Source organism: Pseudomonas simiae, assembly GCF_900111895.1.
Classification (GTDB): Bacteria; Pseudomonadota; Gammaproteobacteria; order Pseudomonadales; family Pseudomonadaceae; genus Aquipseudomonas; species Aquipseudomonas simiae.
On the sequence record NZ_FOKB01000006.1, the window covers coordinates 57672 to 170213 of the forward strand.

Genomic DNA, 112542 nt, shown 5'->3' on the forward strand with positions numbered 1-112542 from the left:
CCGAAGTGGTGTATTCCACCCAGGGCGCCGGTGAATACGCGCTGTCCAACCGTGAAGTGATCGGTTTCGGCGGCACCGCCAGCTACGACTCCACCCTCAATGGCAAGGTCCTCGACCTGGCCATGCGTGAAGCCATCAACCGCCTCGTCGACGGCATCAACGCTGGCGCCTGGAACCCACGCAACTGATCAGCAGCACCTCAAGCAGCACTTCAAGGAGCAGTACAAGGATGAGCAAGGCAGTCAAATTGGCGCTGATGCTGACAGCAGTGGCGACGGTCGCCGGGTGCCAGACGGCGCCCCAGCCGCTGTATCAATGGGAAAGTTATCAGCCGCAGGTTTACGAATACTTCAAGGGCGAGCCCAAGGAAGCGCAGGTCGAGGCGCTGGAGCGGGACCTGCAGAAGATCAACGCCAGTGGCCGCAAGGCCCCGCCGGGTTACCACGCCCACCTGGGCATGCTGTACCTGAGCCTGGGCAAGGATGACCAGATGGTGCAGGAATTCCGCACCGAGAAGGCGCTGTTCCCTGAGTCTGCCTCGTACATGGACTTTTTGCTGAAGAACGCCAAGACCGGAGTCGCCACTAAATGAGCCTGTTGAAACTCACGGGCGCCTTGCTGGCCCTGGCCCTGCTCGGCGGTTGCGCAGCCCCCAAGACCATTGATTACACGGCATACAAACAGGCACGACCAAAGTCGATCCTGGTCCTGCCGCCGATCAATGAGTCGCCGGAAGTGCAGGCGTCCTACAGCATGGTCTCGCAAGTGACCTACCCGCTGGCCGAAGCTGGCTACTACGTGTTGCCGATCGCCCTGGTGGACGAAACCTTCCGCCAGAACGGCCTGACCACCGCCAATGATATCCAGGCGGTGCCACCGGCCAAGCTGCATGACATCTTCGGCGCGGATTCGGCGTTGTACATCACCGTTACCAATTACGGCACCAAGTACATGCTGATCTCCAGCGACACTTCCGTGACGGCCTCGGCCAAACTGGTCGACCTGCGCACCGGCACCACCCTGTGGACCGGCTCGGCGCATGCGTCCAGCGAGGAAGGCAACAACAACGGCGGCGGCCTCATCGGCATGCTGATCACTGCGGCGGTCAAGCAAGTGATCAACAGCTCCACCGACGCGGCGCATCCGATTGCCGGTATCACCAGTGCGCGCCTGCTGTCGCCGGGTCAGCGTGCGGGGATCCTGTACGGTCCACGTAACCCGAAATACGGTACTGACTGATTGAGCGGTTCGGCGGGGCAGGTTTTCCTGTTCCGCCGAACGGTTTAACCCGAACAGCCAGCCCCTCGCGTCTGACCTTGTGAACGGATCATTCATTCACGAGGTTCAGCCCATGTCCCGTCCTCTGCTCTTCCTGCGTCCTGCTGCCCAGGGCTTTGCCGTTACCTTGCTGGTGACGCTGGCCGGTTGTGGGCTGTCCTCTACCCATGATGCAGCCGAGCCTGCCGAAGCTGCGCCGGTCTCCGAGCTGCAAAGTATCCCCGTACAAGGCGCATTGGTTAAACGCATGCCCATGCCTGCGCCCATGAGCGCACAAAGGATGATGCAGGATTCCATCGCGATGGAATACCGCAGCGAACCCCGCGAACAATACGAAAACCTGCCGGAAAACCCGGTGCATCGCGTGGCTGAAACGCCGGTTTCAACCTTCAGCGTGGACGTCGACACCGGCAGCTACGCCAACGTAAGACGTTTCCTCAACCAAGGCAGCCTGCCGCCCGAAGGCGCTGTGCGTCTGGAGGAAATGGTCAACTATTTCCCCTACAGCTACGCACTGCCCACCGACGGCTCGCCCTTCGGCGTGACCACCGAAGTGGCCGCCACACCATGGAACCCTCGCACCCAGTTGCTGCGCATCGGCATCAAGGCCTCCGACCGCGCCGTGGCACAGTTGGCGCCGGCCAACCTGGTGTTCCTGGTGGACGTGTCCGGCTCCATGGACCGCCGCGAAGGCTTGCCGCTGGTCAAAAGCACGCTGAAATTGCTGGTGGACCAGTTGCGTGAACAGGACCGTGTTTCGTTGGTGGTGTATGCCGGTGAATCCCGGGTGGTGCTCAAGCCTACCTCGGGTCGTGACAAGCAGAAGATCCGCAACGCCATCGACCAACTCACTGCCGGCGGCTCCACGGCGGGCGCGTCCGGCATCGAACTCGCCTACCAGATGGCCCGCGAAGGCTTTATCGACAAGGGCATCAATCGCATCCTGCTGGCCACCGACGGTGACTTCAACGTGGGCATCAGCGACTTTGACAGCCTCAAGCAGATGGCCGCAGAGCAGCGTAAAAGTGGCGTGTCTCTCACCACCCTGGGCTTCGGTGTGGATAACTACAACGAACACCTGATGGAACAACTGGCCGACGCGGGCGACGGTAACTACGCCTACATCGACACCCTGCGTGAAGCGCGCAAAGTGTTGGTGGACCAACTCAGTTCGACCCTGGCGGTCGTGGCTCGGGATGTGAAACTGCAGGTGGAATTCAACCCCGCACGCGTCAGCGAATATCGCCTGCTCGGCTATGAAAACCGCGCCTTGAAGCGTGAGGATTTCAACAACGACAAGGTCGACGCGGGTGAGATCGGTGCAGGGCATACGGTAACGGCGTTGTACGAAATTGTGCCGAAGGGCGAGAAGGGGTGGTTGGAGCCTTTGCGTTACGCGGCGGTGCCGGCGGCTGAGGATAAATCCGCTGAGCTCGCGATGCTGCGTGTGCGCTACAAGCCTGCTGCGGAAGGTGACAGCCAGTTGATCGAGCGGCCCATCAGCACTGTTTCGGGCAAGGCCAGTGAAGACCTGCGTTTCGCCGCCGCCGTCGCTGCCTTCGCCCAACAGCTCAAGGGCGATGGCCGCTACACTGGTAGCATGAGCCTGCAGGACACCGCTGCACTGGCCCGCTCGGCCCGAGGCAATGACCCGTTCGGCCTGCGCAATGAGTTCGTACAACTGGTGGAACTGGCCCAAAGCCTCAAACACTGATTGCCCATGCAACGACGATCCAATGTGGGAGCTGGCTTGCCTGCGATAGCATCATTGCGGTGTGACTGAAACACCGAAGCCTCTGCATCGCGGGCAAGCCCGGCTCCCACAGGTCATCTGCATTGATCCATCGAAAGGAGTTCGCCACCTACATGGCCGTACCCGATGATTCACCCAGCGACGAAGCGCTACTGGCCCGCTACCGAACCGGCGACAGTGCCGCGTTCGAAGCCCTGTATGCGCGGCACCGCCAGGGCCTGTACCGATTCCTCGTATCCCTGAGCAACAAGGCCGAACTGGCCGAGGAAATCTACCAGGAAACCTGGCTCAGCCTGATCCGCAGCGCCACCCAGCCACAAGGCCGGGCGAGTTTTCGCACATGGCTGTTCCAGATCGCCCGCAACCGCCTGATCGACCATTGGCGCAAGCACGGCATCCACAACCCGCTGCACGACAGCTACGACGAGCAATTGCACGCCCAGGCCGACGACAGCGCCGGCCCCGAGCAGCAACTGAGCCTGAGCCGCGACCAGGCCCGCCTCGATGCAGCGCTGCAAGGCCTGCCCGAAGACCAGCGCGAAGTCTTCCTGCTGCGCCTGCACGGCGACCTCGAAGTGCCGCAAATCGCCGCCCTCACCGGCACCCCGCTGGAAACCGTCAAAAGCCGCCTGCGTTACGCCCAGCAGAAACTGCGCCGCCTGCTGGCCGAGGAGATACCCGCATGACCGACTCCCGACACACCCCGGACCCCGACGACGTGCTGCTCCAGCATTTCCGTCAACACAGCACCGGCGAACCGCCCGCGTCCCTCGACGCCTTCATCCTCAACGCCGCCCGCCGCGAAGCCCCAGCCCCGCAGCCGAACCTGTGGCAACGCTGGCTGCAAGCCTGCCAACGGCCACGCTGGCAAATGGCATTCGCCACCGTCGCAGGCGTGGCATTGATGATCGGCGTAGTGATGCGCTCGCCTGTGCCGCAACCCGAAATCTCCACCGCGACCTTCTCAGCCCCTCAAGAGCAAGCCGCACGTCCAGCCCCGCCACCAATGTCCGCCCCTGCCCCCGTGGCCCGACTGGCCATCGCGCCCAAGGCCGAGAGTGCGCAAGTCATGGGCTCAATGGCGGACGAGTCGAGCGCCAAACTCAGCAAGCGCGCGCCGGTGGCGCTGCCTTCGTTGGAGGAGGGGTTGCAGGAGATTGTGAACCTGCGTGCGGCAGGGCAAAGCAAGGCAGCGGATGAGAAGCTGCTGGCGTTGCATCAGCGTTTTCCTGAGGAAGACTTGCCGGCGTTGTTGGAGGCGTTGCGGAAACATTGAATCGCTGCGCGTAAAAAAGCCCCAGGTGTTTTGAGCTGGGGCTTTCTTGTTATGTCTGGTGACCCGGCGTCGTTTGAACTGGGCAGTGAGAGCACCGTATTCATTGGGTATGTTTTGTGGTGCTTCGGTTAGGCATACACGTGGGCATACACGGCGCTTCCCTCTGGCCACTTTTTTCGTGGTATCCCCGTAGGGTAAAGCAACACCAAATGGTTGCTGATGTGGTGCTTTCCAGTTGAGTAGTTACTTATTCGTTCGACCTTCTGCCGCCAGTGAGGCGAGCGCAAGAGTGATGAATCCTGCATTTTCATCCAGGGTAACCAGTGCCCCTCGAATGTTCTGTGCCACTTCCGTAGATCCTCTTTGCTCAACCCAGTTTGACAGCTCCTCGATAGCTGCCCCGAGCGCCAGTTGGTTTTCATTCATGCGCTTGAGCATTGATGCGAGCAGCGAGACGTCTTGCATGAGCATTCTCCACAGTCTATAGGACGATCATGTCTGCGATCTGATACCCAAGATTTGTGACCTGATAGATCTCACCTTTGTAACCTTGGCCGACGATGAGACCTTCGTGGGTCAGCTCGGCAATAGCCTGCTCCCATTTTGCGACTTCTCTTCGATCACTCTTTTCAGCGATGAGATTTTTGCCGTTTGTTTGCACGTCCGTTCCTTCCATGTATTCGACGTGAATAATTGTTCCGTGGGAATCCAAGCTCGCCTCCTTCAGCAGGATCCTAGCCTCACCTGATAGTTTTGGGATCGATGTATTGGACTCTAATATTTCACCCACGCCGCTGTTTTCCGCATTGTTGAACAGGGGGTGCTCGTTGACCTTCAACTGAAGGTGCCGATAGAGATTCGTACGGAAGTCGCTGAGGCTGTCATAGCTCTCATACAGTCCACGACTTTGGCAGTCGGTCTTGAATTTCTTAACCGCGGCAGCCTGATCAAGATCGACAGTGTCCATGGCAACGGGTTGAGATGAGAAATAGAGCATTGCCGGTTTGCCCGACTGAATATGCTTTTCTAGCTCTTCAACGGTGCCGCTTGCGTATTCATCGGTAGGGGTACCAATCCGTGTCCAAAATACCCCTATAAGAAGATCGCATTTTCCTAGGATTTGCTTGTTGATGATGGCCTGGGGGGAAGCCCCCATTTCTGGAGATGAGTGGGACTCCCACCCAATGGGTAGCAAGACGATCTTCCGAGCGTTTGAATTGACCGCGTTCCACTCATAGATGACGTCACGAACGATGGTGCGCTCAGAGGCAACATCACCTGGTGAGGCGATCATCACGTTGAAGGTTTCAGCTGTATAGCTCATTGCACATCCTCTGTGTTGGAAGATCGATCTGTAGGTAAATGGCCTATAGCATTGGAGGCAATTAACTTCGCTTTCGGATCACGTTAAGGCTTCCATCAGCAACGGTATCGATCACGAATGAACTGGTTGTAATAGGAGCCTTTTGATCCCGCTAACATCAGGCCTTGGTGTATCGCTGGCGGGACGTTACAGAAGTCATAGGAGTGACCCTGTTGAAAGCGGATACACATTTTCCTCGTGTCCGGATCGTAACCCACAGAGGTCATTGCACCAGAGCGAACGGCAATCATGTCCATAGCATTTTCCCAAACGTGCGGCCTTTCAGTAGGCCAACCCGTTTGATACTAGCTGAGCCGCGCTCGTCTGGAGCCTTCTCTCCCAAACGTGCGGGGGCCCCTGGAGCTATCTTGAGGGTACGGGGCATGAAACCCGCGGGACTGAGTTAGTGGGAAGTTCTGAAAGTTACTGAAATTTCAATCGTTGAAATTGAAAGGATCTTGAAGAAAAAAGGGGATCCTTACCGGAACGGTATCGGTCCTCGGTTTTGTTCGGGATTGTAAACGGATGGCTCGGTCAACTCAGTCAACCAGTCAACTAACTTTGGAGCCCAGCCACTAACGAGATCCGGCGGGTTCTATGCCCCGTGTCTATCCGAAATGCCCAGGGTCCCCAGCGGCTTTCCGATTCATAGGGCAAATGCACTGGTGAACAGCAGTTCACCCGGTTCACCTGTTCACTAAGCTGGGCACCTTTCCGCTGCCACGATCACGCGGGTTCCCTACCCCGTATCTTCAAGAATGCGCCAGGGTCCTCACTATCGAACCAAAGCCAAGAGCTTGATCGACCTCGCTTCGCTGGAGGGGCAATACTAATGGGGCTAGGGGGGATACCCTAATAAACCGTGTTACGAGTGTTACGGGTGTTACGCTTTTATTTAAGTATATGATTTTAAAGGACTTATATTGTGTTATACAGCTTCGACTCGTTTGCCGATATACGTGTTACATCGCAAATAGGTGTTACACCATGATGCACTGGAGCAGCGGCTTGTGATGATTGAGGCAGGAGGTCATCGACCTAGGGGCTTTTGCCTATAAGGGCAGCTACCGACCATTAACAGACAAATATCAAGCGAGTATAGCGAGCTCGACAGTGATACTGTTTTTATATACAGTTAGGCTGTCAGTTTCTCTCAGTTGGTTCGGTCGACCGCTATAGGATGCAGGCGGCAGACCAATGATCATTTGCAGGTCAACCCTGACTCTCGTAATCTCACATTGACATTACTGAAATGGAAGTCGACTTGTGATCACGCTGAAAACCGCCATCATCCACAGTTTCAAAAAGATTGCTCATACAGGTCTCGTTTCTGACGTGGTGAAAAAGGACGTTGTCCTCGACACACAAAACCCAGCTTTAGAGTCCCTGGTCGAAGGCATCAACGGTCTGATTGGTAAAGAAGGAAACAGTGTGGTCTACGGACAATTCGCTGACGACGGTCGCCAAGGTCCGTTTCCCGATCGGTTTAGTGCTTACGCGAATGTCTGTGGTGATGAGGCTGCATTTATCGCGTTAACCCACTTAGCAATGGATCAGCTTGTCCAGCAGGCGAGGGACCAAACCTTGGCCACTGGGGGCCACATTCTCTGCGCGCAATACACCTCCGGTGCGTCTGACTTCTTTCTGGTCGCTAGCATCAAACAGCGTGGCGGCATCCAGCTCGATGAAAACTACGTGCCCAAAGCCATTCAGGAAGTGGACCTGAAAACTGTTCAGCAGGCAGCCAGGATCAACTTTGTGAAATTCGCGTCGGTTACTGCCGCAGCCGTAGGTGTTACTGCAGACAATACGGTTGTAGATGCTGAGGACGTAGAAGAGGTTGATTCTACCTATCTGTGCTTTATCAGCCGCGGTCGGGACAGCCAGGCTTCTGACTATTTCATCTCCGCTTTGGGATGCGCCAAAGGCGTGGCATCCGGCCGGGCAACCAAAAATGCCATTGATTACGTTGGCCGTTTCTTCCGTAATAATAAAGAGCTCAAGCCCTTTGCTTACAAGGCGAAAGAGGCGGTTGTACGATATTTGCAAGATCGACTGGTGGATGGAAAGCCCGCTCGGTTAGATGCGATCTGCCATGCGGCAATTCAGCACGTTCCGCCTGATCTGGTCGATGAAATTGCAGGACTGAAGGACTATCTCAACGATGAAAAACATCGCGTCCCTGAGGACTTTACTGTCAATGCCAAGTCGCTGAAGGAGAAGACCAGGATCAAAGGCGAAGCTGCAAGCTGGTCGCTTCAATTCGAACGTGGTGCCTTGGGGAAGGAGGCAACGTCCGATGTTTATTACGATGAGAGTCGCAAGAAGCTGACCCTTTCAAACATGAACCAGGAACTGGTCGATTTGATTGAAAAAGAGCTGCAGGCCAGGGTTGGGTAAGCCATGTTTTTCAATGTCGTGGCCCTGTATAGGGCAATGGGAGCGCCAGCCATCGAAGGCGGTGTGGTCTCCTATGAAGGATTGCTCACTACTGACATCGCTGCCGCGCTGCAGGCGTGCAAGGATCTGCAGCCCGAATTCGGGAAAATCCAGCATCATGAAATAGTTGAAGGTGGTGCCGTAGAGATCGAGTTACGCCTACCTACGAATGAATCGGGCCGATTTTACGCAAACGTTAGCGACTTGGCCCGGAACGGGTCACTGGGCAAAGGGCAGTTTCCGCAGAACGTGTACGTCGTTGACTTGGGTTGGGCAGATTTCGACGCTAGCGAACCAACACAAATTAAAAAGCTCAGACGAGTTTGTAGGTTAATCGAGCTTCTGGCGTTGTTGGCAATCGGTGTGGACAAGGACAGTAGCCCAGATACATATAATTTGTTCTTCGCTTTGCCTCCCGACGGCGAAAAACCACCCAGGACGTTTCTTCTGCCGACGCAGGTTGATGAACATGTTCTTGGCCATGAACTCAGGCATGTCAGTTTGCTTGAGGAGATTCTCAACCGAAAAAATGAGAACAAGGCTCATCTCTCAGAACGCAAACTGATGATCCGTATGGCGATTGCAAATGTAATTGAGAAGTTTGAAAACGAGCCAAATCACTTCCTCGTAGTGGTTCGCGAATGGAATGAGGTCCTCACTACCTACCGCGCTAATTTACAAACTTACGTCTACAGCTTTTCTTTCGAGAAGGCTCGGCGCGAATTGGCACAGGCGGAAATCGACTATGGGACCAAGCTCAGCGGCGTATTGGGTGACATTGCTGGCAAAATGCTTGCACTCCCGGTGTCTTTTGCTGGATGGGTTGTCCTGAACAACAGTACTTCCGCTTTTGAAGGGTTCGTTCTAGTACTAGGCTTGATTGTTGTTTCGCTGGTCTTACTCGCCATCTTGCACAATCAAATACTTCAGACAGACCGCTTGTTACATAGCTTCAATGTTGTTTTCGACGATTTTAGAGGCAAAATAAAAACCTATCCCCCGAAGCTTCAGGTCCTGCTCAGAATTACAATTGAGCAAGTCGAAAAACAGGGGCTTTCATTGCGGCGTACATTTCAGCTATTGCAGGTACTGGCGTTATTACCTGCAGCCGGGGCCATGCTGGTGGCTCTCGTAAAATATTGGAACTCATTCCTATGGGTTGTTGTTACTGCCATATCGGTAATTGCCGCTGGTCCTACTATTGACCCGATTTTTCTAAGCCCTTAGACAGAGGATATCGCATATAAATGCTAAAGAAATGCGATGTTTGCTTCTGACCGATTTTAGCCCTTCGTTAGATTCAGCAGTCGGACAAAAAGTCAATAAAATGCGTCTGCGAAATGAAGATTTATTCGGATCGCAAACGAGGCATGTCTAACTCGCGAAAATTGTTATTATGCTTTAGTTAAAAACTAATTCCAAATCTCCACTGCAAGCTTCCTTTGCAGGATAGATTCATAATCAGAGTATTGCAGAGGTAAACCTGTGTCTGAAACTACAGATATCGTTAGTGCAGCTGGTAGTGCAATCTCGGCATTTGCGGCCTGCGTAGCTGCGGTCGGGGTTTGGTACGCTCGACACCAGCTAAAGACCAGTCGTGAGATCGCGCAACTTCAATTTGAGGACGCATTGGGGAAGGAATATCGCGAATTGGCTGGAGAGCTGTCGAAAAAGGCTTTAATGGGCGATCGCTTAAACGACGATGAATACGAAGAAGCCTTCGACGAACTGTACCGATATGTAGACCTGACCAACGAGCAAATCTCGCTTCGATCACGTGGACGCATTACTTCGAGTGTTTGGGGAAGTTGGTCAGAGGGAATTGAGGCGAATTTAAATCTACCGGCATTTTCGCAGGCGTGGACTGAGATTAAGGCTAGGTCCAAAGGATTCGAAGAGCTTCGTCGCCTGGAGCGAGAAAATTTCAAGAGTGACCCAAAATATTGGCGCTGAGCTTAAGTCTAATCTTGCAGGTCAAGCCGAGTGTGTTCATCTTAGTTATTTATTGGCCACTGCATCCGTATGTGATGGGGCGGGTTAGCGTCGTCGTCTTACTGAAGAAGGTAAAAGTATCATTGCGCGCTCGCCCTATTATTCTGGGGTTTCAGAGTTTCTGACTTTGTGGATCATGTTTAGCAGGCCATTTCTACTATTTTTCCCTGCTGTGGCATTCTCATACTCGTCTTGAGTCATTCCATATATGCCGACCTCATAAGACTTTCCTGTAGGCATCCAAACAAAGTTATCGTCATCGTCTAGACGCTCAGCTGATTTGACTACTTCAAACTCCATCATGCCAAATCTTCTAAGCTTTCCTATCTTTACTATCAAGCATGAAACATTGTGAAAGCACTGATCCGACTCAATGGCCTTCACCGCTAAATTGAATCCTCCCCGATCCTTCACGCTTGGAAACACTATCGCCCCTACGTTGACTTTTGAATAAATTGCTTGGCTGAGAGCACGACTGAAGCGATAACCAGAGCTAGAAGCATTAGGATCTGCAAGCACGTGAGCGAAAAATTTGTCGATGTAGATTTTCATCAACGCCTGTTCGGGAGGCATCGAATTAATAAACTTTGAAATCGTCATCTCAGGGTCTTGACCAGAAAAGTGCATGTAGCCATTTTTCTGAACGTTTGAGTACTCCCCAATTACCGCCAAACGAATAGGTGATTCATTTAAAATCCTGAAACCGGCCAGCTGAATGAGTTGGCCTTCTTTCGCTTCTATTTCAGCTAACGCTGTTTCTTTTCTTGCTGCAATGTAAAGGCAAGGTACTCCTCGATCGTTAAACCTACCAAGTTTTGCGAATTCAGCCGGCGGGTAGCCCATCTCAGAAAGATTCGAAAATGGTTCGCTTTCAATCGCTCGGGCACGCCAAAAAATACTTCCCCTGCCATACATAAGTGAGAGAATTTTATAATGCTCGAAGAGAGGAGCGATTATATGGATAAAGTCTGCCTCGGAACTGCTTTTAAGCGCTTTGTCAAAAATGTACTCGCAATCGTCGAGGTTCATAATTTTTAAGCCTAACATTTGAGGTCAGGTTGTAGCTCGTTAGAGCCTAGATGCCTGATTTTAATGGGCGCACTTCAATACACTAAAAGAGGCCCCGAAAATATCGTTTGCAGGATAGCACCTCCCCACCCAATCTGCTGCCAATGGCGGCTGTTGGCCGATTGCTGCCCGTCACGAACGGCAGAAATCGGCCAGAAGCGGACATTCGCAAGCGACCGCTAACGCGTAGGACGGTCGGCTTGGAGATCTCTACTTTACAAGGTGCGGCTCCTGTTTCTGCCTAAAATGGCTTCGAAGAGCTACGCGAGCCGCCGAATGCTGCGTAAAGTTAGCTTGCGTCTCCCACAGCAAGGCCAAGGCTCAACCCGTTTTGAGTGATTTTACCAATACGTCGACGAGCTGAATCCAAAGCATCACGTACTCTCCTTCTAATTATATGCTCATCTAAGCCAGCAGAGCTCGCTCTGACAGAATCGGCTATTTGCACTAGCTCGGGTGATATATAACTGACAAGCGCCGGATCTAAGGCTATTGGAAGGCCTGCATTCGAGTCTTTAGATACGCGATTTCTGGTAGGACCGAAAGACAGATAATTTGATAAGAAATCTGCACTCATCACCGGAGAAGGCTGAGGCCTTCCTCCGTAATTTGAGTTGACCTTACTACTGATGCTGAATGCCATTTGATCCAAGGTTAGCCACCAACTGGTGTAGCCAAACGCAATATCGCTTTTCTGGCGTCTCCTGGAGATCACGCCAACAAAGTTTTCGGTGTCATGCTCCGCAAGTCGCAGAGCTAACATGTTGTCAGAGTTTGAATTAGTACGCCGTCCCTCATGAATTCTTATCCATTCTTCCTTGACGGCGATTCGATACGCTGCGTCCACGCTTTCAACTTCTTCAGATATATCATCCATTGCAATCTGGAAGAATTCATTTATATAGTCAGCCACGTCATCTTCAGGGCGCGCCGTCCCTCTAAATTTTGAAACCCAAGAGTTGAATGCTGACGGCGCCGCGCCACTAGCAATATAGAATGAAAAAAGATATGGGTAGGAGCCGTTCCAATTGTTTGTGCCAATGTTAAGAGAGCAAGCGATGCTACGATTCATGTGGCGCTCTACTTCTTCAATGACCCCAGAAGTAACTTTTAATTTTAAGCCGGCAGAATGAGCCGCCTTTATCAATTTTTTGAATTGCCAATCTTCCTCATCCAACAACTCTTCGGCGAATAATGGAAGTATTGCAGAGGTGTCTAGCCAAATCTCACCCTCGCTAAATATTTTTTTCACAGCAGCTTGCACATCTGGAGTTTCACGGAGAAACGCCAGCATGGTATAGGAGTCCGCGAGCCCTTTAATGTGATGGTTAATGGAGTCTGATGGGCTTGACAAGACCCTCTCAACGGCAGCAGCGAGCAAATTTAGCAGCGCTTCAGTTCTCAGGGTTTTATCGTAATCGTTGAGCACAATTTTAGTGAATTCGACGAGTCCTTCGAAACCAATTTTATCCATCTGTCCGTTATTAATGGCGTGGACAAAAGATTCCCCCCGATTTAATAGAAACTTTTCTATACTTAACATGCATATATCGCAAAGTGCTAACTCGACGTCTTCAGATGAGATCACGGATGCCGGGATAATTGCGCGCAATATTTTTTTAATTTCTTCTTTAAGCTTTCGATCCTGAATAGCGTTTTCTGCTAGCTTTTCACGTAGTCGCTCATATTCCTCGTATTTCAAACAAAAAGAATCTGCCCCATTTATAGTGTGATGATTTATTACTTTTTTAGTCAGTCTATTTAGAGACTTATTGGTTTCATCAATGACTGTTTTTTGCTCCTGGTTGGCAAGTGTTTCAATGATGGATTTGTGAATCTCTTCTCTTGGCATGAGCTCGTTTGATGATGTATTACGCAAAGCCATTTTAACCAAACCATCAAATGCCAGCTTAGTCAGCCCCTTTTCTCTACTGTCATCCTCCCATTGCATTTCAAGAAAAACCAGTGCCGCACGACTTTCGTTGGGGTTTAGCTTTTGTGGCTTTCTCTCAAGAACCTGGTCCTTCTCAAGTATTGGATCAGCTATATCTCTTGCGAAAGACGCAGCCACCGTCTCTCTGTGATCGTCTCCTTCGTAACGATCTAGAAAATAGTTTTTATCGAAAATATCTAGTCTTAATTTATAATCTTTTCTAAGTATTTTTTTTACTTCGTCTCCCTTGGCGCCTATCTCCTGATTTGTTACATAAATAAGATCAGTAACGTGCGGAAAATTTTTTTTGATCTTTTTTGCTGTACCTTTAATCTTTTGGTCCCAAGCCATTGCAACTGAATACTGAAGCATTACTGTGGTTTCTCCCTCGGGAGAAAAAAGTTCCGCGTCCCTTCCTTCGTCGCCTGAGGGGTGAGCCATTGTCCTTATTGCTGGATACTCGGAGCTTAAAAATGCTGAGGCAAATTGCTCAAATCTCGCCCAGTCCGAAGATTTGGTTTCTTTTAAAGCGAAGTTGAGTCGATTACGGTGCATCATCAAGCTCCTTTTTGTGAGGCAGATTTATATTTATCGGGAATGATGCCTAAAGTTAGTCGAAAAAGCTAAGCAGGTTAGTCCCAAGACCCACCCGATCGAGAAGCGCAAGGGCGGTCTAAATCGACACGTACTTTCGTAGTCCGCAAGCCGGTAGCGGTCGCTTGCCAACGTTCGCCTCTGGCCGAAAGCGGTCATAAGCCCGCAGCCGCTACAGATCCGAAGTCAGAAAAATCGGAAGCCTTGTTTTTAGTGGGAGGATCTAGCGAAGCGGAAGCAGCTTAAGCTTCCGCCTCTTTATCAGTCGCCCTTCTTTTGAGTTGAAGGTCAATGAAGGCAAGCTCTGCCTTGATTGCACCAATCGTGAGCGTCTCAACTCTAGTGTCAGTGTTTGCCCTTGCGTTGAGCTTTTTCACGCCCGCCATGCCGGCAATTATTCCGTTCAAATGCAGCTTTCGGGTCTTTAGGTAATCCGGCATCTGAGCGCTGTTCTGTGGTGGTTCATTCATGTTTAGACCGATGGTTGGCCCGAAGCAGCCGACCCTCGCCGGTTGCTTCGGGGAAGGTTTGAGTTAGGCCGCCAACAGGTCAAGCAGGCTGTGTTGGTGTGAGCGAGCCGCGAGTTCTCGCCAGGTCCAGCTTCCAAAGTGCTCGCCCAGTTCAGGGATATCCAGCTTCATCAGTGCAACCGGGTCACGACTAATCAGGTTGCGTGCGGCCCACAGCTTGCCGCCGGTCTCCAGCAGTGTTTTGGCGGCCTCATTCCACTGTTCTTCCAGCACAGTGTTCGCCAGGTGAGCCGCTTTATTCTCGATCTCGGTGCGTTCCTTTTGTGCCTCTGTGATATGCAGATCAATCGTCACCAGCTCCTGCTCCAGTGCGGTGATGAGCAGTTGTTGGCGGCGGTGATGCTCAGCCGCAGCCGTGAGGTTTTTTGCTGCCTTTTGAGCTTCTGCGTTAGCCGCTTTTTCGCCCTCTACATCGCCCCAGGCGACAGCCTGTGCATAAGCGGTGCCCGCGTCCGTTTCAGCTTGTCGAGCTTTTGCCATGTCTTCCTGATCGCTCTGGCGGACCTGCTGCAACCGGGTCTCGATGCTGCTGCGCTTTTCGTTGAGTTCCATCTCGTCGGCTTTCCAGTTCGCCATATCGCTGAGATATCCCGCAGCCAAGCTCTCACGGTTTGCCAATCTCTCAAGGCGATGAATTTTTTGATTCAGGTTGCTGATCTCCAGATTTCGCGAGTCGATGCGTCTTTTGTGATCGTTGATTTCATCCTGCACGGCTCGTTGACGGCCCTGCTGGATAACCTCCGGGCTTTCCAGCGCCTCTTCGAAGGGAGCCAGGTCACCCTTAATGCTCTCCACTTCGAGGGTCATTTGGTCGCGGCGGTCTTTCAATTCTTGGATAGTGTTCATCTGTATTGTCTCTGGGTACTGCGGTTAATAGGGATGGTTGTCGAATGGCTGGCAAGGCCGGTAATGAGCCGGCGCTATCTCGATCAGCAGGCTCGCCGTCAGGCGGCCTTGGCCTCGCCTTCGTCCGTTCCTGGAACGGTCTTCACCACGTAGCAGCGCTGGGGCCCTAACCCGGGCAGACGGATCAAGCTGTAGGCCTTGCCGTCACTACCCGGCTCAAGCACGCCGCGTTGCAGCAACTCCTTGTTCACCGCACTGATGTTCATGCCCTTGAAGATTTCGGCCCTCCAGGCTTCCGGCAGCACGTAGTAGGTGTTGGTGGTGTGCAGTGCGTCGCCCATGCCGTGTTCCATCGTCTTGCGAAAGCCCAACCGATCAATCGTGCGTGGGCCGTGCTCATCGATCTTGGCGGCGGCAGATTCCCAGCGGGTAAAGCGGCTTTCTCCAAAGCGCTCGATGACCTGTCTCAGCCGCGCCAAAATCGCATCACCCTCGAAATTTCCGGCGCCACCACGCTCGGCTAGCCACGCATGCAGACACACCCTTGCGGCGGTCGTGGCTGTTCCATCGGGCCAACCGGTGACGCCGAAAGCGGTGGCCAACTCGCCGGCCGCTGCGGCGAGGCCGAAGCGAAGGGCGGCACGTTGCGCCTGACCACTGGCCGACGCGGGCAGGTTTTGGGTGATGAACTGTTCCACCGTTCGGCGAACGATCACCGACCACCTGAGCATTTCTCCAGGTGCGCACAGTGCGTCCAGGAAGGCGGTGAGGGGTGTACCGTAGTACTTGGCTACGCGAGCCTTGAGCGCATCGGAGAGGGCAGCAGCATCCTCAAAACCATTCAGCACATCGAACATGCCGAGGCCTTTGCTCGCATCCGCAGGCACCGCAAGCATGCGCACCTCCATACCGGCTTTCAGCTCCTTGTTTGCATCCGCCATGTGCTGCGCCAATGTCTTCTCGCCGGTCGAGAGAAACAGCAAGCGCCACTCCTGCACCTGTCGGCCTGCTTGTCCTCGATCATTCGCCCGGGCCTTGCCGGTGCCGTTGCCGAGCATGTACACCGTTTCCCCAATGATGCGTGCGTCACACATGCCGATTTCATCCAGCACCAGGAGGCCGTCTGAGTGTGCGGCGGCGATGGACTCCAGCGCGTTGTCTGTCGAGCGCCATGAACGCACCAGGCGAGGCCCGCCATAAACCGATGCAGCGACTTGCAGGTGAGTGGTCTTGCCGCCGGAGCTGTCGCCGTAGAGGTGGAAGCCGCCCGACTCATGTCCGAGCATGTTCAACAGTGGGCCTGCAAAGGCCACAGAGACGACAAACGCTAAGCGGTGGTTGCCAACGCACAGCGCGCCGATTTGTTGCTGCCATTGCTCCAGAGAGCCGGCCTCGCTGATCGGTGGCAGTTGGGCACCGGCTTCATAAAAATGCAGGTGCTCGGAGTGTGAGCCGATCTGTTGTTCGGGTAGAAGGAATGCGTTGTCGTGCCAACCCAGGCGCGTTACCAAACGTGCGCGCTGGGCGCTGTCGAAGCCACCGAGGTAACTCTGCAGATCATTGCGTGCGTTACGTCCAGACCGGCTTCCCGCGAGGCGCAGGCCCATGTCGACCAGCGGCCCGAGTACATCCTTGCCGAAGTCGCCGGTCATGGTTCGTGCCGGAATGTTCCAGCGTTTTTTTGCGCCGTCCGGGTCGTCGAACTCGACCAATAACCCCCAGTTATGGCCCTTGTCGTCGCGAGTACGGGCGATGATTTCGAGAGGCGAACACACAGGACGCGCCTCGCCATCATCGCCGGAATAAAACACCCCTTCAGACGTCAGGCGAAAGCCGCCCGGCAATAGGTCATTTTTCGATTTCGCAGGGCGTTTGGCGGGCGCCTTGGCCTTCTGTTCTTGAGGTTCAGTTGACTCAGCGGCACTGCCGAAAAACTCACCGCTGCGCACCAGCTCGGCGACGTGGGCAGCGGTCCAGCCTTTGGCTAACGCATCCGCTGCATCGTCGCCGTCTGCCCATTTTCCACCCTTGATGAGCGTGGGCTCTCCGCCTTTGCTGCTGGGCTTGAGCTTGAACACGTCGAGCGAAACTCGTTGTACCGAAGCGACGCCCAGCTCAATCAACTTGAGCTCGATGGCGTCCATGCAGGTCTTGCCGCTAGCATCGTTATCCGGCCATAGCACCACCGTGCGCCCTTTGAGTGGCGTCAGGTCGGCCTTGTGCCAAGAGTTGGAGCCGTTCGGCCAGCACGTGGCTAGATGGTCGGGCATCAGTTCAGCGGCGGCATCAGCAGCCTTCTCGCCTTCACATAGCACCACAGGCGCATCGGCCCGCTGTGCCAGCTCATCCAGGCGCAGCAGTGGCCGAGGCTCCAACAATCCTTGCCAGCGCCATTGCGTGGTTTGCCCATCGGAGCGCTTGCACCAGGTCAACGGTGCGAAAACCTTTCGCGGCTTGCCGTCTTCATCGGGACTCAGGTCGAAGCGATACAGCGTCATGACCGGCTGGCCCTGAGCATCGCGATAGATCCATACTTTGGACGGAACACCGTGTTGTCGGTGTTTGGTTGGACACTTGTTCATGGCCTCGGCCGGGATCGGTTGAATCGCGATCCACTCCGGCGTTGCGCTTTTGGCCGGTGCGCTTTTGGTGGACGCGGAACCAGCGGAGACGTTGAGCAGATCCGCTAGTTTTTTGCAGGCTTCAACGTCCGTGCCGCCGTCGATGTAGCGCACCAAATCGATCAGGTCTCCGCCCTTATCGCCGGTGGCAAAATCCGCCCAGGTGCCTTTGCTCAAATTGACCTTGAGTGACCCTGCGCGCTTGTCGGTACGCGTGGGATTCGGTGCTGTGTATTCCTTGCCGCCGTCGACACGTTTGCCGTTTGGCAGCCAGTGAGTAAGGACGCGATCGATGTTCTTCAGGGCGGCATTTTTTACGTCGGCAAAGCTCGGACGTTTTGAGATGTTGCCGGTGCGCTGAGTCATGGTGCGATCCTCGACTCAAGCAACGCCTCGTTCACGTCATCGATCAGCGCTTTGGCCATCTCGCCGAGGTAGAACGCAGGCCAACTAAAACGCTCGCCCGCATCGCTGATGGCGGCGTCGAGGATCAGTTGATTGGCGTGGTGCAGAATTTGGGAGACGGCTTCAAGTGCGTCTTCCAGCGGGATACCGGAATTTACCCGAAACAGGTTTTGGCCGTTACCGTTGGCAGGGGAGAACTCGGAGCGTCCACGCGTGCTGGAGTGGGTCACAGCGCACCGCCTTTCTGGCCCATCGGCACAGAGGACGCATCACCGTACATGGTGAGTGTTTTGATCAAGCCCAATGTGCCGCGCACGTCCCAAATAACAGACGACAGCACGCGGTTGGAAAGCAGGGGTTTATCGCCGTCTAAGTGATCTTCCAACAGCATGAGAACGGAGTCGGCACGGTCGAGCGCACAGGTGATGGCGTCGATAGGCAGACCGGCTTCGGCGTCTTGGCTGACACAGAGTAGATCCTCGGGCAGTGCAAAGCCTTGGAGCATGCTCATTTGGCACCTCCTTCGGCTTCCAGGGCTCTCGCCTTGGACATATGGACGTTGTAACGGGAAAGGCGTGTGGCGAGGCTGGAGTTGGCGTGTAAAGCGGCGAGAGCCATTGCTCGATGAGCGGCAGCGCGAATTTTGGACGGATTGAGGGCGTGCATTGGTGAAGCTCCTGTATGTGAGGAGCTGCCACTGATCGTCGCCAAACGAATTAGGGTGGCAGCTGTGCGCGGGTTGGCGAACCGGGCATACAGGACCCCGGCAGACCCGAAGGTCTCCCACGCACAGCCGCCATAAAGCAGGAATGCGGGCACAAAAAAAGCGCCTGCAATCGGTATGGGGGCGCCTGTGCGCCTGTATGTGCTCGGGTCGCCAAACCCGGTCGCTGAATTTGCAGCGACGGCCAGAGAGTAACGTCCGTTTTTTGAAAGTGCAACTGTGTGGATCGCTTGCGAATTTTTTCGATGCGGCATAAATTGATTAGGCATGTAGATTTACCTCAACGCCTCCGGTTGCCGCCGGGGGCGTTTTCGTTTCAGGCATGGACGTCCCAGCGCAGGGAGACAAATGGCAAGAGGTCGCCTTCGAGGCAGGCGCGTGCATCTTCGTAGGCTTCGATTTGTTGGCCCTCGTCGACGATGATTGCTTGCGGGGCTTGGCAGGGAACTGACAATGCGCACCAGATGCCATCTCTCCATCGCATCACCATCACGTCCCGGTTCAGGCGTTTTTGCTCTGTGCGGTAACGTTCAAAACGCTGCATACCGCGTGATGAGAATCCGACTGTTCTGAGTACAGAAAAGGGCTGCAAAATGGCGTTGTTAGCGGCTCGATTTTTCATGCCGCCACCCTGTCGCGGGCCGCGATACGCGCCCGTGTCCAATTCAAAATTTCGGCTAATACCCACGCGACCGGAGCCCCGCGCGCATTGCTGTCGGTGAGCTTCACCGCTTGAGGAAAGCCGCTCTCTGGCTGGCTCATAAGTTTGTAAACCGTTGCGCGGCCGATACCTGTAAGGGCTATGACTTGATTGATGCGTATCAGCGTGGCGGCCGGATCGAACTGTCCCATTTCTGTGTGAGGCGCGCTGATCGGCAAGCATGCGGATCCGCTAGGGGCCTTTTGGTGACTTTCTCGTGGAGTGGAGGGGGCGAGCCCCACAACTTTTGCAGATTGCTTTGGGGCGCTCATCAGGTCCTGTCTCCAGCGGTTTTTGCAGGTGAGCGCAGTTGGGTTTCAAGCCACGCGACCACGTCTTGGGAGCGATAACGAACCCGAGACCCGGTTTTGATATAGGGAAGTGAGTTGATGCGAGAACTTCGCCAGGCGGCAAGCGTTCGGCTGGACAGGCCTAGTGCATTAGCGACTTGGTCGGTAGTGAGCAAACAAGCAGGGGTGAGAGAGGTAGTGGAGTGGTCTGAAGTGTCGTGAGGCTGCATAGCGCGTTTCCTGTCGTAGTTCGTACAGGCCCCAGCTATGTAAACGATTTTCTATTTTTTAAAAGTTTTATTTTTATAGTTTTCGACGCGGGGTTTATGGATAAGGCAATTTAAGTGAGCAAGATCGCAGCAAAGTTTCAGTTTTTTTCGGGGCTGTCCTACCTTGCCCTACTGGTTTTCTATACAGTTAAAAATTGGAAAGTGAGAAATGAAACCCAGTGAAGTCCCGACGAACGGTAGTCCCCTGAGCCCCTTCTGGTAGTCCGATAACAGCGGCCCATCCTCAGCGTGGGGCGACCAATAAGAGATGGCCGCCAGAGGTTTTGGGCGCCTTAGGCGTAACACGCTTTTGACGCGTAACACATGATGTGCGGATCTCTTTTAATGCGTGTTACGCAAGAAATATTTAATAAAATCAATTGATTAATCGTATGCGTAACGTGCGTAACACCAGTAACACCGATTTTGATGGGTGTGCGGTTGGTGTATTCAACCCGCCTTGCCAAACTGTCCCTGAATAATATTGCCATCTACTAGCTCATCCAGATGATCTGCGTACCACTGCATCATCACTCTGCGCTGAGGCAGGTAAACCGCTTTGTTGTACACCCCTGCTATTCCTTCCTTTGCGTGAGAGAGCTGGGCCTCAATGTGATTCTCATCGAAACCCTGCTCATTGAGTATGGTGCTCGCGATGTGACGAAAGCCGTGGCCTGTTTGCCGACCGGCATATCCCAGTCTGCGGAGCGCCATTAGAAAGACGGTGTTGCTACGGGGGATTGTCCTGTCTTTCCTGCCTGGAAATAGGAGAGGGTACGCACCTGTAAGTGTTCGTAACTCAGTGAGCGCTTCGATTGCCTGCCGAGAGAGAGGCACCACATGTTCGCGACGACGTTTCATTCGTTCGGCTGGGATCGTCCATAGCTTTTTGGAGAGATCGATTTCTGACCAGCGTGCTTCTCGGATTTCGCTCGGGCGCGATGCTAATAAAGAAAGCAAGCGAAGCCCTATACGAACGTCCTTTGCGTGAGGGTAGGAGTTGATTGCTCGAAGTAGCGCAGGCAGTTCTTCAGTCGAAACGTGTGCATAGTTTTCAGCGCTACGTGATTGCAGGAATTTGCTGAGACCTTCAAGGGGGTTGTGGACGGCTCGTCCTGTTACGCGGGCCAGGTCATAGATCTCTTTGCAAAAGGCACGAACTCGGCCCATTTGTTCAATGATCCCCTTCTGCTCCATGCCGCGTAGAAACTCCATCCATTCCAGGGGCAATATTTCTGTGTACACGCGTTTTCCGAAGACGGGGAACACATGAAGCTCAAGTGCGCCAAGTACCCGACGAGACGTACCTGATTCCCAACTTGTGCGTCTGGCCTCAAACCACTCGCGCCCTAACGCTTCAAAGGTGTTGTTGGCAGCAACCTGGTCTGCAACCTTCCGAGCCTGCTTGCTCACCAATGGATTTTTGCCGGTCGATGCGTCTTCACGCAGTTGAGCTGCTTTCTGTCTCGCCAATGAGCCACTGATGTCCGGGTAGCCGCCGAGACCCAGCCAAGACCATTTTCCGTCTGGCTTTTTGTAGCGCAGCTCCCATGATTTCTGCCCGTTAGGTTTCACCCGGAAGTACAGGCCATTCCCGTCCTGCTCCCGATACGTTGTTTGCTCAGGCTCCAGGCCTGCAAGCGTGGTGTCTGCTAAGGGGCGGCGTTTGATTTCAGTGCGCTTCACTTCCTGTATGCCTCCAGTTATAGGAATCTCAAAGCATACACGTGGGCATACACGGCGGGAAGTTATAGGGGTAGACAGGGACGGATAGCCAGAAACAAGAAAACCCGCACAGGGCGGGCTTCTTGGGGTGTTTCGTAGACTGTCTGAGACAGCCAGAGACTGCTATATGGTGCACCCGGCGGGATTCGAACCCACGACCCCTGCCTTCGGAGGGCAGTACTCTATCCAGCTGAGCTACGGATGCTTGTGCGGGCGACATCATACCCATGTCGACCTTGGGCGTCCATGCTGGTCTTTGGGCGTTCATGTGTAGGCATTTGCCGTACAGAGGCCCTAAGCCGGGCGCTACCGATCAGGGCGGGGGAACCCGGCTCGGCGACGCTGATCAGATAAATCTGCTAAATGCGCCGTTTTCGTTCTTTTTTTCGAACAGACTATTGCCCTGTACCCCCATTGATCCTAGGATTCGTTTGAGATTTCAAACGCTCTGTCTCCCGTGCGCTCCTTCACTTTTCTTGCGCGCTGGGGCTGATTTCCCTGACGGCAGCCCACAAGGCGCCTTTCAACAACTCTAATTCGCTCCGCGTGCGCGCGGTGCTGTTAAGGAAAGCCGACATGCAGCTTAAAGATGCCCAGTTGTTCCGCCAGCAAGCCTTTATCGATGGCGCTTGGGTCGATGCGGACAACGGTCAGACCCTCAAGGTCAATAACCCTGCCACGGGCGAGATTCTCGGTACTGTGCCAAAGATGGGCGCCGCTGAAACCCGCCGCGCTATCGAAGCCGCTGACAAGGCGCTGCCGGCCTGGCGTGCACTGACCGCCAAGGAGCGCGCCAACAAGCTGCGCCGCTGGTTCGAACTGCTGATCGAGAACCAGGACGACCTCGGCCGCCTGATGACGCTCGAACAAGGCAAGCCGCTGGCCGAAGCCAAGGGCGAGATCGTTTACGCCGCTTCCTTTATCGAATGGTTTGCCGAAGAAGCCAAGCGCATCTACGGCGATGTGATCCCTGGCCACCAGCCTGACAAGCGCCTGATCGTGATCAAGCAGCCGATCGGCGTGACCGCGGCGATCACCCCGTGGAATTTCCCGGCGGCGATGATCACCCGTAAAGCCGGCCCGGCCCTGGCCGCCGGTTGCACCATGGTGATCAAGCCTGCTTCGCAAACGCCGTTTTCGGCACTGGCCCTGGTTGAACTGGCGCACCGTGCCGGTATCCCGAAAGGCGTGCTGAGTGTGGTCACCGGCAGTGCCGGCGACATCGGCGGCGAGCTGACCAGCAACCCGATCGTGCGCAAATTGTCCTTCACCGGTTCGACCGAAATCGGTCGCCAGCTGATGGCCGAATGCGCCAAGGACATCAAGAAAGTCTCCCTGGAACTGGGCGGCAACGCGCCGTTCATCGTGTTCGACGACGCGGACCTGGATAAGGCTGTCGAAGGCGCGATCATCTCCAAGTACCGCAACAACGGCCAGACGTGCGTCTGTGCCAACCGCCTGTACATCCAGGATTCGGTGTACGACGCCTTTGCCGAAAAACTCAAAGTGGCCGTGGCCAAGTTGAAGATCGGCAACGGTCTGGAAGAAGGCACCACCACCGGCCCGCTGATCGACGAAAAAGCCGTGGCCAAGGTGCAGGAACACATCGCTGACGCCCTGAAAAAAGGCGCCACGTTGCTGGCCGGTGGCAAGGTGATGGAAGGCAACTTCTTTGAGCCGACCATCCTCACCAACGTGCCGAAAGACGCTGCCGTCGCCAAGGAAGAAACCTTTGGTCCGCTGGCACCGCTGTTCCGCTTCAAGGACGAAGCCGAAGTGATCGCGATGTCCAACGACACCGAGTTCGGCCTGGCCTCTTATTTCTATGCCCGCGACCTGGGCCGTGTGTTCCGTGTGGCTGAAGCCCTGGAATACGGCATGGTCGGCGTCAACACCGGGTTGATCTCCAACGAAGTGGCGCCGTTCGGCGGTATCAAGGCTTCGGGCCTGGGCCGTGAAGGTTCCAAATACGGGATCGAGGATTACCTGGAAATCAAATACCTCTGCCTGGGCATCTGACCAGCACGAGTTTGCCGCAAACGCAGAGGGCACGAGAGCGCTGTCCCTTTGCGTGTTTCACCGCGTAATTCGTAGTGGCCGGGAAAGCTGTGGCAGTCGATCATCGCATGCTGCCGTAGTTGCCTCCCCGCCACGTATTCCTTGGACCACGCCACCCGATGAGTGGCGAATGAGGACTTTATGAGCAAGACCAACGCATCCCTGATGAAGCGCCGCGAAGCCGCTGTACCACGCGGTGTTGGCCAGATTCACCCGATCTTCGCCGAATCCGCGAAGAACGCCACCGTGACCGACGTTGAAGGTCGCGAGTTCATCGACTTCGCCGGCGGTATCGCCGTGCTGAACACCGGCCACGTGCACCCGAAAATCATCGCGGCCGTGACCGAGCAACTGAACAAGCTGACTCACACCTGCTTCCAGGTCCTGGCCTACGAGCCTTACGTGGAGCTGTGCGAGAAAATCAACGCCAAGGTCCCAGGTGATTTCGCCAAGAAAACCCTGCTGGTCACCACCGGTTCCGAAGCTGTCGAAAACGCCGTGAAAATCGCCCGTGCTGCCACCGGCCGTGCTGGCGTGATCGCCTTCACCGGGGCCTACCACGGCCGCACCATGATGACCCTGGGCCTCACCGGTAAAGTTGTGCCTTACTCGGCAGGCATGGGCCTGATGCCAGGTGGCGTGTTCCGCGCGCTGTTCCCGAACGAACTGCACGGTGTGAGCGACGACGACGCCATCGCCAGCATCGAACGCATCTTCAAGAACGATGCCGAGCCGCGTGACATCGCCGCCATCATTATCGAACCGGTGCAGGGTGAAGGCGGTTTCTACGTCGCGCCCAAATCCTTCATGAAGCGCCTGCGCGAACTGTGCGACAAGCACGGCATCCTGCTGATCGCCGACGAAGTGCAAACCGGTGCCGGCCGTACCGGCACCTTTTTCGCCATGGAGCAGATGGGCGTTGCTGCCGACCTGACCACCTTCGCCAAATCCATCGCTGGCGGTTTCCCGCTGGCCGGTGTGTGCGGCAAGGCCGAATACATGGACGCCATCGCGCCAGGCGGCCTGGGCGGCACCTACGCGGGTAGCCCGATCGCCTGCGCTGCGGCCCTGGCCGTGATGGAAGTGTTCGAAGAAGAGCACCTGCTGGACCGCTGCAAGGCTGTCGGCGAGCGTCTGGTGACCGGTCTGAAAGCGATCCAGGCCAAGTACCCGGTGATCGGCGAAGTGCGGGCTCTGGGCGCAATGATCGCGGTTGAGCTGTTTGACGACGGCGACACCCATAAGCCAAACGCCGCTGCCGTTGCCTCCGTGGTGGCCAAGGCGCGTGAAAAGGGCCTGATCCTGTTGAGCTGCGGCACCTACGGCAACGTGTTGCGCGTACTGGTCCCGCTGACCTCGCCGGACGAGCAGTTGGACAAAGGCTTGGCGATCATCGAAGAGTGCTTCTCCGAGCTGTAAGCGGAAATTGACCTGATCGACAGAAAAAACCCGCTTCGGCGGGTTTTTTTATGCCCATTGCCGCACATTCAGGCCGTGTTCATTGTACCTGGGCGTCTGCATTGTCTAAGGTTGCAGCATTGCCGATGGAGCGTGCTGGATGACTGCTGTTGATTTACCCGCTGTACCCCGCGTGTTGATTGCCGAGGCGGACCCCTGGTCGCGGGACCTGCTCAAGCAGGTGTTGTTGAATGTGCGCTGCGATGCGCGGCTGGATGTGTGTGCCGATGGGCAGCACGCGGTGACGTTGCTGCGAGAAAAAAACTACGATCTGATCCTGGCCGATTGGGAGCTTCCGGGCGTCGATGGTCTGAGCCTGCTGCGCAACGTGCGCCAGCAGCGCCGCTCGCCGGCGTTGCCGTTCATTCTGCTGAGCAGCCGCAATGACAGCGCCAGCGTGCGCGAAGCCTTGCCCCTGGCGCCCACGGCGTACCTGACCAAACCGCTGAACATGGAAGGCCTGACCCAGCGCCTGCAAGACCTGCTGCTCAACGAAGGCGAAACGGTGTACTGCGAGGTTCCGCCGCTGGCGCCCGGCATGACCTTGCCTGTGTTCCTGGAGCGCCGCCGCGAAGCGTCCGATGGCGCACCCTTGCGAGTCGATGTGAAGGCCGCCGTGCAACACAGCCTCGGCCCCGATGGCCTGGATCTCAAGCGCCTGGAAGACCAGGTGCGCATGGACCCGCAAATCACCGCCGTGCTGATCGCCGCCGCCAACAGCGCCGGCCATCACGGCACACCCGTGCAAACCTTGCCCGCTGCCCTGCATAAGCTGGTGCCGGGGCAAAGTATGAACCTGATCCTCGGCCTGGCGCTCAAACACAACGTGGTGCTGGGGGACCCGGCTTTGGTGGCCTATGCCGAGCGCCACTGGCAATTGTCCCTGGACACCGCCGACTACGCTCGGCGGCTGGCGCGCATGCTGGAGCTGGACCACGAACGCTGTTACAGCGCCGGCATCCTCCATCGGCTCGGCGACCTGGCGCTATTGCGCTGCCTGGAAAACTGGCGCCAGGGCGGTGGTGCGCTGGATGACGAAGCGATTGGCGAGTCTCTCTACACCTTTGGCGCGGCCTATGGTTCAGCGCTGCGCACACGTTGGCGTTTGCCACTGGAACTGCGCCAGTTGATCGCGGCGATTTATGCGTTGGAGGGCGGCGTGTATGCCCGGGAAGCGCTGGTAGTGAACCTGGCGGCGCAGATGGCGCGTTTGACTGAGCATGAAGGCTTGGAAGAGCTGGCCAGAAGCAAGACTGCGCGATTGCTCAGGGTCGGGTTGGCGGAATTGACGCGGATCCGCAAGGCTTAGCGTCAGCCGGCCACCACGCGGTTCTTGCCCAAGCGTTTGGCCTCGTACATGGCGGCATCGGCGCGGGCGAACAGGCTGTCCAGGGTCGAATCTGCCTCGGTGAGGCTGGCCAGGCCCTGACTGATGGTCACGCTGAACGCCTGGCCCTCATAGCTGAAGCTCAGTTCCTGAATCTCCCGGCCCAACCGCTCAGCCACTTGCAAGGCCATCTCCGGGGCGCAGCCGGGCAGGACGGCGGCGAACTCTTCGCCGCCAATGCGTCCGAACAGATCACCACGGCGCAATACCCCGCGACCGCTCTCGGCGATACGCCGCAACACTTGATCACCCTCCAGGTGGCCGTAGCTGTCGTTGACGTCTTTGAAGTCATCGATGTCCAGCAGCAGGAAGGCCAGCGGTTCTCCTTTGGCACAGGCCGTGTCGAAGGCCAGGTTGGCGCACTCGAAGAAGTGCCGGCGGTTACTGCTCTGGGTCAGCACATCGGTGGTGGCCAGGCGATGCAGCTCCAGCTCCATCTGTTTCTTTTCGGTGATGTCTTCGGCCATGCCCACCACGATCAACGGTTCTCCGGGCTCGACCCGCTGGTTGATGTAGCATTTGTCGCTCAACCAGCGGATCTGCCCGTCAGCGGTGATGATGCGGTACTCACGGTCCTCCACGGCGCCCCGTTCCAGCACGCGGGCCAGGCTGTGTTCGGCATAGTCGAGGTCTTCGGGGTGAATGCTGTTGCGCCATTCCCGATGATCGGCCAGCAGCAGGCCGGCAGAGCGTCCGAACACGCGCTCGTAGGCCGGGCTTACGTAGAGCACCCGGCGCGTTTCCCAATCCATGGCCCAGAGCACGGCGTTGACACTCACCAACATCGAACTCAGCAGTTGTTCCCGCTCGCTCAACCGCTCGACTTCACCCTGGGCATGCACCAGCGCCAACAGGGTCGCAGCCGCAGCCGGACGCGGATGTTCAGCGGTGGGAGGATCGGGCAAATAAGGATTTTCGTGAACCATCGGCACAACTCTCTCTGGGCGCGCCGCAGGCTGGAGCAGCGGTCGCTACAAGGGGCCACCATGATGGCGAAGTGTTCATTGAGAGAGGGTAATTGCGGTGAAGTTCCGTCAATAGTGCCGATTGCCGGTGCCCGGTAAATGACGCCAAAAAGCTGGTAGGTGGGAGAGCAAGCCCTCCCACCGCACCATCAGACTGCCGCAGGACGCAGCGAATAAGTCTTCAATTGGTGAGCGAAATCCCGCAGGGACTGGATGCCGCTGGCCTCGGCTTCATGCACCCATTCCTTGATGGCCGCCAGCATATCGTGGCCATTGGAACTGGTCTTGAGCCAGATCTGCTGCAGCGCCAGGCGCTTTTCGTAGATCACTTTCAGCGCGTGGCTGTGTTCCAGCATGTTCTGGATGCGCAGGTGATGGCGGTCATCGAGCAAGCTGGTTTCCCGCGACAGCAAGCGCTTGGCACGATGGAACTGGTGACGCACCGAGTGATCGACCTTTTCCAGCTCCTGCTTGACCAACGGGCCAATCACCAGCTTGCGGTACTGGGCCATGATCTGGAAGCGGTTGTTGAGGATCGCCATGGCGGTGTCCATGTCCAGGTGGCCCTTGCCTTCCACGCGGTGGGCGATGGGCGCGACACGCTGCACCTTGGCCAGGCGCAGGAAGCTGAACACCTTGATCCAGGCCCAGCCCAGGTCGAACTCCCACTTCTTCACCGACAGCTTGGCCGAGTTGGGGTAGGTGTGGTGGTTGTTATGCAGCTCTTCGCCGCCAACGATGATGCCCCACGGCACCAGGTTGGTCGCCGCGTCACGGCATTCGAAGTTGCGATAGCCCACGGCATGCCCCAGGCCATTGATCACGCCAGCGGCCCAGAACGGAATCCACATCATCTGGATGGCCCAGATGGTAATGCCGATGGTACCGAACAGCAGCAGGTCGATCACACCCATGATCGCCACGCCCAGCAGCGGATAGGGGGTGTAGATTTTGCGTTCGATCCAGTCATCCGGGCAGTTCTTGCCGTAGATGCGCAGGGTCTCGGGGTTTTCGGCCTCGGCGCGGTACAGCTCGGCGCCTTTGCGCATCACGGTGGACAAGCCTTTGATGACGGGGCTGTGCGGGTCGTCGACCGTTTCGCACTTGGCGTGGTGCTTGCGGTGGATGGCGGTCCACTCGCGGGTGTTCTGCGCCGTGGTCAGCCACAGCCAGAAGCGGAAGAAGTGTTTAAGACCGGCATTGAGCTCCAGGGAGCGATGGGCGGAATAGCGATGCAGATAGACTGTGACCGCAACGATGGTCACGTGGGTCATCAACAGAGTGACCGCCACCAGTTGCCAGGCTGACAGGTCAAGAAAACCGTTGTACCACATAGGCTGTATGGCCCTCAGATAAAGAAAAGAACAGCTCACGCATTATCACTCAGCCTACAGAGAAAACCAGCCGCGCTTTCAGATAGGAGTGACTGGATGTTTCTTATTCTATAATCCGCAGTCTTTGTAGGGCGACTCTGTCTTTTTGGTAAGGATTACTGACCATATGCCGTTTTCATACCGGGGTGCCCTACGTGCGGGGCTGGTATACCTGTTGATTTCCGTTCTGTGGATTGGCGTCACTCAGCGCGTATTGATCGAGTTTCTCGATAACCAGAGTGAGTTGAACCACTGGCTGCAGGTGCGCGGCTACGTGTGGGTGACGCTGAGCGCCTTGGCGATCTACCTGATCTGCGCCCGGTTTGCCCGGGCCAACCAGCTGCAACAGCCTTTGAAAGAAAACCGCGAACGCTTGCGCCAGGCTGCCGCTGTGTTCGATTGCACCCGTGAAGGGGTGTTGGTCACTGACACAAAGGGGCTGATCGTGCACGTCAACCGGGCCTTCATGGAAATCACCGGCTACAGCCGCGAAGACGTCATGGGCCGACAGCCCAGCCTGTTCAAGTCCGGTCGCCATTCGTCGAATTTCTATCAGCAGATGTTCCAGAGCCTGGAGCGCACCGGCGAATGGAGCGGTGAGATCTGGAACCGACGCAAAAGCGGTGAGATTTATCCCCAGTGGCAGACCATTCGCGTGATTCACGATGATCAGGGTCAGGTCAGCCATTACGTTGCAGTGTTTTCCGATATCAGCGCCATCAAGGACTCCGAGCACGAACTGGCTCACCTGGCCCATCATGACCCGCTGACCGACCTGCCCAACCGCCTGTTGTTCACCGACCGCGCCGAACAGGCGCTGGCCTCGGCGCAAACCCACAAGCGTGGCTGCGCCTTGTTGTTGCTGGACCTGGACCACTTCAAGATCATCAACGACAGCCTCGGCCATAACGTCGGCGATCAGTTGCTCAAGCTCGTCGGCGAACGGCTCAAGGCGCTGTTCGGCCCTGGCGTGACCTTGGCGCGCCTGGGGGGGGATGAGTTCGCGGTGCTGGCGGAAAGTTGTCCACAGGTGGCTCAGGCCGCGGGCCTGGCGCAGCGCATGCTGGACGCGATGAAGCAGCCCTTCATCTTTGACGGCCACCAGCTGTTTATCAGCGCCAGTATTGGTATCAGCCTGTTCCCCAGCGACGCCCTGAGCGCGGAGCAATTGCTGCGTAATGCCGACTCAGCGCTGTTCAAGGCCAAGAGCGCTGGCCGTGAAGGCTACGCCCTGTACACCGAAGAGCTGACCGCCCATGCGCAGAACCGCGTGGAAATCGCCAGTGAGCTGCGCCGTGCCCTTGAGCAGCAAGAGCTGTGCGTCTACTACCAACCGGTGCATGACCTCAACGACAGCCGCCTGATCGGCGTCGAAGCGCTGGTGCGCTGGCAACACCCGGAGCGTGGCCTGGTGCCGCCTGGGGAATTTATCCCGATTGCCGAACGCACCGGGTTGATTGCCGATATCGACGCCTGGGTGATGAACCAGGCCTGCCGACAGATGTGTGATTGGCTGGCGCAGGGTACGCCGCTGAGTTTTATCGCCATCAACGTCTCCAGCCGCCTGTTTGCCCGGCGCGAGTTGTACGAGCAGGTGGCCCAGGTGCTGCACGACACCGGCCTGGATCCGGCTTTCCTGGAGTTGGAAGTCACCGAAAGCGCCGTGATGGAGGACCCGGAGGTGGCGCTGGAGCAACTGCACCGCCTGCGCGAGCTGGGCCTGCGCCTGGCCATCGATGATTTTGGTACCGGTTACTCGTCGCTGTTGCGCCTCAAGCGCCTGCCGGTGCAGAAGCTCAAGATCGACCAAGGCTTCGTCGCCGGGTTGCCGTGGGATGAAGACGACGCGGCGATCGTGCGCGTGGTGATCGCCCTGGCAAAAAGCATGGGCATGCAGGTGCACGCCGAAGGGATCGAGCAACTGGAGCAGGCGCGTTTCCTGCTCGACCAGCAGTGCGACCTGGGGCAGGGGTATTGGTTTGGTCGACCAGTGCCAGCGGGCGAGATCGATTGGTCGAAAGCACCCGCCATTCGAGAGTGAAAGGCGGCCAAAATGGATCCTCTCAAGGCTTTATTTTCTGTGCTCGGGCACCGAACCCGCGCGCAACCCCACGTCACACCAGAAAATTCTTTCTGGTTATATAAACATTCTTAAATAGTATTTTTAAGAATATCTGCGCTTATCTACTATCGCTCTCACGCCGCAAGCAGTGCCGCCACTGCAAGGCACTATTCATTTAAGGAGCGAGACCATGAGCGCCTCTCTACGTAGCGTCGACGGCCAGGACGAAGCAGCCATTTTGCGTGAGATCCAGAGCGCGTTGCGCGATCTGCGGTTTGGTGCGGTGGAAATCACCGTGCATAACGCGCAAGTGGTACAGATTGAACGCAAGGAAAAATTCCGACTGCAGAACCCGGGCAACAAGCCGAGCTAGGCAAGAACGGCGATTCGCATGCTAGACCCGCAACTATAAGAAAAAGCCAACACCCAGAATTTCAGGAGCTTCTATGTCGTCGATTCGCCGTTATGCCCTGGCCGCACTGGCCAGCGCCGTGTTTGCAGGTTCCGCCGTTGCCAAGGACTACGAGTTGCTCAACGTCTCGTACGACCCGACTCGTGAGCTGTACCAGGACTACAACGCGGAGTTCACCCAGTTCTGGAAACAGTCCCACCCAGGTGACAACGTCAAGATCCAGCAATCCCACGGTGGTTCGGGCAAGCAAGGCCGTGCCGTGATCGACGGCCTGCGCGCCGACGTGGTCACCTTGGCCCTGGCCGGTGACATCGACGAAATCGCCAAGCTGGGCAAGACCCTGCCGGAGAACTGGCAGACCCGCCTGCCGGACGCCAGCACCCCGTACACCTCGACCATCGTGTTCCTGGTGCGCAAGGGCAACCCTAAAGGCATCAAGGATTGGGGCGACCTGATCAAGAAAGACGTGTCCGTGATCACCCCGAACCCGAAAACCTCTGGCGGCGCCCGCTGGAACTTCCTCGCCGCCTGGGCCTATGGCCTGAAAACCGGCGGCAGCGAAGCCAAGGCCCAGGAATACGTGAAAGAGCTGTTCAAACACGTCCCCGTACTGGACACCGGCGCTCGCGGTTCGACCATCACCTTCGTCAACAACGGTCAGGGTGATGTGTTGCTGGCTTGGGAAAACGAAGCCTTCCTGGCCCTGAAAGAAGATGGCGGTGCTGATAAGTTCGATATCGTCGTGCCTTCCCTGTCGATCCTCGCGGAGCCGCCGGTGGCCGTGGTCGACAAGAACGCCGAGAAAAAGGGCAACACCGAAATCGCCACTGAATACCTGAAGCACCTGTACAGCCCGGCTGGCCAGGAGATTGCGGCCAAGAACTTCTACCGCCCACGCGATGCAAAAGTGGCCGCCAAATACGCCCAGCAGTTCCCGAAACTGGACCTGGTGACTATCGACAAAGACTTCGGCGGCTGGAAAACTGCCCAACCGAAATTCTTTAATGACGGTGGCGTGTTCGACCAGATTTACACCGCGCAATAACGCAATCTGGCGGCGCACGCTTTGCCCTGTGGGAGCTGGCTTGCCTGCGATAGCATCACCGCGGTGTGACTGACATACCGAGGCGCTTGCATCGCAGGCAAGCCTGCTCCCACAGGACGTGTGTGCCTTCAGTGGTTTTCCCTTAACCAAGGACTCTTATGTCGCGTCGTATCTCCCCCGTCATACCCGGCTTCGGGCTGACGCTGGGCTACACCGTGGTGTACCTCAGCCTGATCGTACTCATCCCCCTCGCGGCGATGTTTGTACACGCCGCTCAACTCACCTGGGATCAGTTCTGGAACATCATCTCCGCACCGCGCGTGTTGGCGGCGTTGCAACTGAGCTTCAGCACCGCGCTGTACGCCGCGCTGATCAACGGCGTGATCGGTACGCTGCTCGCCTGGGTGCTGGTGCGTTACACCTTCCCTGGCCGCAAGATCATCGATGCGATGATCGACCTGCCGTTCGCTTTGCCCACCGCCGTCGCCGGTATCGCGCTGACCGCGCTGTACACGCCTAACGGCCTGGTCGGCCAGTTCGCCGCCGACCTGGGCTTCAAGATCGCCTATACCCCCTTGGGCATCACCCTGGCGCTGACCTTCGTCACCCTGCCGTTCGTGGTGCGCACGGTGCAGCCGGTACTCGCCGATATCCCTCGGGAAGTCGAAGAAGCCGCCGCCTGCCTGGGTGCCAAGCCGTTGCAGGTGTTCCGGCACATCCTCGTACCCGCGTTGCTGCCAGCGTGGTTGACCGGTTTCGCCCTGGCATTTGCCCGTGGCGTCGGTGAATACGGCTCGGTGATTTTCATCGCCGGCAACATGCCGATGAAAACCGAGATCCTGCCCTTGCTGATCATGGTCAAGCTCGACCAATACGACTACCGCGGCGCCACGTCCATCGGCGTGCTGATGCTGGTGGTTTCCTTTGTCCTGCTGCTGCTGATCAACTTGTTGCAGCGGCGCATCGAACGTCCATAAGGAGGCGCGGAACATGTCCCAATCGTCTATTTCCGCCGCGTCCTCGGCCAACGCCGCCCGCCGTGGCAGCGCTGCGTCCCGACGTATCCTGATCGGCCTCGGCTGGCTGGTGTTCGCGCTGTTCCTGCTGTTGCCGCTGTTTATCGTGGTCACCCAAGGCCTGAAGAACGGCCTAGGGGCGTTCTTCACCGCGATCCTCGAACCCGATGCGTTGTCGGCGCTGAAACTCACGGTGATCGCCGTGGTGATTTCGGTGCCGCTCAACCTGGTGTTCGGCGTCAGCGCCGCGTGGTGCGTGAGCAAGTATTCGTTCCGTGGCAAAAGCATCCTGGTGACGCTCATCGATTTGCCGTTCTCGGTGTCGCCGGTCATCGCCGGCCTGGTCTATGTGCTGATGTTCGGGGCCCAGGGCTTCTTTGGCCCGTGGTTGCAGGACCATGACATCCAGATTGTGTTCGCCTTGCCCGGCATCGTGCTGGCGACCATCTTCGTCACCGTGCCCTTTGTGGCCCGTGAACTGATCCCGCTGATGCAGGAGCAGGGCACCCAGGAAGAAGAGGCTGCGCGTCTGCTCGGCGCCAATGGCTGGCAGATGTTCTGGCATGTGACCGTGCCGAATATCAAATGGGGTCTGATCTACGGCGTGGTGCTGTGTACCGCACGGGCCATGGGTGAGTTCGGCGCGGTGTCGGTGGTGTCTGGCCACATTCGCGGCGTGACCAACACCCTGCCGCTGCACGTCGAGATTCTCTACAACGAATACAACCACGTTGCCGCGTTTGCGGTGGCGAGTCTGTTGCTGATCCTGGCGCTCTTTATCCTGCTGCTCAAGCAGTGGAGCGAGAACCGTATTAACCGCCTGCGCGCCGGTGCGGCTGAGGAATAAGTCATGTCGATCGAAGTCCGTAATGTCAGCAAGAACTTCAACGCCTTCAAGGCCCTGAACAGCATCAACCTGGACATCCAGAGTGGCGAGCTGGTGGCGTTGCTTGGCCCGTCCGGTTGCGGCAAGACCACCTTGCTGCGCATCATCGCCGGCCTGGAAACCCCGGATGACGGCAGCATCGTGTTCCACGGTGAAGACGTGTCCGGCCATGACGTGCGTGATCGCAACGTGGGCTTCGTATTCCAGCACTATGCGTTGTTCCGCCACATGACCGTGTTCGACAACGTCGCCTTCGGCCTGCGCATGAAGCCGAAAAACCAGCGTCCGAGCGAGAGCCAGATCGCGGTCAAGGTGCATGAGCTGCTGAATATGGTGCAGCTGGATTGGTTGTCGGATCGCTACCCGGAGCAGCTGTCCGGTGGCCAGCGCCAACGTATCGCCCTGGCCCGCGCCCTGGCGGTGGAACCCAAGGTGCTGCTGCTTGACGAGCCCTTCGGCGCCCTCGACGCCAAGGTGCGAAAAGAATTGCGCCGCTGGCTGGCGCGCCTGCACGAAGACATCAACCTGACCTCGGTGTTCGTGACCCACGACCAGGAAGAGGCCATGGAAGTCGCCGACCGCATCGTGGTGATGAACAAGGGGGTGATCGAGCAGATCGGCTCACCGGGTGACGTCTACGAAAACCCGGCCAGCGACTTCGTCTACCACTTCCTGGGTGATTCGAACCGCCTGCACGTGGGTGAAGACAAACACGTGCTGTTCCGTCCCCATGAAGTGTCGCTGTCGCGCCATGAGCTGGAAGACCATCACGCCGCCGAAGTCCGGGATATTCGCCCGCTGGGCGCGACCACGCGTGTGACGTTGAAAGTTGAAGGCCAGAGCGAACTGATCGAAGCCGAAGTGGTGAAAGACCACGATAGCCTGACCGGTTTGGCGCGCGGCGAGACCCTGTTCTTCAAGCCCAAGGTCTGGCAAAAAGCCTAAGCCTCCAAACAGCGCAAAACCCTGTGGGAGCCGGGCAGGCCCGGCTCCCACATTTGATCTCTAGGGTCTGTCAGACCGTGGCGTTTTTCGCGCGCACCGCCACAGGCCCCGACCGCGCTTCGATCTGCTGCTTGAGCCCCTGCCGCAACCCCAGCAGAAACGCCAGCTCCGCCACCACAAACAACGGCCCTACAATCAGCCCCGACACGTCATCCACAAACGCCGGCTTCCTGCCTTCGTAATAGTGGCCGACAAACTGAATCACCCAACCCACCACAAACATCCCCACGCCGCTGCTGAGCCACACCATTGTGCTCTGCGCCGCCAGCACATGCCCGGCCCACACCGACAAGCCGATCAGCACCGTCATCAGCACACCCAGCGCCAGCTCCAGGCGCAAGTAAAACCACGCGCAAAACAGCGCGAGCAGAACGGCCGGTGAGATCCACAACCCACCGACATTCCATTCCGGACGTGACAACAGCACGGCGACCGCGACGACAATCAGCGGGATGCCGATAAAGTGGCTGGCGATGTTGCGCGGGTCTCGGTGGTAGGCGGCGTATTGACTGAGATGGTCGACGAGGCTTTTCATTGTTATTCCTCCTGTAGGATGTTTGATCATGCCCTGTCAGCCTGTGGCGTACTGTCAACTGGGCGACAATCTTCGGAGTTCACATGGATGCAGACCAATGGCGCTCCCGGTTGGCCACCGGTCACTGGTTCAGTCACCTGCCCTTGCCTTTTCAGCATAGCTTGCTGGCTCAGGCCCGATTGAGGCCGCTCACGGCGGGACAGTACTTGTTCAAGCGCGGCGACCCACCCTGTGGTTTGTATGCGGTACTCGACGGCACCCTGCGGGTCAGTGCGGTGAACGAGCAGGGCAAGGAAGCGATTCTCAGCCTGGTGGAGTCACCCTTTTGGTTCGGCGAGATCTGCCTGTTCGATGGCTTGCCACGTACCCACGATGCCTGCGCTGTCGGGCCTTGCACGTTGCTGCAGGTCCCACAACAGGCGCTGCTGAACATACTCGATGACAGCCCCAGGTACTGGCGCGACCTGGCGCTGCTGATGAGCCAGAAGCTGCGCCTGAGTTTTATCGGCCTTGAACAGCTCAGCCTCATGCCGGCCTCGGTTCGGTTGGCTCATCGTTTGTTGATGATTGTTGAAGGTTATGGCGATACCGAGCATTCAAAGCGTGTACTGCATCTACCCCAGGAAGACCTGGCAGCGATGTTGAGCCTGTCGCGCCAGACCACCAACGCGCTGCTCAAGGATCTGCAAGCCCAGGGCCTTGTGCGTCTGGGCTATGGCGAGATTGAAATCCTCGACGTACCGCGGCTACGGCAGGCGGCGCACACCTGAGGGTGTTAGCCTGCAGGCCTATCAAACGAGGTGTGTTATGCGTGTGCTGTTAGTGGAACATGAATCCGAAGAAGCACAGCGGATGGCCCAGGGCCTGAACGAGGCCGGCTACAGCGTGGAAGTCGCGGCCAATGGCATGGCGGCGCAGCGGTTTGTCGAGGGCGTCGAGTACGACCTGGTGATCCTGGATGTGATGCTGCCGGGGCTCAATGCCTGGAAACTGCAGCAGGCGATCCGGCAGAAGGGCGAGACGCCGCTGCTGTTCCTGACCACGCCGGGCGGGATTGAAGATCGCCTGCGCGGGTTGGAGTTGCATGAGGATGACTATTTGCTCAAGCCGTTTGAGGCCAAGACGCTGGTGGCGCGGGTGAAGAAGGTGTTGCGGCGCGATCGCGGGCGTTGATTGAGCTGAAATGCCCAGTGCTTGAACCTGCGCTTTCGCGCGCACGCCCGTTCCCACACATGGAATACGTTCCCCTGTGGGAGCGGGCTTGCTCGCGAAGAGGCCTCCCTATCCAGCACCAATCTGCCTACCGCAATCCATCCCGAAACTGCCCCGGTGTCATCCCCGTCCAACGCTTGAACGCACGGTTGAAGCTGCTGGTATCGGCAAAGCCGAGCAAATGGCTGATCTCGGCCAATGAACAGTGCGGATCGCGCAAGTGCAGCAACGCCAGGTTTTCCCGGCACTCGCTGAGCAACGCATCGAACCGACAGCCCTCATCCGCCAAGTGCCGCTGCAAACTGCGCAGGCTCAGGTGCAGGGCCTGGGCGATGCGCTCGGCACTCGGCTCGCCATCCGGCAATTGCGCCTCGATGGCCGCGCGCACCTTGCGCTCCCAGGTCAGCGGTTGCAGTTGGGCGAGGGTGCGCTTGAGCACGGTTTCGTTGTGCTCGGCCAGTTCGGGATTGGCGTCGTCCAGGTGGCTGTCGAAATCCGCGGCGGCGAACTCCAGACGGTCCTCCTCGGCATCGAAAAATACCGGCGCGCGAAACACCGTGTGCCAAGGCTTCGGGTCAACAGGTTCCGGCCTTCGCAGGTACACCGCCAGCGGCGCGTACTCGCGGCCCAGACGGTTGCGACAGGTACGCACATAGATCGCCGCAAATGCATCGATGGCCTCGAACGCCGGCGCCGGGCTGCCCGGTAGTTGCAGCAGGCGGAACCGATAACGTTCGCCATCGCCGCTCAGCTCCAGGCTCAAGGCATCGCTGACCACCTGGTGATATCGCACGATGCGCTCGAACACTTCGCGCAAGCTCCCACTGGCCACCAGCGCATACCCCAATGCATGAAAAGTGGTGGCGCTGACAAACCGCGACACTCGCAAGCCAATCGCCGGATCACCACTGGCCTGTACCGCCAATTCCCACAGACGCGTGGTGGCCGACAGCGGGTAGCGCGCATTGGGATCGTCCATCTTCTGCGGGTCGAGCCCGGCTTGCAGGCACAGGGCGCCGCTGTCGAGGCCCAGGGCGTCGAGCTGCTTGCGCAGGGCGCGGGTCCAGCTGGCGAGGGAAGTGGGTTCGGTCATGGCGATTGGCGCTTGCGGTCAACAGGTTGGCGTGTGGAGCTGATGCCCTGGCGGACCGCTTGGGCCAGGATGCAGCTATCAATCACCAGAGGATGGAAGCATGGACGGTACTTCTGCAAGTCCCCAGCAGATGAACGCACAACAGCGCTCGGCGCATATCCGTGAAGTGGTGCTGGCCGAAGGCGTGCGCCTGCGCCGGCAGCACCCCTGGCTGCTGCATCAGGACGCGCTGGGCGCGAGCATTCTGGCGTTTGCGCTGCTCGGCATGGTGGGCTCGGCGGCACTCTACATCACGGGTCATATGGCGTGGTGGGTGTGCTTGCTGCTGAACGCGTTCCTGGCCTCGCTGACCCACGAGCTGGAACACGACCTGATCCACAGCATGTACTTTCGCAAGCAGCGCCTGCCCCATAACCTGATGATGGGCCTGGTGTGGCTGGCGCGGCCGAGCACCATCAACCCGTGGGTGCGCCGGCACCTGCACCTCAACCATCACAAGGTCTCCGGCACCGAAACCGATATGGAAGAGCGCGCCATCACCAACGGAGAACCCTGGGGGGTTGCGCGGTTGCTGATGGTCGGTGATAACGTCATGTCGGCCTTCATCCGCATCCTGCGGGCCAAGACCTGGACGCACAAACTGGCCATCCTCAAGCGCTCGCTGCTGGTCTATGCACCGCTGGCGCTGCTGCATTGGGGCGCGTGGTACGTGTTCCTCGGCTTTCATGCCGCCAATGGCATTGCCAGTCTGCTCGGCGCCCCCATCGCGTGGTCCGCCGACACTTTGCAGGTGATGCAGGTGATCGATATCGCTGCCGTGGTGATCATCGGCCCTAACGTGTTGCGCACCTTTTGCCTGCACTTTGTCAGCTCGAACATGCACTACTACGGCGATGTGGAGCTGGGCAATGTGATCCAGCAGACCCAGGTGTTGAACCCCTGGTGGATGTGGCCGTTGCAGGCGTTCTGCTTCAACTTCGGCAGCACCCACGGCATCCATCATTTTGTGGTGAAGGAACCGTTTTACATCCGTCAGATGACCGCCAAGGTGGCCCACAAGGTGATGGCTGAGATGGGGGTGCGCTTCAATGATTTCGGGACGTTTGCGCGGGCTAATCGGCTTGGCTTTCCACCGTCAGCAGGGTTTCGATCAGCACCTTCGCCGCAGGCGACAAACGCACCCCAGCGCGGCTGATCACCCCGCAACGGTTGCTGAGGCGCTCCACTGAATGAGGCAGATTGCGCCCGTGCAACCCCTGCAATTGGCCATTGGCGAAGGCATTTTCGGCAGCCAGGTCGATGGCGCCGGACTGCCGATCTTGAATGCCTATTTATAGAGCGGGGTTATAGAGCGGGGGCCGTGCGGTAGGTCGCGGGACTGAACACCCGCGTCACCACCAGCATCGCCACCGCCGTTACGGTCAGCACCACCCAGGCACTGACAAAGCTGCCGGTGAGTTCGCGCAGCCAACCGGTCAACCATGGCGAAATTGCATTGATCAAAAAGCCCACGCCTTGCACGAACGCCGCCAGTTGCCCGGCCTGGCGCGGGTCGCGGTGGTGATCGAGGGTCAGCAACAGGCTCAGGGCAAAACACGCGCCCAGGCCGAAGCCACACAGCGCCACCCACAGATGAGGAAACTGCAGCGGCGCCATTAACAGGCCGAGATAGCCGAGGGTCTGGGCCAGCAGGCTGATCCACAGCAGTGGCCGACGATCGATCCCGCGTTGCGCCAGCACCGGCATCAACAGCGCGGCGATCACCTGGAAGATGGTCATGAAGGCCAGCAGCGAGCCACTGGGCAGCACGTCCCAGCCCAGTTGCTGATAGTAGGCCGGCAGCCACGCCACCATGCTCATGTAACCGCAGTTCACCAAGCCGAAATACAGCGCCAGCAGCCAGGCACGGCGGTTGCGCAGGCCCTTGAAGGCGGGGATGACCTTTGCGCTTTTTGCCGCGCCCAGCGGCAACCAGGCCCACAACAGCAGCGCGGCCAGTGCCGGCAACAGCCACACGCCGAGCCCGGCCTGCCATTGCTGGAAATGCGTGGCCACCACCGGACTGAGCAGCGCCGCCAGCCCGCCACCGGCCATCAGCGACGCTGAATAAACGCCCATCGCCACCGGCACGCGGTGATGAAACTCGCGCTTGATCATCGCCGGCACCAACGCCTGGATCAACGCGACACCGGCACCGCCGAGCAACGCGGTCACCAGCAACGTCGAGCCCTGGCCCATCAACCAGCGGGCCAGGCAGGCCAGCAGGATCATCATCAGGCCCAGGGCGATGCCACGCCGCTCTCCAAGTTGCGCTTCAACGCGCACGCCTACCAGTGCCACCAGGCCCATGCACACCACGGGCAGGCTGGTGAGCAGGGCGCTGCTCTGGAAGCTCAAACCGGTGGCCAGGCGAATCTCGCCGAGCAACGGGCTGATGGAGCTGAGAATCGGCCGCAGATTAAGGCCCAGGACCACCAGCAGCCCCCAGCCGGCGAGGGATTTATTCAGGGTCATGCAGGTTTTTCCACGGGTGATACAGCGTGGTCATGGCCGCGTCGGGCAGGTGCTGTTGAGCGTCGCTCATGGAGACCCCTCTGGGCAGGATGGAGGGTGAAGTATGGGCAGTGGTCGAGGTATTCTGAAATTAAATATAACCATGCCAATCAGTGGCAAACGCAATGGTGACTGCCATGTTCGATCCCGTGTTGTTGCGCAGCTTTGTCGCCGTGGTGGATTGCGGCAATTTCACCCGCGCCGCCGAGCGCCTGCACCTGACCCAATCCACGGTCAGCCAGCAGATCCGCCGCCTGGAAGAGGCGGTGGCGTGCCAGCTACTGAACCGCGACCAGCGCCGCGTGGTGGCGACAGCAGAAGGCGAGCGCCTGCTGGCCTATGCGCGACGCATCCTCGCGCTGCATGAAGAAGCCGCCGACGTGTTGATCAGCCAGCAAAGCGACGGCGTGCTGCGCCTCGGTGTACCTGAGGACTTTGCGTCGGAACGGCTCATGCCGCTGCTGTCGGCCTTTGTGCTGGCCTTTCCCAGGGTGCGCCTGGAAGTCACCAGCGGCCTTGGCCCCGAGTTGCAGCGCCAATACCGCAGCGGCGAGTTCGATGTGTTGCTGGTCAAGCAGATGGGCGAGAGTGATGACTGCCTGGCTTCGTGGCCGGAGCCTTTGTGTTGGGTGGACAGCCGCAACACGCCATCCTTGGGACGTGACCCTTTGCCGTTGGTGGCCTTTCCCGTGGGGGGGCTGTACCGCAATGAAATGCTGCAACACCTGGAGGTGGGGGGGTGGCGCTGGCGCATCGGGTATTCCAGCGCGAGCCTGGCGAGTGTGTGTTCAGCGGTGGCGGCGGGGTTGGGCATTAGTTTGCTGCCCCGTCGGGTCGTACAGGCTGGGCATAGCGTACTGGGCCCGGACAGCGGTTTGCCCAGGGTGCAAGGCGTGCGGCTGGCGCTGTATGGCCGTAGTGGCTTAGGTGCGGCGGGGCAGAGCCTGCAACGCCAGCTGCTTGATTTGTGTGCGAACAGCCCTGTCTGAGCGATGGCTTTTTCTGAATTTTTTACGCCGGAAAGGCATTCAAAAACGGCCTCCCATGCAGGCGTGTCGGTTGTGTTGTTTGCGCCCTGGCAACGGTGAAGCGTTGGAGCGGGCTTTGGTGTTTATGAGATTTTGGTTATTAATAAATAGCTTCTTATTCCTTAAGGAATGTAACACTCGTCCCTATACTGTTCAGCAACGCTAAACGCTGCAGGAGGGCACACCCATGCACAGCGAGTCGATTCGTTATCTGATCGTGCCGGGCTGGCAAGGATCGCCAGAAGATCATTGGCAAAGTCATTGGCAGAACAGCCTGCCCAACAGCTCCCGCGTGGAGCAGGCCGACTGGTTGACCCCACGCCGTGAAGACTGGGTCGCCGCGCTGGCCGAGGCCATCGCCGCCGACAGCACGCCAGTGATCCTGATCGCCCATAGCCTGGGCTGCATCACCGTGGCGCATTGGGCGGCCACCGCGCCGGTGCACTTCCTGCGCCAGGTACGCGGCGCTTTGCTGGTGGCCCCGGCCGACGTCGAACGCCCGGCGTGTGCCCCCGCCTTGCGTAATTTCGCGCCCATCCCTACCGACCTGTTGCCGTTCCCGAGCCAGGTGGTCAGTTCCGACAACGACAGTGCCGTCAGCGCGCCTCGGGCTCTGGAGCTGGCACGCCATTGGGGGGCCGAAGCCGGGATTTTGTCCGGTGCCGGGCATATCAATGTGAAGTCCGGCCACCGGCGTTGGGAGCAGGGTTTCGCCTACCTCTATCGTCTGCAAAGCCGCCTTGAGCATCACGCCCGGCGCACTGCCTGAACATTTTTCAACGCCCCGTCCCTTAAGTGGATTGGGGGCGGGAGCCTGCCATGAGTCTGCATGAAACCTACGGCCAGCCGTTGCTGACCTTTCCCGACGCGGAAAAAAGCCCGCTGAGCATCCGCGCCAAGGCGCTGGTATTTGTCGATCCCCGTTCGCGGCAACTGCGCGAAGAGCTCGAAAGCCTCGCGCCGCGCGCCTTGCCCGTGTTGATTCGCGGCGAGACCGGCAGCGGCAAGGAACTGCTGGCGCGGCACATCCACCGCGGCAGCGACCGCACCGGCTTGTTTGTTTCGGTCAATTGCGGTGCCATCAGCCCGACCTACGCCGATGCCGAATTGTTCGGCTACGCAGCCGGTAGCCACAGTGGTACGGCCAGCAGCCGGGCCGGTTGGTTCGGTTCGGCGAATGGCGGCACCTTGTACCTGGACGAGATCGGCGACTTGCCATTGCCGATCCAGGTAAAACTGCTGGCCGCCCTGGAAAACCACGAAGTCACCCGCGTCGGCGCCCATCAGCCCAGCCCGGTGGATGTGCGCCTTGTCGCCGCCACCAGCATCGACCTTGCCCAGGCGGTGGCGGCCGGCAAGTTCCATGAGCGCTTGTTCCATTACTTGAGCGAAGGGCGGCTGGACTTGCCCGCACTGCGCGAGCGCGTGGGGGATATCCTGTCACTGGCCGAGTACTTCCTGGGTATCTACAGCCAGCGCCTGGACCTGCCGGTGCCGCTGATCAGCGACGCCGCCCAGCGGGTGCTTGAACACCACAGTTGGCCGGGTAATACCCGTGAGCTGGAAAACGTCATTCACTTTGCGTTGCTGGTGAGCAGCGGCGATGAAATCTTGCCCGAGCATTTGAACTTGCCGGTCGCGGGTTCGCCGTTGGAACAGGTGCAGCGGATTTTCCACAGTGCCAGCCCCGCCGAGCAGGAAACGCTGCGTAAATTCCTGCATGAACAAAATGGAATATCAACGTGAATAAAAGATATTGTTCGGGAATAAAAAATCTAGGTATTGTCCCGTTCACGCCGCGATAGCACTTCGCTGGTACCGCTCATAAAAACGGTCGTCAGAGACGCCCCGGAATTCCGATAAGGACACTGCATGAAAAAGGTTCTGTTGTTTACCGCACTGGCGGCTGCCCTGACTGCAAGCTTCGCCCAAGCCAACGAGAAACTGGTGGTTGCCGCGACCCCGATCCCGCACGCCGAGATTCTGGAGCTGATCAAGCCGACCCTCGCCAAAGAAGGCGTGGACCTGCAGATCAAAGTCTTCACCGACTACGTGCAACCCAACACGCAGGTTGCCGAGAAGCGCCTGGACGCCAACTACTTCCAGACCCTGCCGTACCTGGAAAACTTCAACAAGGGCAAGGGCACCAACCTGGTGACAGTGGTCGGTGTGCATGTTGAACCCATCGGTGGTTACTCGAAAAAGATCAAGAACATTTCCGAGCTCAAAGATGGCGCCACCGTGGCCATCCCGAACGAAGGCTCCAACAGTGGCCGTGCGCTCTTGCTGCTGCAAAAGAATGGTCTGATCACGCTCAAAGACCCGAACAATGCCCTGTCCACGCCGAAAGACATTGCCAGCAACCCGAAAAACCTCAAATTCAAAGAGCTGGAATCGGCGCTGCTGCCACGCGTGCTGGATCAGGTGGACCTTGACGTGATCAACACCAACTACGCCCTGGAAGCGGGCCTCAACCCCGCCAAAGACGCGCTGATCATCGAAGATGCCAAGTCGCCGTACGTGAACTTCCTGGTGGCTCGCCCGGACAACAAGGACAGCGACGCTATCCAGAAACTGTCCAAGGCCCTGACCAGCCCGGAAGTCAAAGCGTTCATCGAGAAGAAGTACAACGGCGCGGTAGTGCCTGCGTTCTGATGTAACCCAAACCCCCTTCAAGGTTTGACGCCGACGGCTTATTTAGCGTCGGCGTTTTTTATGGTTGGAACCCCATCAAAACGGTGGGAGCGGGCTTGCTCGCGAAGGCGGTCTGTCAGCAACGGATAGGTTGACTGATCCACCGCCTTCGCGAGCAAGCCCGCTCCCACATTTGGATCTCCATTGGATTACAGAGCGCGGCTATTGAGCGCCCTGCGCAACGCCACCAACCACTTCATCAACTCCTGCGGATCCATCGGTTTCACTTCCTTCATGGTTCAATCCCTCGAATCTCAGACCCCCCAACCATAGCTGCCACCCGCCAAACCCGCGAATCCGGGGGTTATCTTTTTGGGTGATATCAATATGCTATTTGGGTATTTAAATTTTCTTTTTTATACCTTTAAAGTTCGCGCTACCCGGCGTTACCCACGCCGGATCGGATTGCGCTCGCTGCATTACCCGTGCGGCTCATGGACTGGAAATGACCTTCGATTTCGCATTTATCCTCAGCACCCTGCCGGCCTTTCTTAAAGCGGTGGGCGTGACGCTGCAAGTGGGCTTGATCGCCATTGCCACCTCGTTGTTGGTGGCGCTGATCAACGCGGCGCTGCTGGTGTTTCGCACGCCCTACCTGTCGCGCCTGGTGGCGCTCTATGTGGAACTGGCGCGAAACACGCCGCTGCTGATCCAACTGTTCTTCGTGTACTTCGCGCTGCCGGCCCTGGGCTTCAATATCTCCGGGTTCTGGGCGGCGATCATCACCCTGACTTTCCTCGGCGGCGCCTACCTCACCGAAGTGCTGCGCGCGGGGGTGGAAGCGGTGCCGTTGGCGCAGGTCGAGTCGGGCAAGTCCATCGGCCTGTCGGACTGGCAGCTGCTGCGTCATGTGATCCTGCCCCAGGCCGGCATCCTCAGCCTGCCGGCGCTGTTCGCCAATTTCATCTTCCTGCTCAAGGAGACCACCGTGGTCTCCGCCGTGGCGGTGCCGGAGATCCTCTACACCACCAAGAGCTACATCGCCCTTTACTACAAGACCTATGAAATGCTCGCCGTGCTGACACTGATCTGCGTGCTGCTGTTCTTGCCGCTGTCGCTGCTGCTCAGCCGCCTGGAAAGGAGGCTCCAGCATGGCCAGTTCGGGTCTTGAGTTGTTGTGGGTGTCGTTGCCGCAACTGGGCAAGGGCGCTGCGCAAACCCTGTCTATTTCTTTCTTGAGCATCGCTTTCAGCACCGTCGGCGGTGTGCTGTACGGCGTGCTTCGCACCTTGAACAACCGGCTGATCAACGCGGTGCTGCGGGTGTACCTGGAGCTGTTCCGTGCGATCCCGGTGCTGGTGTGGCTGTATCTGCTGTTTTTCGGCCTGCCGATTTTCTTCGGTCTGAGCCTTCCGAGCTTCTGGTGCGCGGTGCTGGTGCTGTCGCTGTGGGGCGCCAGCGAAGTGGGCGAGGTGGTGCGCGGCGCCTTGCATTCGCTGCCCCGTGGCCAGCGTGAAGCGGGGTTGTCGATTGGCCTTTCCGACCCGCAACTCTACGGCTATGTGCTGCTGCCTCAAGCCCTGAAACGCATGACCCCGCCGACCCTCAACGTCTACACGCGCATCATCAAGACCAGCTCGCTGGCGGTGCTGATCGGTGTCGTGGATGTGATCAAGGTCGGCCAGCAAATCATCGAGCGCACCTATGAGTCGGTGTTGATCTACGGCGTGCTGTTCCTGTTTTTCTTCTTTATCTGCTACCCGTTGTCGGCCGCCTCCAAGGTGCTGGAACGGCGCTGGACGCAAGCATGAGCTCATTGATCGAGTTTCAGGGTTTCAACAAATTCTTCGGCGAAGCGCAGGTGCTCAAGGGCATCGACCTGAGCGTGCAACGCGGCGAAGTGGTGGTGATCCTCGGCCCCAGTGGCTGCGGCAAAAGCACCTTGCTGCGTTGCCTCAACGGCCTGGAAGTGGCCCACAGCGGCAGCCTGCGGTTTGCCGGCAATGAGCTGTTGGACAAGCAAACCGACTGGCGCCAGGTGCGCCAGGACATCGGCATGGTGTTCCAGAGTTATCACCTGTTCCCGCACATGAGCGTGCTCGACAACATCCTGCTCGGCCCGCTGAAAGTACAGCAACGCGATCCGCGCGAAGCCCGTGAGCAAGCGGAGAACCTGCTGGAGCGCGTAGGCCTGGCCGAGAAACGCGACGCCTTCCCGCGCCAGCTCTCCGGTGGGCAGCAGCAACGCATCGCCATCGTCCGCTCGTTGTGCATGAACCCCCAGGTCATGCTGTTTGATGAAGTCACCGCCGCCCTCGACCCGGAAATGGTCAAGGAAGTGCTGGAAGTGATCCAGGGCCTGGCCCGCGATGGCATGACCCTGCTGATCGTCACCCACGAAATGGCCTTCGCCCGTGCCGTCGCCGACCGCGTGGTGTTTATGGAGGCCGGTCGCATCCTCGAACAGAACACCCCCGAGGCATTCTTTACGAACCCGCAAACCGCACGCGCGCAGCAGTTCCTGGAGAAGTTCTCCTTTGTTTCAACACTGCCCAAAAAAACCAAGGAACTGGAGCTGATATGAAAAAGTTACTGCTGCCACTGTTTGCTGTTGCGTTACTGGCCGGCTGCGATAAGAAGGCCGAAGAGCCCACCAAACCTGCGGCTGCCGCCGTCAGCGCTATCGATAGGATCAAGGCGCGGGACAAGTTGATCGTTGGCGTCTTCACCGACAAACCGCCGTTCGGTTTCGTCAACGAAGCGGGGCGCTATGTCGGCTTCGATACCGACATCGGCCGCCAATTCGCCAAAGACCTGCTGGGCGATGAAAACAAGGTCGAGTTCGTGGCTGTCGAACCGGCCAGCCGAATTCCATTCCTGCAAAGCGACAAGGTCGACCTGATCCTCGCCAACATGACCGTGACGCCTGAGCGCAAGGAAGCAGTCGACTTTACCAACCCCAACCTGAAGGTCGCGGTGCAAGCCCTGGTGCCAAACGACAGCGCGGTAAAAAGCCTGAATGACCTGGCCACCCGCACCACCATCGTCACCACCGGCACCACCGCTGATATCTGGCTGACCAAGAACCACCCGGACTGGAAGCTGCTCAAGTTCGAGAAAAACTCCGAATCGCTGCAGGCGCTGTCCGCCGGCCGTGGCGATGCCTATGCCCAGGACAACCTGGTGCTGTTCAGCTGGGCCAAGCAGAACCCGGGCTACCGTGTGCTGGAAGAAAAACTCGGTGATGAAGCGCCGATTGCACCAGCCGTGAAGAAGGGCAACATCGAACTGCGCGACTGGGTGAACGCCGAATTGGCGAAGTTGGGTGAGGAGAAGTTCCTGCTCAAGCTGTACGACCAATATGTGCGTAAAGAGCTGAGCGACGACACCAAGCCTGAAAGTGTGATTGTCGAAGGTGGGAAGTGGCAGGGCTGATAGAGCTATCGCAGGCAAGCCAGCTCCCACATTTGAATGTATTCACAGGTCAAAATGTGGGAGGGGGCTTGCCCCCGATGAGGCCGGTACAGTCACCACCTACTCCGGCCAATGCCAGGCCGGCCCATCCAGAATCCCTTGCCCCACGATCCGCGTCTCCCCCAGCACCTTCTCCAACACAATCGAATTACACCCCTCATCCTGCTGCAACGCCGCAATCAAGCGGCTGGCATGGGACACCACCCACACCAGGCACTGCTGCGACGCCTGGATGATCAAGCGCGCCAATGCCGGCTCCAGGGCGAAACAGGACAGGGTCTTTTCCGGCAGCCCCAGGTAGATGGCGTAGCCAGCAAAGCCCAGGTCCCTCGCGAGGGTCTTGAGCATGGGCATTCAGTCGGCGTGGGAACCATTGGAGTATGGGAGCCTCCATGCAGATAAGGAACCCTGAACTAAGCTCACAGTCGCATACACACTGGCACGTCGGCATCACGCACAAGGAGCCTGCATGGGCGGTCGCATTTTCACCTGTATTTTCGGACTTGGCCTGCTGACGCTACTGAGTGGCTGTGGCGAGGAGAAGGCTGAACCCAAACAGCATTCGCGGGTATTTGTGCAAACCGTGCAGTCAGCGGACTTTGCTGCGGCGGTCACGCTCACCGGCGATATTCAGGCTCGGGTGCAAACCGATCTGTCCTTTCGCGTGGGTGGCAAGATCATCCAGCGTATGGTGGACGTGGGCGACCGTGTGACCGCCAAGCAAGTGCTGGCCAAGCTCGATCCCAAGGACCTGCAGACCAACGTCGACTCCGCTCAGGCCCAGGTCGTGGCCGAGCAGGCACGGGTCAAGCAAACCGCCGCCGCCTTCGTACGCCAGGAAAAACTCCTGCCCAAGGGCTACACCAGTCGCAGCGAATACGATTCCGCCCAGGCCGCGCTGCGCAGCAGTCAAAGCGCATTGGCCGCCGCCCAGGCCCAACTGGCCAATGCCCGCGAGCAACTCGGCTACACCTCGCTGATCGCCGACGCACCTGGTGTGATCACCGCACGCCAGGCCGAGGTGGGCCAGGTTGTACAGGCTACCGTGCCGATTTTCAGCCTGGCCCGCGATGGCGAGCGCGACGCGGTGTTCAATGTGTATGAATCCCTGCTGGTGGAACCGCCACCGGATGCGCCGATCACCGTCAGCCTGTTGGATAACCCGAGCATCAAGGCTGTGGGCAAAGTGCGTGAGGTCACGCCTGCCGTGGCCGCCAATACCGGCACCGTGCAGGTGAAAATCGCCCTGCAAGCGTTGCCCAAAGGGATGGAGCTGGGCTCGGTGGTGAGCGCCACTGCCAATGGCCCGGCCAAGGCCAGTATCGAATTGCCTTGGGCTGCGCTGACGAAAGACCTCAGTGAGCCCGCCGTGTGGCTGATCGACGGCGAGGGCAAGGCGCAACTGCACAAGGTCACCGTGGCGCGTTACCTCACCGGCAAAGTCATCATTGGCGACGGCCTCAAGGGCGGCGAAAAAGTCGTGGTGGCCGGCGGGCAATTGCTGCACCCCGGCATGCGGGTCGAGATCGCCCAGCAAGGAGCCCAGCCATGAAGCGCCTGACGGGGATACTCGCCGCCAGCCTGTTGCTGGTGGCCTGCTCCAAGGAAGACGCGCCGCCGGAGCCCGTGCGGCCGGTGCTGTCCATGGAAGTGAAAGCCGAGGATCAGGAAAACCTCGGCCGCTTCGCCGGCACCATCCAGGCGCGCTATGAAAGTAACCTGGGCTTCCGCGTGCCCGGTCGCATTGCCCGCCGCGTCGTGGATGTGGGCGCCGAGGTGGAGAAGGGCGCCTTGCTTGCTGTCCTGGATCCCACCGACCAGCAGAACCAATTGCGTTCGGCCCAGGGCGACCTGGCCCGCGTGCAGGCGCAATACATCAACGCCCAGGCCAACGCCCGCCGCCAGCAGGAGCTGTTCAACCGTGGCGTTGGCGCCCAGGCCCAACTGGACATCGCCCAGACTGACCTGAAAACCACCCAGGCCACACTCGACCAGGCGAAAGCCTCAGTCAATCAGGCCAACGATCAACTCCGCTATGCCGAATTGCGCACTGACCACGCCGGTATCGTCACCGCCTGGAATGCCGAGGCCGGCCAGGTGGTCAGTGCCGGCCAGCAAGTGGTGACCCTGGCGCGCCCGGATATCAAGGAAGCGGTGATCGATCTGCCGGCCGGCCTTGCCGAGCGTTTGCCGCCGGATGTGGTGTTTCTGGTCGCGGGGCAACTCGATCCGAGCGTGAACACCACCGCCATCGTGCGCGAGATCGAACCCCAGGCCCAAAGCGCCACGCGCACCCGTCGCGCACGCCTGACCTTGACGGAAACGCCGCCCGCTTTCCGCCTCGGCACGGCGATCAGTGTGACCTTGAGCACGGCCATCGCGCCACGCATCGAAGTCCCCCTGAGTGCTTTGCAGGAGGTCGACGGCAAGACCCGCATCTGGCTGCTCGACACTCACAGCCAGACCGTGCAAACGCGCGACATCAGCGTGATCAGCCGTGACGCCGACAGCGCCTTGCTCAATGACGGCGTCAAACCTGGCGAGCGCATTGTTATCGCCGGCGTGAACAGCCTGAAGCCTGGGCAAAAAGTCAAAATCGACGAGGACAGCCCGCGATGAAAGGGAGCTTCAACTTATCCGACTGGGCCCTCAAGCATCAGTCCTTCGTCTGGTACCTGATGTTCGTCGCGCTGCTGATGGGCGTGTTTTCCTACATGAACCTGGGCCGTGAGGAAGACCCTTCGTTCACCATCAAGACCATGGTGATCCAGACCCGGTGGCCGGGCGCGACCCAGGAAGAAACCCTCAAGCAGGTCACCGACCGCATTGAGAAAAAACTCGAAGAACTCGACGCTCTCGACTACGTGAAAAGCTACACCCGGCCAGGCGAGTCCACGGTGTTCGTGTTCCTTAAGGACACCACCAGCGCCAAGGCCATCCCGGAGATCTGGTATCAGGTCCGCAAGAAGATCGACGACATCCGTGGCACCTTCCCACAAGGCTTGCAGGGGCCATCGTTCAACGATGAGTTCGGTGACGTATTCGGCTCGGTGTACGCCTTTACCGGCGACGGCCTGTCGATGCGTCAGCTGCGCGATTATGTCGAGCAGGTGCGCGCCGAGATCCGCTCGGTGCCGGGGTTGGGCAAGGTCGAGATGATCGGCCAGCAGGACGAAGTGATTTACCTGAATTTCTCCACGCGCAAATTGGCAGCCCTGGGGATTGACCAGCGCCAAGTGGTGCAAAGCCTGCAATCGCAGAACGCGGTGACGCCGGCCGGGGTGATCGAGGCAGGTCCCGAGCGGATTTCGGTGCGCACCTCGGGGCAGTTCGCCTCGGAGAAGGACCTGGCCAACGTCAACCTGCGGCTCAATGATCGCTTTTATCGTCTGGCGGACATTGCCGACATCAGCCGAGGCTATGTCGACCCAGCGCGGCCCATGTTCCGTTTCAACGGCAAGCCGGCGATCGGGTTGGCGATCGCCATGCAGAAGGGTGGCAATATCCAGTCGTTCGGCAAAGCCCTGCATGAGCGCATGGACGAGTTGACCGCCGACCTGCCGGTGGGCGTGGGTGTGCACAAGGTGTCCGACCAGGCAGAAGTGGTGGAAGAGGCCGTCGGCGGCTTTACCAGCGCGCTGTTCGAAGCGGTGATCATCGTGCTGGTGGTGAGCTTTATCAGCCTGGGCATGCGCGCCGGGTTGGTGGTGGCGTGCTCGATTCCGTTGGTGCTGGCGCTGGTGTTTGTGTTCATGGAATACAGCGGCATTACCATGCAACGGGTGTCGCTGGGCGCGCTGATCATCGCCCTTGGCCTGTTGGTGGACGATGCGATGATCACCGTCGAGATGATGATCACGCGCCTGGAAAAAGGCGAAACCAAGGAGCAGGCGGCGACTTACGCCTACACCTCCACGGCATTCCCGATGCTCACCGGTACGCTGGTGACCGTGGCGGGTTTTGTGCCGATCGGCCTCAACGCCAGTTCGGCGGGCGAGTACACCTTCACCCTGTTTGCGGTGATTGCCGTGGCGATGCTGGTGTCGTGGGTGGTGGCGGTGCTGTTTGCGCCGGTGATCGGCGTGCATATCCTCAGTGCCAACGTGAAGCCCCACAATGCCGAGCCGGGGCGGATTGGCCGTGCGTTCAACGGCGGCATGCTGTGGGCCATGCGTAATCGCTGGTGGGCGATCGGCATTACCGTGGCGCTGTTCGTGGCGTCGGTGTTCTCCATGCAGTTTGTGCAGAACCAGTTCTTCCCATCGTCGGACCGCCCGGAGCTCCTGGTTGACCTGAACCTGCCGCAAAACGCCTCGATCAACGAGACGCGCAAGGCCGTCGATCGCCTGGAAGCGATCATCAAGGACGACCCGGACATTGCGCGCTGGAGCACCTATATCGGCCAGGGCGCGATCCGTTTCTACCTGCCCCTCGACCAGCAACTGGAAAACCCCTACTACGCGCAGTTGGTCATCGTGAGTAAGGGCCTGGAAGAGCGCGGTGAATTGATCGCCCGCCTGCAGAAGCGCCTGCGCGATGATTTCGTCGGCATCGGCAGCTACGTGCAGCCGCTGGAAATGGGTCCGCCGGTGGGTAGGCCGATTCAGTATCGCGTGTCGGGCAAAGACACTGACCAGGTGCGCAAACACGCCATCGAACTGGCAACCCTGCTGGACAAGAACAGCCACCTGGGCGAGATCATCTACGACTGGAACGAGCCGGGCAAAGTACTGCGCATCGACATCGCCCAGGACAAGGCGCGGCAATTGGGGCTGTCGTCGGAAGACGTGGCGCAGTTGATGAACAGTGTGGTCAGCGGCGCCTCGGTGACCCAGGTGCATGACGATATCTACCTGATCAATGTGGTCGGCCGCGCCGAGGACGCCGAGCGCGGTACGCCGGAGACCTTACAGAACCTGCAGATCGTCACGCCCAACGGCACCTCGATTCCGCTGTTGGCCTTCGCCACCGTGCGCTACGAGTTGGAGCAGCCGTTGGTGTGGCGCCGCGACCGCAACCCGACGATCACCATCAAGGCGTCGGTGCGTGATGAGATGCAACCTACGGACCTGGTGAAACAGCTCAAGCCTGAGATCGACAAGTTCAGCGCCGGTTTGCCGGTGGGCTACAAGGTCGCCACCGGCGGCACCGTGGAAGAAAGCGGCAAGGCCCAGGGACCGATTGCCAAGGTGGTGCCGCTGATGCTGTTCCTGATGGCGACCTTCCTGATGATCCAGCTGCACAGCGTGCAGAAGATGTTCCTGGTGGCGAGTGTCGCGCCGTTGGGGCTGATCGGTGTGGTGCTGGCGTTGATCCCCACGGGCACGCCCATGGGCTTTGTGGCGATCCTCGGCATTCTCGCGTTGATCGGCATCATCATCCGCAACTCGGTGATCCTGGTGACGCAGATTCATGAATATGAAGTGGCTGGCTATACGCCGTGGGATGCCGTGGTGGAAGCCACCGAGCACCGGCGTCGGCCGATCCTGCTCACGGCCGCAGCGGCGAGCCTGGGCATGATCCCGATCGCGCGTGAAGTGTTCTGGGGCCCGATGGCCTACGCAATGATTGGTGGGATTATCATCGCCACCTTGTTGACGCTGTTGTTCCTGCCGGCGCTCTACGTGGCCTGGTACAAAATCCGCGAGCCCAAGCAAGAGCAGCAGGAAAAACGCGGTTAAAAATGTGGGAGCGGGCTTGCTCGCGAAAGCGGTGGTTCAGCCACTACATCTGGCGACTGACACACCGCATTCGCGAGCAAGCCCGCTCCCACATTTGGAATGTATTGCCAGGTCGGCTCTACGGTTTACTCCAGACGCTGGCTAGCCAAGGCTGCTGCTCCAAAGGCAGCCCAGCCGGGCGATAGTAATGCTCCAGCTCCACAAAACCCGCCGCCGTCAGCAGTGCTTGCCACGCCGCCAAGTCGTGATAAGACCCATACCGCGGCCCATTCCAGCCTTCCTGGTTTTCTCCGCGTGGATTGGAACTGAACAACACGCCGCCAGGTTTCAGCGTTCCATGCAGTTGCTTGAGCACACGCGGCAACTCCTGTTTGGGAATATGAAACAGCACCGCGTTGGCAAACACCCCGTCGAAGCGCTCGGCAGGCAAATCCAGCTTCAGAAAGTCTTGCTGCAACACTTCACAGCCACTGTCTTCCCGCGCCATCTGCGCAAATCGCTCGGAGCCGTCGAGCCCCACGGCGATATGCCCCCTGCGCGTAAAGGTCTGCAAATCCCGGCCCGGCCCGCAGCCGAAGTCCAGCACGGTAAACGGCGCTGTACCCTGGATATGCCGCAGCAGCGCGTCGATGTTCTGGCTCACGTCGTGGTCGCGGGTGCCTTCACGGAAGTCCTCGGCCACGCTGTTGTAGTGGCCGAGGGTGGTGGCGGTGATCTGGTTGAGGTCGTCGGGGGCGAGTTTCATGGGGGATGCTTCGAGGGCCAAATCCTGACTATATACCATGTCCAGTCGACTGCGCCTGACGGTGTCAAACCGATTAAATACGCGAAAGCGTCACCCAACAACTGTCAGCCTTAACAGGTGCAAACAAGTACTCAGCGCTTGTTCAGTCCCCGCGCCAAGCGGTCCCCGCCCAGCTGAATCACCGCCACCAGCAGCACCAGCAGCACAATCACCGTCAGCATGATCTGCGTATCAAAGCGCTGATAACCATAGCGGTAGGCAATATCCCCCAACCCACCTGCACCAATCGCCCCAGCCATGGCCGAGGAGTTGATCATGGTCACCAGGGTGATGGTGAAGCCGCCGACGATCCCCGGCAGCGCTTCGGGCAGCAGCACATGCCAGATGATGTGCCAGCGCCGGCAGCCCATGGCTTGTGCGGCTTCGATCAAGCCGTGGTCGACTTCGCGCAGGCTCACTTCGGCGATACGCGCAAAGAACGGCGTCGCGGCGATGGTCAGCGGCACCACCGCCGCCCACACGCCGTAAGTGGTGCCGACGATCAGCCGGGTGAACGGTATGAGCGCCACCATCAGGATCAGAAACGGAATCGAGCGGAACAGATTGACGAACGCCCCCAGCACCCGGTTCAGCGCCGGAGCCTGATAGATGCCGCCCTTGTCGCTGGTGACCAGGAACACCGCCAGCGGAATCCCCACCAGCAACGCGATCAGTGACGACACACCGACCATCAACAAGGTGTCGATGGCGCCCTGCACTAAACGATCAAACCACATGGCCCAGCACCTCCACCTGTTGCGCCCAATTCCCAGCGCGGTTGCGCAGTTCTTCAGCCGTGTGCGGCGAGCCATTCACCGCCAGCAGCAGTTGCCCGAGGGCATGCCCCTGGATACGTTCCACACCGCCTTGCAGCAAGCGCACGCGCCCGCCGAGGGCGCTGAACAACGCGGCCAGGTCCGGCTCGTCGGTATCACTGCCGGTGAATTGCAGGCGCAGCACCACTGCGGCATCGGCGGTAGCCGGTCTGGCCTGCAAACGGCTTTGCAACTCCTCCGGCAGCCCATGTTGCAGCGGTGCCAGCAGGGTTTTGCTGACCGCATGCTGCGGATCGCCAAACACCTGCCACACCGGGCCTTGCTCGACGATGCGCCCGTGTTCGAGCACCACCACGCGGTCGCAGATTTCGCGGATCACCGCCATTTCATGGGTGATCAACACGATGGTCAGGCCCAGGCGTTGGTTGATCTCGCGCAGCAGGCCGAGGATCGATTGGGTGGTCTCCGGGTCGAGGGCCGAGGTGGCCTCGTCGCACAGCAGAATCTCGGGGTCATGCACCAGCGAACGGGCAATGCCCACGCGCTGTTTCTGCCCGCCGGAGAGTTGCGCCGGGTAGGCCTTGTGCTTGTCCTTGAGGCCCACCAGTTCCAGCAGTTCACGCACCTTCTGCTCGCGCTGCAGCTTGGGGATGCCGGCGACTTTGAGCGGCAATTCGACGTTCTGCCACACGGTCTTGGCCGACATTAGGTTGAAGTGCTGGAAGATCATGCCGATGCGCCGCCGCAGCGCCACCAGGCGGTCTTCGTCGAACGCGCCGATGTCGACCTGATCGATCAGCACGCGCCCGCTGCTGGGTAGTTCCAGTCGGTTGATGGTGCGGATCAGCGACGACTTGCCGGCGCCGCTGCGGCCGATAATGCCGAACACTTCACCGCGCTGGATCGCCAGGTCGATGCCTTGCAGGGCATGCACGGTGCCGTCGTAGGTCTTGCCCAGGTTGATAAAGCGCACATGGGCACGGTTCAAGTCAGGGTGCAGTTCTGTCTGCTCGGCGTCTCTGGGCGGCAAGCCCAGGTCGCGCACTTGGGCGTTGGCGGCGGTCATTTTTTATCTTCCCAGCCGACCTGGTAGAGCTTGCCCAGTGACTTGTCCAACGCCGCACGGACGGCGGGCGAGTGCTGGTAGATGTCGACGAACTTGATCACGCGCGGGTCGGTCTTGCTCTTGGGCTGGATCACAAACTGGATCACGTACTCCGGGTGGTCAAGGCCATCGAACAGCAGTGCCGACTCGGCATCGAAGGTCTTGGACAGGCGGATATACGCCGGGTAACCCTGCACCAGGTCGGCGTCGTCATAGGCGCGTACCAGTTGCACGGCCTCGACTTGCAGGATCTTGATCTTCTTCGGGTTGGAAACGATGTCCTCTTCGGTGGCCTTGTAGCCTACGCCCGGTTTAAGGGTGATCAGCCCGGCCTTGGCCAGCAGTTGCAGGCCGCGGCCGCTGTTGATCGGGTCATTGGCAATCGCCACGCTGGCGCCCTGGGGCAGGTCGTTGATGCTCTTGTACTGCTTCGAATACAGGCCGACGTTGTTGATGATGCCCGGCGCGTACGGCACCAGGTCAAAGCCGGCGGCGGCCTTGGCGTTTTCCAGGAACGGGATGTGCTGGAAGTAGTTCACGTCGATATCCCCCGCCGCCAGGCTGACGTTGGGGGCAATCCAGTCGGTGAACTCCACCAGTTCAACCTTAAGGCCTTGCTTGCCGGCTTCGGCAACGGCGGCCTCAAGGGGAATGGCGAAGGCTGCTGTGGTGCCGATCTTCAACGGTGCCTCGGCGGCGAACACCACCGAGCTGAACAAACCCAAGGCCAGTGCCAGTGCTTTGACTGGGTGGGTAAGCAGTGTCTTTTTCATAGTCGATTTCCAGTCATAAGGTGTAGGTACGAGCAATGAGGATCTATTTTTGATTAGTGTCTGTAGGTGGAGCCGGTGTGCTGTTCGGGTAAGCGGGCGCTGCCATGGAAGACCTTTTCGCGCAGCGTGCCGTGCTCATAGGCGGTCTTGTACGACCCGCGCTTTTGCAACTCCGGCACCACCAGGTCGATGAAGTCCACGTAGCTTTCCGGCGTGACGATGCGCGTGAGGTTGAAGCCATCCAGGCCGGTTTCGCTGATCCAGGATTCCAGCTCATCGGCGACCTGTTCCGGTGAGCCGACCAAGGTGATGTAGCGTCCGCCCAAGGCGTGCTGTTCCAGTAACTTGCGCCGGGTCCAGTCGTTGTTTTGCAGGTTCTTGGTGGCCGACTGGATCGCGTTGCTCTTTACGTACTGGATCGGCTCGTCCAGCTCGTACTGGGCGAAATCAATCGCGGTGGACGCCGAAAAATGTGCCACGCCGGCTTCCGCGCTGGCGTAGCTCAGGTATTCGGCGTGCTTTTCCCAGGCCAGCGCTTCAGTGGCGCCCACGATTACGTTGAGGCCCATGAACACCTTGATGTCATCCGGGTTGCGCCCGGCCTCCACGGCGCTGGCGCGTACCTTGTCCACCTGGACCTTGGTCGCGGCCTTGTTCTGCCCGCTGATAAACACACATTCGGCATGCCGGCCGGCGAACAGCAAACCACGGTCCGAACTGCCGGCCTGGAACAGTACCGGCGTACGTTGTGGCGACGGTTCGCACAGGTGATAACCCTCCACCTGGTAGAACTCGCCGTGATGCTCGATTTTGTGCACCTTGCCCGGCTGCGCATACACCCGCGTCTGCGGATCATTGAGCACCGCGCCGTCTTCCCAGCTGCCTTCCCAGAGTTTGTACAGCACCTCTAGGTATTCATCGGCCTGGTCGTAACGGCGGTCATGCTCGACCTGCTCGGTCAGGCCCATGGCCTTGGCGGCACTGTCGAGGTAGCCGGTGACGATGTTCCAGCCGACTCGGCCACGGCTCAGGTGATCCAGCGTCGACATGCGGCGGGCGAACAGATAAGGCGGCTCGTAGGTGAGGTTGGCCGTAAGGCCAAAGCCGAGGTTTCGGGTGACGGCCGCCATGGCCGAGACCAGCAGCAGCGGGTCATTCACCGGAAGCTGGATCGACTCTTTGAGCGGCACGTCGATGGAATTCTGATAGACGTCGTACACGCCGACGATATCGGCGATGAACAAGCCATCGAACAGCCCCCTTTCCAGCGTCTTGGCCAGTTCGGTCCAGTACTCGATCGTCTTGTATTCGGTGGACGTGTCCCGTGGATGGGTCCACAGGCCATGATTGATATGCCCGATGCAGTTCATGTTGAACGCATTGAGCAGGATCTTCTTTTTGCTCATCAGATGGTCCCCCGCAGTGGTGGGTTCTCATCGTTGAGGTAATAGTTGCCCACCGCGTGATACTTCCAGCGCACCGGGTCGTGCAGGGTGTGCACGCGGGCGTTGCGCCAGTGGCGGTCCAGGCCATGTTCGGCCAGGGTCGCCTGGCTGCCTGCGAGTTCGAACAAGGTGCTGCCGGCGGCCAGGGAGATTTCGGTGCTCAAGGCGCGTACTTCGGCGACGGCGATGGAGGCGGCTGCAACAGTCTCGGCGTTGCTGTCGGCCTGGGCGCGGTCGAGGAATTCGCCCGAACGCTCCAGCAGTGCCTCGGTGGCATGCAGGCGGATGCTCAGGTGCCCGAAGCTTTTCAGGGTCAGTGGGTCGTCAGTGGCTTTGTCGGTGCCGGAATCGATCCACGGGCGGGTCTTGGTGCGCACAAAGTGCAGTGCGTCTTCAAAGGCCGCGCGGGCGATACCGGTGTCGATTGCGGCGTGGAGGATCTGCGCCAGCGGGCCGACGGTTGTAGGGCGCTCGAAGGCGCTCTGGAATGGGATCACGTCCTGTGCGGCGACCCACACGTTATCGAACACCACCGAGCCGCTGCCGGTGGTGCGCTGGCCGAAGCCGCTCCAGTCGTCGATCACGCTCAACCCTTCACTGTCACGCGGGACAAAAGCCAGTTGCTGCACGCCCTGTTCATCCACCACCGAGGTGGGGATGCGCTGGGCGTAAATCGCGCCGGTGGCGTAGAACTTGCGGCCGCTGATACGGAAACCGTCACCGTCGCGGGTGATCTTGGTGACGCGGTCGTGAGCAGTCTTGGTGCCCAGTTCCGCCAGGGCGTTGCCGAAGCGTTGGCCAGCGAGGACTTCGGCGTACAGACGCTTTTGCTGCGCCGGGCTGCCGTTCACGCGCAGCACTTCCAGTGCATAAAAATGGTTCTGCGGGATCTGGCCCAGGGACGCATCCGCCTGGGCGATCAGGGCAATGACCTTGGCCAGGGTGACGTTGGAAACGCCCGCCCCGCCGAATGCCTTGGGTACGCTGATACCCCACAGGCCGGAGCGCGAAAACACCTCCAGTTCGGGCAGGGGAAGGCGGCGCTCGCGGTCACGCTGGGCACTGTCGCGGCGCAAATCTTCGGCTAGGTCGCTGGCGACAATAAGGGCTTGTTCGTCGCTGGTGATGACCGCGACGGGGTGAGAGAAAGTCATGGTGTTCTCCAGATGTCTGGTCGGTCAGATCCAGGAATGACGAGCCGGCAAGGTGCCGTTCAGGCGATAAGCGCCCACCGCGTGATACTTCCAGCGCACCGGGTCGTGCAGGGTGTGTACGCGGGCGTTGCGCCAATGACGGTCGAGGTTGAACTCCGCGAGCGTTGCGCGGCTGCCGGCCAGCTCGAAGAGTTTTTCGCTGACCAGCAGCGACACTTCGGTGGTCAGCACCTTGGCCTCGGCCACGGCAATCGAGGCACGGGCGGCGGACTGCGCAGTGATCGGCGCGGCGCTGACCTGGTCAAGCACCTGGCCGGCCTTGCGCAGCAGGGCCTCGGCGGCGTGCAATTCAATCTTCAATTTGCCGACGTCGGCGATCACATACAGGTCATCGCTGGCGCGTTCGACTTTGGCATCGATCCACGGGCGCGAGTGTTCACGTACGAACGCGATGGTGTCGTCGAGCGCGCCGCGTGCGATGCCGGCGTCGATGGCCGCCTGGATCAATTGGGAGACGGCGCCCTGGATATTCGGTGTCTCGCCGATACGCCAGTTTTCCACGACCTGTTCGGCGTCCACTGGCACCTGGTCCAGTAACACGGTGCCGCTGGCGGTGGTGCGCTGACCGAAGCCTGACCAGTCGTCAACGATGCGCAGCCCTTCGGTGCCACGACGCACAAACGCCATGACCTGCTTGCCGTCATCGTTTAATGCTTTGACGGCCACCCAGTGCGCAAACAGCGCTCCGGTTGAGTAGAACTTCTGACCGCTGAGCACATAACCATCACCCTCGGCGGTGATGCGCGCCTTGAGTTCCAGGGTGTTTTTGGTGCCGCGTTCCGGGCCGCCATTGCCGATGCGCCAGCCGTCGAGGACGCTCTGGAACAGCAGCTTTTTCTGGCGTTCGGTGGCGGCACCCTGCAGCAGGTGCAGGATGCCGAAGTGGTTCTGCGGGATCTGCCCGAGGGCTGGGTCTGCCGCGCTGATGATTGCAAACACGTCGGCCAGGGTCACGAAAGACACCTGCGGGCCGCCGTACTCACGGGGAATGGAAATACTGCCGAGCCCACTGCGGGTGAACTGTTCGATCTGTGCCCATGGCAGCTTGCGTTGCTGGTCGCGCTTGGAGGCTTGCAGGCGCGCAGCCTGGGCCAGTTCATGGGCAGCTTTCAGTGCCTCAGCATCGTTGCGCAGCACGGTGGCCGGCAACAGCAGGGGAGCAACATCCTGATCGCTCTGGGGGGGTGTTTGAGCCAAGTTAGACATCAGCGCCGCTCCTTGGCTGCACGTAATGCCCTGGCGTTGTGCACCGGGGTGATCCTGACCATACCGACCTCGCATTCAATGAAATAAAAAAGAAAAATCAGCGATGTCCGGTGGTCCGGTGCATATACCCTAAGCTTGTTAAATATATAAATAAACTAACTTTTGGGAATATGCATAGAAGGTCTGTTACCCCGGCTCGCAGGGCGATCCCGGTGTCCGCGGTTGATAGATCAGCACCGTCCCGGCCACAGCGGGCGGCACCCCGGCGGCAATGCGTAGGGTGCGCGAGGGCGCCCAGCGAGAATTGTTGCCGACGCGATCCAGAACGCAGTACGTCACCTCCAGTCGGCAGTCGTCGCCGGCTTCGGTGATCACTGATGAAGGCACCCATACCTGCACCGCCAGACCGACTTCAACGGCCTGGATCTTCGGCAGGTCCAGGCGCACATCGCCCCAGCGCAGGGTGATCGCATCGCCAGTGTCCATGTTCAGGTAGGGCGCGATGGTCAGGGGAATACCGCGCCGTACCTGACTGGCGTTGACGCCAAAGCGGCGGATGGTGTCGGGCAAGCCCACGGGGGCGAGGTTCTGGTTTTCGTCGAGGTACTGTGGCGACGGTTGGCCGCCCGGACAACAGGTCTTCACACGTACTCGCCTGACGGCAGAGCGGGCCGGGCACTGGCCGACTTGCATCACTTGGTAATGCACCCGGGCCGGGCCATCCAGCACGAAACTCTCCGGCACCCGCAGGTGTGTGAACGCGCCGACCTTGCAGGCGGTTATCCGACGTGAAGCGGCGAAACAGTTATTCCAGAACAGCTCGATCAAGTCGCCTTCGTCCATGCCGGGATAGGGTGCGATGTCGACCTGCAGGTGGGTGGCAGCCAGGGCATTGATGCCATTGCCGATGGCCTGAGGCAGTGTCGGCGCGGTGAGCAGGGGGTGCGTCATAAGTAATCTCCTTGATGCAGCCAGCAGCATTCGCTCCGGACCTTTGGCGCAGGTAAGCGCAGTGGGCCGAACAGAACGATTCAGTGAATAGCCGGGATAGGATCCAATCCTCTGGGCGCTAGATAAGAGGGTTGGGCAAGGAGCGTCAATGGCGGCAAAGGGCTAAACGGCGGGTTGGAGCAGATTCAGAAGGGTCTGACTGGGAGCGGGCGTTTCAGATGGATACGACGGGGTGTTTTACAACGTGCAATGAGGCGTTTCTGTAGGAACACGCTTGTGTGGGAGCTGGCTTGCCTGCGATGCAGATACCTCGGTTTATCCGTCATACCGAGGTGTCTGCATCGCAGGCAAGCCAGCTCCCACAGGGTCGGTCAGTGAGCCAGGAATTTGCTCAGGAACTGCTTGGTGCGCTCTTCCTTGGGGTTGGCGAACAATGCCTTGGCTTCGCCTTGTTCCACGATCACCCCCTTGTCGAAGAAGATCACCCGGTTGGCCACATCCCGGGCAAAGCTCATCTCGTGGGTGACGATGACCATGGTGCGGTTTTCTTCGGCGAGGCTGCGGATGGTTGCCAGCACTTCACCCACCAGTTCCGGGTCGAGGGCCGAGGTGGGTTCGTCGAACAGAATCACCTCCGGCTCCATCGCCAGCGCACGGGCAATCGCCACGCGCTGTTGCTGGCCGCCCGACAGGCGCCGTGGGTAGGCGTCTTCCTTGCCCGCCAGGCCCACCCTCGCCAGCAACTTGCGCCCCAAGGCGTCAGCGGCTTCACGCGGCATCTTCTTGACCACGGTGGGGCCTTCGATGACGTTTTCCAGCGCGGTGCGGTGGGGGAACAGGTTGAAGCTCTGGAACACAAAACCCACGTGCTGGCGCAGGCGCCGCACCAGGCTTGCCTGCTGGTTGACCGGCTTGCTGCTGTCGATCTCGATGTCGCCCACCTTGATACGCCCGCTGGTGGGTTGTTCGAGGAAATTCAGGCAGCGCAGAAAGGTGGTCTTGCCAGAACCGCTGGGGCCGATGATGGCGACGACTTCGCCTTCCTTGACCTCCAGGTCGATGCCGTTGAGCACCACCTGGCCCTTGAATTGTTTGGTCAGTTTTTCAACCACGATCATGCTTCAGGACTCCAGGTCATGCCGGTTGACCCGGTCTTCCAGGCGATTCTGCAAATGCGCCAGGATGCTCGCCAAAATCCAGTAGATCAGGGCTGCGGAGAGATACATGGTGAAGATTTCGAAGGTCCGTGCCGACACCAATTGCGCCTGGCGGAACAGCTCGGGCACCTGGATAGTGGCCGCCAGCGCCGTGTCCTTGACCAGCGAAATGAAGCTGTTGCCCAGCGGCGGTAAGGCCGTGCGCATGGCCTGCGGCAGGATGGCCCGGCGCAGGGTCTGCGCGCGGGTCATGCCGATACTGGCCGCAGCTTCCCATTGGCCGCGCTCGATGGAACCGATGGCGGCGCGCAGGATTTCACAGGCGTAGGCGGCCATGTTCAGCGAAAAGCCGATCATGGCGGCGGGGATCGGATCCAGCTCGATGCCCACTTGCGGCAAGCCGTAGTAGATCAAGAACAGCTGCACCAGCAAGGGCGTGCCGCGAAAGAACGACACGTAGACTCGGGCGAGCCAGCTCACCAGCTTGAAGCGCGACAGGCGCATCAAGGCCAGGCCGAAGCCCAGCAGCAAACCGAAAAACATCCCGCCGAGGCTGAGGATCACCGTGTAATACGCGCCCTTGAGCAGAAAGGGCGCGGAGTCCAGCGCGAGTTGGAAACCTGCTTCCATTATTGAGTGACGTCAGCGTTGAAGTACTTCTCGGACAGCTTCTTCAAGGTCCCGTCGGCGCGCAGTTTGTCGAGGGCCTTGTTCACGGCGTCGAGCAGTTCTGGCTCGCCTTTGCGCAGGGCAATACCGGCTTCCTGACGGGAGAAGGCGTCGCCGGTCACCGAGGTGTCCTTGGCTTTCTTGGCGTATTCCAGGGCGGCCAGGCGGTCGATCAGGATGGTGTCGATACGGCCGATACGCAGGTCCTGGAACTTGGTCGGGTCGTCGTTGTAAGTCTTGATGATGGCTTTAGGCTGATTGTCCTTGAGCCATTGCTCGTAGTTGGTACCCAGGCCCACACCGACTTTCTTGCCAGCCAGGTCGTCAGCGGTCTTGATGGTGCCGACGTTCTTGGTCAGGACCAGCGCCTGAATACCGGAGACGGTGTAAGGCTTGGAGAAATCGTACTTTTTCTTGCGCTCTTCAGAGATGGTCACTTGGTTGACGACCGCATCCAGACGCTTGGATTCCAGGGCGGCGAGGATGCCATCCCATGGGGTGGCCTGCAGCTTGACCTTCACGCCCAGCTCCTTGGCCAGCGCTTCGGACAGCTCCACTTCGAAACCGCTGAGTTTGCCGCTTTCATCGACGAAGCTGAACGGTGGGTAGGTGCCTTCCAGGCCGATCTTGATCTCGCCCGCTTTCTTGATGTTATCCAACTGCTCGCCAGCCACTGCCTGGCCCAGCAGGCCAGCCCCGAGTGCCAGGCCCAAAGTGCCAACCAACAACGTGCGACGGAATACAGAAATAGTCATGAAGAGCCCCTGTGTTTTTTATGTTGAGCGAAGCAGGTGACGCAGTGGTCGTATCCTGCCTTAAAGCGCGTAGCGCGTCTTCGCCTACGGCGCGACTATAAGGCCGGTTTTTAAGACTTGAAAATAATATAAAATAAATCAGTTATTCGCTTTAAGAATAACCGGGTCCGTTTTTTTAGAATGCCGAGTCATAAGCGAACAACGCTGGCGCGCCACCGGTATGCAGGAAAATGATCGGCCCGTCTTCAAATCGCTGACGCCCGATGCCATCCAGCAAGCCGGCCATGGCCTTGCCAGTGTAGACCGGGTCCAGGAGCAGGCCTTCCTGGCTCGCCAGCAGCTTGATCGCTGCCAAGGTGCCGGCGTTCGGTTCACCGTAGCGCGGGCCGAAGTATTCGTCCCACAGAATCACCTTGAACGCCTCGGGAATCTCCACCCCCAGCAACTCGGCGGTGCGTTCGGCCAGGCCTGCTACTTTCGGGCGCTGGGCTTCGTCGGTGCGCGAGACGGTCACACCGATCACGGGCAGGTTCGGCAGCACTTCGCTCAAGGCCAACGCCAAGCCACTGTGCGTCCCCGCGCTGCCGGAGGCCAGGACGACCGCGGCGAACTCGATGCCGCTGTCTTCGATTTGCCCGGCCAGTTCCAGCCCGGCGCGTACATAACCCAATGCACCGAGGGCATTGGAGCCGCCGATCGGCACCAGGTATGGCTTCTTGCCGTTGTTGCGCAGGCGGTCGGCGAGGGCGTTGAGTTGGTCGTCGACGTTGTCGAGGTTCTCCACCAGTTCCACTTTGGCGTCGAACAGCTCAAGCAGCAGACGGTTGCCGTTGCCCAGGTAATTGGGGTCTTCGGTGCCGGTGGGGTTTTCCAGCAGGGCCACGCAGCCCAGGCCGAGTTTGGCGGCCAGCGCGGCGGTCTGGCGCACGTGGTTGGATTGGATAGCGCCAGCGGTTACAAGGGTGTCGGCGCCTTGGGCGATGGCATCTGCGGCGAGGTATTCAAGTTTGCGCAGCTTGTTGCCGCCCATGGCCAGCGGTGTGGTGTCGTCGCGCTTGACGTAGATGTCCCTGCCCAACCAGGCCGACAGCCGCTCCAGTTTTTCCAGGGCAGTGGCGCCGCCCAGCAGTTCCAGGCGGTTAAAACGGTCGAGCTGTTGTTTGATCATGGCTACGCACGGTTGATAAGTATGGGGCGACTATAGGCAGGCACTTTTCATCGGGCAACCGTCAATCGCTTATTCCTGATGGTTCTTGATACCACACCATTGGTTCTTAAGGGCGGCCAGGGTGCATACCGTAAAGTGATGGCCATTTCCTCAGGAGTGAGTACCGTGAGTGAGCGTTCCAGTCATTGGCAATTACAGACCATCGTCAGCCAACTGCGCAGCGCCCGGGACCAGTGGCGAACGCGCAATGGGCGTTTGAGTGGCGAGCATGGCGGCCGCGAGTTGCCGTCCCGCGAGGCGGTCGCGCAGATTCTCGAGTCGTTGTGCGGTGCACTGTTTCCCATGCGCCTGGGGCCGGTGGACCTGCGTGAAGAGAGTGAAGATTTCTACGTCGGCCATACCCTCGATGTGGCGTTGAATGCCTTGCTCGGCCAGGCCCGTCTGGAACTGCGCTACGCCGCACGGCAGGGCGCCAAGGATGACAGCGAAGTCGATGCGCTCGCCATTCGCCTGATCCAGGATTTCGCCCTGGCCTTGCCGTCCCTGCGGAGCTTGTTGGACACCGACGTGCTGGCTGCCTACCACGGCGACCCGGCCGCGCGCAGTGTGGATGAAGTGCTGTTGTGCTACCCCGGCGTCCTGGCGGTGATTCACCACCGCCTGGCTCACCACCTGTACCGCGCCGGCTTGCCGCTGTTGGCGCGGATCAGCGCCGAGATCGCCCATTCGGCCACGGGGATCGATATCCATCCCGGCGCACAGATCGGCCCGAGCTTCTTTATCGACCACGGGACCGGCGTGGTGATCGGCGAGACCGCGATCATCGGCGAGCGTGTGCGCATCTACCAGGCCGTGACTTTGGGCGCCAAGCGCTTCCCGGCGGATGAGGACGGACAGCTGCAGAAAGGCCACCCACGTCACCCGATTGTCGAGGATGACGTGGTGATCTACGCCGGCGCGACGATTCTGGGGCGCATCACCATCGGCAAGGGGTCGACCATTGGCGGCAACGTGTGGCTGACCCGCAGCGTGCCGGCGGGGGCGAATATCACCCAGGCGAACCTGCAGCATGAGGATGGCGCGCAAAAGTAACGAACCCGCACAATCCTCTGTGGGAGCGCGTATTTGTGCCAGTAATCGCTGAACGATTTGCCTCCCGCACCCGTCATACCAGTCCTTGAGCTAGTGTAGGAATTATCTACCACTCGGCCCTGCGATTAGTCCCAGACCGCCTTCCTATGTTTAACTTGAATGCTCGTTCAAGTTAAACCCGGTGGTTCGCTGCCCGCTCACAACAGGAGGCTTACCTTTGCTGAGTCCGTTATTTACAGCCACATCTCATACCCTCGGGGTGCATCGTTCATGAGTGCATCGTCCACCCCTACCAGCGGCCAAGTGCGCATGAATGCGCCGGTTTTCTACTTTGCCGCGACGTTTATCCTGCTGTTCGGTATCACTGTCATCGCTATCCCGCAACAGGCCGGTGCCTGGCTGCTGGCGGCGCAAAACTGGGCGGCCAATACGGTCGGCTGGTACTACATGCTGGCGATGACCCTGTATCTGGTCTTCGTGGTGGTCACCGCGCTATCGGGCTACGGCAAGATAAAACTCGGTGCCGACCACGACGAGCCCGAATTCAGTTACCTGTCCTGGGCCGGCATGTTGTTCGCCGCAGGGATCAGCATCACGCTGTTTTTCTTCTGCGTGTCCGAGCCGCTGACACACCTGGTGCAACCGCCGCAAGGCGCACCGATGAACGCCGATGCCGCCCGCCAGGCCATGCAGATCCTGTTTCTGCACTGGGGCCTGCACGGTTGGGGGGTGTTCGCGTTTGTCGGCATGGCCCTGGCGTATTTCGCCTACCGGCATAACTTGCCGCTGGCGCTGCGTTCGGCGCTGTACCCGCTGATCGGCAAGCGCATCAACGGTCCGATCGGTTACGCGGTGGATGGCTTTGGCATCATCGCTACGGTGTTCGGGCTTGGCGCCGACATGGGCTTCGGCGTGTTGCACCTCAACTCCGGCCTCGACTACCTGTTTGGCATCGCCCATACCCAGTGGATCCAGGTCGGTTTGATCACGCTGATGATGGGCGCCGCGATCATCGTCGCCGTGGCCGGCGTCGACAAAGGCGTGCGGGTGATGTCCGACATCAACATGCTGCTGGCCTGTGCGCTGCTGCTGTTCGTGTTGTTCGCCGGGCCCACCCAGCATTTGCTCAACACCCTGATCCAGAACATCGGTGACTACCTGGGCGCCTTGCCGACCAAGAGTTTCGACGTGTACGCCTATGACAAGCCCAGCGACTGGCTCGGCGGTTGGACGGTGTTCTACTGGGCCTGGTGGATCGCATGGTCGCCGTTTGTGGGCCTGTTTATCGCGCGTATTTCCCGGGGGCGTACCATCCGCGAGTTCGTGTTCGGCGTGCTGCTGATCCCGCTGGGTTTCACCCTGGCGTGGATGTCGATTTTCGGCAACAGCGCCATCGACCAAGTGCTCAACCACGGGCTGGTCGCACTCGGCCAGTCGGCCATCGATGACCCGTCGATGAGTCTGTACCTGCTGCTGGAAACTTACCCGTGGAGCAAGACGGTTATCGCGGTCACGGTGTTCATCAGCTTCGTGTTCTTCGTGACCTCCGCCGACTCGGGCACCGTGGTGCTGTCTACCTTGTCGTCCAAAGGTGGCAACGCCGATGAAGACGGGCCGAAATGGCTGCGGGTGTTCTGGGGTGCGATGACCGCGCTGGTCACCAGTGCCTTGCTGTTTGCGGGCAGTATTGATTCGCTCAAGTCAGCGGTGGTGCTGACCTCGTTACCGTTTTCGATGATCCTGCTGCTGATGATGTGGGGGCTGCACAAGGCGTTCTACCTGGAGTCGCAGAAGCAGATCGCCCAGCTGCATTCGCTGGCACCGGTCTCTGCTGCACGCAAGGGGCGTGGTGGCTGGCGTCAGCGCTTGAGCCAGGCGGTGCACTTCCCTTCGCGGGATGAGGTGTATCGCTTCCTTGAATCGACGGTTCGCCCGGCGATTGAAGAGGTGACGGCGGTGTTCGTCGAGAAAGGCCTGAACGTGGTCACTCAGCCTGACCCGTCCAACGACAGCGTCAGCCTGGAAATCGGCCATGGCGAGGAGCGTCCATTCGTCTACCTGGTGCAGATGCGCGGCTACTTCACGCCGTCATTTGCCCGTGGTGGCATGGGCTCCAAAGAGATCAACAACCGCCGCTACTACCGTGCGGAAGTGCACTTGGCCGAGGGCAGCCAGGACTATGACCTGGTGGGCTACACCAAGGAACAGATCATCAACGACATCCTCGACCAGTACGAGCGGCACCTGCAGTTCCTGCACTTGGTGCGCTGACGCTCAACTCCCCGCAAAGCCCCGTTCTACGGGGCTTTTTTAAACTTAATTTCATCCGTCAAGGCGCTGTTTTGACGCGGAACTGTCATCTGGCCACTGCGTAATTGTGTGAAGCGTTTGACGCTTTCATTTCAGCACAGTGACGGAGACCGGTAACAATGAAGACGTTGATAAGCCCTATGGTGGGTGCCGCCATGGCGAGCTTTATGCTGTCCGCCCACGCCGACTTTATCGATGACAGCCACGCCGATGTGACCTTGCTCAATCGCTACCTGAACCAGCAGGGGCGCGATGTGGTGAACAGCAACGCCAAGGCCCACAGCATTCGTGATTGGGGCCAGGGGTTCGAGTTCAACTTCAAGTCCGGCTACACCGAAGGCCCGGTGGGTTTTGGCCTGGACCTGCAGGCGTTCTATGGATTGAAGCTGGACTCCGGTGGCGACCTCAACGACAAGGATCACCAGGGCCGCTACCCCGGCAGCATGTTTCCGCTGGACAACGGCAAGTCCGCTGACCAGTTCGGTGTGTTGAGCCCGACGTTCAAGATGCGTTTCGCCCAGGATGAACTGCGTGTCGGCACGCTCTACGGCAACAATCCGATACTCGCCAACACGGACGGGCGCCTGTACCAGCAGACCAACACCGGTGTGCAACTGGTGTCCAAGGACCTCAGCGACTTCACTTTCACCGGCGGCGATATCTTCAAGACCAAGATCCGCAACGAAACCGGCGACCAAGGCATGATCACCGCCGGGGGCACCCAACAGAGCGATCGCTTCCTGTTTGGCGGTGCGGATTACACCGGCATCCAGAACACCACGGTCAGTCTGTGGTACTCCAACCTTGAGGATTACTACCAGCAGTTCTTCCTGGGCGCCAAGCGGCATGACGCCTTGTCCGTGGGCGCGATCGACACCGATCTGCGTGTGTTCCGCAGTTTGGGTGTGGGCGGCAACGCGGCTGGCGACAATGACTACGCATCCTCTGGCCTCTACGGCGACGGCGCGAGCAAGGGACGCATCAACCAGACCACCGCCAGTTTGCTTGAGAGCTACAGCCTGGACGGCCATACCGTCGGTCTGGGTATCCAGAAGAACAGCGGTGACAGCGACTTCCCGTACCTGGATTCCGGCCTGAACAGTGGCGACAACCGCCAGGGGCCAGGCTCAGGCGCTGACACTCCGGCACTCACCAACCTGCAATTGAACAAGTTCCAGCACGCCGGCGAGCGCACTTGGCTGGCGCAGTACAAATATGACTTCGGCAAACTCGGCCTCACCGGCCTGACGTTCTCAGCCGCCTACGCCCACGGCGATGACATCCGAACGGCGCAAGGCACCACCAGCGAATGGGAACGCAACGTCGCCGTGGCGTATCAAGTGCCCACCGGCTCTCTCAAGGGCCTGGGCGTTACCTGGAAAAACGCCCACGCCAGCCCGGATATCAGCGGCGCGACCGTGCAAGATGAAAACCGCTTCTATGTCAGCTATGTCGTTCCACTCTGGTAGGAAATTGCTGTAAAAAGGACGGGCAGACTTAAGCGATTCAGCTGGTTGAAAGGCCCGGGAATAGCCTTATTCCCAGGCCTTATTTGCCGACGTCCAAGAGAGGATTCGATGACTTACATTGCTGCCGAAAACCGCTATGAATCTATCCCGTACCGCCGCGTAGGTCGCAGTGGATTAGTGCTGCCGGCGCTGTCCCTGGGCCTGTGGCACAACTTTGGCGACAGCACCCCGATCGACACCCAGCGTGCCCTGCTGCGCACCGCGTTTGACCTGGGCATCAACCACTTCGACCTGGCCAACAACTACGGCCCGCCCTACGGCAGCGCCGAAATCAACTTCGGCCGTTTGCTGCGCGAAGACTTCAAGCATTACCGTGATGAACTGATCATCTCCAGCAAAGCCGGCTGGGACATGTGGCCCGGCCCCTACGGCCAGGGCGGTGGTTCGCGCAAATACGTGCTGGCCAGCCTCGACCAGAGCTTGCAACGCCTGGGTGTCGACTACGTGGATATTTTCTACTCCCACCGTTTTGACGCCGACACCCCCCTGGAAGAAACCGCCAGCGCCCTCGCCACCGCCGTGCAACAAGGCAAGGCGTTGTACATCGGCATCTCGTCCTACTCGGGTGTCAAAACCCGCGAAATCGCTGCGCTGCTGAAAGAGTGGAAAGTGCCGCTGTTGATTCACCAGCCAGCCTACAACTTGCTCAACCGCTGGGTGGAAAAAGACCTGCTGGACACCACCGAAGAACTCGGCGCTGGCGTGATCGCGTTCACGCCGTTGGCCCAGGGGCTGCTGACCGATAAGTACCTCAACGGCGTACCGGCGGATGCGCGGGTGAACCGTCCCGGCGGTGGTTCGCTGCAGGCCAAGCACCTGTCCGAAGCCAACATCGCCCACGTGCGGGCGCTGAATGAAATCGCCCAGCGTCGTGGCCAGAGCCTGGCGCAACTGGCGTTGGCCTGGACCCTGCGTGATCCACGGGTCACCAGTGCGCTGATTGGTGCGAGCCGGCCGGAGCAGATTATCGAGAACGTCGGTGCGTTGAAGAACCTGAGCTTCAGCGCGGAAGAACTGGCGGAGATTGATCGGTTTGCGCAGGAAGGTGGGATCAACTTGTGGGAAAAGCCATCTACTGCTGAATAACCTGGCGTAACACGGTCAATGTGGGAGCGGGCTTGCTCGCGAATGCAGTGGATCAGTCGCTGAATCTGTTGACTGACACTCTGCCTTCGCGAGCAAGCCCGCTCCTACCTTTTGATCGCTGGTTGTCTCTAGAAAGGTACATCCCCAAGAATGGTCGCGCGATGCATCACCCGCCGCTGCGGCCGGTAGTCGTCCACCGCGTAATGCTGCGTCACGCGGTTATCCCAGAACGCCACGTCATTTTCCTGCCAGCGCCAGCGGATGGTGAACTCCGGGCGTGTTGCGTGGGCAAACAACAGCTTCAGGATCGCCTCGCTTTCCGCCGGCTCCAGCTCATTGATCCTGGTGGTAAACCCATCACTCACAAACAGCGACTTGCGGCCGCTCACCGGATGCGTGCGCACCACCGGGTGTGACAGCGGCGGGTTCTTCTTGCGGGTTTCTTCCCAGCGCGCCAGGTCTTCGGCGGTGTTGCCAAAGCGCTCCAGTGGGAAGGACTTGGTGAAGTCATGGGTCGCCGTCAGCCCATCGAGCAACCGCTGCAACGGCTTGGACAACGCCTCATACGCCGCAATCCCGCTGGCCCACAGCGTATCGCCGCCAAATGCTGGCAGCTGCTTGGCGCTGAGGACCGCACCGAGTGCCGGAGTGGGCAGGAAGGTCACGTCGGTGTGCCATACGGCGTTGTCGCGCACGTCGGTGACGGCGGTATCGAGGATCAGTACTTCAGGCTGTTCCGGCACGTTGGGGTAGATCGGGTGGATGTGCAGGTCACCGAAATTCGCCGCGAACCGTGCCTGTTGTTGCGGGTTGATTTCCTGGCCGCGGAAGAACAGCACTGAGTGGGTGAGCAACGCCTGCTCGATGGCGTCGCGCTGTTCGAGGCTCAGCGGGCGGGTGATATCGACGCCACTGATCTGGGCGCCCAAGGCGGTGCTCAAGGGGGTAATGGTGAGGCTGCTCATACTGTTCTCATCACTCAATGTGCCTGGCCATGCCAGGGCACTAATTTACGCTGCAGGGCACGCAGGCCCATTTCCATGGCGAAGGCGATCAGGGCGATGACCAGGATGCCCAGCACCACCACATCGGTCACCAGGAACTGCGCCGCCGATTGCACCATGAAGCCCAGGCCGCTGGTGGCGGCGATCAACTCGGCGGCGACCAATGTCGACCAGCCCACCCCCAGGCCGATGCGGACGCCGGTGAGGATGTCGGGCAGGGCACTCGGCAGGATCACATGGCGAATCAACTGGGCACGGGTGGCGCCCAACGACTGCGCCGCGCGCAGCTTGGCCGGGTCGACAGTGCGCACACCGGTGGCGGTGGCGATGGCAATCGGCGCGAAGATCGCCAGGTAAATCAGCAGCACCTTGGACAGCTCGCCAATGCCGCACCAGATCACGATCAGCGGCAGATAGGCCAGCGGCGGGATCGGTCGATAGAACTCGATCAGCGGGTCGAGGATGCCACGGGCGATACGGCTGGAGCCGATGGCGATCCCCACCGGCACGGCGGTCAGCACCGCAAACCCCAGGCCCAGGCCGATGCGGCTGAGGCTTGCACTCAAGTGTTGCCACAAGGTGGAGTCCATGTAGCCCGTGGTCGCCAGCAGCCAGCCTTTTTGCAGTACGGCGGACGGCGGCGGCAGGAACAGTGGTTCGATCACACCGGTAGCGGTCACGGCCCACCAAATGATCAGCAAGGCGACCAGGGTCAGCAGGCTGATCCAGCGCGTGCTCAAGCTGCGACGCACGGGGATAGGCGCGTGCGCCGCCGGCTTGGCGGTCATGACGGGAAGTTCGTAGCTGCTCATGCGGACACCTGCCGTTGGGAGAACACTTTGCCCAACACGTGTTCGCGGGTTTCGATAAAACGCGGGTCGGACTTGATCGCCCGTGCCGACTCTCCGGCAGCGTAGCGTTGGCCGAAGTCCAGGCTCAGACGCTCGACGATCTGGCCGGGATTGGGCGCCAGCAGGATCAGGTCAGTGGCGAGGAATACCGCCTCTTCGATGTCGTGGGTAATCAGGAACACTGGCTTGGCCGTGCGCCGCCAGACTTGCAGCAGCAGCTCCTGCATCTGTTCGCGAGTGAAGGCATCGAGGGCGCCGAAGGGTTCGTCCATCAGCAGTACGCGAGGATCGGCAGCCAGCGCGCGGGCCAGGCCGACGCGTTGCTTCTGCCCACCGGAGAGCTGCCAGATACGACGACTGTCGAAGCCGGCCAGGTCCACCAGGGCCAGCATTTCCCGAGCGCGCACTTCACGTTGTGCCTTGGACACGCCGGCCAGCTCCAGGCCGAAACCCACGTTGGCCAGCACGTCCTGCCAGGGCAGCAGGGCGTCATCCTGAAACACCACGCCGCGCTCGGCGCTCGGGCCTTTGACCGGCACGCCATCGAGGGTGATGCGCCCGGCAGACGGTTCGACAAAGCCGGCAATCAGGTTCAACAGCGAAGTCTTGCCACTGCCGGACGGGCCGAGGGCCACCAGCAATTGCTGGGGCCCCAGGTCGAGTGAGATGTCGGACAGTACCGGTTCTGTGGCGCCTGGGTACTGTGCGCTGATGCGCTCCAGTTGTAGCAAGGCCATCGCAATTAACTCCTGATCAGTGGGTAATGAACTTGGCGCTGATGTAAGGGGCGTAGTCCGGCAGCACGGCGTCGACCTTGCCTTGTTCCTTGAGGAACGCAGCGGTGTCGGTCACGGCCTGGGTAGTCGGTGCGCCCAGCAGGGTCACCTGGTCGGCGGCCAGCGGGTAGACGTTGCCTTGCAGCAGCAGCGGGATGTCGCTGGCCTTGGCGCCGGAGAGTTTCACCAGTTTGTCGACGTTGCCTTTGTCGGCGAGCCAGGCTTGCGGGTCTTTGCGGTAGGCGGCGTAGGCATCCAGGGTGACTTTGGCAAAAGCCGTGACGATTTGCGGGTGCTTCTCGGCAAAATCCTTACGCACGATCCAGGCATCGAAGGTCGGCGCGCCGAACTTGGCCAGTTCGCCAGAGGTGATCAGCACCTTGCCGTTTTCCTTGGCCACGCCCAGGGCGGGGTCCCACACGTAAGTCGCGTCGATATCACCGCGCTTCCAGGCGGCGATGATCGCCGGTGGTGCGAGGTTGAGGATGGTCACTTTGGACGGGTCGATGTTCCAGTGCTTCAGCGCGGCCAACAAGCTGTAGTGCCCGGTGGACACGAAGGGCACCGCGACCTTTTTACCGATCAGGTCCTGCGGGCCGTTGATCCCCGAGCCGTCGCGCGCCACCAAGGCTTCGGCACCACCGATCTGGGTGGCGACGAGGAAGGTTTCCACCGGCACTTTGCGGGTGATCGCCGCGGTCAGCGGGCTGGAACCGAGGTAGCCGATCTGCACGTCGCCGGACGCAATGGCGGCGATGATGTCGGCGCCGTTGTCGAATTTTCGCCAGTTGATCTTGGCGTTAGTGGCTTTTTCGTAGGCGCCGTCGGCCTGGGCGACTTTGGCCGGGTCTACGGTGGTCTGGTAAGCAATGGTCACATCCGCCGCCTGGGCAAACAGGCTGGCACCGGCCAGGGACAATGCGGCCAAGAGGCGCAAAGGGGTAAGCAGTTTCAAGGGGAAGCTCCTCAATCAGGCGGCCGAGGGTCGGCATGCGAGGAGACTAAATGATCTAAGAATCCGAAAATAAATAACGTTTTCGAATTAGCTTATGAGCAGAAAAGTGGGACCCGGTCTTCAGGCTGAGGGGCAAATGTGGGCGCTGGCTTGCCTGCGATGCAGACAACTCGGTATTCCAGATAGACCGAGTTGATGCTATCGCAGGCAAGCCAGCTCCCACAGCGGACCGCGAAAGGATTTAGTTGCTGATCGCCAGAATGCTCGCCTGGTATGACCCGACAAACACATCAAAATCGCCCACTTCGTTCTGTTCCAGCTCCGCCTGCTGCACCAGCGACTGACGCGCCAGCTCTTCAAAGCGTGCCTGCTCTTCAGCCGGTAAGGGCTCCTTGCGGAAGTGCTCGGCATGCAGTTGGCTCTGGTGCAGGGAGAACTGCGCAAAACTCTCTTTGCGCTCGGCCATGGCCGCCAGCACCTGTGCCGATGGCGTCAGGGACGGGTCCTCGACCTTGGCCAACTGAGCGTCCAGCGCCTGGCTGTGTTCGGTGATGCCGTGGGCTTCATCGAGCAAAGCAGCCAACGGAGCAATCTGCTCCAGCAGCTCGGCGGCCCATTCCTTCATGTCCACTGCCTGGCCCTGACGCTGCAATTGCAGGCCGGGGCGGCGACCTTCCTTGACCACACTGAGGAAGTTGGAGGTCGCATTGCCGCACTCGTTGTTGGCGAACAGCGGGCTGTCGTTCAACGCGCAGTACAGCAGGAACGCGTCGAGGAAGCGCGATTCCGGCAGGTCGATACCCATCGGCAGGAACGGGTTGATGTCCAGGCAACGCACTTCGATGTACTGAATGCCACGGGCCATCAGCGCCTGGATCGGCCGTTCGCCGGTGTAGGTCACGCGTTTGGGGCGAATGTTGGAGTAGTACTCGTTCTCGATCTGCAGGATGTTGGTGTTGAGCTGAACCCACTCACCGTCCTTATGCGTGCCGACTTCGACGTACGGCGCGTAGGGCGTTGCCACCGCTTCACGCAGGCTATCGGTGTAGCTGCTCAGATCGTTGTAGCACGGCGTCAGGCCCGCTTGGGCGTTGCTCTGGTAACCCAGGTCGCTCATGCGCAGGCTGGTGGCGTAGGGCAGGTACAGCGTATCGGCGTCCAACACCTCCAATTGGTGCGAGCGACCGCGCAGAAAACCGGCGTCCAGCGCAGGCGAAGCACCGAACAGGTACATCAGCAACCAGCTGTAGCGACGGAAATTGCGGATCAGCGCGATATAGGCATTGGACTGGTAGTCGCGGTCAGTGCCGACAAATCCTTCAGTTTCCTTCAATAGCGGCCACAACTGTTCCGGCAGGGAAAAGTTGTAGTGGATGCCGGCGATGCACTGCATGGTCTTACCGTAACGCAGCGCCAAGCCCTTGCGGTACACGTACTTGAGCTGCCCGATGTTGGACGTGCCGTAGTAGGCAATCGGAATGTCTTCCTCGGCCGGCAACGGGCACGGCATCGAAGGGCTCCACAGGTATTCGCTGCCGAGCTTGGTGTAGGCAAAACGATGGATCTTGTCCAGGCTGCTCAGGGTATCGGCCGGGTTGGGCAGGGCGGGAGTGATGAACTCCAGCAGCGATTCCGAGTAGTCGGTGGTGATCTGTTCGTGGGTCAACGCGGCGCCCAGGGCTTCAGGGTGCGGCGTTTGCGCCAGTCGACCCTCACCGGTGACACGCAGGCATTCGCGCTCGATGCCGTGCAAGCACTGCTCTAGCAGGGAGAGGTGTTCGCGCTTGCCGAGCAGGGCCAGGCGGCGGTTGAGAAGTTCGCTCAAGTTGGATTCCTTCACGCGTCAGTCGCCCCAATATGGGGGTGGGCAGGACGGTCTACAAGGGTGAAGTTAAAACTGGCGTGATCGCCTGGTTTAGAGTCGATTTAACCCGCTCTGAAAATGCCGACTTCACTCCATGAATTTGGCTACAGCGCGGCGAGAAAATTCCGACGCCGTGATTGCAGCGCCGAAATTAACTCAAATCGGGGGTGGGGAGCTATAGGACAGCGAAGGTGCCCTGTGCTTTTGCGACAAGTCTTTCGTCCTGGTACACGTCCGCTTCGACCACCAACGTGCGACGACCGGCATGGATCACCCGACCGGTGCACAGCACGTCACCGTCAGACACGGCTCGGATATAGTTGATCTTGCACTCGATGGTCGCACTTTGTTGGTCGAAACCATGGGCGCTGGAGCAGGCCAGCCCCATCGTAATGTCCACCAGGCTGAAAATCGCCCCGCCATGGAGCTTGCCCGCGCGGTTGCGCAGGTGCGGCTCCAGGGTCAGGGCCACCTCGGCAACGCCTTCCTCAAGGCGTTGCAGGCGGCAGCCGATCAGTTCGCTGAACGCGCTCTGGGTCAAACCGGCCGGGATTTCCATCAGCGTTTCTTCAACTGTTTAGCGTTGGCAAACAGCGAGGCCATGGCGTTGTTGCTTGGCGCGGTGGTGGCCGTTTCCTTGCGCGGCGCGTTGTTTTGCGACTGGCGCGGCGCCGAACCAGGACGTGCGCCGCGGGCACCGTCGATTTTCTCGCCAGGGGTGTCGCTCATGCGCATCGACAGGCCAACGCGTTTGCGCGGGATGTCGACTTCCATGACCTTGACCTTGACCACGTCACCGGCTTTTACCGCTTCACGCGGATCCTTGATGAACTTCTCCGAAAGCGCGGAGATATGCACCAAACCGTCCTGATGAACGCCGATGTCCACAAACGCGCCGAAGTTGGTCACGTTGGTGACCACGCCTTCGAGGATCATGCCCAGCTCCAGGTCCTTGAGGTCTTCGACGCCGTCCTGGAACTCGGCGGTCTTGAACTCGGGACGGGGGTCGCGGCCCGGCTTTTCCAGCTCTTGCAGGATGTCGGTGATGGTCGGTACACCGAAGGTTTCGTCGGTGTACTTCTTGGGATCCAGGCGCTTGAGAAACGCGGCGTCGCCGATCAGCGAACGGATATCGCGGTCGGTCTCGGCGGCGATGCGTTGCACCAGTGGGTACGCTTCCGGGTGAACCGCGGAGGAATCCAGCGGGTTGTCGCCGTTCATTACGCGTAGGAAACCGGCGGCCTGTTCGAAGGTTTTTTCACCCAGGCGTGCGACTTTTTTCAACGCTGCACGGGTTTTGAACGCGCCGTTTTCGTCGCGGTGGTTCACGATATTTTGCGCCAGGGTGGCGTTGAGGCCGGAAATACGCGCCAACAAGGCGACGGAGGCGGTGTTCACATCCACGCCGACGGCGTTTACGCAGTCTTCCACCACTGCGTCCAGGCCACGTGCCAGTTTCAGCTGCGACACGTCGTGCTGGTACTGGCCGACGCCGATGGATTTAGGGTCGATCTTGACCAGTTCGGCCAGTGGATCCTGCAGGCGACGGGCGATGGACACCGCGCCACGGATCGACACGTCGAGGTCCGGGAATTCCTTGGAGGCCAGTTCCGACGCCGAGTACACCGAAGCGCCGGCCTCGGAGACCATGACTTTGGTCATCTTCATGGCGGGGTATTTCTTGATCAGATCGGCGGCCAGTTTGTCGGTTTCACGGCTGGCGGTGCCGTTGCCGATGGCGATCAGGTCCACCGCGTGCTTGGCGCACAGGGCGGCCAGGATCGCGAGGGTCTGGTCCCATTTGTTGTGCGGTACATGCGGATACACCGTGGCGTGGTCCAGCAACTTGCCGGTGGAGTCGACCACGGCGACCTTGCAGCCGGTACGCAGGCCCGGGTCGAGGCCCAGAGTGGCGCGCGGGCCGGCCGGGGCGGCCAGCAGCAGGTCGTGCAGGTTGTGGGCGAACACGTTGATCGCCTCTGTCTCGGCGCCGTCGCGCAGCTCACCGAGCAGGTCGGTTTCCAGGTGGGTGTAGAGCTTGACCTTCCAGGTCCAGCGCACCACTTCACCGAGCCACTTGTCCGCAGGACGGTTCTGATTCTGGATGCCGAATTGTTGACCGATCATGCCTTCGCACGGGTGCATGGTGCCCGGCAATTCGTCGCCGACCTTCAGCGCGGAGCTGAGAATACCTTCGTTGCGGCCACGGAAAATGGCGAGCGCACGGTGGGACGGCATGCTTTTCAGCGGTTCGTCGTGTTCGAAGTAATCGCGGAACTTGGCGCCTTCCTCCTCTTTACCAGCGATGACGCGGGCGCTGAGGATGGCTTCTTGCTTCAAATAGTTACGCAGTTTTTCCAGCAAACTGGCGTCTTCGGCGAAGCGCTCCATGAGGATGTACTTGGCGCCTTCGAGGGCGGCCTTGACGTCGGCGACGCCTTTTTGGGCGTCGATAAAGCGCGCGGCTTCGGTTTCCGGGGTCAGCGACGGGTCGTTGAACAGGCCGTCGGCGAGGTCGCCCAGGCCGGCTTCCAGGGCGATCTGGCCCTTGGTGCGACGCTTCTGCTTGTACGGCAGGTAGAGGTCTTCGAGGCGGGTTTTGGTGTCGGCGAGTTTGATATCGCGTTCCAACTGCGGGGTCAGCTTGCCTTGTTCCTCGATGCTGGCGAGGATGCTGATGCGCCGTTCGTCGAGTTCTCGCAGGTAGCGCAGGCGCTCTTCCAGGTGACGCAGTTGGGTGTCGTCGAGGCTGCCGGTCACTTCTTTACGGTAACGGGCGATGAAGGGCACGGTGGAGCCTTCATCCAGTAGAGCGACGGCCGCTTCGACCTGTTGTGGGCGTACACCGAGTTCCTCGGCGATGCGGCTGTTGATGCTGTCCATAAAACCACCTGAAATTCTGAAAAGCAGCTCGCAGGCCCGGAAAACAAGGCCCTGGGAGGCTGGTTGAGCGGCCCGACTGGCGCCGCTGCCTGGGTCAAGAGGCAGCCTATTGACCCTCGAAATCGAAAAAATCACACAAGCGGGGTGAAAAAAGCCTCGGCATCAAACGGTAACGATCGGACGTTGCCCTGCGCGACGGCGCCGCATTATAACCAGCGTTCTGCCCTTGGGGGGGATTGCGCCAACGGTTGTAGGGCGCGGGTTCGCTGGCAGTTGAGGAAAAATCTGCTAACAATGCACACGGTGCGTATAACGGCAGCTAGGCCATAATGCGCGCCGAGATAAGAGGAGCATCTAATGAGCAGCACTGCACAAACTGCTGAAGGCGAAAAAATTCTCATCGTTGACGACGATCCGGGGCTGAGCAGCCTGCTGGAGCGTTTCTTCAACTCCAAGGGCTATCGCGCCCGTGCGGTGCCGAACACCGAGCAGATGGACCGTCTGTTGGGGCGTGAAGTCTTCAACCTGGTCGTACTCGATCTGATGCTGCCCGGCGAAGACGGCCTGACCGCCTGCAAACGCCTGCGCGGCGCAAACAACCAGATTCCAATCATCATGCTCACCGCCAAGGGTGATGAGCTGAGTCGCATCAAGGGCCTCGAACTGGGCGCCGATGACTACCTGGCCAAGCCTTTCAACCCTGACGAGCTGATGGCGCGGGTGAAGGCCGTGTTGCGTCGCCAGGCAGCCCCGGTACCGGGTGCACCAGGCAGCGAAGACGAAAGCGTCACCTTTGGCGACTACGAACTGTCGCTGGCGACCCGTGAGCTAAAGCGTGGCGATGAAGTGCACATGCTGACCACCGGCGAATTCGCCGTGCTCAAGGCCCTGGTGATGAACGCTCGCCAGCCGCTGACTCGCGACAAGCTGATGAACCTCGCCCGTGGCCGGGAATGGGATGCGCTGGAGCGGTCCATCGACGTACAGATCTCCCGTCTGCGTCGGATGATCGAGCCGGACCCGTCCAAGCCGCGGTATATCCAGACGGTGTGGGGCGTCGGTTATGTGTTTGTTCCGGACGGCAATAAAACCAGTTGACCGGTGATTTGCAGGGGGGGGCATCCTGGCGTTTGACTCCATGAGGGTCGACGGGATGCCCGGCGTCTGCAATTCTGCGAGCGCCGCTCGTTTCTGCAAGGTATCTAGCAGTCTTCTATGAAAACCCCGCTGTGGTTCCCCCAAAGTTTCTTCTCCCGCACCCTCTGGCTGGTGCTGATCGTCGTTCTGTTTTCCAAGGCACTCACACTGGTTTATCTGTTGATGAACGAGGACGTGCTGGTGGATCGACAATACAGCCACGGTGTCGCCCTGACGCTGCGCGCCTATTGGGCGGCAGACCCTGAGAACCGCGAGAAGATCGCCAAGGCCGCGACCCTGGTACGTGTCGCCGGTGCGGGAGTGCCGGAGGGCGAGCAGCATTGGCCCTACAGTGAAATCTACCAACGCCAGATGCAGGCCGAACTGGGTGAAGACACCGAGGTACGGCTGCGCATGCATGTGTCGCCGGCATTGTGGGTGCGTGCGCCAAGCCTGGGCGAGGACTGGCTGAAAGTGCCGCTGTACCCGCATCCGCTTCGGGGGCAGAAGATTTGGAATGTGTTGGGTTGGTTCCTGGCGATCGGCTTGCTGTCAACGGCGTCGGCGTGGATTTTCGTGCGCCAGCTCAACCAGCCGCTTAAACGCCTTGTGTTCGCCGCCCGTCAATTGGGCCAGGGCCGCAGCGTGCGCCTGCCGGTCAGCGACACGCCCAGCGAGATGACCGAGGTGTACGGCGCGTTCAACCAGATGGCGGAGGACGTCGAACAGGCCGGGCGCGAGCGCGAGTTGATGCTGGCGGGGGTGTCCCATGACTTGCGCACACCGTTGACGCGACTGCGCTTGTCTCTGGAGTTGATGGGCAACCATACGGACCTCACCGATGACATGGTCCGCGACATCGAGGACATGGATGCGATTCTCGACCAGTTCCTGGCGTTTATCCGGGATGGCCGTGATGAAGTGGTGGAAGAAGTCGACCTGACGGACTTGGTGCGTGAGGTGGTCGCGCCCTACAACCAGAATGGTGAGCAGGTGCGCATGCGCCTGGAGCCGATCCAGCCGTTTGCCTTGCGTCGGGTATCGATGAAGCGCCTGTTGAACAACCTGATCGGCAACGCCTTGCATCACGCCGGTTCCGATGTAGAAGTGGCGGCGTATGTGTCCGGCGACAGTGCTGCACCTTATGTGGTGCTGAGCGTGATGGACCGGGGCGCAGGCATCGACCCGGACGAGTTGGAAGGTATCTTCAACCCCTTCACCCGCGGCGACCGTGCACGAGGTGGCAAGGGAACCGGCTTGGGGCTGGCGATTGTGCGGCGGATTGCATCGATGCATGGCGGCAATGTTGAGCTGCGCAATCGAGAAGAGGGTGGCCTGGAAGCGCGGGTACGCTTGCCGCTTGGCCTGATGCTACCCCGAGACGCGGTCTAAGCAACAACGCAGGCCATAGGTGGGAGCGGGGTTGTTCGCGAAAGCGGTGTATCAGTCACAGGTGGTCTGACTGACACTACGCCTTCGCGAGCAACCCCGCTTCCACATTGGTTTTGCGTTGTTTCAAACGCCGTTTCTTATCAGCCCTTGCCCTTGGTCCTGGTCATATTCGGCCCGCCATTCTTCTCCAGATGCTGAATGATGATCCCTGCCACGTCCTTGCCGGTGGTGGTTTCAATGCCTTCCAAGCCCGGTGACGAATTCACCTCCATCACCAATGGCCCGTGATTGGAGCGCAGGATATCCACGCCCGCCACGCTCAACCCCATCACCTTGGCTGCCCGCAGCGCGGTCATGCGTTCTTCCGGGGTGATCTTGATCAGGCTGGCGCTGCCGCCACGGTGCAGGTTGGAGCGGAACTCCCCCGGCTTGGCCTGGCGTTTCATCGCCGCAATCACCTTGTCGCCCACCACGAAGCAGCGGATATCCGCGCCGCCGGCTTCCTTGATGTACTCCTGAACCATGATGTTCTGCTTGAGACCCATGAACGCCTCGATCACGGATTCGGCCGCCGTCGCGGTTTCACAGAGCACCACGCCGATACCCTGGGTGCCTTCCAGCACCTTGATCACCAGGGGGGCACCGTTGACCATGTCGATCAGGTCGGGGATGTCATCGGGGGAGTGGGCAAAGCCAGTCACCGGCAGGCCGATACCTCGGCGCGACAACAACTGTAGCGAACGCAACTTGTCCCGTGAACGGGCTATGGCGACCGATTCATTAAGGGGAAACACCCCCATCATTTCAAACTGACGCAAGACCGCGCAGCCATAAAACGTTACTGAGGCACCAATGCGAGGGATCACGGCATCAAACCCCTCCAGCGGCTTGCCCCGGTAGTGGATCTGCGGCTTGTGGCTGGCAATGTTCATATAGGCACGCAACGTGTCGATCACCACCATTTCGTGGCCACGTTCGGTGCCGGCCTCAACCAGGCGGCGGGTGGAATACAGACGCGGGTTTCGCGACAGCACAGCAATCTTCATGCAGCACCTGGGACAGAAAGAGTAGAGACCGGGAACACCGGCTTGTCTTGAACGTACTTGATGCCGGGGTTGACCACCAGTTGGCCGTCAATCAAGGCTTTGGAGCCCAGCAACAGCCGGTAACGCATGGCTTTGCGGCAGGCCAGGGTGAACTCCACCCGCCACACCCTGTCACCCAGCGCCAGCGTGGTGCTGATGACATAACGCACCTGGGCGTGGCCGTTGGAGCTTTTGATGGTTTTCATCGTCACCAAGGGTGCTTCGCAGCGGCGGTGACGCAGTTGCACAACGCTGCCCAGGTGCGCGGTAAAACGCACCCACTTCTCACCGTCGCGCTCAAACGGCTCGATATCGGTAGCGTGCAGGCTTGAGGTGCTGGCGCCGGTGTCGATCTTCGCGCGCAGGCCTGCCACTCCCAAGTCGGGAAGTGCCACCCACTCACGCAGACCCACAACGGTCAAATGGTCAAATGTCTTCAATATGGGTAACCGGTTAATTCGCCCAGGCCTGAGGAGAAACCTCGGCCAACGCTTTGAATGCGGGCCTGGCGAACCAGTAGCCCTGCATCAGAAATATTCCGCAATCGAACAGGAAGTCGCGCTCGCCGGCACTTTCGATGCCTTCGGCGATGACAGTAACCCCCAACTGCTCACAGATTGTGACAATCCCCTGGACGATCACCTGGCGGACACGGTCCTGGTCGACATCGCGGATCAGCGCCATGTCGAGTTTGATCAAGTCAGGTTGGAAATCGGCCAGCAGATTCAGCCCCGAATAACCCGCGCCGAAATCGTCGATGGCGGTCATGAAGCCGAATTCGCGGTATTCACGCAGAATATTCGTCAAATGGCGATAGTTATCTATGTGCTCGTGTTCCAGAGTCTCGAAAATCAAGCGATCCAGCGGAAAGTTATGTGCCTGCGCCGCTTCCAGGGTGCTGCGAATACAGAGCTCAGGCCGATATACGGCATTGGGCATGAAGTTGATGGATAAGCGGGTTTGCATCCCCAATGCAGCAGCCCCGGCAATGGCCTGTGTACGGCAACGCTGGTCGAAGCGGTAACGGTTGTGTTCATTGACCTGTTCAAGTACCGACAACGCGCCTTCACCTTGCGTACCCCGCACCAAGGCTTCGTGGGCGAAAATAGAATGATCCCGAAGGTCTACGATAGGCTGGTAAGCGAAAGCGAAATCAAAGCCCAAGGGCTCGCTTTGCTGGCAGCCCACGCACCGCTGGTCGGGCGAGGTGAGTGAAATGGGAAAGTCGGTCACGGCGTATCCTCGCGAAAACAGGGTGTACCTGGCGTATCTTAGGTGAGCCTTGGGGTTTATGCGTCGAAGGGTTTCAACGGTAAAGTTGCGACATTTTTCAGAGCGAGGAATTCAAGTGGCTCAAAAGCAGGAAGAGGAAGAAAAGGTCCGATTGGACAAGTGGTTATGGGCGGCACGGTTCTATAAAACCCGCGCCCTGGCCAAAGCTGCTATCGAGAGTGGCAAGGTGCACCATCGCGGCGAGCGCTGCAAGCCAGGCAAGGAACCGCGCATCGGCGATGAATTCCAGATTCGTGTCGGGTTTGATGAAAAGACAGTCGTGGTTCAGGCGCTTTCCATCGTGCGCCGTGGCGCGCCTGAAGCGCAGGCGTTGTACACCGAGACCGAAGCCAGCATTGCCAAGCGTGAAAATGCGGCGGCAATGCGCAAGGCGGGCGCCACAGGCATGACCACGGATGGCAAGCCGAGCAAGAAGCAGCGTCGTGATCTGTTCAAGTTTCGCGGCAGTGGCAATGATGACTGACTGCGACAGTGAGGGAGCAAGCTCCCTCACCCTTGGCCATCATGCTGGGCGAACCACACTCAATCGACCAATCAGCGGCAGGTGTTGAAGCAGCCCAAACACCGGCGCCGTCACCCGCAACAACCCACTCGATACCTTCGCCGCAAACGGCGTGTAGTACCCCCACCCCAACGCCAACAGCGCCAGCAATACACCGCCAATGTAGTCATCCTGGCCCCAATGCGCGCCCGCCACCAGGCGCGGCATCATGAACAACAGTGCCAGGCCCCAGATCACCAGCACCTGGCCGATGCGCTTGGCGAACACCGTCATGAACATCCCCCAGATCAACAGCACCGAAGCGTGATCGCCTGGAAAACTCTGGCTCGAACGGTCCTTCAACTCCCAGGTTTTCTCCAGCCCCGGGAAGAAGTCGCTCATCTGGATCGCTCCGCTGATCACCATTGACGGGCTACTGTGTTGCCAGCCCATATGCGCAGCGAATTTGGAAAACAGCATGCGGATAAACAGCAAGAGCAGCAGAATGCCAATAAAACCTAGCAGTGCCTGGCGCACCTGCACGGCCTTGAATACCCAGTCGCCGCGAATCAACAGCGACAGCAGAATCACTCCAACCACCGCGTCGAACGGTCGCAAACTGGCGACAGCCCATACGTGCAGCCAGGTCGAGTTGCTTGCCAGCGGGTCATTGAGCAGATGAAACAGCCACTCGTCGAAAAGCACACACAGCATCTGCCCCGTGGGCCACAGCCAAAAACACAGCAGTCCGATAGCGAGTAGATTGCAAAAGGCCCATCGCCCGAGGTTCCACTTGGCTTGGAACAAACCCGGATTGTTCATAAACTGTCCCCCACGGCCCTAGAAAATCGCACCAAAATGGTGCTAAAGCGTTTAATTCTATAAACCTTGTAATCAATTTGTCATCAATTCAGATACCCAGACCTATGACTGATCTACCGGATACCGACTTCACCCAACGCTTCATCTTCGACGAGAACGACGCCCGCGGCGAACTGGTCTCGCTGGAGCGCAGCTACGCCGAAGTCCTCGCCAAGCACCCCTATCCGGAGCCGGTCGCGCAATTGCTCGGTGAGCTGATGGCGGCGGCGGCGCTGCTGGTGGGCACCATGAAATTCGATGGGTTGCTGATCCTGCAGGCGCGTTCCGAGGGTCCGGTGCCGATGCTGATGATCGAATGCTCAAGCGAGCGTGAAATCCGTGGTTTGGCCCGTTACGAAGCCGACCAGATTGCCCCGGACGCCACCTTGTCTGACCTGATGGCCAACGGCGTGTTGGCCATCACCGTCGATCCGACCGAGGGCCAGCGCTATCAAGGCATCGTCGACCTGGACGGCGAAACCCTGTCGGATTGCTTCACCAACTATTTCGTAATGTCCCAGCAAGTCGGCACCAAGTTCTGGCTTAACGCTGACGGCAAGCGTGCCCGTGGCCTGTTGCTGCAGCAGTTGCCGGCTGACCGCATCAAGGACGACGATGATCGTGCTGAAAGCTGGCGCCACATCATCGCCCTGGCCGACACCCTGAAAGCTGAAGAACTGCTGGGCCTGGACAACGAAACCATTCTCCATCGCCTGTACCACGAAGAGGCCGTGCGGCTGTTCGACGAACAGGGCCTGCGTTTCCATTGCAGCTGCTCGCGCGAGCGCTCGGCCAACGCCTTGGTCAGCCTGGGCCTGGAAGATGCGCAGGATTTGGTAGTGGAGCACGGCGGGCATATCGAGATTGACTGCCAGTTCTGCAACCAGCGCTACCTGTTCGATGCCGCCGACGTCGCCCAATTGTTCGCCGGTGCAGGCATCGACACCCCTTCCGACACCCGCCACTAAAACGTTTAAGCACAGGTAAATCACCTGACAAACGCCGGATTAGCGCAGTTCTGACGGGAGGGCCCTACTCTTTTTGGGCTTTTCTGGCATAATCCGGCCCACTTTTTTCGCGGTAGTAGTGCGCAACTTTCTACTACAAAACGTTTGGAGCACTCGGCCATAGGCCGACGGGGAACCTCATGACGCAAGCCAACAACGCCGTATACACCGATCTGAGTGTTGACGATCTGGTTAAAGAAGCCCTGCAGCGTGGTGAAGGCGTGCTCGCCGATACTGGCGCGCTGGTCGTCGAAACCGGTCACCGTACTGGCCGTTCGCCGGTCGACCGTTTCATCGTTGAAGAGCCTACTACCCAGGACGCTATCGCCTGGGGCCCGATCAACCGCAAGTTCCCGGCCGACAAGTTCGATGCCCTGTGGGCTCGCGTCGAGGCGTTCAACAACGCGCAAGAGCACTTCGTTTCCCACGTTCACGTAGGGGCTTCCGAAGACCACTACCTGGCTGTGAAAATGACCACCCAGACTGCCTGGCAGAACCTGTTCGGTCGTTGCCTGTTCATCAACCCGGCCCAGTACAACCCGGCCGGTCGTGAAGAGTGGCAAGTGCTTAACGTGGCCAACTTCGAGTGCGTGCCTGAGCGTGACGGCACCAACTCCGACGGTTGCGTGATCCTCAACTTCGCCCAGAAGAAAGTGCTGATCGCCGGCATGCGTTACGCCGGTGAAATGAAAAAAGCCATGTTCTCGGTGCAGAACTTCCTGCTGCCGGCTTCCGACGTGCTGCCGATGCACTGCGCTGCCAACATTGGCGAAGCAGGCGACGTGACCCTGTTCTTCGGTCTGTCGGGCACCGGTAAAACCACCCTGTCCGCCGACGAAAGCCGTTACCTGATCGGTGACGACGAACACGGCTGGGGCGAAGGCGTGGTGTTCAACATCGAAGGCGGTTGCTATGCCAAGTGCATCGACCTGTCCGAGAAGAACGAGCCCGTCATCTGGAAAGCCATCAAGCACGGCGCCGTGCTGGAAAACGTGGTGATCGACGATGCCAAGCACGCCGACTACACCAACGTCAGCCTGACCCAGAACAGCCGTGCCGCCTACCCGCTGGAGCACGTTGCCAAGCGTTCCGAGAAGAACCTGGGCGGCGAGCCAAACGCAGTGATCTTCCTGACCTGCGACCTGACCGGCGTATTGCCACCTGTGTCCATCCTCAGCGAAGAACAAGCGGCCTACCATTTCCTCTCCGGCTACACCGCACTGGTGGGTTCGACCGAAATGGGTTCCGGCGGTGGCATCAAGTCGACCTTCTCCACCTGCTTCGGCGCACCGTTCTTCCCGCGCCCGGCTGGCGAATACGCTGAGCTGCTGATCAAGCGCATCCGTGGCTTCGGCTCCAAGGTCTACCTGGTCAACACCGGCTGGACCGGCGGCGGCTACGGCGTCGGCAAGCGCTTCAACATCCCGACTACTCGCGGCGTCATCGCAGCGATCCAGAGCGGTGCGTTGATCGGTGCAGAAACCGAACACCTCGACACCATCAACCTCGACGTGCCACTGGCTGTGCCAGGCGTTGAGACCGGCCTGTTGAACCCACGTAATACCTGGGCTGACAAGGCTGCGTATGACGAAGCGGCGAAGGCGCTGGCGGGTCTGTTCATCGAAAACTTCAAGAAGTTTGAAGTGAGCGATGCGATCAAGGCTGCGGGTCCTAAGTTGTAAGATTCGAGCGTTGTGAAAAAGCCGCCTCTTGAGGCGGCTTTTTTGTGCGCGAACACTTAGTCGACGATGTGCAAAACCACCGCGCCGACCAGCACCAGCACAACGCCCAACACTTGCACCGCCGACAACCGCTCCTTGAAAAACACAAACCCCAGAATCGCCGCGATCCCGCCCGACAATGTACTGATCACCGTCACCACCGACACCGAACCTGCCATCGCTCCCCACGAAAACGCCGAGAACCCACCCAGGTTCATCAAGCTTGCCCCGGTCAGCGTCGCGCAGTTTTTCAGCGGTGGGATTTTCAGGCCGTCTGTGATCTTCAGCACCATCATCACCAGCACGCACAGCCCCACCAGGTAGCCGAGCCAGAGCATGGTGATCGGCCCAAGCGCTGGCAGGGTGTAGCGGCCTTGCAGCCAGAAGCTGGTGCCATACAGCAAAGCGGCGAGCATGGCGTAGGCGATGGACAGGCGTGGGTTGTTGTGGGGAACACCGTTGTCCTTGTGCAGGCTGGAGAGGATCACGCCGATCACGCACAGGGCGATGCAACCCAGTTGCGTCAGGCTGATGTCCTCACCGCTGGCCCAGGACAGCAAGGTGGTCACCACGCCGTAAGACGTCACGAGCGGCGCGACAATGGCTGCTTTGCCGAGGGCGAAGGCCTTGGACAGCGCCAGGGCGCCGGAGACAGTGAGCAGGGCGGCGGCGATGCCCAGGAGCCAGACGCTCAGCGCAGCTTCCAGGGATTTGAACAGGAGGCTTGGGAGAATGACCAGTAACAGGGTCATGATCAGGAAGCCCAGGGCTTGGCCGAAATACACCGCGCGTTTAACGCCCACGGCTCGGGCATTGAGACCCACGAGAAAATCGGTGCCGCCCCAGAGCAGGGCGGCCAGCAGGCCCATCGTGACGTCCATGTAAGGTCCTTGTGTTTCAGCTCAGGTTTTCCAGCGTCTGCGTGTCCCATCTGTGGGTCTTGATGGCCAGGTAGAGCATGCCGATGGTCAGCGGCACTTTTTCACCGCGCCCCTTGGCGCGACGCTTGAGAAACACGTCGAACCCCGGCGGGTTGAAGTAACGATAAGTGTCGAAGTCGCCCAGGTCGAGCGCAAATTCCTGCTCCAGTGCATCCATCAGTTGCTTGGCCTCACTGCCGTCGCAGCCGAGGTCGAAGTTGATTGAGGTTTGCAGGCGGATCGTCTTGTGTTTCGGCAGGCCGATTTCTTCGTGCAGCAGCTGCAGGAGTTGTTGCATGACGGAGTCTTCGGGGAAGTTGGGGGCGAGGTTCATGGTGGGTGCGCGCAGGAGTGGATGAAGGGGCTGGTTGCGTTGGCGGCGGTATTTGTTTCGAGTGATGAAGAGCGCCAAGCCTATCAGGAATACAAAGACAGGCAGGAGGGGCATTCTGAGGATCACCGCTACATAGGGTAGTAGGAACGTCAAAATAAGGCCTGTTGTAAGACATGTGACTGCGAAGTGCTTTCTGAGCATTGGGTCTGTGATTTGGTGGTGCAGCAGCAAATAGATAATGAGAAAGGAAGCGGATTGAAGGTAAAGGGCCATGTCACTAAGACTCGTCCGAGTAGACATGCATTGAGAGTGTTGACCGCTGAGGCCCTATACCTCCTCTCACACTGGCATCCAGATCGATGCTGATGTCTCCAGCGTGATATCTACGAAGCTTGCCGGGCCGATGTGTTGAGTCCTTTCGATGTTCACAGGTTTCTGCCGAGAAAGTTGAAACCGCGCTATTTTCATTCAGCTACGGGTAACTTCTGTAGAGGGTCAAGCGGGCGTTTGGAGCAGTTTGGGAAGGGGATGTCGCTTTGTTTGGAGGTTTCCTACAGGCGTTTCCGGCGTTTGTGGCTTGGCTGTGATTTAACAGGCAAGCGGGTCAGTTTTAGGCGCGAGCTTGCTCGCGAAAAACGTCAATGACGTCGCGTTTCTTTTGGCTTACCGCGTCATCGTTGGTGATGTGGGAGATGTCTTTGAGGTCCGAGTGTTCGAAGGTCAGTCAGGAGAAGGTTTCCAGTAAGTCAGTGGCAGCGCGGATGCGTTGGTGGGCGGCGGACTGTGCGCTCGGGCAATAAACAGATGGTTTAATCGTTCGTGGTTCGATCAGGCGCTGGCAGGCCTGCTGATACACCGCTCAAAAATCGCCTCCAACCCCCGATAATCACACCCCACCGCGTCAATATTCGCCGGTATCCACGCGGCGTGTTTCACCAGCCACCAATTCACCGAAAACCCTGCATTCACGATGATCTGCTCGAACAAGATCCGCTGCGCCCGGCCGTTGCCTTCGCGGAAGGGGTGGATGACGTTGAGGTCGCCGTAGGCTTCGGCAATGCGCGTTACCAGCTCAGCCTGACTCACACCGACATACCAGTGCGACTCTTGCATGCGCCGGATGACCTTCGCCGCTTCCGGTGGGATGCGTTCCGGGGTGCAGAACAGCGTGTCGCCCTTCTGGATGTTGACGCTGCGCAGTTCGCCGGCCCAGTCGTAGAGGTCGCCGAACAGGGTGCGGTGGATATGTTGCAGACGGTCGAGGTCGTAGGGTGGCGGGAAGAGAGGGAGGTTGCCTACGGCAATTTCGGATAATTCCCGCTCGGCTTGATGCAAGCGGGCTTCGTCGAGCAAATCGAGGCGGTTGCGCAGGACGCTGCTACCGGAATAGCAGTACGGATCCTGGCCCACCCCGTATTTGTCGAGCATCAGCGTGGGCTGTTGCGGTACTTGGCAAGAACGGCTTCGCGGGTCGGCAAGGGTTTGTCGACGTCGGCCGGTTGGGTGTCGAACCCTTCCAGGCGCAGGCTGGCCAGGTAATTGGAACGGCGGATCTTGTGATAGTGATCCTGTTTTTGCTCAAACGTCGGTTCGCTCATGGCAGCGTACTCCTGGTTAGCAAGGCTTGATTGTAGCGCAATGCTTCAGTGGGCAGGCGGGATAAAAACCACGTCACATTCTGTACAAAAAGTCTGCCAGTCGCCTGATTTCAGCGTATGTTTCACCGCAAAATCTTGTAGGGCGATTCCGCCCACTACTTAAAGGGAGTTAAGCATGGGTTTGCTGCGTGTCGCCTCGGCGATGTCATTGTGTGCGGTGGCGTTTTCGGTCCAGGCCGAGCAATTGCCGATTGAAGTACTCAGTGCGGTGGTCAAGGACCAGAAAATTGCCGACGCCGAAGTGTTGCTGCAACGTAACGGCGCGCAGAACGTGGTGGGCCGCACCAACGGCCAGGGTCAGGTCACGCTGAACAGCGAAGCCGCTGACGACGCCTCAAGCCTGCTGATCATCAAGAAGCCCGGCTATTCCAACCTCGTGGTGAAATGCCCGTGCAAAGGCATGACCTACGCTATCAGCCCGGTGATGGAGAACCTCGACGGCCTGCGTGTGGTGCTGACGTGGGGCAAGACGCCGAGTGACCTCGACTCCCACATGATTTTCCCCGGCAATAACATCTATTTCGAGAACCAGAAGGGTACCGACGCCGAGTTGGATGTGGATGACACCGACAGCTACGGCCCGGAAACCATCACCCTGCAGAAAAAACATTACGGCGAAAGCTACGTTTATGCCGTGCACGACTACAGCAATGGCGGCAACCCAGGCTCGCGCCAGTTGTCCGACAGCGAAGCCAAGGTGTTCGTGTACATGGGGCAATCGCTGGTGCGTACCTACTATGTGCCTAAAAACCGCAGCGGCAACCTGTGGACGGTGTTCCGCATGACCGGCAGCGGCGACTTCCAGGACATCAACACCTTCAGTGGCGTGACAGTGAATGCCGCGAATGTTCTGAACGAAGTCAAACCGCTGCTGGATGACAGCGTGGCGGTCACCGCGGTCACCGTCAGCTCTTCCGTACAAACCGATGCGAAGCGCCTGAACCTGCAGGGTGAAGCGGCCTACCAGGCGGGCAAGTTGGACGAGGCGATCGACCTGTTCCGCCAGGCCATCGAACTGGACAATGGCTTTGGCAAGGCCTACGGCAACCTCGGCCTGGCGTATCAGAAAGCCGGCAACACTGCCGAGTCGATCTGGGCTAACCGCAAGGCTATCGCCCTTGCCACCGGCGCCAATGCTGCCACCGTGCGTGCAGGTGCTTATTACAACATTGCGCGGATCTACGAAGCGGCGGGGCAGTTCCCGGATGCGTTGCGTCACTACCAGTTGGCCAAGGAACAGAAGGCCAACCCGGTGTATGACACGGCGATTGAGCGGGTGCAGAATCGCTGATTCAGCTGTAGTGCAGTTCTGAAATGTGGGAGGGGGGTTGCTCACGATAGCGTTGGATCAGTCAGATATGTGTGTCTGATCCATCGCAATCGGGGGCAAGCCCCCTCCCACATTTGGTTTGTGGTGTTCCTACAGCCACAGTCGAACTTGTCGAATTTGGCCCAAGGCCATTGCTGCACCCTGTGTATCATCCTGTCTCTTTTTTCCTTGCGACCTTTCTCGATTCGCTGAGATTCCCAGGCTATGTTTTTGAGCCTACTCAGCGGTCAATGGAGTGACAGCTTATGCACGACACCCTCCAGCAGGTCTTCGGTTTTTCACAGTTTCGTCTGGGCCAGGAAGAAACGGTCAGCGCCGTACTGGCCGGCCGTTCGGCTGCGGCCATTTTTCCTACGGGGTCAGGCAAGTCCCTGTGCTATCAGCTGTCGGCGGTGTTGCTGCCGCACCTGACGCTGGTGGTTTCGCCATTGTTGGCATTGATGCAGGACCAATTGGGCTTCCTGCAGCGCCATGGTATTTCGGCGGGCAGTATTGATTCGGCACAGAGTCGCGATGAGGCGAATGATGTGATGGCCCGCGCGCGTTCGGGCGAGTTGAAGATCCTGATGATTTCCGTGGAGCGTTTGAAGAACGAGCGCTTTCGTAACTTCCTGCAAAGCGTGCAGATCTCGCTGTTGGTGGTGGACGAGGCGCACTGTATTTCCGAGTGGGGCCACAACTTCCGTCCGGACTATTTGAAACTGCCGGACTACCAGCGTCAGTTCAATATCCCACAAGCGCTGTTGTTGACGGCTACAGCGACGCCCAAGGTGATTGCCGACATGCAGGCGAAGTTCGCCATTGCTCCGGGCGATGTGGTCACCACGGGCTTCTACCGGCCCAATCTCAACCTGTTGGTGGAGCCGGTCAGTGGTGCGGACAAGCGTCGTCGGCTGGTGCAGTGGATGAGCGAGCGTGCCGGCCAGCCGAGCATCGTCTACGTCACGTTGCAGAAAACCGCCGAGCAGATTGCCGAGCACCTGAACCGCAACGGCATCCAGGCCGAGGCCTATCACGCGGGTTTGCCTCACGATAAACGCGAGGGTATCCAGCAGCGCTTCATGAGTGGGCGCTCCCATTGCATTGTCGCCACCATCGCGTTCGGCATGGGCATCGACAAGAGTGACATCCGCAATGTGGTGCACTTCGACCTGCCCAAATCCATCGAGAACTACAGCCAGGAAATCGGCCGCGCGGGGCGTGATGGGCAACCTTCCGATTGCCTGGTGCTGGCCAACCGCGACAGCCTCAACGTGCTGGAAAACTTTGTGTACGGCGATACGCCGGAGCAGGAGGGCATTCGGCAGGTGCTGGAAGAGTTGCAGGCTGCTCGGGCCGATGGGCAGTGGGAGTTTTTGCTCCGATCCCTGTCGGACCACAGCAACATCCGCGAGCTGCCGTTGAAGACGCTGCTGGTGCAATTGGAACTCAAGGGCGTCATTGCGCCGCGCTACGCTTTTTATGCCGAGTACCGCTTCAAGTACTTGATTGAACCTGAGGCTTTGCTCGCGCGCTTCTCCGGTGAGCGGCAGCAGTTTGTCGCGGCGATCATCGACGTGTGCAAGCGGGCGAAAACCTGGGCGACGGTGGATTTCGACGCGCTTTATCAACAGCACAATGCCGAGCGCGGTCGAGTGGTGAAGGCGCTGGATTACTTACAGGAGCAAGGCCTGATCGAGCTTGAGAGCAAGCAGATGACTGAGGTTTACAGTCTGCTTGATGCCGATTTTGACGCTGATGTATTGAGCAAACAGTTATACACAGGCTTCAAGCAGCATGAGGTGGGCGAAGTCGCGCGGATTCACGCCATGCTGGATCTGTTCGCCACAGAACGCTGCCTGGGCCAACGCCTGGCACAGTATTTTGGCGATGAAAACGCGCCCCAACGTTGTGGGCATTGCTCGGTGTGCCACGGCCATGTTGCGCACCTTGCGCCACCACCCGGTTTGCCAGGGCGTGTGGATAAAAACTTCATGGGGCTGTGCGGTGATTTTATCCACAGGCATCATGAACACACCGGCCATTTGCCTGGGGCGGAACGCCTGACGCGTTTCCTCGGCGGCATCAGTGTGCCGTTGTTTACCAAGTTGAAGGCGCGAGGCATTCCGGGTTTTGCTGCGCTGGAAGATTATCCGTATGCCGAGGTGCGCGAGTGGGCCCAGGCCCATTTGAATGACCTGTAACTCACTTTAGCGAGATGAACCGATGCCCGACTCAGTGCCTCAACGTGCCGATTACCTGCACTTCCAGCCGATCATTACGCGCTGGCACGACAACGATGTGTATGGTCATGTGAACAACGTGACCTACTACAGTTTCTTCGACACGGCGGTGAATACCTACCTGATCGAGCAAGGTGGTCTGGATTTTCATGACGGTGAGGTGGTGGGATTCGTGGTGAGTTCGGCGTGTGATTATTTCGCGTCGATCGCCTTTCCCGAACGCATTGAAATCGGCTTGCGGGTGGGCAAACTGGGTAATAGTTCAGTGCAGTACGAATTGGCAGTGTTCAAGGCTGGCGAAGACGAGGCCTGTGCGGCGGGGCGCTTCGTGCATGTGTTTGTGGATCGGGGTTCGAACCAGCCGGTGACGATTCCGGGGATGTTGCGCGAGGCGTTGCAGCGGTTAGTGGTGTAGGCGCGAACGCCTACACCCTCAGCCCTTACCGGTGACGGTAGTGATGCTTGTTCTTGCGATGACCATAGGCATGGCCGCGGCCCGGATGGTCATCACGGTCGTAACGACGACCATCACGGCCACGCGAACGACGATCATCGTCATCGCTCTTGTTGCCCATGTAGTTACCCAGCGCGCCACCTGCACCACCGCCGGCCGCTGAACCGATCAGTGCACCGGTGCTGCCGCCGACACTGCGGCCTACCACGTTGCCGCCCGCCGCGCCCAGAGCGCCGCCAATGGCTGCTTCACCACGGCTGCGTTTGTCCGCACCCACCGCGCTGCCGCCTGCGCCGCCCAGGGCGGCGCCGATGGTCGAGCCGGTGTTGCCGCCGATCTGCTGGCCGACAACCGAGCCTAGAACCCCGCCCAATGCGCCGCCCACACCGGCTTCGGTGGTGCCACCGGCCATGGCTGCGCCACTGACCAGGCCAAGGGACAACAAGAGAATCGAGGAGAACTTCATTAGGGGAGACCTCAAGAGGATGACGGCGCGATCCTGAGGCTGTATCGAGAAGGTGACAATAGAAATCCGACCAGTAACACGAGTTGTACACAATTCTCTAAGTTACTGTTTTGGCTAGGGAACTTAAGTCGATTTAGTGAGTCTTTAACTACTTCGGAAAGGCCGCTTTTTATGCAAAAGCGGCCTTTTTTGTGCCCGGAGATTTATGCAGAGCGCGCCATGATCAGCCCATTGTCGCTCGCCGCTTCCAAGCGGATCGCCACGAACTTCGACGTCGGCGTATGGCTGCCATCCCCCGTGCTTTCCAGCGGCACCAGCGGGTTCACTTCCGGGTAGTAGGCTGCAGCCTGCCCAGCCGGAATATCAAACGCCAGCAAGGTAAAGCCCTTCACGCGGCGCTCGCGACCGTCTTCCCACAGCGACACGATGTCGGCCTTCTGCCCCGGCTTGAAACCTAGGCGGATGATGTCGGCTTCGTTGACGAACAGCACGTCACGCTGACCCTTGACCCCACGGTAGCGGTCGTCCAGGCCATAGATGGTGGTGTTGTACTGATCGTGGGAGCGCATCGATTGCATGATCAGGTCCGGCACCTTGCCCGTCGCGTGGGTGCGTTCGTGGATCAAGTCCTTGGGCAGGATGTTCGGGCGGAAGCTGGCGCGACCCGATGGCGTGTTCCAGCGGCGTGCACCGGCGGAGTTGCCCAGGTAGAAGCCGCCCGGATGCTTGATCTTCTCGTTGAAATCCTTGAAGCCGGGGATGGTGTCGGCGATCAGGTCGCGGATGCGGCTGTAGTCGGCCACCAGCCAGTTCCAATCCACTGGCTTAGTGCCCAGGGTGGCGGCAGCGATACCGGCCAGGATAGCCGGCTCGGATTTCATCAGCTTCGACAGCGGCTGCAACTGGCCGTTGGAACCGTGGACCATGCTGAACGAGTCTTCCACCGTCACCGCTTGCGGGCCTTCGGCCTGGATGTCGATGTCGGTACGGCCCAGGCACGGCAGGATCAGCGCGTCTTTGCCGTGCATCAGGTGGCTGCGGTTGAGTTTGGTGCTGATCTGCACCGTCAGGTCGCAATTGCGCAGTGCTTCGAAGGTGCGCGGGCTGTCCGGCGTGGCTTGGGCGAAGTTGCCGCCCAGGCCGATAAATACTTTAGCGCGGCCTTCGAGCATGGCGTGAATCGCTTCGACCACGTTGTGGCCGTTGACACGTGGCACCTGGAACTGGAAGCGGCGCTCCAGGGCGTCAAGAAACGCTACGGGCGGACGTTCGTTGATGCCCATGGTGCGGTCGCCCTGTACGTTGCTGTGGCCACGCACTGGGCACAAGCCGGCGCCTGGGCGGCCGATGTTGCCGCGCAGCAGCATCAGGTTGGCGATTTCCTGGATGGTCGGCACCGAGTGGCGGTGCTGGGTGATGCCCATCGCCCAGCACATGATCACGTTCTTGCCTTTGGCGTACATGCGCGCCGCTTGCTCGATCTCGACCAGGGTCAAACCGGACTGCTCGACGATTTCTTCCCAAGAGGTGTCGTCGATCTTGCCCAGGTAATCCAGCACGTTGGTGGTGTGTTCGTTGAGGAAGTCGTGATCGAACACGGCCTCTTTGCCTTCGGCCTGGGCCTGGCGTTCCCACAGCAGCAGGAACTTGGCCATGCCGCGCAGGATCGCCATGTCGCCACCCAGCGCCGGGCGGAAGTAGGCGGTGTTGGTCGGTTTGTCGCCGTTGGTGAGCATTTCCAGCGGGTGTTGCGGGTGCTGGAAGCGCTCCAGGCCGCGCTCTTTCAGCGGGTTGATGCACACCACCTGGGCGCCACGCTTGACCGCTTCACGCAACGGTTCGAGCATGCGCGGGTGGTTGGTGCCGGGGTTCTGGCCCCAGACGAAAATCGCATCGGCGTGTTCGAAGTCATCAAAGGTCACGGTGCCTTTGCCGACGCCCACGCTTTGCGCCAGGGCAACGCCGCTGGCTTCGTGGCACATGTTCGAGCAGTCCGGGAAGTTGTTGGTGCCGTAGGCGCGCACGAACAGCTGGTACAAATACGCTGCTTCGTTGCTGGCACGGCCCGATGTGTAGAACTCGGCCATGTCCGGGCTGGGCAGGGCGTTGAGATGTTTGCCGACCAGGTCGAAGGCTGCCTCCCAACTGATGGGCTTGTAGCGGTCGGTTTCGGCGTCGTAGCGCATCGGCTCGGTCAGGCGGCCCTGATATTCCAGCCAGTAGTCGCTCTGCTCCAGCAAGGCGGTGACGCTGTTCTTGGCGAAGAATGCACCATCCACGCGGCGTTTGGTGGCTTCCCAGTTGACCGCCTTGGCGCCGTTTTCGCAGAACTTGACCATGCCGCTTTCCGGCGAGTCACCCCAGGCGCAGCCCGGGCAGTCAAAGCCGCCGTTCTGGTTGGTCTTGAGCATCATGCGCAGGTTTTTCAGCGCGTTGTCGCTGGTCAGCCAGGCCTGCGCCACGCTGATCAGTGCGCCCCAGCCGCCGGCCGGGCCCTTGTAGGGCTTGTAGCGCGGGGTCGGGGTTTGGTCGGCTTGGTGGTGCTGGCTCATGGCTGGTTCTCCATCGCAGGGCTGTAGACCCGCGGCGCACTTTTCTGCGGCAGGTGGATGAGATTGAGGTTATGCCGGCGGGCCCATTGCAGGGCCAGGCCGGTGGGCGACGACAGGCTGACCAGCGTCTGGATGCCAGCGCGCAGGACTTTCTGGATCAACTCCAGGCTGCAACGACTTGTCACAATCGCCAGGCCGCCTTCGGTCGGAATTTTTTGGCGGATCAACGCGCCGATCAACTTGTCCAGCGCGTTGTGTCGGCCGATATCTTCGCGGCCCATCAGCAATTCGCCCTGGCCGTTCATGAACAGCGCCGCATGCACAGCGCCGCTGTATTGGCCCAGGGGTTGAAAGGCACTGATGCGTTGGCGCAGGCCATCGAGCCACTCGGCGGGCGGCAAGGGCGCACCGGGCAATACCTGAAGGTCTGGCAGGGCCTGCTCAACGGCTTCCACGCCGCACAAGCCACAGCCACTGGTGCCGGCTAACTGGCGGCGCTGCTGCTTGAGGTTCCAGAAGGCGCGGCTGGAGATTTGCACCTGAGCATATTGGGCAGAGCCCGAGCCGCTGAGTTTCAGGTCATAAATGTCGCTAACGTCGGCGATAATGCCGCTACCGATGCTGAAGCCAACAATGAAGTCTTCCAGGTCCGTCGGCGTCACCAACATCACCGCTTGGCTGATGTCGTTGTAGGCGATCGCCAACGCCACTTCTTCCGCCAAGGCTGTGCTGGCAGATTCAGTGTGTTCGAGATTGCAATACTGGTAGCTGTGGCTGGCGACGGGCGCTGGCGTTTCGAGAGCGGGCGCCGCGCAGACAGGACGCTTGGCGTTCATGGGGCAGTACCACCGGCGGATTGATCAGTGGTTAGACTAGGCGCGACAAAGCGTCGCGTCTAATTGCCAGTATTGATCTACCGATAGATGACGTCGATCAAGATTGGATTTGCGATTTCTGATACAGCGCGAAACACGCCTCGGCCAGTGCTGAACGCGGGGCGCTGCGACGCATGATCAGCCCCAGGCGCGCGAGGGTATGGGCGTCTTCGATCGGTTGCAGGCGCAAGTGCTCGGTGAGTGCATCCAGGCCCCCATCCAGCGGCATTACCGCGCAACACAGTCCGCCGTGTACCGCTTGTAGCAACTGATGGACGGCATCGGTCTGTAACAACGGTTGCGGGATGAGCCCACGGCTGTGGAAGTTGTGATCGATGGACTGGCGAAAGTGCATGCCACTGGTGAGCATGCCCAGCGGCAGCTTGATCAACGCTTCCCAGCTCAACGGCGTGTCGCCGAAAGAGAAGAAGCGCTGGTCGTAGAGCAGGCCCATGCGGGTTTCGCCCAAGGCCAGTGAGTCGAAGCGTTCGTTATCCAGCCGTTCCAGGTAAGACACGCCCAGGTCCAGCCGGTTACTCGCCAGTTGTTCAAGGATCTGCTCCGAGCTGAGCGCCGAGAGCTCAAAGCGCAGGCTTGGGTGTTCTTTATGCAACTGCTGCATTAATGCCAAGGGATCGAAACTCGACAGCGGCACCACGCCCAGGCGCAACGTCCCCACCAGGTTGCCGCGACAAGCCGCGGCTTCGGCCTGCAGGCCGTCATACGCCGCCAGCACTGTGCGTGCCCACGCCAGCACCCGCTCACCGGGTGCGGTAAAGCCTTCGAAGCGCTGGCCGCGATTGACCAGTGGCAGATCAAGCTCCTCCTCAAGGTTACGCAAGCGCATCGACAGGGTCGGTTGGGTAATGTGGCAACGCGCCGCCGCTTGGCCGAAGTGACGGGTATCGTCGAGGGCGATGAGGAATTTCAGCTGTTTGATGTCCATCTTCGCTCCAGGTCTTATTCCAATGGCGGGGGGATTCTAGCGCGTTTGGATCTTTGGCCGGGTCGGAACCCAAATCCACAGGACTGGTCTAGTCTTGGGCATCTGGAAATCAAAAACCAAGGAGAGCGCACTATGAGTATTTTCAGCTTTATCAAGGAAGCCGGCGAAAAGATTGTCGACCTGTTGACGCCGGGTAATGCGAACGCCAGTGAGCAGTTGAAAGATCACGTGTCCAAGGTGGGTCTGGGTAATCCGAACGTGCAGACCACAGTGGATGGCGACAAGGTGACCGTGACCGGTGAAGTCGCCACTCAGGAGGAGAAAGAGAAGATTTTGCTGGCGCTGGGCAATATTGCCGGTGTGGCCAGTGTGGATGATCAGATCACTGTAACGGGGCCGGCTGTCGAGGCTGCGACTTTTGTCGTCGTGAAAAAGGGTGACACGCTGAGCGCTATTTCTCTCTCGGTGTACGGTAACGCTAATCTGTATAACAAGATTTTTGAGGCGAACAAGCCGCTTTTGTCCCATCCGGACAAGATCTATCCAGGCCAGACGCTGCGTATTCCCAAGTAATACGAAGGCGTCAATGTGGGCGCGGGTTTGTGTGGGAGCCGGGCTTGCCCGCGATAGCATCGCCTCGGTTTGAGCTAAACACCGCGGTGCCTGCATCGCGGGCAAGCCCGGCTCCCACAGAGATCTTCTCCCACTTGGCGTTCAGAGTCCGGCGATGAGTTCTCTGTAATCCCCGACTGCCGCGAATTCTGCGGTGTCTTTAGGCCCCTTCTTGCTATCCGGTTCTTTCACCGCCAGCAAATGCCCCACGCCAAATGCCTGGGCACTGCGCAGGATGGGCAGGGTATCGTCGATAAACAGGGTGCGGGCCGGGTCGAAGCGGAGGTCGGCTTGCAGGGCGTCCCAGAACTGCGGGTGTTCCTTGGCGAAACCGTAATCGTGGGAGCTGATCAACCGTTCGAAATGCGGCGCCAGTTCAATGCGTTCCAACTTCAATGACAGCGAATCACGATGAGCGTTGGTGATCAGAATCACACGCTTGCCGGCCTGTTTGATTGCCGCCAGGAAGGTGTCGGCATCCGGGCGCAGGGCGATGAGGTGGGCGGTTTCCAGTTTGAGTTCGCGCACCGGGATCTTCAGTTCTGCGCTCCAGAAATCCAGGCAATACCATTGCAACTGTCCGGCGTTACGCTCGAACAGCGGCTGCAGCTCCATCTCGGCCATCGCCCGGCTTACCCCGTGCAGTTCGGCGTATCGCTGGGGCAGGTGTTCCATCCAGAAGTGGTTGTCGTAATGCAGGTCGAGCAGGGTGCCGTCCATGTCCAGCAGGACAGTGTCGATGGCGTGCCAGGGCAAAGAGGGCATGGGGCGTTCTCATGTAAGTAAAGATATCCGACACAGACAATCGGAAAAGCCACGGTATAGTAACCCGATCACGCCAAGGAGCCGCTTATGCGCCAGAAACCCACCGTCCTCGCCCGCGAAATAGTCGCCAGTAGCCGTTTGTTCCGCGTGGAGGAAGTGCAACTGCGCTTTTCCAATGGCGTCGAGCGGACCTACGAGCGCCTGGTGGGTCGCGGTGCCGGTTACGGCGCAGTGATGATCGTAGCAATGATCGACGCAGACCATGCGTTGCTGGTGGAAGAGTACTGCGGCGGCACCGACGAATACGAATTGTCCTTGCCCAAGGGCTTGATCGAACCCGGCGAAGACGTACTGGCGGCGGCAGACCGGGAACTCAAGGAAGAGGCTGGTTACGGCGCTCGTCAGTTGGAACACCTCACCGAACTGTCGCTGTCGCCTGGCTACATGAGCCAGAAAATCCAGGTGGTATTGGCCACCGATCTTTATGAAGAGCGCCTGGAAGGCGATGAACCTGAGCCGATGCGTGTGGACCGGGTCAATCTGCGCGAGCTGTCGATGCTCGCGCAGAACGAGCAATTCAGCGAAGGCCGTGCCCTGGCCGCGCTGTACCTGGTACGAGACCTGTTGACCCAGCGTGGAGCGTTTACCGCATGAGCGAACTTTTTTTAGGCCACCCGTTTATTGCCCCTGTGATCGAATTGGCTCGTCAGGCTGGTGAAGTGATATTGCCGTTCTGGCGTGCCGACGTGGCCGTCACCTCCAAAGCCGATGATTCGCCGGTGACGGCAGCGGATTTGGCCGCCCATCACTTGATCCTGGCGGGCCTGACCGCACTGGACCCCAGCATTCCGGTGCTGTCCGAGGAAGACGCCGACATCGACCAGAACGTGCGCGCCGGCTGGCAGCGCTGGTGGCTGGTGGACCCGTTGGACGGTACCAAGGAGTTTATCTCCGGCAGCGAAGAATTTACCGTGAACATCGCGTTGATCGAACAAGGACGCGTGGTGTTTGGCGTGGTGTCGATGCCCACCAATGGGCGTTGCTACTTCGGTGGTGCGGGCCTGGGCGCCTGGCGCTCCGATGTGAATGAAGCACCCAAGCAGATTCAAGTGCGCGAGGCGCCAGCAGCGGGCGAGTCGTTTACCGTGGTCGCGAGTCGCCGGCATACCAGCCCGGAGCAGGAGCGTCTGTTGGACGGCTTGAGTGAAGGCCTGGGCGCGTTGAAGTTGGCGAATATCGGCAGCTCGCTGAAGTTCTGCCTGTTGGCCGAGGGCAGTGCGGATTGCTATCCGCGCCTGGCGCCGACCTCGCAGTGGGACACGGCCGCGGCCCAGGGTGTGCTGGAAGGCGCAGGAGGGGAAGTGCTGGAATTGAGCGGTGAGCCGTTCAGCTACCCGGCGCGGGCATCGTTGTTGAACCCGTTCTTTTTAGCGTTGCCGGCCAAAGCCGCATGGCGCGAGCGATTGCTGACCCTCGCCCGTTCCTGACGCCTTGTGTAGGCGCGAGCTTGCTCGCGAAAATCGTCAACGATAACGCGGTGACCCTGGTTGATCGCGGCGCTCTCAGGTTTTTCGCGAGCAAGCTCGCTCCTACAGTGGGCGGTGCCGGAGCTTTTAGCGGTGCAGGACGTATTGGCCGGTGAAAACGACTGCTCGCGCTTCACTGCCCTCATTCACAACCCACGTCTGCAGCGTCAGCCGCGCGCGGCCATAGCGCTTGTACGTCGCCACAAACCGCTTCCACACCTTTTCCTCCGGCGACGGGCACACCACCGTCGCATCCCGCGTAACCGGCAACGGGTAACTGATCTGGCCTTCCTGGATCACGATATGCCCGTCTTCAATCCCTTCTTCACGCAACTGCAAGTGCAGCCAGCCCCAGCCCGCCAGTACCGCGCCGCAATACAGGCTACCGCCGAACATGGTGCTCTTGTGATTGATGTTGGCTTGCAAGGGCAGATGCAGTTCCAACTGCCCCTGTGTCCAGTCGAGCACCTTGAGGCCCATGTCCCGTGTGAGGGGGATGTCGTGGTGAAGGATGGATTCCAGGTAACGGCTGTCGCGGCTCATGGGGGCCTCTTGGCGGGTGGGGGCTGTCATTCGTCGTCGCTGCTTTGGTTGGCGAAGTTCAGGCCATGCTTGCGTAGCTTGTCGTGCAGGGTCTTGCGCGGGACGCCCAGGGCTTCCGCGAGGCTGCGCATGGAGCTGTGGGGGCGGGTCAGCTCGGCGGCAATCAGGCTTTTTTCGAACTGCTCGACTTGCTCGCTCAAGCCACCGGGCGTAGAGGTCAGGGTGCCAGCTGATGGATTGTCCGGCGTGTTATCCAGCGCCAGTTCCAGGCCCAGGGCAAAGCGCTCTGCCGCGTTCTGCAATTCGCGCACATTGCCCGGCCAGCTATGGCGCAATAACAGCGCGCGCTGCCCCGGTTGCAGTTCATGCAGCGGCAGGCCGTGGCGGCTGCTGGCTTCGTCGGCGAAGTGCTGGAACAGCATCAACGCATCTTCGCCGCGCTCGCGCAGGGGTGGAATGCGCAGCGGCGCCACGTTGAGGCGGTAATACAGGTCGGCACGGAAGCGGCCCTGGTCGGCGGACTGGCGCAGGTCTTCCTTGGTGGCGGCGATGATGCGGATATCCAGTGGGATCAGCTGATTGCCGCCCAGGCGTTCCACCACGCGCTCCTGCAACAGACGCAAGAGTTTGACCTGAACATCCAGGCTCATGCTTTCGATTTCATCGAGGAACAAGGTGCCGCCGTTGGCGAATTCGAACTTGCCGATACGGCGTTTCTGCGCGCCGGTAAAGGCGCCCGGCTCATGGCCGAACAGTTCGCTCTCCACGACCGACTCGGCCAGTGCCCCGGCGTTGATTGCCACAAAAGGCCCGCTACGGCGGCTCGACAAATCGTGCAGCGCGCGGGCGACCACCTCTTTGCCGGCGCCGGTTTCGCCGAGGATCAGCACGTCAGCCCGGGTCGCGGCCAGCGCGCCGATCTGCTCGCGCAGGCGCAGCATTTGCGGCGAGTGGCCCACCAGTCGCGTGCTCAACTGCTGACGGTCGCTAAGGGCCAGGCGCAGGCTGCGGTTGTCCAGCACCAGGCGGCGCAGGGCCAGGGCGCGGCGCACACTGTCGAGCAGGGCGTCGCTGGCGAAAGGTTTTTCCAGGAAGTCATAGGCCCCGGCACGCATGGCCTGCACCGCCAGCGGCACATCGCCGTGGCCGGTGATCAGCAGCACCGGCAACTCCGGGTCCTGGCCGTGCAGCTCGGCGAGCAGCTCCAGGCCGTCCATGCCGGGCATGCGGATGTCGCTGACCACCACGCCCGGCCAGTCCCGCGACAGGCGCGCAGTGAGGCCGGTGGCTTCGCCCAGGGTCAGGACGTTCAGCCCGGCCAGGTCCAGGGTCTGGCACAGCGCCTGACGCAGGTGTGGATCATCGTCGATCAACACCACCTGAATCTGGTTATCGATACTCATACACTGCGGTCCTCGGACGGTTGCAGACTGACGCCCGGCGCACCGGCACGCAATTTCAAGGTTAACAGCGCACCGCCTTCCTTGTGGTTGGCAAACAGCAGTTCGCCGCCAAAGGCACGCATCAGAGTGTCGCAGATCGCCAGCCCCAACCCCAGGCCCTGGGTGCGCGTCTTGGTGGTGTAGAACGGCTCGCTGGCGCGGCCCAGGGCTTCCATGCAAAAGCCCGGGCCGTTGTCGCGAATGTACAGGTTGACGCCCTGATCGGTGGTTTCGGCACTCAGCCACAGTTTGCGCGGCGGACCTTTTTCGGTGAGGGCGTCGAGGGCGTTGGCCAGCAGGTTGCCCAGAACCTGGCGCAAACGGGTTTCGCCCGCCTGTACCCAGAGGGTGGCTTCGGGCAAGTCACGGACCAGTTCCACCTCCATCGACCGCCGCCGCTTGGCCAGCAGCGCCAGGGCATCGTCCAGCGCCGGTTGCAAGGCGACGCTCTCGGGCGCATGGCGGTCGCGACGGGCAAAGGCGCGCAGGTGGGCGATGATCGAGGCCATGCGCCCGGTCAGTTCGCTGATCAGCTTGAGGTTGCCCCGCGCATCCGTGGTGCGCTCATGGTCGAGCAGGATTTCAGCGTTCTCTGCATAGCTGCGAATCGCCGCCAGGGGCTGGTTGAGTTCATGGCTGATGCTTGCCGACATGGTGCCCAGCGCCGACAATTTGCCCGCCTGCACCAGGTCATCCTGGGCACGCACCAGTTCCTGCTGCGCGTGTTCGCGCTCCAGCACTTCCTGCTTCAGGCGCCGGTTGAGGCCTTCGAGGTCACTGGTCCGCTCGACCACTCGCGCTTCCAGCTCGCGACGGGCCTTGGCTTCGAACGCAATGCGTTCCAGGTAATGGCGGCGACGTTGCATCATCAAGCCCAGCAGCAGCATCAACACCAGCAGCGTCGCGCCGCCGACTGCCACCACCGTGCGCACCGGACGGCTGATCAGCGAGCGTGGTGCGAGGATTTCCACGTTCCAGCCGGTCTCGGCGATGGCTGTGGATTGGCGCAACCAGGCGGTGTTGCTCAGGCTCAGTGGTTGCGGGTCGCGGGTCGGGTAGGGCTGGATGGCGATGATGGCCCGGCGTTCTTCGGCGGTCAGCGGCCGGGTGGCGCGGAATCGCCATTGTGGGCGCGACGTCAGGATCACCACACCGTTATGGTCGGTGACCAGCAGTTGCTCCGGGGTGTTACCCCACAGGCTTTCGGTGTGGTCCAGGTCGACCTTGACCACCAGCACGCCGATGATCGTATCGCCATCGCGCACGGCGGCGGCAAAGAAGTAACCGCGCTTGGCGGAGGTGGTGCCTAAGCCGAAGAACCGCCCCAGGCGCCCGGCCATGGCTTCGCTGAAATACGGCCGGAACGAGAAATTACGCCCGACGAAGCTGTCCTGTTTATCCCAGTTGGATGCAGCCAGTGTCTTGCCGGTGGTGTCCATCAGGTACATCACCTCCACCCCGGCCTGGGCGGCGACGTCCTTGAGCAGCAGGTTGGCGTTGACCAGGTTGGTGCTCACCCCAGGCGCATCCAGCGCGGTGCGCAAAGCCGGCAAGTCGCCAAGGATCTGCGGCAGCACCTCATAGCGGTGCAGGGTCCCGAGCAGGTTGGCCACGTACAGGTCGAGGGTCTGGCGGTTCTGCCCGGCCAACTCGCTGCGGTAATAGCGCTCGGCCAGGTGCTCCAGCGGCCACAGCAGCGGTGCCAGGCACAACGCCAACAAGGCGAGGCTGCGCCAGCGGGGTCTACGCGGAAGGGGTGGAGTCATGGGAGTCATGCGCCTGTGGGTACAGGCGCATTATGCCTAGTGCTGCAGTGCAAGACACTCGCGCAATGCGTCTTGCCAGTGTGGCTGGCTGACGTGCCATTGCTGCTGCAGGCGGCTGCAATCGAGGCGCGAGTTCAGCGGGCGCTTGGCGGGCGTCGGATAAGCGCTGGACGGGATGGGCTCCAGTTCGGCGCAGGCTTTGCCTTGCTGACGCAGGTGGTCGCCAATGGCTTCGGCAAAACCGAACCAGGAGGTTTCGCCTTGAGCACTCAGGTGATAAATGCCCCATTCCCCCGGTTCGCCTGCTTGCCAGCGCTCGATCAACGCGCGCGTGCTGTTGGCAATGCTGCCGGCCCAGGTCGGCGCGCCGATCTGATCGGCGACGATGCGCATTTGCGGCTTCTCCTGCAGCAGCCGCTGCATGGTCAGCAGGAAGTTCTTGCCGTGGTTGGAGTAGACCCAACTGGTGCGCAGAATGAGGTATTCGCCGCCGACGGCCGCAATCGCCTGCTCGCCCGCCAGTTTGCTCTGGCCGTAGACGCCCAGCGGGTTCGGCGTGTCGCTTTCGCGGTAGGGGGCAGGTTTGCTGCCGTCGAACACGTAGTCGGTGGAATAGTGGATCAGCGGGATGCCCAGCGCCTTGGCCTCTTCGGCAAGGATGCCCGGGGCGATGGCATTGATGGCGAAGGCCGCGTCCGGCTCGCTCTCGGCCAGATCGACGGCCGTGTGGGCCGCTGCGTTGATGATCAGGTGAGGGCGATGGGCCCGCACCTGCTGGCGAATGTGCTCCGCTTCGGCCAGGTCAAGCTGGTCGCGTCCCAGGACGACGAGCTCGCCCAGGCCTTGGAGCCGCAGTTGCAGCTCGCGGGAGACTTGGCCATGTTGGCCGGTGATCAAGATTTTCATGGGAACACGTCAGCTTCCATCAAGGGTTTACCCGCCTGGTCCTTGGCGGACAGCTGTGGCGCCTCGCTCAGCTCCCAGTCGATTGCCAGTGTCGGGTCATTCCACAGGATGCAGCGTTCGGCACTGGGCTGGTAGTAGTCAGTGGTTTTGTACAGGAACTCGGCGTGTTCGCTCAGTACCACGAATCCATGCGCAAAACCTTCCGGCACCCATAGTTGGCGGTGATTCTGGGCCGATAAGCGTACACCCACCCACTGGCCGAAATTCGGCGAGCTGCGGCGGATATCGACGGCTACGTCCAATACTTCACCGGCGGTGACACGCACCAGTTTGCCTTGGGTGTGTTCGAGTTGGTAATGCAGGCCACGCAGCACGCCCTTCTGGGAGCGTGAGTGGTTGTCCTGAACAAACTGACGCTTGAGACCCGTTGCCTCTTCAAAAGCCCGGGCGTTGAAGCTTTCGTAGAAGAAGCCACGTTCATCACCGAACACCTTGGGTTCGATGATCAGCACGTCGGGCAGCGAGGTTTCAATGACGTTCACTGATTCTCTCCAGCCAGCGAGTACAGGTATTGGCCATAGCCGGTCTTGCCGAAGTATTTGGCACGCTCCAGCAGGTGTTCGCGGTTGATCCAGCCATTTTCATAGGCGACTTCTTCTAGGCAGGCTACTTTCAGGCCTTGGCGGTGCTCGATGGTCTGCACGTACTGCGAGGCCTCCAGCAAGCTGTCATGGGTGCCCGTATCCAGCCAGGCAAAACCACGGCCGAAACGCTCTACATGCAGGTCGCCGCGCTTGAGGTAGGCGTTGTTGACGTCGGTAATCTCATACTCGCCACGGGGCGAAGGCTTGACCGCCTTGGCGATCTTGATCACGTCGTTGTCGTAGAAGTACAGGCCGGTCACGGCATAGCTGGATTTTGGCTTCGCCGGCTTTTCTTCGATGGAGAGGGCACGGCCCTCGCTGTCGAAGTCGATCACGCCAAAGCGCTCCGGGTCCTTGACCCAGTAGCCGAAAACAGTAGCGCCAGACGCTCGCTTGGCCGCACCAAGCAGTTGTTCGCCGAAATGCTGACCATGGAAGATATTGTCGCCCAGGATCAGGCACACAGGATCATCGCCGATGAACTCTTCACCAATGATGAACGCCTGGGCCAGGCCATCCGGGGTTGGCTGCTCGGCGTAGCTGAAACGCACGCCAAACTGGCTGCCATCGCCCAGCAAGTTGCGGTATTGCGGCAAGTCCACGGGGGTGGAAATCACCAGGATGTCCTTGATACCCGCCAGCATCAGCACGGAGATCGGGTAGTAGATCATCGGCTTGTCGTACACCGGCAACAACTGCTTGGACACACCCAGGGTAATGGGGTGCAAACGTGTGCCGGACCCGCCGGCCAATACGATTCCCTTCATCATGCGATCAAATCCTTAAAGTCAGTGTTGCCTAAACGTTCGCCCTGATAGCTGCCATCCTGGACCCTGCGGCACCATTCCAGGTTATCGAGGTACCACTGCACGGTCTTGCGCAAACCGGATTCGAAGGTTTCTTCAGGAACCCAGCCTAGCTCGCGTTCAATCTTGCTGGCATCGATTGCATAACGCTGATCGTGGCCGGGGCGGTCTTTGACGAACGTGATCAGGTCGGCGAATTTTTCGACGCCGCTGGGGCGTTGGGGTGCCAACTCTTCCAGCAATTGGCAGATGCCACGCACGACATCGATGTTTTTTTGCTCATTGTGACCGCCGATATTATAGGTTTCGCCGACGATACCCTCGGTCACTACTTTCAGCAGCGCGCGGGCATGGTCCTCGACAAACAGCCAGTCACGTACTTGTAAGCCATTGCCATAGACCGGCAATGGTTTGCCCGCGAGTGCGTTGAGGATCACCAAGGGGATCAGCTTCTCGGGGAAGTGGAACGGCCCGTAGTTGTTCGAACAGTTCGTGAGCAGCACCGGCAGGCCATAGGTGCGTTGCCATGCGCGTACCAGGTGGTCGGACGCCGCCTTGCTCGCAGAGTACGGCGAGCTGGGCGCATAGGGCGTGGTTTCAGTGAACAGGTCATCCACGCCGTGCAGGTCACCGTACACTTCGTCAGTGGAAATGTGATGGAAACGGAAGTTACCCTTGGCGGGCTCGGCCAACGTCTGCCAATAGGCGCGGGCGGCCTCCAGCAGGCTGTAGGTGCCGACGATATTGGTTTGAATGAAATCCGATGGGCCATCAATCGAGCGGTCGACATGGGACTCTGCCGCCAAGTGCATGATCGCCTGGGGCTCGAAGCGCTCCAGTATGGCGCTGACAGTGGCCTGGTCGATGATATCGGCCTGGACGAACTCATAGCGGCTGTTGGACGCGATGCTGGCCAGCGACTCCAGATTGCCCGCATAGGTGAGTTTGTCCAGGTTGAGGACTTCGTGCTCGGTGTGTTGAATCAGGTGACGGATCAGGGCAGAGCCAATAAAACCGGCACCACCGGTGATGAGAATGCGCATGTCGGAGGGCCTTTTCCTTAGACGGACATTAAGCGAATGGAGCATAGCTTGAGTTGTGTGGCGAGGTGGCGCAAGCGCGGTGTGACTAGGGGTTGCCTTATCCACCAGAACAATGGCGATATAGACGCCTAAAAAAACCGAGGTCGTCACAATGCCGCTCGCCACCCTGATCCATCGCGCCAGTCTACCCTGCCCGCAAGTGGGCACCGATCAGGTGGCTCAACTGCTCGCGCAACATTACGGCCTAGCTGGCACCTTGCAATCATTGGGCAGTCAGCAAGACCTCAACTACAGAGTCGACAGCCCCCGCGGCCGGTTTGTTCTGAAAATCTGTCGGGGCGACTACGACGCTGTTGAACTGCACGCCCAGCACGCTGCGCTTGATAGGCTGCAGACGGTACGCGTACCCAAGGTCATCAAGTCTTTGACCGGGGAAGCGCTGTTGACCCTGAACCTCGAAGGTCAAGCCCTGCACGTGCGCGTGCTGGAGTACATCGATGGCCAGCCGTTGACCCATCTGCCCCACCTGGGGCGCGGGGTGATCGCAGGGTTTGGTGACCTGTGTGGGCGGATGAGCCAGGCGCTGGCGCGGTTCGAGCATCCGGGCCTGCAACGCACGCTGCAGTGGGACCCGCGCCATGCCCAGGCATTGATCAAGCATCTGTTGGCGACCTTGGAAAACCTGCCGCATCGCCTGGCACTGGAGCAAGTGGCCGAGCAGGTCGAAGCGCGTATCCGCCCCTTGGCCGATCACTTGCCGTGGCAGGCGGTGCACATGGACATCACCGACGACAACGTGGTGTGGCAGCGCGATGCGCAACGGCACTGGCAGATTCAGGGCGTGATCGATTTCGGCGACCTTGTGCACACCTGGCGCATTGCCGATCTGTCGGTGACTTGCGCGGCGTTGCTGCATCATGCTGACGGCGATCCCTTTGCGATCCTGCCGGCGATCCAGGCCTGCCACGCGGTCACGCCGTTGCAGCACGAAGAACTGCTGGCGCTGTGGCCGCTGATCGTCGCCCGTGCGGCGGTGCTGGTGCTGAGCAGCGAGCAGCAGCAACGCCTGGATCCGGATAACCGCTACCTGCTGAAAAACGCCGAGCATGAGTGGGAAATTTTCCATGTAGCCACGTCAGTGCCATTTGCATTGATGGAGGCGGCCATTCTGGGCTGCGTCGGTCAGGCGCCGGCACCCCTCGCCAGTCAAGGCTTTGCGCCGTTGCTGCCGGGGTTGGTTGGGCGTGAGTTTGCGTTGATCGACCTGGGCGTGCTCAGCCCGCATTTCGAGGCGGGTAACTGGGAACAACCGGGGGTCGATCAACGGCTGTTGCAGGAGGCGGCGGCGGTGCATGGCCTGGCGGCAAGTCGCTATGGGCAATACCGTTTGTCGCAGACCCAGCCTGACAGCGCGATTGAGCCAGAGACGTTCCCGTTGCATGTCGAACTGCACGTGCCTTTGGGTACATCGGTTGAAGCGCCGTTTGCAGGTGTTGTACGACCGGGCGCCAACGGTGGGCTTCAGGTGCACAGCAGTGAGGCAAGCGTGTGGCTATGGGGCATGAAAGCACTGTTGCAGCCAGGTGCCGCAGTGCTCAAGGGCCAGGTGATCGGTGAAGTCGAAGGCCCGCTCATTGTGCAACTGTGCCGTGCTGACGTGCCCGCACCGTTGTTTTGCACGCCGTCACGGGCACAGGCATGGCAATCGCTGTGCCCATC

The 112542-nt window shown here is 59.5% G+C and carries 107 protein-coding genes, 1 tRNA gene and 1 pseudogene (2 of these 109 running past the window's edge); 48 read left to right on the forward strand and 61 right to left on the reverse strand.

The window, feature by feature from the left end:
- The 6 genes from BMZ57_RS19060 to BMZ57_RS19085 form a co-directional block, all read left to right on the forward strand.
- A protein-coding gene (locus BMZ57_RS19060; protein ID WP_069672874.1) for a CsgG/HfaB family protein crosses the window boundary here: on the forward strand, window positions 1-188 show its end. The gene continues 493 nt to the left of window position 1, outside the view; only the last 188 of its 681 coding nucleotides appear in the window; the start codon falls outside the window, past its left edge; the stop codon is at window positions 186-188.
- A 41-nt stretch (window positions 189-229) separates the two neighbouring features.
- Window positions 230-592, forward strand: coding sequence for a DUF4810 domain-containing protein (locus tag BMZ57_RS19065; protein ID WP_010214227.1), 363 nt, complete (start codon window positions 230-232; stop codon window positions 590-592).
- A complete protein-coding gene (locus BMZ57_RS19070; protein WP_010214226.1) occupies window positions 589-1239 on the forward strand; it encodes a DUF799 domain-containing protein in 651 nt (216 codons plus the stop codon). The genes BMZ57_RS19065 and BMZ57_RS19070 overlap by 4 nt, the downstream gene beginning before the upstream one ends.
- A gap of 112 nt (window positions 1240-1351) precedes the next feature.
- Complete coding sequence (locus tag BMZ57_RS19075; protein ID WP_069672873.1) at window positions 1352-2992, forward strand: vWA domain-containing protein; 1641 nt, start codon at window positions 1352-1354, stop codon at window positions 2990-2992.
- A gap of 152 nt (window positions 2993-3144) precedes the next feature.
- Window positions 3145-3717 (forward strand): RNA polymerase sigma factor, encoded by a 573-nt coding sequence (locus BMZ57_RS19080; RefSeq protein WP_010214223.1) that lies wholly within the window; start codon window positions 3145-3147, stop codon window positions 3715-3717.
- Window positions 3714-4307, forward strand: coding sequence for a hypothetical protein (locus BMZ57_RS19085; RefSeq protein ID WP_069672872.1), 594 nt, complete (start codon window positions 3714-3716; stop codon window positions 4305-4307). The genes BMZ57_RS19080 and BMZ57_RS19085 overlap by 4 nt, the downstream gene beginning before the upstream one ends.
- Window positions 4308-4550: 243 nt before the next feature.
- Here the strand turns inward: BMZ57_RS19085 and BMZ57_RS19090 are convergent, their stop codons facing one another.
- The 3 genes from BMZ57_RS19090 to BMZ57_RS19100 all read right to left on the reverse strand — a co-directional run bounded on the left by BMZ57_RS19090 (window position 4551) and on the right by BMZ57_RS19100 (window position 5927).
- Window positions 4551-4772: a hypothetical protein gene (locus BMZ57_RS19090; protein ID WP_069672871.1), complete on the reverse strand. Its 222-nt coding sequence runs from the start codon at window positions 4770-4772 to the stop codon at window positions 4551-4553.
- A gap of 16 nt (window positions 4773-4788) precedes the next feature.
- Complete coding sequence (locus BMZ57_RS19095) at window positions 4789-5631, reverse strand: DUF4062 domain-containing protein (protein ID WP_069672870.1); 843 nt, start codon at window positions 5629-5631, stop codon at window positions 4789-4791.
- Window positions 5632-5726: 95 nt separating this feature from the next.
- Window positions 5727-5927 carry a KTSC domain-containing protein gene (locus BMZ57_RS19100; RefSeq protein ID WP_074900599.1) on the reverse strand — a complete coding sequence of 67 codons (201 nt, stop codon included), beginning with the start codon at window positions 5925-5927 and terminating at the stop codon, window positions 5727-5729.
- Window positions 5928-6936: 1009 nt separating this feature from the next.
- Here BMZ57_RS19100 and BMZ57_RS19105 point away from each other — a divergent pair.
- The 3 genes from BMZ57_RS19105 (at window position 6937) to BMZ57_RS19115 (ending at window position 10062) form a co-directional block, all read left to right on the forward strand.
- A complete protein-coding gene (locus BMZ57_RS19105) occupies window positions 6937-8070 on the forward strand; it encodes a nucleoid-associated protein (protein WP_069672869.1) in 1134 nt (377 codons plus the stop codon).
- A 3-nt stretch (window positions 8071-8073) separates the two neighbouring features.
- Window positions 8074-9336 carry a hypothetical protein gene (locus tag BMZ57_RS19110; RefSeq protein ID WP_069672868.1) on the forward strand — a complete coding sequence of 421 codons (1263 nt, stop codon included), beginning with the start codon at window positions 8074-8076 and terminating at the stop codon, window positions 9334-9336.
- Window positions 9337-9594: 258 nt separating this feature from the next.
- Entirely contained in the window at window positions 9595-10062 is a 468-nt protein-coding gene (locus BMZ57_RS19115; RefSeq protein ID WP_217628726.1) for a hypothetical protein, read from the forward strand.
- 138 nt (window positions 10063-10200) lie between these two features.
- Here BMZ57_RS19115 and BMZ57_RS19120 read toward each other — a convergent pair whose 3' ends face one another.
- The 13 genes from BMZ57_RS19120 to BMZ57_RS19175 form a co-directional block, all read right to left on the reverse strand.
- Complete coding sequence (locus BMZ57_RS19120) at window positions 10201-11130, reverse strand: RES family NAD+ phosphorylase (RefSeq protein ID WP_175439650.1); 930 nt, start codon at window positions 11128-11130, stop codon at window positions 10201-10203.
- Window positions 11131-11458: 328 nt separating this feature from the next.
- On the reverse strand, window positions 11459-13657 hold the full coding sequence (locus BMZ57_RS19125; protein ID WP_069672866.1) for a hypothetical protein: 2199 nt from the start codon (window positions 13655-13657) through the stop codon (window positions 11459-11461).
- 281 nt (window positions 13658-13938) lie between these two features.
- Window positions 13939-14166, reverse strand: a complete 228-nt coding sequence (locus BMZ57_RS19130) for a hypothetical protein (RefSeq protein WP_069672865.1) — start codon at window positions 14164-14166, stop codon at window positions 13939-13941.
- A 63-nt stretch (window positions 14167-14229) separates the two neighbouring features.
- The gene (locus BMZ57_RS19135) at window positions 14230-15072 is read right to left on the reverse strand and encodes a coiled-coil domain-containing protein (RefSeq protein ID WP_069672864.1); all 843 of its coding nucleotides are present in this window, start codon (window positions 15070-15072) and stop codon (window positions 14230-14232) included.
- Window positions 15073-15170: 98 nt separating this feature from the next.
- Entirely contained in the window at window positions 15171-18059 is a 2889-nt protein-coding gene (locus BMZ57_RS19140; RefSeq protein WP_069672863.1) for a DUF927 domain-containing protein, read from the reverse strand.
- Window positions 18056-18328 (reverse strand): DUF3077 domain-containing protein, encoded by a 273-nt coding sequence (locus BMZ57_RS19145; RefSeq protein ID WP_069672862.1) that lies wholly within the window; start codon window positions 18326-18328, stop codon window positions 18056-18058. The genes BMZ57_RS19140 and BMZ57_RS19145 overlap by 4 nt, the downstream gene beginning before the upstream one ends.
- The gene (locus tag BMZ57_RS19150; protein WP_069672861.1) at window positions 18325-18609 is read right to left on the reverse strand and encodes a hypothetical protein; all 285 of its coding nucleotides are present in this window, start codon (window positions 18607-18609) and stop codon (window positions 18325-18327) included. Before BMZ57_RS19150 ends, BMZ57_RS19145 begins: the two co-directional genes overlap by 4 nt.
- The gene (locus BMZ57_RS29275; protein ID WP_139136458.1) at window positions 18606-19091 is read right to left on the reverse strand and encodes a hypothetical protein; all 486 of its coding nucleotides are present in this window, start codon (window positions 19089-19091) and stop codon (window positions 18606-18608) included. Before BMZ57_RS29275 ends, BMZ57_RS19150 begins: the two co-directional genes overlap by 4 nt.
- Window positions 19092-19138: 47 nt before the next feature.
- Window positions 19139-19444: a hypothetical protein gene (locus BMZ57_RS19155; protein WP_069672860.1), complete on the reverse strand. Its 306-nt coding sequence runs from the start codon at window positions 19442-19444 to the stop codon at window positions 19139-19141.
- A complete protein-coding gene (locus BMZ57_RS19160; RefSeq protein ID WP_047279826.1) occupies window positions 19441-19674 on the reverse strand; it encodes a helix-turn-helix transcriptional regulator in 234 nt (77 codons plus the stop codon). The genes BMZ57_RS19155 and BMZ57_RS19160 overlap by 4 nt, the downstream gene beginning before the upstream one ends.
- A 119-nt stretch (window positions 19675-19793) precedes the next feature.
- Window positions 19794-20042, reverse strand: a complete 249-nt coding sequence (locus BMZ57_RS19165) for a helix-turn-helix domain-containing protein (RefSeq protein ID WP_074900602.1) — start codon at window positions 20040-20042, stop codon at window positions 19794-19796.
- Between the two features lie 489 nt (window positions 20043-20531).
- Window positions 20532-21767, reverse strand: coding sequence for a tyrosine-type recombinase/integrase (locus BMZ57_RS19170; protein WP_069672859.1), 1236 nt, complete (start codon window positions 21765-21767; stop codon window positions 20532-20534).
- Window positions 21768-21934: 167 nt separating this feature from the next.
- Window positions 21935-22011: transfer RNA gene (locus tag BMZ57_RS19175), tRNA-Arg, on the reverse strand.
- 371 nt (window positions 22012-22382) lie between these two features.
- On the opposite strand from BMZ57_RS19175, the gene gabD reads away from it, so the two are divergent.
- From gabD to BMZ57_RS19190, 3 genes are all read left to right on the forward strand, one after another.
- Entirely contained in the window at window positions 22383-23825 is a 1443-nt protein-coding gene (gene gabD / locus BMZ57_RS19180) for an NADP-dependent succinate-semialdehyde dehydrogenase (protein ID WP_010214182.1), read from the forward strand.
- 180 nt (window positions 23826-24005) lie between these two features.
- Window positions 24006-25283, forward strand: coding sequence for a 4-aminobutyrate--2-oxoglutarate transaminase (gabT, locus tag BMZ57_RS19185; protein ID WP_021491636.1), 1278 nt, complete (start codon window positions 24006-24008; stop codon window positions 25281-25283).
- 139 nt (window positions 25284-25422) lie between these two features.
- Window positions 25423-26631 carry an HDOD domain-containing protein gene (locus BMZ57_RS19190; protein WP_010214176.1) on the forward strand — a complete coding sequence of 403 codons (1209 nt, stop codon included), beginning with the start codon at window positions 25423-25425 and terminating at the stop codon, window positions 26629-26631.
- Between the two features lie 2 nt (window positions 26632-26633).
- Here the strand turns inward: BMZ57_RS19190 and BMZ57_RS19195 are convergent, their stop codons facing one another.
- Window positions 26634-27635 carry a GGDEF domain-containing protein gene (locus BMZ57_RS19195; RefSeq protein WP_010214174.1) on the reverse strand — a complete coding sequence of 334 codons (1002 nt, stop codon included), beginning with the start codon at window positions 27633-27635 and terminating at the stop codon, window positions 26634-26636.
- Window positions 27636-27823: 188 nt separating this feature from the next.
- Entirely contained in the window at window positions 27824-29008 is a 1185-nt protein-coding gene (desA, locus tag BMZ57_RS19200) for a delta-9 fatty acid desaturase DesA (RefSeq protein WP_010214171.1), read from the reverse strand.
- A 166-nt stretch (window positions 29009-29174) separates the two neighbouring features.
- Between desA and dibA the strand changes: the two genes are divergently transcribed.
- The 6 genes from dibA (at window position 29175) to BMZ57_RS19235 (ending at window position 35413) form a co-directional block, all read left to right on the forward strand.
- On the forward strand, window positions 29175-31088 hold the full coding sequence (gene dibA, locus BMZ57_RS19205) for a phosphodiesterase DibA (RefSeq protein ID WP_021491634.1): 1914 nt from the start codon (window positions 29175-29177) through the stop codon (window positions 31086-31088).
- A 211-nt stretch (window positions 31089-31299) separates the two neighbouring features.
- Window positions 31300-31482, forward strand: coding sequence for a sulfur starvation response protein OscA (oscA, locus tag BMZ57_RS19210; RefSeq protein WP_003170956.1), 183 nt, complete (start codon window positions 31300-31302; stop codon window positions 31480-31482).
- Between the two features lie 73 nt (window positions 31483-31555).
- Complete coding sequence (locus BMZ57_RS19215) at window positions 31556-32566, forward strand: sulfate ABC transporter substrate-binding protein (protein WP_021491633.1); 1011 nt, start codon at window positions 31556-31558, stop codon at window positions 32564-32566.
- A 158-nt stretch (window positions 32567-32724) separates the two neighbouring features.
- Entirely contained in the window at window positions 32725-33543 is an 819-nt protein-coding gene (cysT, locus tag BMZ57_RS19225; protein WP_010214167.1) for a sulfate ABC transporter permease subunit CysT, read from the forward strand.
- A 13-nt stretch (window positions 33544-33556) separates the two neighbouring features.
- Window positions 33557-34429 carry a sulfate ABC transporter permease subunit CysW gene (gene cysW, locus BMZ57_RS19230; protein ID WP_010214166.1) on the forward strand — a complete coding sequence of 291 codons (873 nt, stop codon included), beginning with the start codon at window positions 33557-33559 and terminating at the stop codon, window positions 34427-34429.
- Between the two features lie 3 nt (window positions 34430-34432).
- Complete coding sequence (locus tag BMZ57_RS19235) at window positions 34433-35413, forward strand: sulfate/molybdate ABC transporter ATP-binding protein (RefSeq protein ID WP_010214165.1); 981 nt, start codon at window positions 34433-34435, stop codon at window positions 35411-35413.
- Between the two features lie 70 nt (window positions 35414-35483).
- Here the strand turns inward: BMZ57_RS19235 and BMZ57_RS19240 are convergent, their stop codons facing one another.
- The gene (locus tag BMZ57_RS19240; RefSeq protein WP_010214164.1) at window positions 35484-36008 is read right to left on the reverse strand and encodes an Mpo1 family 2-hydroxy fatty acid dioxygenase; all 525 of its coding nucleotides are present in this window, start codon (window positions 36006-36008) and stop codon (window positions 35484-35486) included.
- Between the two features lie 83 nt (window positions 36009-36091).
- On the opposite strand from BMZ57_RS19240, the gene BMZ57_RS19245 reads away from it, so the two are divergent.
- Complete coding sequence (locus BMZ57_RS19245) at window positions 36092-36778, forward strand: Crp/Fnr family transcriptional regulator (protein WP_010214163.1); 687 nt, start codon at window positions 36092-36094, stop codon at window positions 36776-36778.
- Between the two features lie 37 nt (window positions 36779-36815).
- Window positions 36816-37181, forward strand: coding sequence for a response regulator (locus BMZ57_RS19250; protein WP_010214162.1), 366 nt, complete (start codon window positions 36816-36818; stop codon window positions 37179-37181).
- Between the two features lie 127 nt (window positions 37182-37308).
- Here BMZ57_RS19250 and BMZ57_RS19255 read toward each other — a convergent pair whose 3' ends face one another.
- Entirely contained in the window at window positions 37309-38313 is a 1005-nt protein-coding gene (locus tag BMZ57_RS19255) for an AraC family transcriptional regulator (RefSeq protein ID WP_021491630.1), read from the reverse strand.
- 100 nt (window positions 38314-38413) lie between these two features.
- Between BMZ57_RS19255 and BMZ57_RS19260 the strand changes: the two genes are divergently transcribed.
- Entirely contained in the window at window positions 38414-39508 is a 1095-nt protein-coding gene (locus BMZ57_RS19260) for a fatty acid desaturase (protein ID WP_042571300.1), read from the forward strand.
- 149 nt (window positions 39509-39657) lie between these two features.
- Here BMZ57_RS19260 and BMZ57_RS19265 read toward each other — a convergent pair whose 3' ends face one another.
- On the reverse strand, window positions 39658-40827 hold the full coding sequence (locus BMZ57_RS19265; RefSeq protein ID WP_047544215.1) for a CynX/NimT family MFS transporter: 1170 nt from the start codon (window positions 40825-40827) through the stop codon (window positions 39658-39660).
- 176 nt (window positions 40828-41003) lie between these two features.
- Between BMZ57_RS19265 and BMZ57_RS19270 the strand changes: the two genes are divergently transcribed.
- The 8 genes from BMZ57_RS19270 (at window position 41004) to BMZ57_RS19305 (ending at window position 47963) form a co-directional block, all read left to right on the forward strand.
- Complete coding sequence (locus BMZ57_RS19270; protein ID WP_010214153.1) at window positions 41004-41855, forward strand: LysR family transcriptional regulator; 852 nt, start codon at window positions 41004-41006, stop codon at window positions 41853-41855.
- Window positions 41856-42081: 226 nt separating this feature from the next.
- On the forward strand, window positions 42082-42663 hold the full coding sequence (locus BMZ57_RS19275) for an alpha/beta hydrolase (RefSeq protein WP_010214150.1): 582 nt from the start codon (window positions 42082-42084) through the stop codon (window positions 42661-42663).
- Between the two features lie 50 nt (window positions 42664-42713).
- Complete coding sequence (locus BMZ57_RS19280; protein ID WP_038452520.1) at window positions 42714-43640, forward strand: sigma 54-interacting transcriptional regulator; 927 nt, start codon at window positions 42714-42716, stop codon at window positions 43638-43640.
- A gap of 126 nt (window positions 43641-43766) precedes the next feature.
- Window positions 43767-44549: a MetQ/NlpA family ABC transporter substrate-binding protein gene (locus BMZ57_RS19285; RefSeq protein WP_010214145.1), complete on the forward strand. Its 783-nt coding sequence runs from the start codon at window positions 43767-43769 to the stop codon at window positions 44547-44549.
- Between the two features lie 484 nt (window positions 44550-45033).
- A complete protein-coding gene (locus tag BMZ57_RS19290; RefSeq protein WP_010214144.1) occupies window positions 45034-45699 on the forward strand; it encodes an amino acid ABC transporter permease in 666 nt (221 codons plus the stop codon).
- Window positions 45680-46339, forward strand: coding sequence for an amino acid ABC transporter permease (locus BMZ57_RS19295; RefSeq protein WP_010214141.1), 660 nt, complete (start codon window positions 45680-45682; stop codon window positions 46337-46339). Before BMZ57_RS19290 ends, BMZ57_RS19295 begins: the two co-directional genes overlap by 20 nt.
- Window positions 46336-47112, forward strand: coding sequence for an amino acid ABC transporter ATP-binding protein (locus tag BMZ57_RS19300; protein ID WP_069672858.1), 777 nt, complete (start codon window positions 46336-46338; stop codon window positions 47110-47112). Before BMZ57_RS19295 ends, BMZ57_RS19300 begins: the two co-directional genes overlap by 4 nt.
- Window positions 47109-47963: a transporter substrate-binding domain-containing protein gene (locus tag BMZ57_RS19305; RefSeq protein WP_010214137.1), complete on the forward strand. Its 855-nt coding sequence runs from the start codon at window positions 47109-47111 to the stop codon at window positions 47961-47963. Before BMZ57_RS19300 ends, BMZ57_RS19305 begins: the two co-directional genes overlap by 4 nt.
- Window positions 47964-48062: 99 nt before the next feature.
- On the opposite strand, the pseudogene BMZ57_RS19310 reads toward BMZ57_RS19305, so the two are convergent.
- A pseudogene (locus BMZ57_RS19310) lies at window positions 48063-48263 on the reverse strand (AAA family ATPase); the annotation flags it as partial.
- Window positions 48264-48471: 208 nt separating this feature from the next.
- Here BMZ57_RS19310 and BMZ57_RS19315 point away from each other — a divergent pair.
- The 3 genes from BMZ57_RS19315 to BMZ57_RS19325 are packed head-to-tail and all read left to right on the forward strand — an operon-like array spanning window position 48472 to window position 53683.
- Window positions 48472-49554, forward strand: coding sequence for an efflux RND transporter periplasmic adaptor subunit (locus tag BMZ57_RS19315; RefSeq protein ID WP_042571304.1), 1083 nt, complete (start codon window positions 48472-48474; stop codon window positions 49552-49554).
- Window positions 49551-50621 carry an efflux RND transporter periplasmic adaptor subunit gene (locus BMZ57_RS19320; protein ID WP_010214131.1) on the forward strand — a complete coding sequence of 357 codons (1071 nt, stop codon included), beginning with the start codon at window positions 49551-49553 and terminating at the stop codon, window positions 50619-50621. Before BMZ57_RS19315 ends, BMZ57_RS19320 begins: the two co-directional genes overlap by 4 nt.
- The gene (locus BMZ57_RS19325) at window positions 50618-53683 is read left to right on the forward strand and encodes an efflux RND transporter permease subunit (RefSeq protein WP_010214129.1); all 3066 of its coding nucleotides are present in this window, start codon (window positions 50618-50620) and stop codon (window positions 53681-53683) included. The genes BMZ57_RS19320 and BMZ57_RS19325 overlap by 4 nt, the downstream gene beginning before the upstream one ends.
- A 118-nt stretch (window positions 53684-53801) precedes the next feature.
- Here the strand turns inward: BMZ57_RS19325 and BMZ57_RS19330 are convergent, their stop codons facing one another.
- The 12 genes from BMZ57_RS19330 to BMZ57_RS19385 all read right to left on the reverse strand — a co-directional run bounded on the left by BMZ57_RS19330 (window position 53802) and on the right by BMZ57_RS19385 (window position 65686).
- On the reverse strand, window positions 53802-54428 hold the full coding sequence (locus tag BMZ57_RS19330) for a class I SAM-dependent methyltransferase (protein ID WP_069672856.1): 627 nt from the start codon (window positions 54426-54428) through the stop codon (window positions 53802-53804).
- Between the two features lie 131 nt (window positions 54429-54559).
- Window positions 54560-55204, reverse strand: coding sequence for a methionine ABC transporter permease (locus tag BMZ57_RS19335; RefSeq protein WP_010214125.1), 645 nt, complete (start codon window positions 55202-55204; stop codon window positions 54560-54562).
- Window positions 55194-56309 (reverse strand): methionine ABC transporter ATP-binding protein, encoded by a 1116-nt coding sequence (locus BMZ57_RS19340; protein ID WP_069672855.1) that lies wholly within the window; start codon window positions 56307-56309, stop codon window positions 55194-55196. The genes BMZ57_RS19335 and BMZ57_RS19340 overlap by 11 nt, the downstream gene beginning before the upstream one ends.
- On the reverse strand, window positions 56306-57121 hold the full coding sequence (locus BMZ57_RS19345) for a MetQ/NlpA family ABC transporter substrate-binding protein (protein WP_010214122.1): 816 nt from the start codon (window positions 57119-57121) through the stop codon (window positions 56306-56308). The genes BMZ57_RS19340 and BMZ57_RS19345 overlap by 4 nt, the downstream gene beginning before the upstream one ends.
- 53 nt (window positions 57122-57174) lie before the next feature.
- The gene (locus BMZ57_RS19350) at window positions 57175-58527 is read right to left on the reverse strand and encodes an LLM class flavin-dependent oxidoreductase (protein ID WP_010214121.1); all 1353 of its coding nucleotides are present in this window, start codon (window positions 58525-58527) and stop codon (window positions 57175-57177) included.
- Entirely contained in the window at window positions 58527-59720 is a 1194-nt protein-coding gene (locus BMZ57_RS19355) for an SfnB family sulfur acquisition oxidoreductase (RefSeq protein WP_010214119.1), read from the reverse strand. Before BMZ57_RS19355 ends, BMZ57_RS19350 begins: the two co-directional genes overlap by 1 nt.
- Window positions 59721-59744: 24 nt before the next feature.
- Window positions 59745-60986 carry an SfnB family sulfur acquisition oxidoreductase gene (locus BMZ57_RS19360; RefSeq protein ID WP_010214117.1) on the reverse strand — a complete coding sequence of 414 codons (1242 nt, stop codon included), beginning with the start codon at window positions 60984-60986 and terminating at the stop codon, window positions 59745-59747.
- Window positions 60987-61172: 186 nt separating this feature from the next.
- Complete coding sequence (locus BMZ57_RS19365; protein ID WP_010214115.1) at window positions 61173-61937, reverse strand: hypothetical protein; 765 nt, start codon at window positions 61935-61937, stop codon at window positions 61173-61175.
- 371 nt (window positions 61938-62308) lie between these two features.
- A complete protein-coding gene (gene tcyN, locus BMZ57_RS19370) occupies window positions 62309-63055 on the reverse strand; it encodes an L-cystine ABC transporter ATP-binding protein TcyN (protein WP_010214113.1) in 747 nt (248 codons plus the stop codon).
- 3 nt (window positions 63056-63058) lie between these two features.
- Window positions 63059-63724, reverse strand: coding sequence for a cystine ABC transporter permease (gene tcyL / locus BMZ57_RS19375; protein WP_010214112.1), 666 nt, complete (start codon window positions 63722-63724; stop codon window positions 63059-63061).
- Entirely contained in the window at window positions 63724-64518 is a 795-nt protein-coding gene (tcyJ, locus tag BMZ57_RS19380; protein ID WP_010214111.1) for a cystine ABC transporter substrate-binding protein, read from the reverse strand. Before tcyJ ends, tcyL begins: the two co-directional genes overlap by 1 nt.
- Before the next feature lie 175 nt (window positions 64519-64693).
- Entirely contained in the window at window positions 64694-65686 is a 993-nt protein-coding gene (locus BMZ57_RS19385; RefSeq protein ID WP_010214110.1) for a D-cysteine desulfhydrase, read from the reverse strand.
- Between the two features lie 165 nt (window positions 65687-65851).
- On the opposite strand from BMZ57_RS19385, the gene epsC reads away from it, so the two are divergent.
- The 4 genes from epsC to mgrA all read left to right on the forward strand — a co-directional run bounded on the left by epsC (window position 65852) and on the right by mgrA (window position 71703).
- Entirely contained in the window at window positions 65852-66778 is a 927-nt protein-coding gene (epsC, locus tag BMZ57_RS19390; protein ID WP_021491621.1) for a serine O-acetyltransferase EpsC, read from the forward strand.
- Window positions 66779-67087: 309 nt separating this feature from the next.
- Window positions 67088-69049, forward strand: coding sequence for a choline transporter BetT (gene betT, locus BMZ57_RS19395; RefSeq protein ID WP_175439651.1), 1962 nt, complete (start codon window positions 67088-67090; stop codon window positions 69047-69049).
- A gap of 179 nt (window positions 69050-69228) precedes the next feature.
- Window positions 69229-70557, forward strand: coding sequence for an OprD family outer membrane porin (locus BMZ57_RS19400; protein ID WP_083266245.1), 1329 nt, complete (start codon window positions 69229-69231; stop codon window positions 70555-70557).
- 108 nt (window positions 70558-70665) lie between these two features.
- Window positions 70666-71703: an L-glyceraldehyde 3-phosphate reductase gene (mgrA, locus tag BMZ57_RS19405; protein ID WP_010214105.1), complete on the forward strand. Its 1038-nt coding sequence runs from the start codon at window positions 70666-70668 to the stop codon at window positions 71701-71703.
- 128 nt (window positions 71704-71831) lie between these two features.
- Here the strand turns inward: mgrA and tauD are convergent, their stop codons facing one another.
- From tauD to BMZ57_RS19440, 7 genes are all read right to left on the reverse strand, one after another.
- Window positions 71832-72668 (reverse strand): taurine dioxygenase, encoded by an 837-nt coding sequence (gene tauD, locus BMZ57_RS19410; RefSeq protein WP_010214103.1) that lies wholly within the window; start codon window positions 72666-72668, stop codon window positions 71832-71834.
- Between the two features lie 14 nt (window positions 72669-72682).
- The gene (tauC, locus tag BMZ57_RS19415; RefSeq protein WP_045791412.1) at window positions 72683-73519 is read right to left on the reverse strand and encodes a taurine ABC transporter permease TauC; all 837 of its coding nucleotides are present in this window, start codon (window positions 73517-73519) and stop codon (window positions 72683-72685) included.
- Complete coding sequence (tauB, locus tag BMZ57_RS19420; RefSeq protein ID WP_021491618.1) at window positions 73516-74295, reverse strand: taurine ABC transporter ATP-binding subunit; 780 nt, start codon at window positions 74293-74295, stop codon at window positions 73516-73518. The genes tauC and tauB overlap by 4 nt, the downstream gene beginning before the upstream one ends.
- Window positions 74296-74311: 16 nt before the next feature.
- Window positions 74312-75289: a taurine ABC transporter substrate-binding protein gene (gene tauA / locus BMZ57_RS19425; protein ID WP_010214099.1), complete on the reverse strand. Its 978-nt coding sequence runs from the start codon at window positions 75287-75289 to the stop codon at window positions 74312-74314.
- A gap of 241 nt (window positions 75290-75530) precedes the next feature.
- Entirely contained in the window at window positions 75531-77114 is a 1584-nt protein-coding gene (gshA, locus tag BMZ57_RS19430) for a glutamate--cysteine ligase (RefSeq protein ID WP_010214098.1), read from the reverse strand.
- Window positions 77115-77328: 214 nt separating this feature from the next.
- The gene (locus BMZ57_RS19435) at window positions 77329-77712 is read right to left on the reverse strand and encodes a PaaI family thioesterase (protein WP_010214097.1); all 384 of its coding nucleotides are present in this window, start codon (window positions 77710-77712) and stop codon (window positions 77329-77331) included.
- The gene (locus tag BMZ57_RS19440; RefSeq protein WP_069672852.1) at window positions 77712-80036 is read right to left on the reverse strand and encodes a Tex family protein; all 2325 of its coding nucleotides are present in this window, start codon (window positions 80034-80036) and stop codon (window positions 77712-77714) included. Before BMZ57_RS19440 ends, BMZ57_RS19435 begins: the two co-directional genes overlap by 1 nt.
- A gap of 357 nt (window positions 80037-80393) precedes the next feature.
- Here BMZ57_RS19440 and ompR point away from each other — a divergent pair, with 357 nt between their 5' ends.
- Together ompR and BMZ57_RS19450 are read left to right on the forward strand one after the other, a co-directional pair.
- Entirely contained in the window at window positions 80394-81134 is a 741-nt protein-coding gene (gene ompR / locus BMZ57_RS19445) for an osmolarity response regulator transcription factor OmpR (RefSeq protein WP_010214095.1), read from the forward strand.
- Window positions 81135-81251: 117 nt separating this feature from the next.
- Window positions 81252-82565, forward strand: a complete 1314-nt coding sequence (locus tag BMZ57_RS19450; protein WP_021491614.1) for an ATP-binding protein — start codon at window positions 81252-81254, stop codon at window positions 82563-82565.
- Window positions 82566-82705: 140 nt separating this feature from the next.
- On the opposite strand, the gene rimK is transcribed toward BMZ57_RS19450, so the two are convergent.
- From rimK to rimA, 3 genes are read right to left on the reverse strand one after another with little or no spacing between them, the layout of a single operon-like run.
- A complete protein-coding gene (gene rimK, locus BMZ57_RS19455; protein WP_010214091.1) occupies window positions 82706-83611 on the reverse strand; it encodes a 30S ribosomal protein S6--L-glutamate ligase in 906 nt (301 codons plus the stop codon).
- Window positions 83608-84090, reverse strand: coding sequence for a retropepsin-like aspartic endopeptidase RimB (gene rimB, locus BMZ57_RS19460; RefSeq protein WP_016979043.1), 483 nt, complete (start codon window positions 84088-84090; stop codon window positions 83608-83610). The genes rimK and rimB overlap by 4 nt, the downstream gene beginning before the upstream one ends.
- Before the next feature lie 13 nt (window positions 84091-84103).
- Complete coding sequence (gene rimA / locus BMZ57_RS19465; protein ID WP_010214089.1) at window positions 84104-84883, reverse strand: S6 modification regulatory phosphodiesterase RimA; 780 nt, start codon at window positions 84881-84883, stop codon at window positions 84104-84106.
- A gap of 115 nt (window positions 84884-84998) precedes the next feature.
- Here rimA and BMZ57_RS19470 point away from each other — a divergent pair, with 115 nt between their 5' ends.
- Window positions 84999-85406, forward strand: coding sequence for an RNA-binding S4 domain-containing protein (locus BMZ57_RS19470; protein ID WP_010214088.1), 408 nt, complete (start codon window positions 84999-85001; stop codon window positions 85404-85406).
- 39 nt (window positions 85407-85445) lie between these two features.
- Here the strand turns inward: BMZ57_RS19470 and BMZ57_RS19475 are convergent, their stop codons facing one another.
- On the reverse strand, window positions 85446-86246 hold the full coding sequence (locus BMZ57_RS19475; protein WP_010214087.1) for a phosphatase PAP2 family protein: 801 nt from the start codon (window positions 86244-86246) through the stop codon (window positions 85446-85448).
- Between the two features lie 104 nt (window positions 86247-86350).
- Between BMZ57_RS19475 and hslO the strand changes: the two genes are divergently transcribed.
- Together hslO and BMZ57_RS19485 are read left to right on the forward strand one after the other, a co-directional pair.
- Window positions 86351-87253 carry an Hsp33 family molecular chaperone HslO gene (gene hslO / locus BMZ57_RS19480; protein ID WP_010214086.1) on the forward strand — a complete coding sequence of 301 codons (903 nt, stop codon included), beginning with the start codon at window positions 86351-86353 and terminating at the stop codon, window positions 87251-87253.
- A gap of 179 nt (window positions 87254-87432) precedes the next feature.
- Window positions 87433-88974, forward strand: coding sequence for a phosphoenolpyruvate carboxykinase (locus BMZ57_RS19485; RefSeq protein ID WP_045791411.1), 1542 nt, complete (start codon window positions 87433-87435; stop codon window positions 88972-88974).
- Between the two features lie 56 nt (window positions 88975-89030).
- On the opposite strand, the gene BMZ57_RS19490 is transcribed toward BMZ57_RS19485, so the two are convergent.
- The 4 genes from BMZ57_RS19490 to BMZ57_RS28945 form a co-directional block, all read right to left on the reverse strand.
- Window positions 89031-89894 (reverse strand): EamA family transporter, encoded by an 864-nt coding sequence (locus BMZ57_RS19490; RefSeq protein WP_232920570.1) that lies wholly within the window; start codon window positions 89892-89894, stop codon window positions 89031-89033.
- A gap of 16 nt (window positions 89895-89910) precedes the next feature.
- The gene (locus tag BMZ57_RS19495; protein WP_029529275.1) at window positions 89911-90267 is read right to left on the reverse strand and encodes a DUF1493 family protein; all 357 of its coding nucleotides are present in this window, start codon (window positions 90265-90267) and stop codon (window positions 89911-89913) included.
- Window positions 90268-91095: 828 nt separating this feature from the next.
- Window positions 91096-91695 carry a putative adenosine monophosphate-protein transferase Fic gene (locus BMZ57_RS19500; RefSeq protein WP_021492348.1) on the reverse strand — a complete coding sequence of 200 codons (600 nt, stop codon included), beginning with the start codon at window positions 91693-91695 and terminating at the stop codon, window positions 91096-91098.
- Window positions 91695-91865, reverse strand: a complete 171-nt coding sequence (locus tag BMZ57_RS28945) for a YhfG family protein (RefSeq protein ID WP_010214072.1) — start codon at window positions 91863-91865, stop codon at window positions 91695-91697. Before BMZ57_RS28945 ends, BMZ57_RS19500 begins: the two co-directional genes overlap by 1 nt.
- Before the next feature lie 175 nt (window positions 91866-92040).
- Between BMZ57_RS28945 and BMZ57_RS19505 the strand changes: the two genes are divergently transcribed.
- The 3 genes from BMZ57_RS19505 (at window position 92041) to BMZ57_RS19515 (ending at window position 95892) form a co-directional block, all read left to right on the forward strand.
- Entirely contained in the window at window positions 92041-93216 is a 1176-nt protein-coding gene (locus BMZ57_RS19505; RefSeq protein WP_010214071.1) for a tetratricopeptide repeat protein, read from the forward strand.
- Window positions 93217-93500: 284 nt separating this feature from the next.
- Window positions 93501-95438, forward strand: coding sequence for a RecQ family ATP-dependent DNA helicase (locus BMZ57_RS19510; protein WP_069672851.1), 1938 nt, complete (start codon window positions 93501-93503; stop codon window positions 95436-95438).
- A gap of 22 nt (window positions 95439-95460) precedes the next feature.
- Window positions 95461-95892 (forward strand): acyl-CoA thioesterase, encoded by a 432-nt coding sequence (locus BMZ57_RS19515; RefSeq protein WP_069672850.1) that lies wholly within the window; start codon window positions 95461-95463, stop codon window positions 95890-95892.
- Window positions 95893-95917: 25 nt separating this feature from the next.
- Here BMZ57_RS19515 and BMZ57_RS19520 read toward each other — a convergent pair whose 3' ends face one another.
- The 4 genes from BMZ57_RS19520 to BMZ57_RS19535 all read right to left on the reverse strand — a co-directional run bounded on the left by BMZ57_RS19520 (window position 95918) and on the right by BMZ57_RS19535 (window position 100770).
- Window positions 95918-96397: a glycine zipper domain-containing protein gene (locus BMZ57_RS19520; RefSeq protein WP_010214066.1), complete on the reverse strand. Its 480-nt coding sequence runs from the start codon at window positions 96395-96397 to the stop codon at window positions 95918-95920.
- Between the two features lie 203 nt (window positions 96398-96600).
- Window positions 96601-98949: an FdhF/YdeP family oxidoreductase gene (locus tag BMZ57_RS19525; RefSeq protein ID WP_010214065.1), complete on the reverse strand. Its 2349-nt coding sequence runs from the start codon at window positions 98947-98949 to the stop codon at window positions 96601-96603.
- Window positions 98946-99785, reverse strand: coding sequence for a formate dehydrogenase accessory sulfurtransferase FdhD (fdhD, locus tag BMZ57_RS19530; RefSeq protein WP_010214062.1), 840 nt, complete (start codon window positions 99783-99785; stop codon window positions 98946-98948). The genes BMZ57_RS19525 and fdhD overlap by 4 nt, the downstream gene beginning before the upstream one ends.
- Window positions 99786-99882: 97 nt before the next feature.
- A complete protein-coding gene (locus BMZ57_RS19535) occupies window positions 99883-100770 on the reverse strand; it encodes a LysR family transcriptional regulator (RefSeq protein WP_038452531.1) in 888 nt (295 codons plus the stop codon).
- A 132-nt stretch (window positions 100771-100902) separates the two neighbouring features.
- On the opposite strand from BMZ57_RS19535, the gene lysM reads away from it, so the two are divergent.
- The gene (gene lysM, locus BMZ57_RS19540; protein ID WP_010214059.1) at window positions 100903-101343 is read left to right on the forward strand and encodes a peptidoglycan-binding protein LysM; all 441 of its coding nucleotides are present in this window, start codon (window positions 100903-100905) and stop codon (window positions 101341-101343) included.
- A 141-nt stretch (window positions 101344-101484) separates the two neighbouring features.
- Here lysM and yrfG read toward each other — a convergent pair whose 3' ends face one another.
- Complete coding sequence (gene yrfG, locus BMZ57_RS19545; protein ID WP_010214058.1) at window positions 101485-102147, reverse strand: GMP/IMP nucleotidase; 663 nt, start codon at window positions 102145-102147, stop codon at window positions 101485-101487.
- Between the two features lie 87 nt (window positions 102148-102234).
- On the opposite strand from yrfG, the gene nudE reads away from it, so the two are divergent.
- A complete protein-coding gene (gene nudE, locus BMZ57_RS19550) occupies window positions 102235-102801 on the forward strand; it encodes an ADP compounds hydrolase NudE (RefSeq protein ID WP_010214054.1) in 567 nt (188 codons plus the stop codon).
- Window positions 102798-103634 (forward strand): 3'(2'),5'-bisphosphate nucleotidase CysQ, encoded by an 837-nt coding sequence (cysQ, locus tag BMZ57_RS19555; protein ID WP_010214052.1) that lies wholly within the window; start codon window positions 102798-102800, stop codon window positions 103632-103634. Before nudE ends, cysQ begins: the two co-directional genes overlap by 4 nt.
- Before the next feature lie 126 nt (window positions 103635-103760).
- Here cysQ and BMZ57_RS19560 read toward each other — a convergent pair whose 3' ends face one another.
- The 7 genes from BMZ57_RS19560 to rfbB are packed head-to-tail and all read right to left on the reverse strand — an operon-like array spanning window position 103761 to window position 110823.
- The gene (locus tag BMZ57_RS19560; RefSeq protein ID WP_021492342.1) at window positions 103761-104216 is read right to left on the reverse strand and encodes a YiiD C-terminal domain-containing protein; all 456 of its coding nucleotides are present in this window, start codon (window positions 104214-104216) and stop codon (window positions 103761-103763) included.
- 26 nt (window positions 104217-104242) lie between these two features.
- Window positions 104243-105619, reverse strand: a complete 1377-nt coding sequence (locus tag BMZ57_RS19565) for a sigma-54-dependent transcriptional regulator (protein WP_010214047.1) — start codon at window positions 105617-105619, stop codon at window positions 104243-104245.
- A complete protein-coding gene (locus BMZ57_RS19570; RefSeq protein WP_021492341.1) occupies window positions 105616-107424 on the reverse strand; it encodes a sensor histidine kinase in 1809 nt (602 codons plus the stop codon). Before BMZ57_RS19570 ends, BMZ57_RS19565 begins: the two co-directional genes overlap by 4 nt.
- 36 nt (window positions 107425-107460) lie before the next feature.
- Window positions 107461-108330, reverse strand: a complete 870-nt coding sequence (gene rfbD, locus BMZ57_RS19575; RefSeq protein ID WP_010214045.1) for a dTDP-4-dehydrorhamnose reductase — start codon at window positions 108328-108330, stop codon at window positions 107461-107463.
- Complete coding sequence (rfbC, locus tag BMZ57_RS19580) at window positions 108327-108872, reverse strand: dTDP-4-dehydrorhamnose 3,5-epimerase (RefSeq protein WP_010214044.1); 546 nt, start codon at window positions 108870-108872, stop codon at window positions 108327-108329. Before rfbC ends, rfbD begins: the two co-directional genes overlap by 4 nt.
- Window positions 108869-109744 carry a glucose-1-phosphate thymidylyltransferase RfbA gene (gene rfbA / locus BMZ57_RS19585; protein ID WP_021492339.1) on the reverse strand — a complete coding sequence of 292 codons (876 nt, stop codon included), beginning with the start codon at window positions 109742-109744 and terminating at the stop codon, window positions 108869-108871. The genes rfbC and rfbA overlap by 4 nt, the downstream gene beginning before the upstream one ends.
- The gene (rfbB, locus tag BMZ57_RS19590) at window positions 109741-110823 is read right to left on the reverse strand and encodes a dTDP-glucose 4,6-dehydratase (RefSeq protein ID WP_021492338.1); all 1083 of its coding nucleotides are present in this window, start codon (window positions 110821-110823) and stop codon (window positions 109741-109743) included. Before rfbB ends, rfbA begins: the two co-directional genes overlap by 4 nt.
- Window positions 110824-110974: 151 nt before the next feature.
- Here rfbB and BMZ57_RS19595 point away from each other — a divergent pair, with 151 nt between their 5' ends.
- Window positions 110975-112542, forward strand: partial view of an aminotransferase gene (locus BMZ57_RS19595; RefSeq protein ID WP_042571318.1) — the 5' portion only. The gene runs 1333 nt beyond the window's last position; only the first 1568 of its 2901 coding nucleotides appear in the window; its start codon is at window positions 110975-110977; its stop codon lies off the right edge, out of view.

What these genes read in the sequence shown, in the direction of transcription:
- BMZ57_RS19065 (WP_010214227.1), top strand. Translation starts at nt 230, where the DNA reads ATGAGCAAGGCAGTCAAATTGGCGCTGATGCTGACAGCAGTGGCGACG.
- BMZ57_RS19070 (WP_010214226.1), top strand. Translation starts at nt 589, where the DNA reads ATGAGCCTGTTGAAACTCACGGGCGCCTTGCTGGCCCTGGCCCTGCTC.
- BMZ57_RS19075 (WP_069672873.1), top strand. Translation starts at nt 1,352, where the DNA reads ATGTCCCGTCCTCTGCTCTTCCTGCGTCCTGCTGCCCAGGGCTTTGCC.
- BMZ57_RS19080 (WP_010214223.1), top strand. Translation starts at nt 3,145, where the DNA reads ATGGCCGTACCCGATGATTCACCCAGCGACGAAGCGCTACTGGCCCGC.
- BMZ57_RS19085 (WP_069672872.1), top strand. Translation starts at nt 3,714, where the DNA reads ATGACCGACTCCCGACACACCCCGGACCCCGACGACGTGCTGCTCCAG.
- BMZ57_RS19090 (WP_069672871.1), bottom strand. Translation starts at nt 4,772, where the DNA reads ATGCAAGACGTCTCGCTGCTCGCATCAATGCTCAAGCGCATGAATGAA.
- BMZ57_RS19095 (WP_069672870.1), bottom strand. Translation starts at nt 5,631, where the DNA reads ATGAGCTATACAGCTGAAACCTTCAACGTGATGATCGCCTCACCAGGT.
- BMZ57_RS19100 (WP_074900599.1), bottom strand. Translation starts at nt 5,927, where the DNA reads ATGGACATGATTGCCGTTCGCTCTGGTGCAATGACCTCTGTGGGTTAC.
- BMZ57_RS19110 (WP_069672868.1), top strand. Translation starts at nt 8,074, where the DNA reads ATGTTTTTCAATGTCGTGGCCCTGTATAGGGCAATGGGAGCGCCAGCC.
- BMZ57_RS19120 (WP_175439650.1), bottom strand. Translation starts at nt 11,130, where the DNA reads ATGAACCTCGACGATTGCGAGTACATTTTTGACAAAGCGCTTAAAAGC.
- BMZ57_RS19125 (WP_069672866.1), bottom strand. Translation starts at nt 13,657, where the DNA reads ATGCACCGTAATCGACTCAACTTCGCTTTAAAAGAAACCAAATCTTCG.
- BMZ57_RS19130 (WP_069672865.1), bottom strand. Translation starts at nt 14,166, where the DNA reads ATGAATGAACCACCACAGAACAGCGCTCAGATGCCGGATTACCTAAAG.
- BMZ57_RS19135 (WP_069672864.1), bottom strand. Translation starts at nt 15,072, where the DNA reads ATGAACACTATCCAAGAATTGAAAGACCGCCGCGACCAAATGACCCTC.
- BMZ57_RS19140 (WP_069672863.1), bottom strand. Translation starts at nt 18,059, where the DNA reads ATGACTCAGCGCACCGGCAACATCTCAAAACGTCCGAGCTTTGCCGAC.
- BMZ57_RS19150 (WP_069672861.1), bottom strand. Translation starts at nt 18,609, where the DNA reads ATGAGCATGCTCCAAGGCTTTGCACTGCCCGAGGATCTACTCTGTGTC.
- BMZ57_RS29275 (WP_139136458.1), bottom strand. Translation starts at nt 19,091, where the DNA reads ATGCCTAATCAATTTATGCCGCATCGAAAAAATTCGCAAGCGATCCAC.
- BMZ57_RS19155 (WP_069672860.1), bottom strand. Translation starts at nt 19,444, where the DNA reads ATGAAAAATCGAGCCGCTAACAACGCCATTTTGCAGCCCTTTTCTGTA.
- BMZ57_RS19160 (WP_047279826.1), bottom strand. Translation starts at nt 19,674, where the DNA reads ATGGGACAGTTCGATCCGGCCGCCACGCTGATACGCATCAATCAAGTC.
- BMZ57_RS19165 (WP_074900602.1), bottom strand. Translation starts at nt 20,042, where the DNA reads ATGCAGCCTCACGACACTTCAGACCACTCCACTACCTCTCTCACCCCT.
- gabD (WP_010214182.1), top strand. Translation starts at nt 22,383, where the DNA reads ATGCAGCTTAAAGATGCCCAGTTGTTCCGCCAGCAAGCCTTTATCGAT.
- gabT (WP_021491636.1), top strand. Translation starts at nt 24,006, where the DNA reads ATGAGCAAGACCAACGCATCCCTGATGAAGCGCCGCGAAGCCGCTGTA.
- BMZ57_RS19190 (WP_010214176.1), top strand. Translation starts at nt 25,423, where the DNA reads ATGACTGCTGTTGATTTACCCGCTGTACCCCGCGTGTTGATTGCCGAG.
- BMZ57_RS19195 (WP_010214174.1), bottom strand. Translation starts at nt 27,635, where the DNA reads ATGGTTCACGAAAATCCTTATTTGCCCGATCCTCCCACCGCTGAACAT.
- desA (WP_010214171.1), bottom strand. Translation starts at nt 29,008, where the DNA reads ATGTGGTACAACGGTTTTCTTGACCTGTCAGCCTGGCAACTGGTGGCG.
- dibA (WP_021491634.1), top strand. Translation starts at nt 29,175, where the DNA reads ATGCCGTTTTCATACCGGGGTGCCCTACGTGCGGGGCTGGTATACCTG.
- oscA (WP_003170956.1), top strand. Translation starts at nt 31,300, where the DNA reads ATGAGCGCCTCTCTACGTAGCGTCGACGGCCAGGACGAAGCAGCCATT.
- BMZ57_RS19215 (WP_021491633.1), top strand. Translation starts at nt 31,556, where the DNA reads ATGTCGTCGATTCGCCGTTATGCCCTGGCCGCACTGGCCAGCGCCGTG.
- cysT (WP_010214167.1), top strand. Translation starts at nt 32,725, where the DNA reads ATGTCGCGTCGTATCTCCCCCGTCATACCCGGCTTCGGGCTGACGCTG.
- cysW (WP_010214166.1), top strand. Translation starts at nt 33,557, where the DNA reads ATGTCCCAATCGTCTATTTCCGCCGCGTCCTCGGCCAACGCCGCCCGC.
- BMZ57_RS19235 (WP_010214165.1), top strand. Translation starts at nt 34,433, where the DNA reads ATGTCGATCGAAGTCCGTAATGTCAGCAAGAACTTCAACGCCTTCAAG.
- BMZ57_RS19240 (WP_010214164.1), bottom strand. Translation starts at nt 36,008, where the DNA reads ATGAAAAGCCTCGTCGACCATCTCAGTCAATACGCCGCCTACCACCGA.
- BMZ57_RS19245 (WP_010214163.1), top strand. Translation starts at nt 36,092, where the DNA reads ATGGATGCAGACCAATGGCGCTCCCGGTTGGCCACCGGTCACTGGTTC.
- BMZ57_RS19250 (WP_010214162.1), top strand. Translation starts at nt 36,816, where the DNA reads ATGCGTGTGCTGTTAGTGGAACATGAATCCGAAGAAGCACAGCGGATG.
- BMZ57_RS19255 (WP_021491630.1), bottom strand. Translation starts at nt 38,313, where the DNA reads ATGACCGAACCCACTTCCCTCGCCAGCTGGACCCGCGCCCTGCGCAAG.
- BMZ57_RS19260 (WP_042571300.1), top strand. Translation starts at nt 38,414, where the DNA reads ATGGACGGTACTTCTGCAAGTCCCCAGCAGATGAACGCACAACAGCGC.
- BMZ57_RS19265 (WP_047544215.1), bottom strand. Translation starts at nt 40,827, where the DNA reads ATGACCCTGAATAAATCCCTCGCCGGCTGGGGGCTGCTGGTGGTCCTG.
- BMZ57_RS19270 (WP_010214153.1), top strand. Translation starts at nt 41,004, where the DNA reads ATGTTCGATCCCGTGTTGTTGCGCAGCTTTGTCGCCGTGGTGGATTGC.
- BMZ57_RS19275 (WP_010214150.1), top strand. Translation starts at nt 42,082, where the DNA reads ATGCACAGCGAGTCGATTCGTTATCTGATCGTGCCGGGCTGGCAAGGA.
- BMZ57_RS19280 (WP_038452520.1), top strand. Translation starts at nt 42,714, where the DNA reads ATGAGTCTGCATGAAACCTACGGCCAGCCGTTGCTGACCTTTCCCGAC.
- BMZ57_RS19285 (WP_010214145.1), top strand. Translation starts at nt 43,767, where the DNA reads ATGAAAAAGGTTCTGTTGTTTACCGCACTGGCGGCTGCCCTGACTGCA.
- BMZ57_RS19290 (WP_010214144.1), top strand. Translation starts at nt 45,034, where the DNA reads ATGACCTTCGATTTCGCATTTATCCTCAGCACCCTGCCGGCCTTTCTT.
- BMZ57_RS19295 (WP_010214141.1), top strand. Translation starts at nt 45,680, where the DNA reads ATGGCCAGTTCGGGTCTTGAGTTGTTGTGGGTGTCGTTGCCGCAACTG.
- BMZ57_RS19300 (WP_069672858.1), top strand. Translation starts at nt 46,336, where the DNA reads ATGAGCTCATTGATCGAGTTTCAGGGTTTCAACAAATTCTTCGGCGAA.
- BMZ57_RS19305 (WP_010214137.1), top strand. Translation starts at nt 47,109, where the DNA reads ATGAAAAAGTTACTGCTGCCACTGTTTGCTGTTGCGTTACTGGCCGGC.
- BMZ57_RS19315 (WP_042571304.1), top strand. Translation starts at nt 48,472, where the DNA reads ATGGGCGGTCGCATTTTCACCTGTATTTTCGGACTTGGCCTGCTGACG.
- BMZ57_RS19320 (WP_010214131.1), top strand. Translation starts at nt 49,551, where the DNA reads ATGAAGCGCCTGACGGGGATACTCGCCGCCAGCCTGTTGCTGGTGGCC.
- BMZ57_RS19325 (WP_010214129.1), top strand. Translation starts at nt 50,618, where the DNA reads ATGAAAGGGAGCTTCAACTTATCCGACTGGGCCCTCAAGCATCAGTCC.
- BMZ57_RS19330 (WP_069672856.1), bottom strand. Translation starts at nt 54,428, where the DNA reads ATGAAACTCGCCCCCGACGACCTCAACCAGATCACCGCCACCACCCTC.
- BMZ57_RS19335 (WP_010214125.1), bottom strand. Translation starts at nt 55,204, where the DNA reads ATGTGGTTTGATCGTTTAGTGCAGGGCGCCATCGACACCTTGTTGATG.
- BMZ57_RS19340 (WP_069672855.1), bottom strand. Translation starts at nt 56,309, where the DNA reads ATGACCGCCGCCAACGCCCAAGTGCGCGACCTGGGCTTGCCGCCCAGA.
- BMZ57_RS19345 (WP_010214122.1), bottom strand. Translation starts at nt 57,121, where the DNA reads ATGAAAAAGACACTGCTTACCCACCCAGTCAAAGCACTGGCACTGGCC.
- BMZ57_RS19350 (WP_010214121.1), bottom strand. Translation starts at nt 58,527, where the DNA reads ATGAGCAAAAAGAAGATCCTGCTCAATGCGTTCAACATGAACTGCATC.
- BMZ57_RS19355 (WP_010214119.1), bottom strand. Translation starts at nt 59,720, where the DNA reads ATGACTTTCTCTCACCCCGTCGCGGTCATCACCAGCGACGAACAAGCC.
- BMZ57_RS19360 (WP_010214117.1), bottom strand. Translation starts at nt 60,986, where the DNA reads ATGTCTAACTTGGCTCAAACACCCCCCCAGAGCGATCAGGATGTTGCT.
- BMZ57_RS19365 (WP_010214115.1), bottom strand. Translation starts at nt 61,937, where the DNA reads ATGACGCACCCCCTGCTCACCGCGCCGACACTGCCTCAGGCCATCGGC.
- tcyN (WP_010214113.1), bottom strand. Translation starts at nt 63,055, where the DNA reads ATGATCGTGGTTGAAAAACTGACCAAACAATTCAAGGGCCAGGTGGTG.
- tcyL (WP_010214112.1), bottom strand. Translation starts at nt 63,724, where the DNA reads ATGGAAGCAGGTTTCCAACTCGCGCTGGACTCCGCGCCCTTTCTGCTC.
- tcyJ (WP_010214111.1), bottom strand. Translation starts at nt 64,518, where the DNA reads ATGACTATTTCTGTATTCCGTCGCACGTTGTTGGTTGGCACTTTGGGC.
- BMZ57_RS19385 (WP_010214110.1), bottom strand. Translation starts at nt 65,686, where the DNA reads ATGATCAAACAACAGCTCGACCGTTTTAACCGCCTGGAACTGCTGGGC.
- betT (WP_175439651.1), top strand. Translation starts at nt 67,088, where the DNA reads ATGAATGCGCCGGTTTTCTACTTTGCCGCGACGTTTATCCTGCTGTTC.
- BMZ57_RS19400 (WP_083266245.1), top strand. Translation starts at nt 69,229, where the DNA reads ATGGTGGGTGCCGCCATGGCGAGCTTTATGCTGTCCGCCCACGCCGAC.
- mgrA (WP_010214105.1), top strand. Translation starts at nt 70,666, where the DNA reads ATGACTTACATTGCTGCCGAAAACCGCTATGAATCTATCCCGTACCGC.
- tauD (WP_010214103.1), bottom strand. Translation starts at nt 72,668, where the DNA reads ATGAGCAGCCTCACCATTACCCCCTTGAGCACCGCCTTGGGCGCCCAG.
- tauC (WP_045791412.1), bottom strand. Translation starts at nt 73,519, where the DNA reads ATGAGCAGCTACGAACTTCCCGTCATGACCGCCAAGCCGGCGGCGCAC.
- tauB (WP_021491618.1), bottom strand. Translation starts at nt 74,295, where the DNA reads ATGGCCTTGCTACAACTGGAGCGCATCAGCGCACAGTACCCAGGCGCC.
- BMZ57_RS19435 (WP_010214097.1), bottom strand. Translation starts at nt 77,712, where the DNA reads ATGGAAATCCCGGCCGGTTTGACCCAGAGCGCGTTCAGCGAACTGATC.
- BMZ57_RS19440 (WP_069672852.1), bottom strand. Translation starts at nt 80,036, where the DNA reads ATGGACAGCATCAACAGCCGCATCGCCGAGGAACTCGGTGTACGCCCA.
- ompR (WP_010214095.1), top strand. Translation starts at nt 80,394, where the DNA reads ATGAGCAGCACTGCACAAACTGCTGAAGGCGAAAAAATTCTCATCGTT.
- BMZ57_RS19450 (WP_021491614.1), top strand. Translation starts at nt 81,252, where the DNA reads ATGAAAACCCCGCTGTGGTTCCCCCAAAGTTTCTTCTCCCGCACCCTC.
- rimK (WP_010214091.1), bottom strand. Translation starts at nt 83,611, where the DNA reads ATGAAGATTGCTGTGCTGTCGCGAAACCCGCGTCTGTATTCCACCCGC.
- BMZ57_RS19475 (WP_010214087.1), bottom strand. Translation starts at nt 86,246, where the DNA reads ATGAACAATCCGGGTTTGTTCCAAGCCAAGTGGAACCTCGGGCGATGG.
- hslO (WP_010214086.1), top strand. Translation starts at nt 86,351, where the DNA reads ATGACTGATCTACCGGATACCGACTTCACCCAACGCTTCATCTTCGAC.
- BMZ57_RS19485 (WP_045791411.1), top strand. Translation starts at nt 87,433, where the DNA reads ATGACGCAAGCCAACAACGCCGTATACACCGATCTGAGTGTTGACGAT.
- BMZ57_RS19490 (WP_232920570.1), bottom strand. Translation starts at nt 89,894, where the DNA reads ATGGACGTCACGATGGGCCTGCTGGCCGCCCTGCTCTGGGGCGGCACC.
- BMZ57_RS19495 (WP_029529275.1), bottom strand. Translation starts at nt 90,267, where the DNA reads ATGAACCTCGCCCCCAACTTCCCCGAAGACTCCGTCATGCAACAACTC.
- BMZ57_RS19500 (WP_021492348.1), bottom strand. Translation starts at nt 91,695, where the DNA reads ATGCTCGACAAATACGGGGTGGGCCAGGATCCGTACTGCTATTCCGGT.
- BMZ57_RS28945 (WP_010214072.1), bottom strand. Translation starts at nt 91,865, where the DNA reads ATGAGCGAACCGACGTTTGAGCAAAAACAGGATCACTATCACAAGATC.
- BMZ57_RS19505 (WP_010214071.1), top strand. Translation starts at nt 92,041, where the DNA reads ATGGGTTTGCTGCGTGTCGCCTCGGCGATGTCATTGTGTGCGGTGGCG.
- BMZ57_RS19510 (WP_069672851.1), top strand. Translation starts at nt 93,501, where the DNA reads ATGCACGACACCCTCCAGCAGGTCTTCGGTTTTTCACAGTTTCGTCTG.
- BMZ57_RS19515 (WP_069672850.1), top strand. Translation starts at nt 95,461, where the DNA reads ATGCCCGACTCAGTGCCTCAACGTGCCGATTACCTGCACTTCCAGCCG.
- BMZ57_RS19520 (WP_010214066.1), bottom strand. Translation starts at nt 96,397, where the DNA reads ATGAAGTTCTCCTCGATTCTCTTGTTGTCCCTTGGCCTGGTCAGTGGC.
- BMZ57_RS19525 (WP_010214065.1), bottom strand. Translation starts at nt 98,949, where the DNA reads ATGAGCCAGCACCACCAAGCCGACCAAACCCCGACCCCGCGCTACAAG.
- fdhD (WP_010214062.1), bottom strand. Translation starts at nt 99,785, where the DNA reads ATGAACGCCAAGCGTCCTGTCTGCGCGGCGCCCGCTCTCGAAACGCCA.
- BMZ57_RS19535 (WP_038452531.1), bottom strand. Translation starts at nt 100,770, where the DNA reads ATGGACATCAAACAGCTGAAATTCCTCATCGCCCTCGACGATACCCGT.
- lysM (WP_010214059.1), top strand. Translation starts at nt 100,903, where the DNA reads ATGAGTATTTTCAGCTTTATCAAGGAAGCCGGCGAAAAGATTGTCGAC.
- yrfG (WP_010214058.1), bottom strand. Translation starts at nt 102,147, where the DNA reads ATGCCCTCTTTGCCCTGGCACGCCATCGACACTGTCCTGCTGGACATG.
- nudE (WP_010214054.1), top strand. Translation starts at nt 102,235, where the DNA reads ATGCGCCAGAAACCCACCGTCCTCGCCCGCGAAATAGTCGCCAGTAGC.
- cysQ (WP_010214052.1), top strand. Translation starts at nt 102,798, where the DNA reads ATGAGCGAACTTTTTTTAGGCCACCCGTTTATTGCCCCTGTGATCGAA.
- BMZ57_RS19560 (WP_021492342.1), bottom strand. Translation starts at nt 104,216, where the DNA reads ATGAGCCGCGACAGCCGTTACCTGGAATCCATCCTTCACCACGACATC.
- BMZ57_RS19565 (WP_010214047.1), bottom strand. Translation starts at nt 105,619, where the DNA reads ATGAGTATCGATAACCAGATTCAGGTGGTGTTGATCGACGATGATCCA.
- BMZ57_RS19570 (WP_021492341.1), bottom strand. Translation starts at nt 107,424, where the DNA reads ATGACTCCACCCCTTCCGCGTAGACCCCGCTGGCGCAGCCTCGCCTTG.
- rfbD (WP_010214045.1), bottom strand. Translation starts at nt 108,330, where the DNA reads ATGAAAATCTTGATCACCGGCCAACATGGCCAAGTCTCCCGCGAGCTG.
- rfbA (WP_021492339.1), bottom strand. Translation starts at nt 109,744, where the DNA reads ATGATGAAGGGAATCGTATTGGCCGGCGGGTCCGGCACACGTTTGCAC.
- rfbB (WP_021492338.1), bottom strand. Translation starts at nt 110,823, where the DNA reads ATGCGCATTCTCATCACCGGTGGTGCCGGTTTTATTGGCTCTGCCCTG.